We start from the raw sequence: 115,343 nt of genomic DNA on the forward strand, positions 1-115,343 counted from the left end.
CGATCAGGCGGCCACCATGCGGCAGGGCGTCGCGGAAAACCGCGCGATCGGTGGTGAGGATGGGCATGTCTACTTCTTCAGAAAGGCGGCGAGCCGTTGCTTTGCGTCTTCGCGCACATCGGCCCAGAACAGCGCATAGTCATAGACGTGATAATTATTGCCCGGCAAGGTGAAGGGCCCCATGTCCACCGGCTCCCCGATCATCAGCACGCCGCTGGTGTCGCAGCGCGCCGGGACGATGCCGGGAAGGAGCCGGGTCGGCATGTCGGCGTTCCGGGCGTCGAGCGTGCCGCGATTGGCGCTGGCAGGCGCAGCGCCGTTGAAGGCTCCGGTGATCGGATTGGTGCAGAGCATGTGCGTGCCCTTGTGCGGCTTGCCGGTGAAGCTGGGTTTGCGCTCGAAGCTCTCGATCACGGCGGAAGGATCGGCCGGTTCGGCATAGCTTTGCCAGCTCACGATGCAATGCGACTGGGCGCGCCGCGCGCAGGCGGGCAGGCCCAGGGCAGGAAGGTCCGCTTCGACGGAGATCGGCCAACCCACGGCATAGACGGCGGCGACGCGGTTGGCGACGGGCTTGCCGGCGACCTGTTCGCGCAGAAGCCTGAGCAGATGGAGAGACCCCTGACTGTGCCCGGCAAGGATCAGCGGCCCGTCGGGATTGGCTTTCAGGAAGGCGGCGAAGGCTTGGCTGACGTCGCGATAGGCGACGGCGAGCGCCTGCTCTCCGGCGGGCTTGTCGGTCAGGAAAGCGCCGTAATTGGCCTGGCGATAGCGCGGAGCCCAGATCGAGCCGACGGCGTTGAACGCGCTGGCTTGGCTCTTCACGAACCGCCGGGCGGTGTCGAGCGAGTCCCGGTCGTCGAGGCGCATGTTCCAATGCGCGCCGCCCAGCGTGGTGATGTAGGAGGTCGGGTGGATGAAGAAGACCGCCGCCTTCTGTGCCGACGGCGCGTCCTTCACGCCCTCCGGCGTCCAGAGGGCGGGATTGTCCTTCACGATGTCGGGGCGGGCGATCCACATCTTGGGATCGTCATAGGCTTGGGCGGGAAGCGGAGCGATCTGCGCGAAATCCTCCCGCGGCACCATCACCATGCGGATCAGTTGCATGCCCCAGATGCGATAGGCCAGCAATGCCGCGATCACCAGCACGATCAGGCCGGCAACGACATAGAGGAACTTGCGGGCCAACAGGCGCTCTCCATCATGGTGGTGTGTTTCTGTCTGGCGCAAGCGCGCCATGCGCGCAAGGACTTGAAGCATAAGAGCGCCAATGGTAGCGGCGGCCCATGTCGATAGACCTTCAGACCGTGAAAAAGATCGCCAGCCTTTCGCGCATTTCGGTGACCGACGCCGAAGCCGAAGCCATGGTGCCCGAACTCAACAACATCCTGGGCTGGGTGGAGCAACTGGGCGAGGTGGACGTGACCGGCGTCGAGCCGATGACCGCCGTCATCCCCAACCATCTGCGCCTGCGCGAGGATGCCGTCACCGACGGCAATGTGCGCGACAAGGTGCTGGCCAATGCGCCGCAGGCCGAGCATGGCTTCTTCGCGGTGCCCAAGGTGATCGAATAATGACCGAACTTACCAATCTGACGGTCGCGGAAATCCGCGACGGCTTCCGCGTCGGCGACTTTTCGGCGCGCGAAGTGGCGCAGGCGTTCAACGCCAATGTCGCTGCCGCCAGGGCGCTGAACGCCTTCATCGTCGAGACGCCGGAAAAGGCGCTGGAAGCCGCCGATGCAGCCGACAGGGCGAAGGCCGCGGGTGAGGCGCTGAAACCGCTTTCGGGCGTGCCGATCGGCATGAAGGACCTGTTCTGCACCGAGGGCGTGCAGACGACTGCCGCCAGCCACATGCTGGAAGGCTTCACGCCGACCTATGAGTCCACGGTTTCGAAAAAGCTGTGGGATGCTGGCGCGGGGATGCTGGGCAAGCTCAACCTCGACCAGTTCGCCATGGGATCGTCCAACGAGACGAGCTATTTCGGCAATGTGATCTCGCCCTGGCGGCGGGGCGGCGGCGATAATGCCGCTTTGGCGCCGGGCGGGTCATCGGGTGGGTCTTCGGCGGCGATTTCCGCGCGGCTGTGCCCGGCGGCGACCGGGACAGATACGGGGGGCTCGATCCGCCAGCCTGCGGCCTTCACCGGCATTTCGGGCATCAAGCCGACCTATGGCCGTTGCTCGCGCTGGGGCATCGTGGCCTTCGCCTCGTCGCTCGACCAGGCAGGGCCGATGGCGCGGACGGTGCGCGACAATGCGATCCTGCTGGAGACGATGGCGGGCTTCGACCCCAAGGATTCGACTTCGCTCGATCTGGCCGTGCCGCAGTGGGAAGCCAATTTGTCGAGCGATCTCAAGGGCAAGAAGGTCGGCATTCCCAAGGAATATCGCCCTGACGGCCTGAACGCGGAAATCTCCGCCATGTGGGATCGCGGGATCGAATGGCTGAAGGATGCGGGCGCCGAAGTGGTGGAAGTGTCGCTGCCGCACACGAAGTACGCGCTGCCGACCTATTATATCATCGCGCCGGCCGAGGCGTCCTCGAACCTCGCCCGCTATGACGGCGTGCGTTATGGGCAGCGCGACCTGCCTGATGGGGCGGGGTTGCAGGACATGTATGCCGCCACCCGCGCCTTGGGGTTCGGGCCGGAGGTGAAGCGCCGCATCATGATCGGCACCTATGTGCTCTCGGCGGGCTTCTACGACGCCTATTATACGCAGGCGCAGAAGGTGCGGGCGCTGATCGCGCGCGATTTCGAACTGGCGTTCGAGAAGTGCGACCTGCTGCTGACGCCGACCGCGCCCAGCGCATCCTTCGCGCTGGGCGAGAAGCAGGCCGATCCGCTCGCCATGTATCTGAACGACGTCTTCACCGTGCCGGCTTCGTTGGCCGGTTTGCCCGCCATGGCGGTGCCGGGTGGGCTGGACGCGCAAGGACTGCCGCTGGGGCTCCAGATCATCGGCAGGGCGCTGGACGAGCAGACCGTGCTGAATGCGGGCCTTGCGATTGAAGAACGCGCGGGCTTCACGGCTCGGCCGGACAAGTGGTGGTAATATGACTGAATCAACCTATCGCATTCAGGGCGCAACCGGCGAGTGGGAGGTCGTGATCGGCCTGGAAGTCCATGCGCAGGTGACGAGCCAGGCGAAGCTCTTTTCCGGCGCGGCCACCGCTTTCGGCGCGGAGCCGAATACGCAGGTGTCGCTGGTCGACGCCGCCATGCCCGGCATGCTGCCCGTGCCGAACCGCGAGTGCATCCGTCAGGCGGTGCGTACCGGCATGGCGATCGAGGCGCAGATCAACAAATGGTCGCGCTTCGACCGCAAGAATTATTTCTACGCGGACTTGCCGCAGGGCTATCAGATCAGCCAGCTTTATCACCCGTTGGTGGGAGAAGGCGCGATCGAGATCAGCCTGGACGACAAGAATCCCGACGCCGCGACCAAGGTGATCGGCATCGAGCGCATCCATGTCGAGCAGGATGCGGGCAAGCTGATGCACGATCAGCATCCGACGCGATCCTATGTCGACCTGAACCGTTCGGGCGTGGCGCTGATGGAGATCGTGTCGAAGCCCGACATGCGTTCGCCCGCCGAGGCCGGGGCCTATCTGTCGAAGCTGCGGACGATCCTGCGCTATGTCGGGTCGTGCGACGGCAATATGGATCAGGGTTCGATGCGTGCCGACGTCAATGTTTCGGTTCGCAAGCCCGGCGACCCGTTCGGCACCCGCACCGAGACGAAGAATGTGAACTCGGTCCGCTTCGTCATGGCGGTGGTCGAGCATGAGGCCAGCCGTCAGGTCGACGTGCTGGAGGCCGGCGGCAAGGTGGTGCAGGAAACCCGGCTTTACGATCCGGACAGGAATGAAACGCGTTCCATGCGGTCGAAGGAAGACGCGCATGACTATCGCTATTTCCCGGACCCGGACCTGCTGCCGCTGGAACTGGACGATGCGTTCCTGGAGGAATGCCGCCAGTCGCTGCCCGAACTGCCGGACGCCAAGCGTCAGCGCTATGAGCAGGCGCTGGGCCTTTCCGCCTATAATGCGGCGACCCTGACCGCCGACGCCGACACGGCTCGCTGGTTCGAGGCATTGCTGGCCGAGGGCGCGCGCATCCAGAAGAAGAGCGAGGGCGAGGTTGCCAAGGCTTCGGCCAACTGGCTGCTGTCGGAGCTTTACGGCGCACTCAATCGCCTGGGCAAAAGCCTGGATGACAGCCCGGTGGGGCCTGAGGAGGGCGCGGAACTGCTGGCCCTGGTCGCGGATGGCACGATCAGCGGCACCATCGCCAAGCAGGTGTTCGAGATCATGCTCGAAACCGGTGAGCGTGCACCGAAGATCGTCGAGGAAAAGGGCCTCAAGCAGACCAGCGACACTGGTGCGATCGAAGCGGCGGTGGCCAAGGTGCTGGCCGACAATGGCGACAAGGTCGAGCAGTACAAGGCGGGCAAGGAAGCGCTGTTCGGCTTCTTCGTCGGCCAGACGATGAAGGCGATGCAGGGCAAGGCCAATCCTCAGGTCGTCAACGAATTGATCAAGAAGGCGCTTGGCTGATCAGTCCATTTTGGTGCGATCTCTGCGTGGCAGGGATCGCACCATCTGTACGTCGGCCATTTGCCGTTTTAAGCCCTTGAATATAGCCGCAATGAGTCGGGGGACGCGGCTGTAAACGGGGGTCATTTCATGCGTTATATGTTCGGTTACGCCGTCTTGTGCCTGCTGCTGGGCTGTCTGTCGCCCACGGCCATGGCGCAGGAGAAGTCCGCCGTCCGGCAGGGTTTCGTTCTCGATCCCCATTCGACCAGGATCCTGCTGTTCCGGCCGAAGGTGACGGTCGGCAGCCAATCGACCGCGGGCATGTTCGAGCCCAATGCCGACTGGACGCAGCAGGCGCGCGACAATCTGGATATGGCGCTGGGGGAGGCGCAGCAGAGGCTGGGCAATGAGATTGTCGTGCCGGACGATGTCCTGGGGCAGCAGGCCGAAAGCCTGGCGGAATATCAGTCGCTGTTCGCCATTGTTGCGCAGTCGGTGATCGAATTCCAGTTCTTCCCCGGCAACCGCCTGCCGACCAAGAAGCGGAAGGATGCGGCGTTCGACTGGACGCTTGGCCCCGGCGTGTCCGCGCTCGCCGCCCGATCCGGCGCGCGTTATGGCCTTTTCATCTTTACCGAAGATCAGTTCGGGTCGACCGGACGCAAGATTTTTCAGGTCTTTGCCGCCATGGGCGGCGTGGGCATCCAGTCGGGCCAGCATAAGGGCTTTGCCGGGCTGGTCGATCTTTCCAACGGCGATCTGCTGTGGCTGAACGCCGATCTCCAGATGGGCGGGGACGTCCGCACCGGAGAAGGCGCGCGCCGCCGCGTGGCCCAGTTGCTGGAGGATTTCCCCGGCAGCACAGCCGACTTTGCCGCCGCAGCCCAGTGAGACGGATATTGTTGCGGGCGATCCCGCTCCTGGCGCTGATGCTGCCGGTTGTGGCGACCGCTGCCCCGACGCCTGCCGATCTGCCGCCCTATATGCAGGCCTATCAGCCGCAGGGCACGGATGAGCGCGGCCTCTGGATGCTGGCCGACGAGGATGAACGGGACCTCAGGGATTCGAAATTCGTCATCAACGATCCGGCATTGCAGGCCTATGTGGGCAGCGTGCTGTGCCGGGCGGTGGGCGAGGATCGCTGCCGGGGCGTGCGCATCTATCTGGTGCGGGTCGCTTCCTTCAACGCCAATATGGCGCCCAATGGGGCGATGCAGGTGTGGAGCGGGCTGCTGCTGCGGGTCCGGAACGAAGCGGAACTGGCGGCTGTCCTTGGCCATGAATTCGCGCATTTCGAACTGCGCCACAGCCTTGCGGGTTTCCGCCGCCAGCGTTCGGCGACGGACATTGCGGCCTGGGCTGCCTTTCTGGGACAATATGGTCCAACCATCCAGCAGGCCGCGATCGGATCGATCTTCCAGTTCAGCCGGGAGCAGGAAAAACAGGCCGACCTTCTGTCGCTCAAATATGCGATCCAGTCGCCCTATTCGGCGCAGGCCGCTTCCCACATCTGGCAGCGATTGATGGATGAGGCGGACGCGACCGCCCTGGGCCGCAAGCAGCGCAGCCAACGCTATGACCGGGTCGCCTTCTTCTCGACCCATCCGACCAATTTGGAGCGCGCGACCTATCTTTCCACCCTGTCCGCCGATGTCGCGGCAAAGCCGGAGGGGACGGAGGGCTATGCGGCGGCGCTCGCCAAATGGCTGCCGGATTTCCTGTCCGACCAGTTGAAGCTCAACGATTTCGGCGGGACGGAATATCTGCTTTCCTCGCTGGCGGGGGATCATTGGAGCGCGCCGCTGCTCTTCGCCCGCGCGGAACTCTACCGGTTGCGGGGCAATCCGCGCGATCTGGTGGCGGCGGCGGATTTCTACAAATCGGCCCTGACCGTTGATTCCGGCCTTGCGGAGGCCTGGCGCGGATTGGGCCTGTGCCTGATGCGCGACCGCCAGCAGGCCGAAGGGGCCGCCGCACTCAAAAACTATATCCGGCTGCGTCCGCAGGCAGCCGATATTTCCATGCTGAACGCAATGATCGGCGAATAGGACATCTCCCATGGCGAAACGAATTTTTTCCCTTCTGGCCGCGATGGGCGTGGCATTTTCGGCCCAGCCGCTGATGGCGGGCAATGCGTTGATGCCGGCGGGCACGTCGGTTGCCGTCGCCAAATCGGCGCTGACGGTCACGCCGGAGCGCGAGTGGAACCGGTTGTCGGCGCGCCCCGGCCGCAATTCGGAAACATGGACGCTGGACGGCGACGACCTCAACGGCGTCAATTTCTACAGCATCGAAACGGGGCGTACCCTGTTCCGGGAAGTGAGCAAGAAGACGAAGCCGCTGCCGCGCTTTTCCTCCACCATGTTGCTGACCGACATTCCGGCGTTGCTGGAGAACAGCTACCGCATCGCCCTGGGCACGACGCTCTTTTCCATGACGAGCATCGATCCGGTGCCGTTCCTGGGCGCGAAGGGCGTGCGCTTTTCCTACAGCTTCCGCAAGCAGATGGAGGATGTGTTGCGCCATGGCGAAGCGGTGGGGGCCATCGTCGGCGGCAGGCTCTATCTGATGACCTTCGACGCGCCGGCCATTCTCTATTTCGACCGGGATGTGGCTGGCTTCCGGCAGATCGTGACGTCCGCCCGGCTGGAAAACCCGGCGGTGCCCGCGAGGCGCTGAAAACGGCTGAAATGAAAAGGGGCGCTGCCGGGGGAGGCAGCGCCCCTTCCTTTACTGCCATGACTCCGTGGGGAAGGACGTCATGGCGCAATGGCGGACCGGGAGGGTCTGTGGGGTGTGGCCCGCCAATTCTTCAGTGACAGGACGTCACAGGATGAAGTTAACCGTCGCCCGCAAGGAGATGGCGACGTGATTTTGTTGCTGCTCGGCGCCGAATTCGCCACCCACGCGGAAGCTGTCCGTGCCGCCGATCAGACGCGCGCGTCCGGTCCAGCCGCTCGTGCGCTTGTCGGCGATCAGGGTGAAGTCCTCGCCGCCGGTGAAATGGGCCGTCGTGTCGCCCAATGAGCCGCCGATGATCTGACGCCGTCCGCCTTCCAGTTCGACCCGCATCCAGCCGTCATCCCGGTTGAGGCTACCGAAATCATAGCCCAGCGTCACATTGCCGCTGGCGGTCAGTTCATCGCTGCTGCGTCCGTCGACGATCAGGTTGAAGGCATCGCCGCCACCGGTTTCGCCATAGCCCTTTTCCTTGAGGCGGTAATAATCGATGCCGACCGCCGGGCGCAGGGTGAAGCGGTCGAAGCGCATCTCATAGGAACCGCCCGCCGTCGCCGAATAGAGCGTGCCCGACCAGTCGCCCTTGGCGGTGCGGACGACGTCGCCGCTTTCGAAATGGCGGCTGCCGCTGAAGTCGATCTTCGCCGCCGACAGGCGGGCATAGGTTTGCAGCGGCCCCCAATCCCCGCGCCAGTGCGCCGCCAGTTCGAACTGGTCGGAATCGACCGCATTGTTCGTGATGCCTGAGGAATCACTGCCATGGATATAGGCGAACGACCCGCCGAACGCGCCCAGGCCGGTCAGATATTCCGCGCCGAAGCTCGCCCCCCAGCCGTTGATGTCATAGGAGCCGGTATCGCCCACGCTTTTCGAACTGCCGAAGGCGACCTGCTGCAACCAGAAGCCCAGATGGCCGTCGGCCGTGCGGTAGATGCCGCCCGGATCGGACAGGATGCGGGCGGTGGCGCGCGAACCGGCCGTCACCGCCTCGAACGTGCCGCCGGCATGGTCGGGCAGCATCTGTTGCAGATCGGCCTTCAGCGTGCCTCCGTCCGTGATGGCGAGATAGGTTTTCGCCATCACGCTGTCCTTGTCCAGCGCATGGAAGATCGCGTCATAGGCCCGCGCCGTCGATCCGGTCAGGCCCAGTTCGGAGACCGTCTTGGCCTTGACGGACAGGGTGACCTCGCCGGTCGACGCATTGCCCGTCACCGTGCCGCTGAACATATAGGGGATCAGCGTGGTGCTGGAGAGGACGGGCGTGCCGGTCAGCGATCCGGCGCGGACGATCACATAATCGCCTTCGGAACCGTTGACGCTGGTGAGCGTCGCCTTGACCTGCGATCCGCTGGCGAAGGTCGCGGCGCCACTGACGTCGTACAGCGTATTCCTGTTGTTCGCTGCGTCGATCGTCACCCCGATGACCGAAGAACCGCCCATGGTCAGCGAAGCCAGTGCGACCGTGCCGGTGTTGGAGGCATTGAGCGTGCCGCCGTTCACGACCACCGCGCTGTTGGCCGCGTTGCTGATCGCGCCGTTGAACGCGCTGGTGCCCGACAGGATGAGAGTGCTCGCGCTGCCGCCGAAATCGACGCCGCCATTGACCTGGGACGTGCCTGACAGGTTCAGGCTGGAGCCGTTGCCGCCCAGGATGACGTCTCCCGTCAACGCGGACGAACCGGACAATGCCAGGCTGTTGCTGCCCGCGCCCAGATCGACGTCGCCGGTGATCGTGCCCGCGGAAACCGTGACGACGTCGTTGCCCGATCCCAGCCGGATGTCGCCTATGATCTTCGGCGCGGTCGCGGTCGAGGAAGCCAGTGCCTGGGTCAGCGTTACGCCGCCGCTGTTGGCGGTCATGTCGATCGCGATATTCGATCCGTCCTTGCCGCCCGTGGCCGTGATCGCCCCGGTGTTGGCGAGGCTCGACACCGTGCCGGAGGAATCGAGGATGGCGATGGCCGCTCCCTTGTCCGTGCTGAGCGCCGTGGCGGAGATGGTGCCGCTGTTGATGATGGAACCGCTGCTCGCGCCCGTATCGATCACCAGGGCGCGGGCCGATGTGCCGGCGAGGCTCGAACCGGTTGCGCCCACCGTGCCGCTGATCTGGATGGTGTTTGCCGTGGCGCCGCTGCCCAGCCGGACGGCGGTCGCGTTGCTGTCATAGGATATGGCGCCGACCGTTCCCGTGATCAGCATGCCCTTGGTCAGCGCCACATCGCCGCCCAGGCCGCCGACGACAAGGCCGTTGGCGTTCACGCCGTTATAAACGCCATAGCCCGCGATGGCGCCCTTGACGATCAGGCCATAGCCGGAGCTTTCCGCCGCGACCGCGCCGATGACCGTGTCCGCCGTGGCGGATCCGATCTGGACCGATGGTGCCGCGCCATAGGTGATGATCGCCGCCGAACCTTCGGTGCTGTCCGTCAGGCCGTCATTGTCGACGTCGGGCTTGGTGCTGTCGAGCGTGGGAGGGATGTCGAAGATGATCCCGCCGGTGACATTGCCCGCGATCGTCACCGCCGACCCGCCTTGCAACAGGTCGTCGCTGTCCAGCTTCGACGTGTCGGTCGGCCGCGTGGTCGAACGATAGCCGGTGCTGGTCACGGAGCCCTGGATCTTGACCGCGCCGGTCACATCGCCCTGCAATGCCACGCCGACGCTGTTGGCACCGACCACGGTGGTCGTGCCGCGGATGGTGACGTTGCCGGTCACGCCATTGGCGATGACGCCATGGCCATTGTCGCCCAGGACGCTGGTGCCGCCGCTGGTCGAAAGATTACCCACCAGCGGGCCGTCGATCCGGATGCCGGCGGACTGGTTGCCTTCGATCGTGATGGTGCCGCTGCTGTCGATGTTGCCGCTATGCACGCCGCCCGACTGGACCCAGATGCCATTGCGGCCCGTCCCCTTGGCGAAGGGGCCGTCGATGTCGCCGTCATTGTCGCTGTCGGTGGCGGTATAATTTTCATCCAGCGTGATGGTGCCGCTATGGGTGATGTTGCCGCTTCTACCCGCGGTGGACAGGATGCCGGTCGCGCCGTCCGCATCCGATATCTTGAGCGTACCGGCGTTGCCGACCTTGTTGTTGCTGTCCTGGGTGATGGCGGTGCCGCTGGTCAGGGTGATCGAACCGGCGGAACTGACGGTGATGTCGTCGGCGGCACCATTGGCGGCGGTGGAGGTCTTGACGGCGGTGGTGGTGGACGAGCCGATGGTGGTTTCCGCCGCCGCATCGACCACCGTCAGGGCGACCAGAACGGGAGCAATGGCCGTGCAGGCCAGTAGATTTCGCATGATGTCTCCTCTGCGTGCCGCGCCTCTTTTCGATGAGCGCGCATGCGGCGGAGACGGCGCCCAAGCGCCCGTTCCGTCAGTAAAAAATAATGCGATGCAGGATCAGAAGGCGAAATCCAGCCCCAGCCGCACGGTTCGCGGCCGCAGCGGCGTCACATAATCGCCGCGCAGGTCGAAGGGCGTGCCGAGCGAGAAGCGGTTGCCGCTGCTGTCGAGCAGGTTGGAGAGCGACAGCGACCATTGCACGGCCCCGCGCGACAGGCTGGCGCTGAGCGCGGTGTCGACATAATCGCCCTGTTCGCGTCCCAATATCGGCCCCACGCCCAGCCGCGACTTGCCGACATAGCGCGCCGATCCGCTGAGGTGGAACCGCATATCGCCACCCACCGGCGCCCGATAGTCGAAGCCGATCCGCCCGCCCCAATTGGCGACGTTGGGCAGGGCGAGCATCTGCCCCTCATAGGAGAGCATCCGCACGAACTGGGTCGGACGGCTGAGGCGGCTGTCGTTGAAGATGATGCTGCCGTCCAGTGTCAGACGCGGCACAGGGCGGACGGCGACCCGTCCCTCCACCGTATAGATGCGCCCGTCGCCGATATTGGCGGTGGTCGGGATGCCGATACGGTCGGTGACGTCGGCCTGGATGTCCCTCCATCGCGTATAGGCGACATTGCCGGTCAGCGCGACCGGATCGACGCCGGGCACGCCCTTGCGGAAACCCAGTTCCAGCGTCGAGGCGCGGTCGTTGCGGAAGCGCTGGATATGCTGGTCGTCCACCGCAAGCCCGCCGGGGCGGAATCCCTGCTGGAAACGGGCATAGAGCGTCATGCCCGGCAGGGCGTCGGTGAGGAGCGAGAGGGACGGGAGGAAGATCGTCTCGTTCCGGTTCGCCTGCGCCTCTGCCCTGGCGATGGCGGCGACGGACAGGAAGGCGATCGGATCGAGCGCCTCGCCGCTCAGGCGGCTGTTGGTCAGCCGTCCGCCGATCGTGGCGATCAGGCCCGTGACGGGTTCGAAGGAGGCTTCGCCAAACAGCGTCGCCTCACGGATGCGGTTGTGAACGCCGGTCGAGGATGCAGGCAAGCCGCGCCCGTACATCGGCACGCCGGGAATGACCTGTGTCTCGATGGGTGGCGTGCCATAGGAGGTCAGCGACCGCCGGATATCCGACGTGCTTTCCAGATAGGAGGCGCCCAATATCCAGCCCAGGCCATTGTCCAGGTCGCGGACGATGCGGTTTTCGGTGGAGAAGATGTCGATCTTGTTCCTTTGCCGGAACAGCGCCGCCGGGCCGCCGGGCGGCGTGGCATCGTAGCTTTCCGACAGGATATTGCGTACAAAGCCGGTCGAGGACACGAAACGCAGATCGTCCCATTGTCGCTCGATCCGCAGGTTGGCGAGCGCATAGTCGGACGAATAGGGCTGGGCCACCGCGGAGGCGCGTTTCAGATCCCCGATCAGCTTGGCGGCATATTGGGCATCGTCGCCCTTGATCCGCTGGTAGACGCCGGTGAGGTCGATGGTCCAATTCTCGTCCGGCGCGAAACGCAATGCTGCCCGGCCGCCATAGGTGCGGGTGCGGTTGACGTCATTCCTGTGGCGCAGGACATCGTCGATATAGCCACCATCCTGCACGCCATAACCGACGACGCGCAGTGCGATCTTTTCCGATATGATGGGGAGGTTGATCGTCGCGGCCAGATCGCCGCTCGGATCGCCGTGCTGCGTCGCGCCCAATCCCGCGGAAATCTGTCCCCCCGCACGCCCCAGATTGGGTGCATTGGGGATCATGCGCACGATCCCGCCCAGCGAACCGGCGCCATAGAGCGTGCCCTGCGGCCCCTCCAGCACCTCGATGCCCTGCATGTCGTAGAGCTTCAGGTCCGGATCCGGTGCGGCATAGTTGAGGCGCATGTCGCCCAGATACTGGCCGGTCGTCGCCTGCGTCGGCCCCGCGACCCCGCTATCGGCGATGGCGCGGATGAACAGCTTGTTCCGCCCCGCGCCCGCATGGGTGGAACTGAGGCTCGCCACGCGGAAGATCAGGCTGGCAGTCCCGCCCGCCGCCTCCGCGGCTGTGAAGCCGTTGTCGCCGACCGCATCCACCATCCCGGCATAGCGGGGCAGGGGGGTGTCCCGCTTCGACGCGGTGACGATGATTTCGGCGGGTTCCTGCTCGATCTCCGACGTGGGCACGGCGACGGCGATGCGCCGCTGTTCATGCACCGCATGCGCCCGGACGATCCGATAGGTGTTGCCGTCGATCCGCCGGATGGCGGCGCCGCTGCCCCTGAGCAAGCGCTTGAGCGCGCCCTCCACCGACAGGCGGCCATGAACGGCGGGGGTGGCGATTCCGGCCAGCGACTGGTCCGACATGCCGATGCTGGCGCCGGTCTGGCGGCCGAGCGCGATCGCCGCCTCGCCCAGCCGTCCGGGGGCGATGCTGATATTCTGTCTTTCCGCCGCCCGCACGGGCGAAGCGGCCACTATGGCGAGGGCGGTGACGAAAAGGACGTCAGCGTGGCGGGCCATCCCCCTCCTTCAACAGCCAGACATCTCCCTGCCGGACGGCGCGCAGCCCCATCAGTGGCGCGGCCTGGCCAAAGAAACGCACGGGATCGCGGTCCAGGCGGATCGTGCCGGTAAAGCGCATCGCGCCCGCGCCCGGCGTGGCGTCCAGCTTGACCCCCAGCGACCGGGCGATATCGCCGCTGATCTGCGCGACCGGGGCATTGGCGTAGGTCAGGCGGCCCTGTCGCCAGCTTGCGACGCTATCGGGCGCGATGTCCATGACGCGCAGGCCGCTTTCGTCGTGGGTCAGGGCGCGGCCCGCAGGCAGGGCGATCGCCTCCGCCTTCGGATTGTAGATCACCTCGCCTTCGGACACGCCGATCCGCGTCATGCTGCCGCTATGCACGATGTTGAAGACGGTGCCCGCATCCTCGAACACCGCCTCGCCCACGGTCACGCGGAACGGATTGGCGGTGTCATGACGGACGGTGAAGGCCGCCTCGCCGCCGTCGAGCGCCGCAAAGCGCGCGTCACGGCGGTCGAAGCGCATGGTCGTGCCGCCATTCAATTCGACGCGTGTGCCATCATCCAGCGCGACGGTACGGGTTTCGCCGGGACGGGTCGTGACGGTGTAGATGTCCGGCCGGTTCATGAGGTGCAACGAAACCACCCCGGCCAAAGCCGCCGCGACCGCGCCGCCCGCCATCGCGAATTTGGGCCAGCGCATCGGCTTCCAACCGCGCGGCCCGGCATCATTGGCAGGCACGGCGATGGAGACGGGCTCGGCCGGGACGATCTCCGCCAGATCGGCGTCGGCCGCCATCAGGGCGTCGTAAACGGCCGCATGCGCCGGATCAGCCTCCAGCCATCCGGTGAAGGCTTCCCAATCGGCAAATTCAGGATCGCGCGTGCGGATGACCCATCCGAGCGCCTCCTCATTCATCATGGCTACAGCCCTGTTCATGTCAGCCCCTCATCTGAGCCAGACGCCGCCGCCCGTCTCATTCCGTATCCATTTTCTGCTTGAGGGCGATCATGGCACGATAGGCCTTTTGCAGATCCTTCTCCACCGTGGTCAGGCTGACGCCCAGTTCCTCCGCGATCAACCTCTGGCCCACCCCCTCCAGGCGGAAGCGGCGGAAGACCAGTTCGACGCGCGGCCCCAGCGATTGCAGGACGGCGCGGGCCTCATCCAGCTTCTCGGCCAGGATCAGCCGCTCGTCTATCGCGATGTCTTCTGACGGATCGGCCATCACGCCGCCCGCACCTTCCGCCCAATCCTGTTCCCGCCGCCCGCGCCGGGTGGCGGAACGATAGCGGTCCAGCATCAGATTGTTCGCCATGCGATAGAGATAGGGCAGCGGGTCGGCGATCGGGCCGAGATCCTTCTCCTCCAGCTTCATCCACATGTCCTGCAACAGGTCCTCGGACTCGTCGCCCGCGCCGCGTGCGCGCAGGAAACGCAGCAGGGCGGGGCGGTTGTTCAGGAAGATGGCGGAGAGGCCGGTAGCCATGAAGAACGTGCGTCCAATGGGATCAGGCGGTTGCCATAAAGGGCCGATGGAGGTGTTGCAACGGGCAAGCAGCGGAAGGAGCGTGGCATTTACAGGACGCCCATGCCTGTTCTAGGGCCGGAGGGCAGGCCGGCAGGAGGATCGATGCAGCTTATAGGGCAGGTGGACGCAGCGGCGGCGCGGACAGCAGGCATGGATGCCGGGAAATTGCAGGCGTTGGCCGATTTCGTTCACGAAACCTATGTCGCGCCCGGCAAGCTGCCGCATATGCAGTTGCTGGTGTCGCGTGATGAGCAGCCGCTCCTTGCGGTTCGCAGCGGCTTGGCCCGGGCGACGGGTGAACCGCTGGCGGGGGACGCGCTCTATCGCATCGCCTCCATGACCAAGCCCGTGACCTCGGTGGCGTTCATGATGCTGGTCGAACAGGGGCTGGTTGCGCTGGACGATCCGGTGGCGAAGGCGCTGCCGGAATTCGCCGGCCTGGCTGTCGGCGCGGACGGCAAGGGACGGATGCAGCGGCCGATGCTGATGATCGACCTGCTGCGGCACACGTCCGGCCTCACTTATGGTTTGCAGCGGCAGACCGCGATCGACGCGCGTTACCGGGATCTTGGCCTCGACGAATTCCAGCAAAAGCGCAGTCCCGATGAGTTCATTGCCGCACTCGCCTCGCTGCCGCTCGAATTTTCGCCGGGAGAGCGGTGGAATTATTCGGTGTCGACCGACGTGCTGGGCGTGGTGGTGGAGCGCCTGAGCGGCCTCGATCTGGAGCGCTTTTTCCGGGAACATATCTTCGATCCGCTGGGCATGGCCGACAGTTTCTTCGAACTGCCGGAGGATCGTGTCGAGCGGATGACCGACGCCTGGCAACTCGGCCCGGATCGCACGTTTTCGCTTTACGAGCGGGGCGCACGCAGCGGCTGGCGCAGGCCATTGACACTGCGTTCCGGCGGCGGCGGACTGGTGTCCTGCATGGCGGATTATCACCGCTTCGCCCGGATGCTCCTGCGTGGCGGGGAACTGGACGGCGTACGGTTGCTGAAGGCGGAGACAGTGGCGGCGATGCACGCCAACCACCTGCCGGGGGGCAAGGACCTTTCCAGCCTGTCCTCCTCCATGTTCAGCGAGGCGGACTATGCCGGGGTCGGCTTCGGGCTCGGCTTTGCGACGGACCTCAGGACGCAGGAATATTATTGGGGCGGGGTGTTCTCCACCTTCTTCTTCATCGACCCGGTGGAGCGGTTGATCGGCATCTTCATGACCCAGCATTTCCCGTCGAGCATCTATCCGGTGCGGGGGGAATTGCGGCGCGGCATTCGCGATGCGATCGTCGACGCGCGGGGAAATCCCGATTAAATTTGTTGCGCTGCAAAATTTGCTGTTGGCGAGGGACAGGGGGCATGCAATCATCCCTGCCGAACGCACGGCAAAAGGGGCACGCGCCATGAACCTCAAAGGCCAACCCACTCTTCCCAAGCCCGCTCCCCGGCAGGTCGATCCGCAGGTCCTTGCCCATGAGATCGTCGAGCGGCTGACCTATCGCATCGGCAAGAATGCGGAGGCGGCAAAGCCCCATGACTGGCTGCACGCCGTCATCCTCGCCATTCGCGACCGGGTGATCGATGCGTGGATCAACTCCACCCAGAAAACCTATGAGGAACAGGGGCGCAGGGTCTATTATCTGAGCCTGGAATTCCTGATCGGCCGCCTGATGCGCGATGCGGCGTCCAACATGGAAATGCTGGACGACATGCAGGCGGCGCTGAGTTCGCTGGGTGTCGATATCGACATCATCGCCGCGCTGGAACCGGATGCGGCGCTGGGCAATGGCGGCCTGGGGCGGCTGGCGGCCTGTTTCATGGAGAGCATGGCGACGGTCGACGTGCCCGCCTATGGCTATGGCATCCGTTATGTGAACGGCATGTTCCGGCAGGAGATTTCGGACGGTTGGCAGGTGGAACTGCCCGAAACCTGGCTGACCCACGGCAACCCCTGGGAATTCGAGCGGCGCGAGGCGAGCTATGAGATCGGTTTCGGTGGCCGCGTCGATCCGTCGGAAAGCGCGGATGCCGGGCCGCACCAGATGCGCTGGCGGCCCGCCGAGCGGGTGATTGCGACGCCCTATGACACGCCGATCGCGGGCTGGCGGGGCAAGCGGGTCAACACGCTGCGCCTCTGGGAAGCGCAGCCGATCGACCCGATCCTGCTCGATCGCTTCAATGCGGGCGACCATCTGGGCGCGCTGACCGAGAGCAACCGGGCCGAGGCGCTGACGCGGGTGCTTTATCCCGCCGACAGTTCGCCTGCGGGACAGGAATTGCGGCTGCGGCAGGAATATTTCTTCTCCTCGGCTTCCTTGCAGGACATCGTCCGGCGCCACATTCAATATTTCGGCGATATCCGCACCCTGCCCGACAAGGCGGCGATCCAGCTCAACGATACCCATCCCGCCGTCGCGGTGGCGGAGTTGATGCGGATATTGCTCGATCATCATGGCCTGGATTTCGACGAAGCCTGGGACATGACCCGGCGGACGTTCAGCTACACCAACCACACGCTGCTGCCCGAAGCGCTGGAAAGCTGGCCGGTTCCGCTGTTCGAGCGCATGCTGCCCCGGCACATGCAGATCGTCTATGCGGTGAACAGCCGGTTGCTGGGCGAGGCGCGGCGGTCGGGCCAGTTCGACGACCGGTCGATCGGCACGATTTCCCTGATCGACGAAGGCGGCGAGCGGCGCGTGCGCATGGGCAATCTGGCCTTTGCCGGGTCGCACAGCGTCAACGGCGTGTCGGCGCTGCATACCGAACTCATGAAGGAGACGGTGTTCGCGGATTTCCACCGGCTCTATCCGGCGCGGATCAACAACAAGACCAATGGCGTCACCTTCCGCCGCTGGCTGATGCAGTGCAATCATGGCCTGTTCGAACTGATCCGCGAGGCGATCGGCGACCGTTTCATGGACGATCCGGAGGCTTTGCGCGACCTCGATCGCTTCGCCGACGACAGCGCCTTCCAGGAGAAATTCCTGGCGGTGAAGCGCGGCAACAAGGTCGCCCTGGCCGACCTGCTGCGCCAGCGGGTGAATGCGCGGATCGATCCTGCGGCGCTGTTCGACATCCAGATCAAGCGCATCCATGAATATAAGCGGCAATTGCTCAACATCATCGAGGCGGTGTCGCTCTACGACCAGATCCGCTCGCATCCGGAAAAGGACTGGGTGCCCCGCGTCAAGCTGTTCGGCGGCAAGGCGGCGCCCAGCTATCACAATGCCAAGTTGATCATCAAACTGGCGGGTGATGTGGCGCGGGCGGTCAATCATGACCCGGCGGTGCAGGGCCTGCTCAAGGTGCAGTTCGTGCCCAATTATAATGTGTCGCTGGCCGAGGTCATGATCCCGGCGGCGGACCTGTCGGAGCAGATTTCGACGGCCGGCATGGAGGCGTCGGGGACCGGCAACATGAAGTTCGCGGTCAACGGCGCGCTCACCATCGGTACGCTCGATGGCGCCAATGTCGAGATGCGCGACCATGTGGGCGAGGAGAATATCGTGATCTTCGGCCTGACCGCCGCCCAGGTGAACGAGCGGCGCGCGCAGGGATATCATCCGCGCGATGTCATCGCTCAGAGCCGGGAACTGGGACAGGCGCTGGACGCTATTGCCAGCGGGGTCTTCTCGCCGGACGATCCGGGGCGTTACCGGGATTTGGTGCAGGGTATCTATGATCATGACTGGTTCATGGTGGCGGCCGATTTCGACAGCTATTCCTCCGCTCAGCGGCGGGTGGATGCGATGTGGCGCGATCAGGCGCTATGGGCGAAAATGGCGATCCACAATGTCGCGCGCATGGGATGGTTCTCGTCCGACCGCACGATCAGGGAATATGCGGCGGACATCTGGAAGCTGTCGGTTTGAGCGGAGGCCGGAATTAGGGTGGCATTGACGCCGGAACAGATCAGCCGGCTGCTGGAGGGGCGGGAGGATGATCCTTTTGCGACGCTGGGCGTCCACCCGGCGGACGCGTCCGGGGGGAAAGGGGGCTTTACCGCCTGCCTTTTCCTGCCCGAAGCGGTCAGCGTCACGGCGCACAGGCTGGACGGCAAGGCGGTCGGGACGCTGGCGCAGGTCGATCCCGCCGGGTTGTTCTTCGGCAAGCTGTCGATCCGCAAGGCGCAGCCGCTGCGCTATCATGCGGCCTATGCCGATGGCGGCGCATATACGCTGATCGATCCCTACAGCTTCGGGCCGGTGCTGGGGCCGATGGACGATCATTATTTCGCCGAAGGGTCTCACGCGCGCTTGTTCGACAAGATGGGCGCGCATCCCATCACCCATGAAGGCGTTGAAGGCACGCATTTTGCCGTCTGGGCACCCAATGCCCGGCGCGTGTCGGTGGTGGGCGACTTCAATCGCTGGGACGGGCGCAGGGGAGCGATGCGGCGGCGGCAGGATGCCGGGATATGGGAAATCTTCCTGCCCGAAGTCGGCGCGGGCAGCCCCTACAAGTTCGAGATCGTGGGACCGGACGGCGCCGTCCTGCCGTTGAAGGCCGACCCCTTCGCCTTCCAGTCGGAATTGCGGCCCTCCACGGCCTCCATCGTGGCGGCGAAGCCCGACCATGAGTGGGGCGATCAGCATCACCGCGCTTATTGGGAAAAGGCCGATCCGCGGCGCGAGCCGATTGCCATCTACGAAGTCCATGCCGGGTCGTGGCAATGCGACGAGGATGGGAGTTTCCTGCACTGGGATGCGCTGGCCAACCGGCTGATCCCCTATGCGGTCGGCATGGGCTTCACCCATATCGAATTCCTGCCGATCAGCGAATTTCCCTATGACCCGAGCTGGGGATACCAGACCACCGGCCTTTATGCGCCGACGGCGCGTTTCGGCGATCCGGCGGGGTTCGCGCGCTTCGTCGACGGCGCCCATCGGGCGGGGTTGGGCGTCATCCTCGATTGGGTGCCGGCGCATTTTCCGACCGATGCCCATGGGCTTGCCCGCTTCGACGGCACGGCGCTTTACGAACATGAAGACCCGCGCAAGGGCTTCCACCCCGACTGGAACACGGCGATCTACAATTTCGGCCGGCGCGAGGTGGCGCAATATCTGGTCAACAACGCGCTCTTCTGGGCCGAGCGCTATCATGTCGACGGGCTGCGCGTCGATGCCGTCGCCTCGATGCTCTATCTCGATTATTCCCGCAAGGATGGGGAATGGATTCCCAACAAGCATGGCGGACGGGAAAATGTGGAGGCGGTGGAGTTCCTCCAGCAGATGAACAGGGCGCTCTACGGCACCCATCGCGGCGTCATGACCATTGCCGAAGAGTCAACGAGTTGGCCCAAGGTTTCGCATCCGGTCCATGAAGGGGGACTGGGTTTCGGCTTCAAATGGAATATGGGCTTCATGCACGACACGCTGCGCTATCTGGCGCGCGATCCGGTGCACCGCGCCCATCATCATGACGACATCACCTTCGGCCTGCTCTACGCCTTTACCGAGAATTTCGTGCTGGCATTGAGCCATGACGAGGTGGTGCACGGCAAATCGTCGTTGCTGCACAAGATGGCCGGGGACGATTGGCAGAAATTCGCCTGCCTGCGGGCCTATTACGCGATGATGTGGGGCTATCCCGGCAAGAAGCTGCTGTTCATGGGCCAGGAATTCGCCCAGCGCGAGGAATGGAGCGAGGCGCGGGCGCTGGACTGGCACCTGCTCGATCACAAGCCGCACCGGGGGGTGCAGTTGCTGGTGAGCGATCTCAACCGCCTCTACCGTTCCCGTCCGGCGTTGCATGCGCGCGACTGCGAGGCGGAGGGGTTCGAATGGGTGCTGGTCGACGCGGCCGGGGACTCCGTCTTCGCTTGGGTCCGGCGGGCACCGGGCGCGGCGCCCATCGTCGTCATCAGCCATTTCACGCCGCTGCTGCGCCATGGCTACCGGATGCGCCTTCCCTCGGGCGGACGCTGGCGGGAGGTCATGAACAGCGACGCATCCGAATATGGCGGCAGCGGCGCGGGGAATATGGGGATCGTCACCGCCGATGAGGAGGGAGGGGCGCATGTCACCATTCCGCCCTTCGGCACGCTGATGCTCGAACTGGACTATTAAGCCGAAGTTGAAGGAGAGGAATGCCGATGCCACCGGGAAACCAGCCGATTGCGCGTGACGCCATGGCCTATGTGCTGGCGGGCGGGCGCGGCAGCCGGCTTGCGGAACTGACCGACCGGCGCGCCAAGCCCGCCGTGCATTTCGGCGGCAAGGCGCGGATCATCGACTTTGCCCTCTCCAATGCCCTCAACAGCGGCATCCGCCGCATCGGCGTCGCCACCCAGTACAAGGCGCACTCGCTGATCCGCCACCTCCAGCGCGGCTGGAACTTCCTGCGGCCCGAACGCAATGAAAGCTTCGACATCCTGCCCGCCAGCCAGCGCGTGTCGGAAAGCCAATGGTATGAGGGCACGGCCGATGCCGTGTTCCAGAATGTCGACATCATAGAAAGCTATGCGCCGGAATATATGGTCATCCTGGCGGGCGACCATGTCTACAAGATGGACTATGAGCTGATGCTCCAGCAGCATGTCGATAGTGGTGCGGACGTCACCGTCGGCTGCATGGAGGTGCCGGTTGCGGAAGCCAGCGGCTTTGGCGTCATGCATGTGGATGAGCAGGACGTCATCACCGCCTTCGTCGAAAAGCCGAAAAAGCCGCCGCATATACCGGGCAATCCCGGCATGGCGCTGGCATCGATGGGCATCTATGTGTTCCGCACGGCTTTCCTGATCGAGGAACTGCGCCGCGATGCCGACGACCCGGCAAGCCATCGCGATTTCGGCGGCGACATCATCCCCCATATCGTCAAGCATGGCAAAGCCGTCGCCCATCGCTTTTCCAACAGTTGCGTGCGCGCGGAAAGCGAGCCGGTGCCCTATTGGCGGGACGTCGGCACGATCGATGCCTATTGGCAGGCGAATATCGACCTGACGGACGTGGTGCCCTCGCTCGACCTGTATGACCGGAGCTGGCCGCTCTGGACCTATTCCGAAGTCACGCCGCCCGCGAAATTCGTGCATAATGAGGAAGGACGGCGCGGTTCCGCGACATCGTCGCTGGTGGCGGGCGGTTGCATCGTGTCGGGATCGTCATTGCATCGCAGCCTGCTCTTTTCGGGCGTGCGGACGCACAGCTTCTCTTCCGTCACCGAAAGCGTCGTCATGCCCGACTGCGTGATCGGGCGCGGGGCGCGGTTGCACAAATGCGTGCTGGATTCGGGCGTGATCATCCCGCCGGGGCTGATCGTGGGCGAGCATCCCGACCATGATGCGCGGCGTTTCCGCCGCACCGACAGCGGCGTGACGCTGATCACCCAATATATGATCGAACGGCTGGTGGACTGATCTTGGGCAAGACGGCTTCGATGCAACTGCTTTCGGTCGCGTCCGAAATCTATCCGCTGATCAAGACCGGCGGGCTGGCCGATGTGGCGGGCGCATTGCCCGGCGCGCTGGCGGGTCATGATGTCGCCGTGCGGACGCTGGTGCCGGGCTATCCTTCGGTGCTTGCGCGGCTGGGCAAGGCGAAGGCGGTGCGGCGCTATGACGCGCTGTTCGGCGTGCCGGCCACGGTCCTGGCCGGGAAGGCAGGGGAGCTTGACCTGCTGGTGCTGGACGCGCCCGATTTCTTCGCGCGCGAGGGCGGACCCTATGGCGACGCGGGCGGCCGGGACTGGACCGACAATTGGAAGCGCTTTGCCGCTTTGTCCCGCGTGGGTGCCGACATCGCCGCCGAGGGGATAAAGGGCTGGCGGCCGGATCTGGTCCATGCCCATGACTGGCAGGGGGCGATGACCGCCGCCTATATGCGCTTTGGTCCCGCTCATGCCGTGCCCAGGGTGGTGACGATCCACAACCTGGCTTTTCAGGGCCGGTTCGGCGCGGATATCTTTCCGCATCTGGGCCTGCCGCCCGAAGCCTGGGGCGTGGATGGCGTCGAATATTATGGCGGCACCGGCTTTCTGAAGGCAGGCCTGGTGTCCGCCGACGCGATCACCACGGTCAGCCCGACCTATGCCGACGAAATCCGCTCGCCCGTCCATGGCATGGGGCTGGACGGGCTGATCAACGGCCGCGCCGACCGGCTGCACGGCATATTGAACGGTGTCGACACGGCGATCTGGGACCCGGCGACCGATCCGCTGCTGGCGCGGCGATACAGCGTGAGGGCGCTGGGCGGACGCACCGCGAACCGCCGGGCGCTGGAGGCGCATTTCGGCCTGGATCGCGACGATGCGCCGCTCTTCATCATCGTCAGCCGCCTGACCTGGCAGAAGGGCATGGATATGGTGATGGGCGCCATCGACCACCTCGTCGGGCTGGGCGGCAAGCTGGCGGTGCTGGGATCGGGCGATCATCCGCTGGAGGGCGCATTCCTGGCGGCAGCGGACCGGCATCGCGGGCGGGTGGGCGCGCAGATCGGCTATGACGAGCCACTGTCCCATCTGATGCAGGCGGGCGGCGACGCGATCCTGATCCCGTCGCGCTTCGAGCCTTGCGGGCTGACGCAGCTTTACGGGTTGCGCTATGGCTGCGTGCCGGTGGTGGCGCGGGTCGGTGGCCTGGCCGATACGGTGATCGACGCCAACGAGGCAGCGGTCGGTGCGGGCGTGGCGACCGGCCTGGTCTTTGCGCCGTCCGATCCGCTGGCGCTGCATGGCGCGATTGCACGGACCATCCGGCTGCACGCCTCAAGGCCCGATTGGCAGGCGATGCAGCGGTCGGGCATGCGCGCCGACTTTTCCTGGACCCACAGTGCGGCGCGCTATGCCGAACTGTTCCGGGCGCTCGTGCAAGAGGCGGTATGAGCCGGCACGCGCTGGGCCCCGAAATCCACGCGCAGGGAACCCGTTTCCACGTCCATTCGCCCGATGCGGACCGGCTTTGGCTATGCCTGTTCGATGCGGAAGATCGCGAGACCCGCCTGCCGATGGCGCGGGACGGCAAGCATGCCTGGTCCCTGGACGTGCCGGGTGCGGGCGAGGGCACGCGTTACGGCATTCGGGTGGACGGAGCCTATGATCCCGGCGCGGGGCTGTGGTTCGATCCCGACAAATTGCTGCTCGATCCCTATGCGGCGGCGATCGACCGGGCATTCGTTTACGATCCCGCTCTCGCCGCGCCGCGAGGAGAGGGCGCCGATACCGCCCCGCTGATGCCCAAGGGCGTGGTGACGGCGCCGCTTCCGCCTGTCGCCGCCGCGCCGCCATTATTTCGTCCCGGCGGGCTGATCTACGAAGTGCAGGTCCGCGGCTTCACCATGCTGCATCCCGACATTCCCGAAACGCAGCGCGGGACGATCGCGGCGCTGGGTCATCCCGCGGTGATCGACCATCTGCGCCGCCTGCATGTGTCGGCCGTCGAACTGATGCCGGTGAACGCCTGGATCGATGAGCGGCATCTGGGGCCGCTCGGCCTGCGCAACGCCTGGGGCTATAATCCGGTCGGCTGGTTCGCGCTCGATCCCCGGCTGGCGCCCGGCGGCATGGCGGAACTGCGCGGTGCGGTGGCGGCACTGCATGAGGCGGGGATCGGTGTGATCCTCGACATGGTCTATAATCATGACGGGGAAAGCGATGCGTGGGGCCCGACATTGTCGCTGCGCGGCCTCGATGCCCGGAGCTATTTCCGGCATGAGCCCGATGGCCGCCTGATCAACGATATGGGAACGGGGAACAGCATCGACTGCAACCATCCGCTCACCCAAAGGCTCATCCTGGACTCGCTCCGTCATTTCGTGAGCGCGGCGGGGGTGGACGGTTTTCGCTTCGATCTCGCCCCAGCGCTGGGACGCTTGCCGACGGGCTTCGATCCAGAGGCGCCGCTGCTGCAAGCGATGCGCGCGGACCCGCTGCTTTCCGACCGGATACTGATCGCGGAGCCATGGGATATCGGCCCCGGCGGTTATCAACTCGGCCGTTTCGATGAGGGCTGGCTGGAATGGAATGATCGCTATCGCGACGATCTGCGGCGTTTCTGGCGCGGCGACCGCTGCACGCTGGGCTCGCTGGCGACGCGCCTTGCGGGGTCTTCGGACATATTCGGCGAAGGCTCCAGGACCCGCACCGTCAATTTCCTGGCCGCCCATGACGGTTTCACGCTGGCCGATGTGACGGCCTATGCGCACCGCCACAATGAAGCCAATGGCGAGCAGAACCGCGACGGCCATGGCGAGAATTTCAGTTGGAACAACGGCGTCGAGGGGGCGAGCGCCAATCCGGCGATCCAGGCCGCGCGGCGCCGGGACATCAAGGCCTTGCTGGGCACCCTGTTCTGCTCGCGCGGCACGATCATGCTGACGGCTGGGGACGAGTTCGGCCGCTCGCAGCAGGGGAACAACAATGCCTATGCGCAGGACAATGCGATCGGCTGGGTCGATTGGACCGGACGCGACCGGGAGATGGAAGCCTATGCCTTCGCGCTGGCGGCCCTGCGGGCGTCGCAACCGGACCTTCAGGATGTGGGCTGGCTGACCCCGGGGGACGTCGAATGGCTCGATGAACAAGGGCAACCCCTGACCGTCGCGCAATGGGAAGATCCGGACCGTCGCTGCCTGGCCATGCGGTTCCGCCGATCGGGCCTTGCCATTTTCGTCAACGGTGACGATCGGCCCCGATCCTTCGGTGGGGTCAGCGTCCCGGCCCGGACGGTCCTACCCATCCCGGCGGATCAGGCGACGGCTTAGCCGTTATTCGCGTGAAAGGGATCAGTTACGCAATGCCGCGGCGTTCATGGCATCGGTTCGCGCCTTGCTCAAACAACGCTTGAAATCGGCGGGCTGCCGCAAGCCGTTCATGCCTTCATAGCCACAGGCCTGCCGGGCCGCGATCATGATCCTTCGATCAAGCGCCGCGCGTCCATCCGCACTGGAAAGTGGAAGGTCCGCCGTTTCCACGGCCACGGATCGCGTCACCGTTCCGCTGGCGGCATCATATGCCACCATGATGCCGGTATCGGCATGAGCCAATGAGGGCAGGGTAGTGCTTGCCAAGGCGACGAGAAGCACGGCCCTGGCGGGGCGAGGAAAATCGGGCATGGCATCCTCCTGTATCGGGTTCGGCCTTTGGCCGATCCTCCGGTGCCGGCGGGGCCGCCGGCGCTACTGTGAAGTGGAGATTCCATCTCCTTTTTTCAACGCGTGCCGCCTTCCGGGATGACCGCAGGCGCCGGGAGAGGAATGCGCCAGAATGCACAGGGAACCAGATTGCCGGTTAAGCCGTTCATCTTCCAGCAAGAATTGGAGAGGGGCGATGAATGACTCCATCAAGCCGCCAGCCATGATGGGCATTGCCTTCGGGCTGCTGCTGTCGATCGACCTGTGGTGCTGCGCGGCACTTGTGGTGAAGGCGCTGCTTTGATCGCCGCGCCCGACATCCTGATCGATCAAGAATAAATCGTTACGGATTGAGAATCATGCATTGGCCAATGGCGGATTTTCGCGGTCATTTCGTTTCACAAGAAAACTGAGGAACCGGCTGGGCGTGGGGATGCGCCTGGCCTGATTGTCTTGTGGAGAGATGCGGTGCCGCGTGCTGTGCACATGGTTCCTGCCTGAAGGGCCCATGACCCCGAAAGGGGCAAATAGGGGACCGTTTATGCAGAATTTCTCATCCGTTCGTCGTGCCGCCTTGCTGCTTTCCTGCTGCATCGGCGCTGTATCGTCCCATGCCTGGGCCCAGGAGCCGGATACGGAAGACGCCGGCACGATCACCGTCACCGGGCGCCGCATCTCTCAATCGGCAGAGGCAATCGGCGAGGACAAGGTCAGCAACGTCGTCGCGATCACGCGCGAAGCGCTGCTGTCGGCGCCGTCGGGCATTTCGGGCCTGAAGATGCTGGAGCAGTTGCCCGGCTTCAACGTGCAGACCGACGGCGCGCTCGGCCTCTATGAATTCGGCAACAGCGTCCAGACCCGCGCCTTCAACCTGGACCAGATCGGTTTCGTGGTCGATGGCATCCCGACCGGGCGCAGCGACGCCTTCGGCGGCAGCCCGGTGTTCCGCTATGTCGACAATGAAAATCTGGGCGTGGTGGAGGCCGCGGTCGGCGCGGGCGATGTCGGCTTGCCCAGCTATTCGACGCTGGGGCCGGTGGTGCAGTATAACAGCATCGCGCCGCAGGACGAGATGGGCCTGTTCGTGTCGCAGAGCTTCGGCGATTTCGGCATGAAGCGCACCTTCATCCGTGCCAGCACCGGACGGGTCGGCCCGTTCAAGGCCTATGTCAGCCGCACCAAGCTGAACAGCGACCTGTGGCGCGGCCCGGGATCGGTCGATCGCGAACATTGGGAAGGGCAGATCCACGCCGATCTGGGCGGCGATAGCTGGGCGCGGTTCAAATTCGTGTCGAACGATTTCTTCGACTATGACTCGCCGACCATTTCCCGCGGCCAATATAATTGCACGGTGAAAAGCGTGGCCGGCGCCTGCGGTCGCGATTTCGCCTATATAGAAAATGTGCCGAACACGACGCCCGGCTTCGCGCCGACGACCGCAGGCGTCTATTATTCCAACGCCAATTATGCGCAGGTCTACAACCTCGCCATCAACGTGCGGAAGGACAAGCTCTACGGCGCCACCTTCCATGCGGGCATCGCGGACGGCGTGTGGGCTGAATCGACGCTATATTGGGAGGACAAGGGCGGTTACGGCGTGTCGCCCGACACCTATTCCAACTCCCTGACCCGCTACAATGCCGAGGTCGCGGTCGGCCTGCCGGTCACGCGGCCCAAGGGGATCGAGTTCGGCCGGTCCGGCGTGGGCGGCGACCGCTACGGCATCACCACCAAGCTGCACTGGGAAATGGGCGCCAACACGGTCGAGGCGGGCGTCTGGGCGGAAGTCGACAAATATCACCGCACCCAGGCCCGCTACAACACGGTCGACGGTGCGCCCGACAGCGCGCCCAATCTCAATGAACTCGTCTATCTGCGCCGCGACTATCGTTCGAAGCGCGACACGATGCAGATCTTCCTGAAGGACACGCTGAAGCTGGCGGACGAGCGGCTGGTGCTGGACTTCGGTTTCAAGGGGTTGATGCTCGACTATCGCTATAATGGCTATCGCGACTTTGACGATTATTACCGGATGGTCGGCGGCGTGGCGCGTCCGGGCTATGGCCAGAGCATCAATACCGCCCATTACAAGGACATGTTCCTGCCGATGGCGGGCCTGCTCTACAAGATCGACGAGCGCACGCAGGTCTTCGCCTCCTATGCCGAGAATATGGCGCTGCCCAAGGGGATGGACGACATCTACTCCGTCATCCGTCCCGGCGGCCTGCGCGTGCCGCAGCCGGATGCGGAACGCTCGCAGAATATGGAAATCGGCATCCGCACCAATCAGGGGCAGCTCTACGCCTCGCTCGCGGGCTTCTACACCAAGTTCAAGAACCGCATCCAGTCGATCACGACGATCCTGCCCGGCAGCGGCGGCGCGGCGACCGAGACCTTCTATCAGAATGTCGGGCGGGTGCGCTCCTATGGTGCGGAATTCAGCGGCACCTACAAGCCGTCCTTCCTGAACGGGCTGGCCTATGGCAACCTCAACGTCACCTACAACAATGCCAAGTTCCAGGACGACATTCCGGCCGCCACGCCGATCCTGATCGCGGACAAATATATTCCCGACAGCGCCAAATGGATCGTCAGCGGCGGCGTGACGATCGAACCGGCAAGCTGGCTGGTCGCCAACATATCGGGCAAATATACCGGCAAGCGCTGGTCGACCTTCACCAATCAGGCGGGGTCGAGCGTACCGGGCTTCACCGTGTTCAACGCCTATGTCGACATCGGCGACGGCTGGAGCTTCGGCCCGGTCAAGAGCGTCAAGGCGCGCTTCAATATCGACAATCTTTTCGACAAGGACAGATTGTCCTACATCTCCTCCTCGGTGACGGGCGACGGCTTCTTCCGGCCGCTTTCGCCGCGCACGTTCCAGTTCACTATTTCGGGCGAGATTTGATGCGATTGACACTGATGATGGGGGCAGCGTGGGTCGCGCTGCTCCCCGCCGCGGCACAGGCGCAGGAGGTGCCGAAGAAGGTCTATCAGCTTCACCAGAGATTGTTGACGCTCGACAGCCATCTCGACACGCCCGCCTCGCTCGACCTGCCCGGTTGGTCGATCGAGGAGGAACATGGCGTCCACACCGACTATACCCAGGTCGACCTGCCACGCATGAAGAAGGGCGGCCTCGACGGCGGTTTCTTTGCGATCTACACGCCGCAGGGGCCGCTGACGGAGGAGGGCTTCCGCAAATCGCGCGACTTCGCGCTGCTGCGCGGCGTCTCGATCCGGGAGATGGTGGCGGCGGACCCGGCCAATTTCACGCTGGCGCTGGAGGCGAAGGATGCCGCGCCGATTGCGGCGTCGGGCAAGCGGGTCGTCTATATGTCGATCGAGAACGCCTATCCGCTGGGCGAGGACGTGTCGCTGCTCAAGACCTTCTACGACATGGGCGTGCGGGTGTCGGGCTTTGCCCATTTCGCGCACAACCAGTTCGCCGACAGCTCCACCGATCCGTCGAAGAAGCCGCGCTATGGCGGCCTCAGCCCGCTGGGCAAGGAATTGCTGAAGGAGATGAACCGGCTCGGCATCGTGCCGGACGCGTCGCACAGCAGCGATCAGGTGCTGGACGATCTGCTGGCGCTTTCCACTTCGCCGGTCCTGCTGACCCATTCGGGTTGCAAGGCGGTCTACGACCATCCCCGCAACATCGACGACGATCATCTGAAGGCGCTGGCGGCCAAGGGTGGGGTGATCCAGATAAACGCCTTTGGCGCCTATCTGCGTGCGTCGAAGCCCAATCCGCAACGGCAGCAAGCGTTGCAGGCGCTGTTCGGCCAGTTGCGCGAGGACGCCAAATTGTCTCCGGAAAAACGCGCCGAACTGCTGGCGAAGCGGCAGGAGATCGACCGGCTCTATCCCGAGACGGACCGGGCGACCTTCGACGATTTCATGGCCCATATGCTCCATGCCCTGAAGGTGGTGGGCCCCGACCATGTGGGCATCGGCGCCGATTGGGACGGCGGCGGCGGCGTCGTCGGCCTGGAGGATGTGCTCGACCTGCCCAAGATCACGGCTGCCTTGCTGAAGGCAGGGTATAGCGAGGCGGATGTACAGAAGATCTGGTCGGGCAATGTCCTGCGGATACTGGCTGCCGCGGAAGCCGCAAAGGGGAAATAGGAGGCCGTGTACAGCGCGTCGCCTGCCCCCATGTGCGAGGTATGCGGGCGGGCGTGGCGCTGATCGTTTCGTTCATCCAACGATATATTGTCATGATGAAAGCCGCTGCTAGATTTCCCGCAAAATAAGGGAGAGGGTCGTGGCTAAATTGGTCAGGCGCGCATTGCGTGCGCTCAATCGTCGGCGCTATATCCGTCAGCGCCTCGAGCAAATCCGGCAGGAAAGCTGCGTTTCCGACAGCGGGGCGTTCACCGTCAAGACCTGAGGCGTTCCATATGGGGCGTGTAAAACGCCCGCAAGCGTTCGAGGATTCGCGACGGTCGCGGTTTGTCTGCCCGCCAAATGCGATCAACGTCCAACAGGTTGAAATCTGATCGGATGCCTTCCGCGGTAACTTCATGGCCGATCAGGTGCCCGGTTCGGCGGAAAAGGGGCATATCAAGGAACCAATAGCCGCCGCCCTCCACGGTCAGGACATGAAGACGGTTGCGCTCGTCCCAGTTTAAAATGCCGGTGACGATATGGCGGGTACCCCTCGGCATTCCACATCTCCCTACAAAGCCGGTGCGGTGCGCCCCCGCATGGCTTCACATCTGATCCCTTGGCGATCGGGGAGTTAGTAAACCGATAGCTCGGTCCCTACGACCTTTAGGCTGGAGAGCCCTGGACATGCGTCGCAGGCTCCCCGACCATAGGGTCAGGGATGTGTGGGCTGCAACGGACAGTCCAACCGGCTATTCGGGGTTACTAAGCCCCAGAACCGTGCGTGGCGGCTCCGAGGTCTCTATCGGCCAAGGAGAGGGCGGAGGCAACACATTCCGTCCGAGCGAGCGCAAAGGCGCAGAAATCCAACAAAAAAGGGAGCGTGCGCCGAAACGGCAAAACCGACATGCGATCATTGCCGCACCGTCCGAATTACCGTCTTTTTCGGACGGTAGCGAAAGACGACTTCGGTAAGTGGCTGAGATATATGGTGAGCCCTGCTGGATTCGAACCAGCGACCTACTGATTAAAAGTCAGTTGCTCTACCGACTGAGCTATGGACCCTGCTGCCGATCACATTCCCTATTTCCGGGCGGCTAAGCGGCTTTTGAAAGCCACGCAGGGGGACTAGCCGTTGTAGCGTTTCATTTCAAGGGCACAAATTGGGCACATTCTTGCCTCTGGATCGCGCGGCTCGATGCCCGCGTGTACAAGCCTCGACATGACGATCTGCGAGGTTTCCGGGAGCGTCGAAAGCTCGCAATGAAGCTGAGAGCCGGCTGCGCCGGACGAGCTCGATTTTCTAGTAAGGCGATCACGTCCTTTCGATTGCCAGCGCCAGCCCCATGCCGACCCCGATGCAGAGCGTGGCGAGCCCGCGCCTGCCGCCGATCTTTTCCAGCTGATGCATCAGCGTCATGGCGAGGCGTGCGCCCGACATGCCCAGGGGATGGCCTAGAGCGATGGCGCCGCCATTGGGGTTCACATGGGGCGCATCGTCGGCCAGCCCAAGGCCGCGCATCACCGCAATCCCCTGCGACGCAAACGCCTCATTGAGTTCGATGGCGTCGAAATCGTTGATGGAAAGGTTCAGGCGGGCCAGCAGCTTCTGCGTGGCGGGCAGGGGGCCGATGCCCATCACCCGCGGCTCTACGCCGACGGATGCCATGCCGAGGATGCGCACGCGGGGCGTCAGTCCATGGGCCTTTGCCGCCGCCTCGCTCGCCACGATTATCGCCGCTGCGCCGTCGTTAATGCCCGACGCATTGCCCGCCGTGACCGTGCCATTGGGGCCGAAGAGGGGTTTCAGTTTCTGCAGCGCCTCGACGGTGGTGTCGGCGCGGGGATGCTCGTCCGCGGCGAACTCCACTGTCTCGCCCCTCTTCTTGCCGGGGATGGCGACAGGCACGATCTCCTCCGCGAAGAAACCGCTGGCCTGCGCGGCGGCGGCGCGTTGCTGGCTGCGCAGGGCAAAGGCGTCCTGATCCTCGCGGCTGATGCCATGATCCTGCGCCACATTCTCGCCCGTGCGCGGCATCGTCTCCGTGCCGTAGAGCGCGTCGAGTGCCGGGTTGACGAAACGCCAGCCCATGGTGGTGTCTTCCAGCTTCTGGTTCCGACCGAAGGGACTGTCGGATTTGCCCATGACGAAGGGCGCGCGGGTCATGCTCTCCACGCCGCCCGCGATGGCCAGCGCCATCTCATCCGACCGTATCGCCCGCGCCGCCGCACCCACCGCCTCAAGTCCCGAGGCGCAGAGGCGGTTCAGCGTCACGCCCGGAACGCTGTGGGGAAGTCCCGCCAGCAGCAGGCTCATCCGCGCGACGTTGCGGTTGTCCTCCCCTGACTGGTTCGCGCAGCCGTAGAAGACCTCTTCGATGGCCGCCGGGTCGAGGCCCGGGTTGCGCTCGATCAGCGCCTTCATGGGCAGCGCGCCGAGGTCGTCCGCGCGAACCCGCGACAGGCTGCCACCATAGCGGCCGATGGGCGTGCGGACGGCGTCGCAGATGAATGCTTCGGTCATGCTCTTATCCTTCGAGGGGCAGGCCGGTCAGTTTGCGGATGTCTTCGAGGGACAGGCCGTCAACCAGTTCGATCACCCGCGCACCCTCCGCGCCGACGCTGAACACGCCGAGGTCGGAGTAGACGCGGCTGACGCAGGCAAGGCCGGTCAGCGGATAGGTACAGGCCTCGACCAACTTGGACTCGCCCGATTTGGTGAGGAGGTCCATCATGACGAAGGTCTGCCTGGCGCCGATGGCGAGGTCCATCGCGCCGCCCACGGCCGGGATCGCACCCGACTCGCCCGTGTGCCAGTTGGCGAGATCGCCATGGACTGACACCTGAAACGCGCCCAGCACGCAGATATCGAGATGGCCGCCGCGCATCATCGCGAAGCTGTCCGCATGGTGGAAGAAGGCGCCGCCGGAGAGCAGGGTGACGGCCTGCTTGCCCGCGTTGATCAGCTCCCAGTCCTCCTCGCCCGCAGCCGGGGCGGGCCCCATGCCGAGCAGGCCGTTCTCGCTCTGGAGGAAGATGTCGCGTTCCTGCGGGAGGTAATTGGCGACCTTCGTCGGCAGGCCGATGCCCAGGTTCACATAGGCGCCCTCGGGAATGTCGCGGGCGACGCGCTCGGCCATCTGGTCACGATTGAGGCGGTTCATGCGCTTTCCCTCCCGATTTCCACGACCCGCTGGACGAAGATGCCCGGCGTCACGATCACTTCGGGGTCGAGCGCCCCCAGCGGCACGATATCGCTCACCTGCGCGATGGTCGTCCTGGCCGCCATGGCCATGATCGGGCCGAAGTTGCGCGCGGTCTTGCGGTAGATCAGGTTGCCCCAGCGGTCGCCCTGCTGCGCCTTGATCAGCGCGAAATCGGCGTGGATGGGATATTCCAGAACATAGTTCCTGCCGCCGATCTCGCGCGTTTCCTTCCCCTCGGCCAGCAGCGTGCCATAGCCGGTGGGGGTGAAGATCGCGCCGAGGCCCGCGCCCGCCGCCTGAATGCGCGCAGCCAGATTGCCCTGCGGCACCAGCTCCAGCTCGATGCTCCCGGCGCGATAGGCCGCGTCGAAATGATGGCTGTCGGACTGGCGGGGGAAGGAGCAGATGATCTTCTTCACGCGCCCCTCACGGATCAGCGCGGCGACGCCTTGCTCCCCATTTCCCGCATTATTGTTGATGATGGTGAGGTCGCCCACGCCGCGCGCGATGAGCGCATCGATCAGCTGGTCGGGCATGCCTGCGGTCCCGAAGCCCCCGATCATGACGGACGCGCCGTCGTGGATGTCGGCGACGGCTGCCCCAGCCGAATCGAAACTCTTGTCGATCATGGTCCTTCATTTCCCAATTTGAGCGGTGAGATACGGCTAGACAGGGAGGGGCGCTCGTAGGGATGTTGCGGCTCCCTCCCACCATCACGACATCCGCCTTCTGGATCGAACTCCAACATCCTTCGCTCCGGTGTGTCATCGTTCAACGAAGGACAACAATGCTGCAGCCAGCGCATCCGGCGCTTCGAGCGGTGCCAGATGGGCCGCTTCGAGGGCATGATGGGCCGCCCCGGGAATGCGCGCGACCAGATGCTCGCCATGACCTCCATAGGGGGTCGAGCTGTCGCGCGTTCCCGTCACGACAAGCGTAGGGCAGGCAATGCCCGCAATGCGCGTCGCCAGATCCATGTCGCGGATCGCCGCGCCGCATGCCGCATAGCCCTCGGCGTCCATCGCCAGCAGTTGCCGCCGCACCGTCTCGAACAGCGCCGGTTCGGCGGCGTCGGACAGGAAGCGTCCCATGGCGAGGTCCGCAATAGCGGCCATTCCCTCACCCCGGACCTTTGTGATCCGGTCGTTCCAAGATGCGCTGTCCATCGTCGCGGATGTGCAGATGAGCGCCAGCCGCTCGACCCGGGCGCTCGCGCGCAGGGCTATTTCCATCCCGATCATTCCGCCTAGCGAGACGCCCGCGACGGAGAAGCGCTCGATCCCGGCATCGTCCGCCACGGAAAGAACATCCGCCGCCAGACGCTCAAGCGAGACATCGCCCGCTTCCGTTTTGGAGCCACCATGACCGCGCGTGTCGATCCGCAGCAGCGCGAAATGGTCCCGCAAATACGGCATAACGCCATCCCACAGATCCATGTCGGTGCCGATGGAATTGAGCAGGACCAGCACAGGCCCCTCATCGCGCCCGTCCCGCCTCCAGTAGAGGCGCGCTCCCGGTACGTCGGTGAAAGCCATGGTCAATCCTCCGGAGCGATAACGATGCGCAGGCCGTCGAGCGCAGAGCTCATTACGATCTGGCAGGACAGGCGCGAATGCGCGCTGCGATGGTCCGAGGAATCGAGGAGATCGTTCTCATCCTCCCCCGGCGCGCCGGTCGCCGCAAGCCATGCCTCGTCCACGAAGACATGGCAGGTCGCGCAGGAACAGCATCCCCCGCACATGGCGAGAAGCTCGTCGAAGCCATTGTCGCGAATGGCCTCCATGACGGAGGCGCCTTCGCGGGCATCGACGGGGGTTTCGTCACCGGCGCGGTTGACGACGATCAGTTGTGGCACTGCGAATAGTCCTGTCTGTTACGTCAGCCGATATCGCCGCCGGCAACCGGCAGGATCGACCCCGTGATATAGCTGGCCTCATCGGACGCCAGAAACAGGATCGGCGCGATCTGCTCCTCCAGCGTGCCATAGCGTTTGACGAAGGTGGAGGAGGTCACCTGCTCCACCGCCTCGGCCATCCACGCCTGTTCCTGCGCAGTGTCGCCCGCGGCATTGCGAGGAACGCGGCGGGGCGGGGCGCTGGTGCCGCCCGGCGCGGTCGCGACGACGCGGATGCCCGCCTCGCCATATTCCATCGCCAGCGCCTGCGTCAGGCCGTTGATCCCGCCCTTCGCCGCCGAATAGGGGACCCGGCGGATGCCGCGCGTGGCGTTGGACGAGACATTGACGATGGTCCCGGCGCCCTGCTCCAGCATCGCCGGCAGCACCGCATGGCAGCAATAGAGCGTCGGCATCAGCGAGCGACGGATTTCCGCATCAATCTGCGCCGGTTCGAACTGGGCATAGGGCCGCATCCGGATCGCGCCGCCCACATTGTTTACCAATATGTCGATGCGGCCGAAGGCGGCGAGGGCGGCGGCAACCGCCTCCGCCGCGCCTTCATGGGTTTCAAGGTCGCACTGCACCGAGACGGCCTTGCCTCCGCCCGCGACGATCTCCGCCTCTACCTCGGACACGAAGTCCGCCCGGTCAATCAGGACCAGGCTCGCGCCCTCCGCCGCCGCGCGGGTGGCGACACCGGCGCCGATGCCCTGCGCTGCACCGGTGACGATCATCACCTTGCCCGCGAACCTCTGCGAAAAGATCAAGCCGCGCTCCTCAGACATGATAGACGTCGATGACCTGATGGATATAGTCATCCTTCAGGACGATCTTCTTCTTCAGGATGACAGGCGCCTCCCCCAACACGTCCAGCGTCAGGAAATTGGCGCCAAAAAACTGCGCCGTCTGCTGATAGCGGTGGCTCAGCGTGTGCCAGTTATAGCGCAGGTCGATCTGGTCGGCGCGGCGCTCCAGTATCTCGACATTCGCGATGAAGTGCGCCGTGCGCGCCTCGGGCGTGCTGGCCGAAGAACGTTCCGTCTTCAGGCGATAGACCCGATCCTCCAAACCCCGGCGATTGCCATAATAGATCAGCGAAATCTCGGTCTGGGGATTGGTGGTCAGTGCGTCATCGTCCGTCCATGCGGGCATCCAATATTCCGCATTCTCGGCATAGCATGACAGCCAAGCGTCGAAGTCGCGGTCGTCCAGCAGCCGCGCCTCCCGATAGAGGAAGGCGCAGATGTCGGCATGGGAGAGCGCCGCGCGCTCCGTTTCGAGAAGCGCGCTCATTCGGCGGCCTCCGCCAGCGGCTGCGCGTCCTTGGCAAGGCCATCCAGCAGGATCTGTGCCCAGAATTCATGCTGGCGCACGAACAGCCCTTCATCCTCGCTCCGCTCGCTTGACAGCAGCGGGTTCATGCCCATGGTCCGGGCATTGCTGTCCGGCCCTTCGATCCAGCGGGTGGCGCCACGGCTGAGATCGTTCCACAGTTCGCCCGCGCCTTCATAGGCCGACTGGCAGCTGCGGAATTCCTCCAGGTCGTCGGGCGTGCCCATGCCTGTGACGTTGAAGAAATCCTCATATTGCCGGATGCGATGCGCGCGGTCTTCCGCGGTCTCGCCCCTGGGCGCGTAGCAATAGATGGTGACTTCCGTGGTGTGCACGTCGATGGGGCGCACCATGCGGATCTGCGTCGAGAACTGATCCATCAGGAACACATTGGGATAGAGCGCCAGATTGCGCGTCTGCTCTAGGATCACCTTTGCCTTGGTCACGCCCAGGCGCTCCTCCAGCTGGTCCTTCAGGTTCCAGACCGGACGGACCTCCGGGTTCAGCACCTGCGTCCAGAGCAATATATGGCCATGTTCGAAGCCATAGACGCCGCTTGCCGGAGCCCGCGACCAGCCATTGGCGTCAACCGCCTTCGTTCCGCCCTCTGCGCGACGGCCCATGGTGGACTGGTAATTTTCGTGAACGGAGCTGACGTGATAACCATCGCAGCCGTTCTCCATCTGCATCTTCCAGTTGCCGTCGAACGTATAGGTGGAGCTGCCGGTCAGCACTTCCAGCCCTTCCGGCGCCTGATCGACCATCTGGTCGATAATGACCTTCGTCTCGCCCAGATGGTCCTCCAGCGAGAGAACGTCATGGTTCAGCGAGCCGAAGATGAAGCCGCGATAGCTTTCCACTCGCACGCGGGTCAGATCGTGCGAGCCATCATTGTCGAAGCTGTCGGGATAGGCACCGGTGCTTTCGTCCTTGGCCTTGAGCAGCTTGCCGTCCGTCTTGAAGCTCCAACCATGGAAGGGGCAAACATAGAGCGGCTGGTTGCCACGCTTGCGGCGGCAAAGCTTCGCGCCACGATGGGCGCAGGCGTTTACCACGCAGTTGAGGCTGCCGTCCTTCGCGCGGTTCAGGATTACCGGTGTGCGGCCGATCCATGCCGTCAGATAGTCGTTCTTCTTCTCGATCTGGCTTTCATGGGCGAGATAGACCCAATTGCTCTCGAAGATATATTTCATCTCCAGCTCGAACAGCTCGGAATCGGTGAAGACATCGCGGCGGCACCGGAAGATGCCACTTTCAGGATCGTCGACCACGGCGGTCGCGACACGCTGCATCAGATATTCATGCATGATAGTCTCTCCCAATGGCCCGCGATCAGGCAGTCTCGCTCTCAGGTTGCGCGGCGACTTCGGCGCGCTTGCGGGCAGAGAAGCCCTCGCCAGCGGCATCGGCTGCACGCTGCAGCTGGAAGTCAAAACCGATGTAAGCGCTCTCGCCCTGACGGTTGGGGACGGGGAGCAGGCCATCGCGCGTGCCGAAAGCGAAATCGTCTGCCGCGAACGGATCGTCGCCGAAGTTGATCTGCGTCGTCAATGTGCGATAGCCAGGCGCCTCGACGAAGAAGTGGACATGCGCCGGGCGATTGCCATGGCGGCCCAGCGCCTTCATCAGACGATCCGTCGCACCCTCGGGCGGCACCGAATAACCATGCGGCATCTTGGAGTGGAAGGCGTAGCGGCCATCGTTGCCCAGCTTGATGCGGCGGCGGTTGTTAAACGGTGTCTGCTCGCGCGTCGGGTCGAAGTGCGAGTACCAGCCCTGGCTGTTGGCGTGCCAGACATGGACGATGGCATTCTGCACTACTTCGCCATCGGGGCCGGTCAGAATGCCGGACATGTACAGCGTGTCGGTGTCGTCCTCGTCATCGGACAGGTTCACATCGCCCTCGACCAGCGGCGCGCCTTCGACATAGAGCGGCCCCTCGATGGTACGCGGAGTCCCGCCTGACAGGCCTGCCTCAGCGTCCTTGGCATCCATGTAGAGGTCGAGGAAATGCTCCAGACCCGTGCCAGGAACGATCAGGCCGAATTCGGGTGCGCCCTGCTGGAAGAAGTTGATCGCGCGCCAGAACTCGCTCTCGTCGATGTCATATTTGACGATGACGGTCATGATCGCCTCGATCAGGTCGCGGGCGATGCCCTTGAGCCGGACGTCGCCATCGCTGGAGGTCACGCCGGCGGCGCGGTCGAGCAGATCCTGAACAGGTGCGGACTTGATGAAATCGAGGTTCATTAGCCTCTCCTCTGGTTTATATTGGCTTTTAGCTGTCGTCGTCGCGGATGGACGAGGGGTGACGGCACAGCGGCGTCACGCGCACGTCCATGTAGGGATAGAGCGGCAGGGCCATCAGCAGGTCGTGAAGCTCTGCGTTGCTCTCCACGTCGAAGATGCTGATGTTGCGGTACTGGCCCACGATGCGCCAGATGTGGCGCCATTTGCCGGAGCGCTGGAGCTCGTGCGAATAGGCCTTTTCGGCGGCCTTGCGCTCCTCGAACACGGCCATGTCGGTATCCGGAGTGACGATCACATCCATTTCGACCTGAAAGAGCATATCAATTGCCTCCTGCGTTGACGGCGTGCAGCAGCGGGGCAGTGCGGTCCCGACGGAAATGCGCGACCTTGTCCTCGTCGAGCGTAACGCCAAGGCCCGGACCAACCGGAACCTGAAGCTCAAAATCGCCGTAACGCAGCGGCTCGGCGAGGATCTCTTCCGTAAGCAGCAACGGACCAAAGAGTTCGGTGCCCCAGGCCAGCGTCGGGAAGGTAGAGAAGAGGTGGGCCGATGCTGCGGTGCCGACCCCGGCCTCCAGCATGGTGCCGCCGTAGATGCCGATACCGGCAGCGGCGCCAATGCTCCCCACCTCACCAGCGGCGACCAGGCCGCCCGACTGGGCGATCTTGATCGCGAACACGCGTGCGGCAGCTGCGGAGGCGACGCGATGGGCGGTGCGGGGACCGTGGAGCGCCTCGTCTGCCATGAGGGGGATGGTGTGCCTTGCGGACAGGCGGGCCATAGCCGTAATGTCATCGCCTGCTATCGGTTGTTCGACGAGGGCGACACCGACATCGTGCAGCATGCCCATGCCGAGATCGGCCTGCGCCTCGTCCCAGTTCTGATTGACGTCGACGCGGACGCTGCCCCGCGATCCAACGGCCTTGCAGATGGCACCGACATGGGCGACGTCATCGGCAACCGCCCGCTTGCCGATCTTGAGCTTGAAGATGCGATGGCGCTTTTGTTCCAAGACCCGCTCGGCTTCCGCGATGTCCTGCCCGGTGTCGCCGCTGGCCAGAGTCCATGCGACTGGCATGGAGGAGCGCACGCGGCCACCGCCCAGCAGTTCGGAGACCGGGCAGCCGAGACGGCGCCCCATCATGTCGAACAGGGCGGTCTCCACTGCGCATTTGGCGATGTGGTTGCCCCTGACGTATCTCGCGACCGTGCTCATGGCGCGCGCGACGTTGCCGACGCCGACCGACTCGAGAACGGGACGGATATAGACGTCGATCGCGGACTTGATGCTTTCCGGGCTTTCGTCACCATAGGAGAGGCCGCCGATGGTTGTGCCCTCGCCAATCCCTTCGAAACCGTCCGAGTCGCGGATACGAACGATGACGACGGACTGCTGATGCATCGTGGCCATGGCCAGCACATGTGGCCGGATAGTAGGCACATCGACGATAAAGGTATCGAGGCTATGGAGCAGCGCCATCCCGTCAAACATCCTCTCAAAGTCTCTTGACTGAGGAGGAATTAATAGGACAGCTACCATTCGATCAAAGACCGTTTTGGTTCCTGATAAATACCTTGAGAGTATGTTATGGATTTGAGGCAGCTCCGATATTTCGTGACGGTCGCTGAGGTGCGCAACTTCAACCGAGCTGCAGAGGTCTTGGCGATGGCGCAGCCACCTCTCAGCCGGTCCATCCACCAGCTAGAAGCGGAGATGGGTTCGGTGCTGCTCGACCGCACGTCGCGCCCACTCAAGCTGACGCCCATGGGCCGGCTGTTCTACGATCAGGCGCTGCAGGTGCTTGGCCGTGTGGAAGATATGCGGACGATGATGAAATCCGCCGCCGGCTCCGAGCGTAGGCGTTTCACTATCGGCTTCGTGGCTTCGACCATCTATGCGCGGCTACCTGCGCTGATCCGCGAGTTTCGGAACACTTGCCCGGACGTCGAACTCGTCCTTGTCGAGAGCGGGACGCTCGATCAGATCGCTGCGTTGAAGGACGGTCGTATCGATGTCGGCTTCGGACGCATCCGGATGGAGGATCCAGCGCTTCGCAGAATCGTCCTTCGTGATGAAAGGCTTATCGTAGCGCTGCCGCTGTCTCATCACCTCGCTCAACAGGAAGGGCCAGTTTCGCTGAGCGAGGTCGGAAGAGAGCCGCAGATCGTCTATCCGAGGGCGCCACGACCAAGTTATGCCGATCAGGTCATTTCGCTGCTCCGGGACCGGTCGATAGAGCCGCGCATTGTTCACGAGGCCCGCGAGCTTCAGACCGCTATCGGCCTCGTCGCCGCAGAAGAAGGCGTGGCGATCGTGCCAGAGTCGGTGCGTCGTTCGCGCACCGAGGACGTGCGCTATCGTGAACTTATCGAGAACGCGACGTCGCCCATCATCATGAGTCAGCGCAAAGGCGACGTCACACCAGAGCTCGCAATCATGGGTCAGGTGATCGCTAAACAGTATAAGGAGTGGGGTTACGAAGTTCCTGACGCACTGCGGTGACAAAATGAAGCAGCATAAATGTTGCCCTTGGCACCCTGTGACCCGCGAGAGCTGGCTCGAATAACAGCCTCTGATTAGGTATTTATCGTCATTGAAGATCCGCTTGCTAAGCCTATCCCATCGTAGAGAATGATGTCTGGAGGGGAGGTATGTCTGGGAGAAGGCGCTACCGCAGTGCAATCAAGTCCACCGGTTTCCGAGCTCATTTATTTCAGTGGGCGACGGCTTGGCTCGCTCGAGGGGCGTGCGCGCCCGGTTTGTGGCCAAAAGGGGTGGTTCCGTTACCAGGTCCGGAGTGCCCGTGGCTGGGGCTGGCGGTACACCGTAGCTGCCAAGAAGTGCTCGAAAGGCCAAGGGGACATTCCGGTCTCGACAACAGCAGCCTCAGTTTTGAGATGATCGTCACCGCGTACACCTCGCTCACAAGGGCGCTGCAAAGCATAGCGGCTCGCCTGTGGTGGCTACACTTAAAAGCATCACCACCGTTCGCGTATTTTCAGTTGCCTATCTTAAGAACGGGGTCGTTCAAAGCTGACGGAAACCTAAATTCTAGACAGGCACGGCCGAAACAATTCTAAAAATAATTTCCAAGAGTAGCGCGGGCGATTGCAGAAATGCGTACAGCTACAAATTGCCATAGGCCTTGCTAGCCATCCGTAATGTCGAAATATTAAGATTGGGAGTAGTCTAAATGTCAAAACTACATGGCAAAGTTGCTGTTGTGACTGGCGGTGCCTCCGGCATAGGCCATGCGATTGTTGATGAGTTCGTGCGTGAAGGTGCTGCGGTTGCGATCGTGGACTTTGACGCAGACAGAGGATCGGCCGCTGCAGAATCGATAAGCAAGAGTGGCGGAAACGCAACTTTCTTCTCGGCGGATCTTTCCCGCGAGCACGAGGTGGAATCCGTCATTAAGCAGGTCATTGAACGGCTTGGTGGCGTGCATATTGCTGTGAGCAGTGCTGGCGTGGCAAAGCTTGAGCCGACCGATACGTTATCACTGTCTGGCTGGCACAAGACGATGCAAGTTAACCTGGATGGAACATTCTTGGTAGCGCGCGAGTGCATCAAATGGATGACCCTCAACGGAGGTGGCTCCATCGTCAACATCGCTTCGATCCATGGCCATGTGGGGTTTCCCAACCACGCCGCCTACACTGCGTCGAAAGGCGCTGTAGTAAATCTAACGAGGACGCTCGCTGTCGAATTCGGTAAATCTGGCGTTCGCGTAAATGCCGTCTGCCCTGGGGTTATATTGACACCGCTGGTTCAGAATGCTGCGACCCCAGAGTTGCTTGCTGAGCTCACCAATATGCATCCCATTGGGCGCCTCGGCCGTGTGGAAGAAGTCGCCAAGGCTGTTCTTTTTCTTGCGTCTGAAGATTCGAGCTTCGTGACTGGCTCAAGTCTTTTTGTGGATGGCGGCTACACAGCCCAGTAGTTCCGGTCGTCGAATAAGGCACTGGAATCGGCTCATGCAAAGCGCTTGCCGACCTCCATCTGCCGATCTCCGAAGTGTTGTTTTTGAGGTTCATTTTTGAAACCTGCCGGTCGGCCGTCGCTGTCCCTTGAAGGACTCGCCGACCGACCGGAGGTTTTCCTTTCATCGGGGGCTGCGCGGTATCGACCCCATCCGACGGGAGTGGGAGCAAATTCGAGATCGCCGGATGTTCGATTGTTATGCCGATCGCGAAGCCTGAGCATGGTGCGGCGCTGCCATTCATCCTGAAATGTTGAGCTTTTTACTGATGCAATGCCGGCGAAAAGGTCGTCGCGCTCGGCGAGGGGGTCGGTCTCTCGATCGCTGGTGACATGCCGGGACTGCCGATCACCTCGGTCGAAGCTAGATCAGGCGTTCAGCTATTTAGCGTCGTAAGATCAAAACTAGAGTTCTATCCTCTGAATATCAAATCTATGCTGATTAGTATGCGGATGACGCATCGTGAAACCTGCATGTGATTGGGAGTTACGGAATGACCAAACGTATAATTTCGAACAATTCCGACATTACGGTGACGAGCGACACCACTCTGTCTAACAGCTTCATCGGCGATACGATGCAAATATGCGTGGTGACACGAGACCTCTACCGGATGCTCGAGCAATTCACCAGAATCGGTGTGGGGCCATGGCGCATCTACACGTTTGACCAGAATACAGTCCGTGACCAGTCCTTCCGTGGGGAGCGGCGACCCCATTCTCATCGCCTCGCCCTCGCATGGTCAGGCACAACATTTTGGGAAGTAATCCAGCCCTTGCATGGCGACACGATCTATACGGAGTGGCTAGAAAGGCATGGTGAGGGCATCCAGCATGTTGCCCAGACGTGCGGCGCCTTGACCTTTGACGAACGTATCAGGGAGTTTGGACGTCGCGGCTACTCTGTGACCCAATCGGGCAACTTCGAAGGAAAAGTTCGGTTCGCCTATGTTGATACCGAAGATACGACAGGCTTTGCTATTGAATTGATCGACTTTCCTGATGGCTACGACATGCCTGAACCCGAAGAATGGTATCCGGCGCCGCCGCCGAAGTGACGTTTGCAGAGATCAAGAGCATGGGCTTGCTAAAGCCTTAGGGTCTCCGCAAGCTGCGGCGTTCATTCTGCGTACGGCAGCACGCTTACCCTCCGCGATCATCGTCAGTGCAGTGGGTATTATCCGTCATTGCTCCGACTGGGGCAGAAGCCCCACTACCTATCCATCGCGAGCCAGTGTTCGGGCGGCCGTCATGTGGTTCAGGTTTTATAATAGTTCGGGAGGAAGTCATGAGCAGCATTGTAGCGCAGGAGATCGGTATCCCTTGCACGCCAGGCCTCAGAGGTAAGCGAGCCATTGTGACAGGTGGCACCCAAGGAATCGGGAAGGCAGTTGCGCAAAGGCTTCTAGCGAGCGGAGCCGATGTCATCATTACCGGTAGGGATGAGCGGAGAGGCAATGAAGTTCGCCAGGAACTGTCTGAGCTCGGTAGCGTCCACTACATTCAGCAGGACGTCGCGAGTGAGGATGGATGGCACCGGGTGATGTCGGCCGCTGCAGAAGTGCTCGGCGGCCTTGATGTACTGGTCAACAACGCTGCAGCATCGGTCTCACAGACCATAGCCCAATCGAGCGTGGCGGAATTCAACGCGGTTCTTCAGACGAACCTTACTTCCGTATTCATGGGAATTAAGTTCGGCGCGGAGCTGATGATGCAGAGTGGGGGAGGGGCGATCGTTAACCTTTCATCCGTCGCTGCCGGCAAAGCACATTCAAATCTGCAGGCGTACAGCGCCAGTAAGGCCGGTCTAGAGGCGCTTACCCGAGGTGCGGTCTTAGAGTTTTCTGAAAACAAGCAGAACATCCGGATTAACGCTGTCCGCCCCGGTTACATCGAGACCGACCTCAGTGTCGATTTTCTCACAGATATCGGCGGATCAGTTGAAGGTGGTCTCGCGATAATGGTGTCGCAACATCCGATCGGTACCATTGGTCAGCCAATGGACGTAGCGGCGATGATCGCATTCCTGTCTTCAGATGACGCCAGGTTCATCACCGGCGGAATTTTCTCGGTCGATGGGGGGTATCAGATACGCTAGTGCTATCTGCCTAACGAAGGGGTCCGGAAGGGATACCCCCATCGACGCTAACGCGCGAGGGTGCGGCACGCGCACCGGGGTATTCCTCACGGCTTCGCGAAGTTTGAGACACTTGGAACCTCGGTTTCAGCGATCGAGGATTTCCTCACCCGACAGTACGCAGGCGCACGTGTCACCGACACTGCGTCGTGTGGAGCAGATCACTGGAGAGGTTTTATGACGACTACCGAGAAAATGTTGACCGAAAGCCATCTGAGCGGTCAAATCTTTGATGGGAGTTGGAAGTCCGGCGCCTCGGTATCTGATGTTATCGAGCCAGCCACCGGAGCTGTGATCGCCAAGATCGGCTTGGCTGATCCAACTATGATCGCAGCGTCTGCCGCCTCGGCCCGCAAGGCCCAGGCCCAATGGCTCGCGCTAAGCCCTGACGATCGTGCAGCAGTCTTCACAAAGGCTGTTGAGATCGGTCGGATGCATTGGGATGAGATCACTGAATGGGTCATGCGTGAAAGCGGATCGGTTCGCGCGAAAGCCGAATTCGAGCTCTCGGTAACTTTGAAGTGTCTGCGTTTTGCAGGAGCCATGCCCCATGAGGCGCAAGGTCTCGTCTTACCGGCTGAAGCTGGCCGTACCAGCCTGGCGAAGCGTCGGCCTCTCGGAGTGGTAGGGGTGATCTCACCGTTCAACTTCCCACTCTATCTTGCGATGCGTGCAATCGCACCAGCCCTCGCGGTTGGTAATTCCGTAGTGGTAAAGCCTGATCCTCGTACATCTGTATGTGGTGGCCTCGTGATCGGCCGTCTTTTCGAGCTTGCTGGCCTACCAGCAGGCGTGCTGCAGGTCGTGCCCGGCCGGGGCGATGCCGGTGAAGCGCTATGCAGCGATCCCAATGTGGCGATGATCCAATTCACCGGATCGACCAATGCCGGCCGTATGGTCGGACAGACCGCGAGCAAGCATCTCAAGAAGGTCTCTCTTGAACTGGGCGGCAAAAATTCGCTGATAGTCCTAGAAGATGCGGACCTTGATCTTGCGCTCAAGAACGCCGCCTGGGCGGCGTTCCTTCACCAAGGGCAGATATGCATGTCCGCCGGTCGGATTTTGGTACATCAAGCCATAATCGACGAGTTTGCTGCGAAGCTCGGCGAGAGGGCTAAAATCTTGCCGGCCGGTGATCCAATGAGTGGGACGGTAGCGCTGGGCCCGCTCATTAACCAGCCACAGCTCGATCACGCGAAGGCTATTCTGGATAAGTCCGTATCCGAAGGCGCCCAAATTGTAGCTGGTGGCACTACCGAAGGCCTCTTTCTCTCAGCCACCGTTCTCAAGGGCATAACACCCTCGATGGCCGCATTTAGCGAGGAGATTTTTGGGCCGGTTGCCGTGCTCGTGCCATTCGCAACCGACGATGAAGCCGTCGCTCTTGCCAATGACACCGAATATGGTCTCTCGTCCGCCGTCATATCGAAGGATGTTGGGCGGGCAGTCGCGCTGGGCGAGCGCTTGAATGCCGGTCTTGTCCATATCAACGATCAGACAGTCAATGACGACGTGGTCAATCCCTTCGGTGGTGTTGGCGCATCGGGCAACGGTACCTCGATCGGTGGACCTGCTAACTGGGACCTCTTCACCGAGTGGCAGTGGGTCACGATCAAGAGCGCGCCTCCGGCCTATCCGTTCTAGTGAGGCAGTCGAAGAGCAAATGTCGATCCCTGGGGCCCGCCTTACGGCGGACCCCAGAAGCAAGTTTTTGGGCTGGAACTAGCGGAACTGCGACACGTGTAGCGGTCGACTCGCGAAACCCTCCAAAGTAGGTCCGGCAAGTCCACGGGCGACGCGAGAGTGGATAGCTCATGGTGGTCGATGAGACGGCGCGAAGGAGGTCCGAGGGCGTGACCTGCCTAGATCCCGGAACCGCTGCTGGATTACCTGGATCCATTCGAGCCCGGTCACTCTCACCAAGCCGTTCGATCGTGGTGCGCCGCGTTGAAGAGATTGCGCCGACCATCATCACGGTGGGGCGCCTCCGGTTTGGTGGCCGCCGAGCCGATGAATGCTGCAGTCTGCGAGTGACATACCGCGGTGTAGTGCAGGCTAGGCCAGCGCAATAATACGCTTAGCATCGCTATTCCCACCTCCCCGCAGCACTCTTACATCAGAGCCGAGGCATGGTGCGACTTACTGGAATATTGGCGGAAATTCTTGCCAATCGAAAATCGCTGGTCAGCGGCTGCGTCACCCGGGGCAGATTGAAATGAGGAGTAAATATGCCTCAACTAGCCTTGATCCGCAGAATAATCATCAATCAAAGTTCTCATCCCGCCCGAGCGCTTCTGCACGTGCGTCCGCGGTCTTAGCAATCAACCGAAGTGCAAGCGATTGCCGAATTGGTGCGCCCGACTCTATCCGTCGCCAGGTATTGTAGCTGATGCCAAATTGTCTCTGAAGGGATTCATCTGTCCGGCCTGCACATTGCACGCGAATGAATTCAGCGACATCATCTGGAAGTGATATCATAGCTCGGCGCACTTGGCTGCGAGATTCTCTTTCCACCTTTGGCATCCTATCGAAGTCTTTCGCGGCTATTTGACAAGCGGGCACAAGACAACCGTTAGATGTCGCGTCTTGCCTCAGGCTGGCGTTCAGTCCAACATGCAGCGCCGTTCTTCCATTTGTGAGAAATGATGGGCTGCTTCAGGGAGCGCAGGGTTTCTGTCCGAAACTCTTTGGCAATCCGGCCGCCTAAGCCTCTATACGCAATGAAATTTCCAGATTGGACAATCACGTTCCAAGTGGCCGCCACATTATCTAAATGAAATAGAATCGAGGCGAAAATAGAGGTGGATATAGCATCCCAGCGGGAAATGCCGGCTTCATCTAGTAACGGTTGATGAAATTGGCTGTCCGGCGCATTCAACAAGTTCTGTCGACAGATAGCCCGGCATCGGATGAATTGTAGTTTAGATAATAGCTCTGCCAACCCCCAGGTGTCAGAACGACTAGGTAGCCTGTCCTCATCCCTTCCGGTGTCTCTGGCCTCAGCTGGATTTACCTTGCCGACCGGGATGGATCCCGGCCGGCAACGTCTCAGATCGCACTGGCCGGCTCAGGCGAGAGAATAGGGGTAAGCTGGTCAGCATCCGTTGATAGTCGGGAATATGATCAGCAAACACCCATTCTCAATATGCCACCGCGTTCAATCAGTACCGAAACCGCAATGTTACGCCATAAGTCGGGGCGTTGCCCGTATAACGAATGACGTAATCGCCTACACGGCTACCTGCGGTGGTCCAGAAGGTATTGAAGATATTTCTCCCAAATACTTCAGCCGTCCAGCGTCCGTTCGGACCCTCAATGCCAGCTCGTGCATCAACCAGAGTATATCCCCGAACAGATATGCTGTCTTCGAGTGCCGCGACCGTTGGGGCATGTGTGTAAAGGGCACTCGGAGCAGAGGTCCGGCTCGTGACCGTTCCGCCGAGAAATGCGGACAATTGGTCGTTCAGGCTGAACTTATACTGGGTGTCGAAAACACCTTGCCACTTCGGGGTAAACGGGAACTGATCGCCTTTGAAGCTCCCCACATCGCCGAATGGGCCGATAGGAAGACCCGGATCTGACAGGATCTTAGATTCAATATAAGTCCCGCCAATGCTAAGCTGCCACCCTGGGACCGGGCGCGCAACTACGTTCAATTCAATGCCTTGGATCTTGGACTTCGGAATATTCACCAGTGAACGCAGCGGACCAAACGGGAAAATATTTGCGAAGCCTAGCAGCTGCTTATTTCTATAGTCGTAATAGAACCCTGCCGCATCGACGTCGATTTTGCGATCAAACAGTGAGAGCTTGGTTCCAATCTCATAAGCCAGAACTGACTCCTGAGAGACAGGCGTGAACTGGGTCGTTAATGCAGCTGCGAGTGTCGGGAAGCTTCCGGATTTGTAGCCTTTGGTGACGTTTGCATACAAGTGGAAGGATCGGCTGGGCTGCCAGCTGATGTTTCCTCGCCAGGATACATTGTCCTCGTTCAACTTCGACTGATAAAGTTGAAGCGTCGGCCTGAAAGTAGTTCCATCAAGTGTACCGCAGGCACCATTTGGGATCGTTGCTGCCGAACCTGACAGGGCTTCCGACAGGAATTCGAATCCGCGGGAAAACTGTCCATCGCCAAGATCGCGGCTGCACCCGGCAAAATCGCGATTCTGCTTGGTGTAGCGGAGGCCTGCCTGCGCACTAAGCGTGTCGGTAATGCGACCCTCCAACGATCCGAAGACGCTGTAGGTATTGGTCTTCTGATTATTGATAAAGCCATAGGAATTCCAAAGGTGAGCAGCGTCAATGCCGTCAGTCGTGAAATCCGACGTTAATGTCAGTTCTTCCTCATCAATCTTGTCGTACTCGTAATTCGCGCCAGCGGTGATTTTCAGATTGGAAAGGAGGGGGCCGCTAAGCCTAACTTCCTGAGCGAACGTTGTGACCTTCCCTACGACCTGGACGACAGATGCTTGATAGGTCGTACCGTCCTGATCGATCGGAGAGTCGCGATTATATTTCGCGAAGCTCGAAAGTGAGGTGAGTGTAAAATCATTGCCCAATTCCAAGTCGCCGCGCAGCGCAAACTGGTACTGCCAGTTGTTCTGGCGGAAGCGCCCTTCAGGATCGAAGGCTGCTGCCCGGTTGTCCTCCGGCGGGCGAGGGAAGCTGCTGACAGGATACTGAATGGGGAGAGTACCTTGCGGTACAACGTTGATGATCTGGGGAGCCTGAGTCTCGGACGTATCCTTCCACCCGCTCGCGCTCAACTCGAATTTCAAGGCACTCGACGCCTCCCAGTCGAGGAGCAGGCGACCGTTGATAAACCGCTTACGGCCGAGCCTCTGGTCGGTGGTGTAGCCTTTTTGCCATCCGTCCGCGCGCTCGCCGCGAACAGCTACACGTGCTTTGAGGGTGTCGGTCAGAGGACCGCTGATATAGCCTTCGCCCTCCACGTCGGCGAAGCGGCCGCCGGTAAGTTCGATGCCGGCATGGAATTCATCTGTCGGTTTCGCGGCGATATAGTTGACTGCACCGCCGGTGGTGTTCTGACCGAACAACGTGCCTTGGGGTCCTTTAAGAACCTCGACGCGTTCCAGATCAAGAATTGCGCCTCGAGCCATTGGCGCGAGTGGAAGTGGCACCTGATCGACATAGGTCATCACGGCCGGACTTACGCCAAGCGAGTCGTCATAGAACCCGACACCACGGATGAAATAAATCGGAGCACCAAGACTGCTTTTGGTAGAGGTGAAACCCGGTACAAGCTTGCCAAGGTCCTCCACAGTCGTGACCCCCTTGGCCTTCAGCTGCTCACCGCTTGCCGCCGTGATAGAGACAGGGACATCCTGCAGGCGTTCATTGCGCTTTTGTGCGGTGACAATGATATCACCGGTCTCAGCCACAGAAGCGCGAGTTGCAGAGTCCTGAGGTGCCGTAGCGTCTGCCGCCACCTGCGCATGAACCTCAACTGAGGCGAGCAACGCTATGCCAAGCGAAATGAGCGAGCTCGAACGGCCCAGCTGCCTGATCGCGGCGCGATCAAAATGCACATATGTCATTACCAAAACCTCCCCTAATTTTTCGTAGGAGGTGCAAATGCCGGTACGCCTGAGGGTTCGCAATGACGACAAATACCTAGTTATTGAGCGGTGTAGCAACCTCCTAACTCGGAGCCTGGGTGTATCTAGGCGCGACGCCCTTGGAACCGCTTTCCTACCCAAAAATTGAGTGAATCTCGTCATGTCTGGCGTCTGGAATTCCTGCGAATAACGAGACAATTGCAGGAAGTATCAATGAACCGACTACTCGAAGACAAGATTGTCCTGGTGACAGGCGCGGCCGCTGGCATCGGCCGTGCGATAGCAAGCCTTTGCGCTGCAGAAGGCGCTCATGTCGTTTGCACTGACATAGATAGGCAAGGCTTGGATGCACTTGTGGCGGCCGTCGTGCAGTCGGGCGGGACGGCCGAGTGCAGGCTGCTTGATGTTTCTGACGCCGCTGCTTTTCTCGAGTGCGTGGCAGATATCGCTTCTATGCACGGGGCGCTCCATGGTGCCGTAAATAATGCCGGCATACCGGGGGCAAACGCCTTCATTGCCGACTATCCAGACGACGTCTTCCAGCGCGTTCTTGATATAAACGTTAAGGGCGTATTCAACGGCCTCAAGGCGCAGATCCCGATAATGCTGCGGCAGGGGTGCGGCGCAATCGTCAATGTAGCGTCGATTGGCGCCCTTGTTGGGAAGGACGGCCAGTCCGCGTATATCGCAAGCAAGCATGCAGTTCTCGGAATGACTAAGTCAGGGGCGCTCGAGTATGGTCGGGCGGGCGTTCGAATTAATGCTGTTTGTCCGGGAATAATCCGCACGGCGATGATCGAGAAGATCATCGCCAACGACAGGACTCCAGCAGAGGTTTGGGATAAAATACAACCGATCGGAAGGATGGGTACTCCCGAGGAGGTTGCCGAAGCTGTGATTTGGCTCCTCTCTGACCGATCGTCACTCGTTCATGGACACGGCTTAGTCGCTGATGGCGGCTACACAGTCGGCTAGCAAGAATAATTGATACTATTAATATTGGTGGAGGAGCAGGATGGGTTCGCAGGCAGGTTCGATTATCTTGAAGCATGCAAATATTATCGACGAGGGTCGATGCATGGGACAAGCAGACATTGTCATCAAGAAGGATCGCATTGCGGCAGTAATGCCCGATGCTGGCCCCGGCGAGGTTGGGGACGATCTGCTCGATTGTTCAGGGCTGACAATTATGAGCGGTCTGTGCGATGCACACGCCCATCTAAGTTGGATCGATAGCGCGGACTTCAATAGTATCGACAGTCTGCCGGTCGAGGAGCACATGCTGCGGACTGCAGATAACGCTCGGACATATCTCGATGCCGGTTATACAATGTGTGTGGGGGCTGCAGCAGCAAAGTTGCGCCTTGATGTCGCGATCCGTAACGCGATCGATGCCGGGCAGGTGCCGGGTCCGCGTTACTTGGCAAATGGACCGGAAATCAGTTCGACCGGAAGCTATATCGATCAGCTCCCCGAATCCCGGCCTGTCGCAGAGTTTGGCCTCATCGCGGATGGTCCGGATCAAGTTCGCAAGCAGGTGCGGCGGCTGCTGAAGCAGCGCGTGGATCTGATCAAACTAGGTTTGTCTGGCGAAGAAATCGTCGGGCGCCCCGCCTCGGGTCAGACTATTATGGACGACGATGAGGTCGAGATGGCGGTCACCGAAGCTGGAAGGATGGGGGTTCGAGTGTGCGCTCATGCCCGCAGCGCGGGGGCAGTTCGACTGTGCCTCGACCACAATGTGCCGATTATCTACCATGCCAGCTTCGTCGACGAGAAATCAATGGACGAGTTGGTCCGGCGTAGGGATGAGTTTTTCGTAGTTCCTTCGCTTGCCTTTATCTACCGGCTTGTAGAAGGTGACGGCGAGCCCTTTGGTATGCCTAAAGCCGTCGCGCAACATCTCTATCAGGCGGAGGTGGACGCTGCCGTGGCGGCGATGCGTAGGCTTAAACGAGAAGGGGTTCGTATCCTGCCTGGTGGCGATTACGGCTTCGCATGGTGCCCGCATGGCACATATGCGCGCGATCTTGAATATTTTGTCGATCTGCTCGATTTCACACCGGGGGAGGCGTTGGCTGCCGCGACTGTGCTAGGTGGAGAAATCATGGGTCGCCCAAATGACCTGGGCCGTGTAGCTCCAGGATATCTTGCAGACCTTATCTTGATTGATAGCGATCCAATTTCCGATATCAAAATATTGCAAGAGCGTGAGCGTATTGTCGGCGTCATGAAGGGCGGACAATTTTTCCGCCGCCCGTCGTCGCAGCGTGGTGAGGTTCAAGGTAAGCAGTAACGGACTGCTGCTTCTAGGAAAAAAGAGCGTCGCCATAGCTGAGAATAATAGGGCATTGGCGACGTCTCGCTCACTGACCGCAAGTCGCAAAGCACCCGTCGATCCTGCTCGCGAGCAGATCGCTTATTTGCCACCAACGAAATTGCGTCGGATAGTTAGGGCCGTTCTTAAAGGGGGCTAACTATTCACTTTTATCTTTGGACCGTGCAGACGCCAATTTACTTTGCCCTTCGGCTGCGGGAGGAACTGATGCCCTCTGCGGTATCAAGAAGCATGGAGCTACGAGCGAAATGCGTCCACAACGGATCTTAGCGGCGCGGATGTTGCCTTGAAAGCTCCCGCAATAGTCAACGATCGTCAGTAAGATGATGCAATCGCCACATCGAACGGCAAGATGTCTAGACAGAGCTGCCGGAGGATCCGGATTATTGCAGACCTTGATGCCGGCCAGCACGCCTAGTGTATTGTGACGTCTCGCTGCAATTTCGCGTAATGGGCTGCAACGTCGGGTCCTACAATGGAACCCGCGCAGATGATCAAACGCTTATCCTTGCCGTTTTCCAACCATGGCTTACGCCTAATTGTTGAAATTTAATGTTACCCAAATAAGCGCCTACGCTAGATCAATTGTTTTCAAGGCCATAAACTCGCGCAACGAGCTCGGTACGGGAATTGACTCCAGTCTTCTGGTAAATTGATCTCAGGTGGTTCTCAACCGTGCGCCTGCTTATGCCCAAGTTGTTCGCGATTATCTTATTCATATGGCCTGCAGCGATTTCATGTGCGATCAGCGACTCCCGCTTGGTCAACCCGAATTGATCTCCAAAAAATGTAGTGTTGCGCTGCGGTCCTGAATCGATCTTCAGAATATACTGGTTGCGAAAAGTGTCATTTGAGCACTTCTCTACTGAAACAGAAAGCATCGTCCCATCGATGTAGATCGATTCCGCAAATGGCTTACCTGTGTTTCCGTTATGCTCACTAAAGGTCGAGCAGATCCTCTTAAAATCTTCCAGACTGTGCGTGTTGTGATCGATTTTCAGCAACGTGCGTGCAGACATGTTAGCGAAAAGGATCTTACCCACCTCATCTAGGATTATCGTGGGCGCCGTCAGGCGATCGCCCTCAAGCGATGATAAGAGAGATGCTCTTTCATCGGAGAGTTTCTTGAGTACGCAATGTTCGACAGAAGTCGACAGCGCGGGCAGCAGATAGTTCAGGTTTAGCTTATCGGCCTCATCGAAGGCTCTGAAGCGTCGAGGACGATGAAAACCGAACGCGTAAGCTCGCGATCTGTCATGCCGCGATCGAATCAGCACAGCCAGTTTATGATACACGTCAACCTTACTTAGAAAATCTGTGTAGTATTCGCTATTGATCAGAGAAAGCTCAGGGACGCGGTCGCTCATAGACATGACCGTAGCCGATCCTGGTGCGATATTGTAGTCGCCCATTCCGCTGGAGAGCTGCTTCATCAGCGGATCCATGTTAAAATAAACGTCTCTGTACTCAGAAAATCGCCAGAACTTTCTGTGATGCTTGCAATCGATCGCATCAACCGCTTTACGATCAAGATCGATCCCAAAAACTATCGTCGTTTCCGCGCCAACGAAATTAGCGATCTCTCTTAGCGCTTCACCCGACACATCTGGTAGCGCAAAGTCGGCCAGAATGATTTCTTGTGCATCCTGAAGTGCGCTTCTGGCACTGTGCCCTCTCTCCATATCGGACCCTTCGCTGTAGAGGCCGTCTTTAAGCTGCATCGACCCTAATCGAAGGACGCCTCTCTCTATACGGGCCAGCGTATCATGAATTTGCGGTAGGCAAAAGTATCCTTCGGTGGCGCGGAGCGTGTAGATGGCGGTGGTAGAGGTCTCCTGCATCAAAATGGGCCGAGTTCCCGTCTATTGCATGGGCGCTTGAAAGTTGGACGGCTGAAAGACCTTCAGCGGGTGGTTCCAGTGTGGGAGCGGGTGGCGAACAGGGCACGGGCCTCCATGACTTGCGTTCGTACGACTTCGCTTGGCCAGAGCGTTAGGCCGATGGTGCTGAAGCCACAGTGTTTCAACGCAGCATGTCCCGGGGTCCGTCGGGGTCGCGTTGGAAAGCGCCATGCCGCGTATAGGTGTTTCCCGCTATTGCGACGGATTCGCCCGACGCTTAGCCCTCTCTCCCTACAGGATCGATGCGTTCTCGGTGACTTGCGTGAGGCTTTCCTCTCGCCTGAAGTTGCGCGGCTGATCGAAAAACATGAGGAGAAAGATGAGTGCTGAAAGGGCAGATATGCTTCGTTACAGGTGCAGCCTCTGGGATCGGCCGCGCCATCGCGGAGCTCTTCGCAGATAACGGCGCCGAGGTCATCGCCAGCGACGTTCAGATCGATCTACTCAACAGCTGGATCAGTGCTCGCAACGCGTCGGGTGGTGTTGGATCGGTGTCCGCGATCGAGCAGGACGTTACAGACGAAGCTCGCTGGATCGCGATCTCAAAGGAGATCGCTGACAAGCACGGCCGGCTTGATACATTGGTGCACAATGCCGGCATTGGCGTTGGAGCCATGCTTCAGGAGATGGAGGGCGCTGTGTGGCGGCGTCAGGTGGCTATCAACCTTGACAGTGTGTTCTATGGAACGAAGGCGTTGTTGCCGCTTCTCAAGGCGCCGGCTTCGGCGTCCGTTATTATGATGTCGTCAACCGCTGGTATACGTGGAACTCCAGGCCTTTCAGGCTACGCGGCAACGAAAGCGGGCGTGCGGTTGTTTGCAAAGTCGATCGCCCTCGAACTGGCGCATGAAGGTTCCCGAATTCGCGTGAATTCAATTCATCCCGGCATTATTGGTACGCCGCTGTGGGATTCTGAGGACGGCGCGGGCCACCTCATGGCTGGTAAGCTTGACGCGATCGACGGGAAGACGAACAAAGTCGACATTAACCGCGTCGCCAGTGTGGCCGTGCCTGGAGGCATAGCGGGAACGCCGCTCGATGTGGCGAAAGTTGCATTGTTCCTCGCTTCAGATTTGTCAAGCTACGTCAACGGTGTCGAAATTCCGGTAGATGCGGGCGTTTCCGCCTGACCTGGCTTGGGCGGTCCATATCGCGCAGCAAAGAGGTCGGGTGCGCACCCCGCCGCTGCGCTGGTTGGTGGCGAAGCGGGATGGCTGCCTCTTCAGTAATCACCTAAAATTGCGTAGTTGGCATCGCGCGTGGGTGGCATAGTGTGCAAATACGAAGAATATTAAATGTAGGGAGGCGATAATCATGACAGTGGCAAATGGTGTCCACGCAGACAGCCTGATTACCGAGAACTACGTGGATATTTCGCGTGGAGGAATTCGCTATCTCGCGTCAGGCCCGACTGAAGGTCCGTTGTTGATCTTTATTCATGGTTGGCCTGAGTTGGCGATTAGCTATCGGCACCAGCTCCCTATTTTCGGCGCGCTTGGTTTTCGTGCTGTGGCAGTGGACATGCCGGGCTCAGGAGGCTCGGTCGTTCACAAAGAGCAGTCCGACTATTCGATGGAGAAAATCAACGCAGATCTCATCGAATTTCTTAGCGCTTTGGGTCGCGATAAAGCTGTCTGGATTGGACATGATTGGGGGAGCGTGATGGTCTGGGGGATTGCTTCGCATTACCCGGAGCATTGTCATGCAGTAGCGAGCCTCTGCGTCGCTTATGCTTGGGCCGAACGTGGCATTGATCATCTCATTTCACTTGTGGATCGTGACTTCTATCCAGAAGCCACGGATCCTAACGGACAATGGGATTATTGGCGCTTTTACCTCGAGCGCTTCGATGAAGCGTGCGCGTTCTTTGACGCTAATGTCGACAAAATTTTCAAAGGACTGTTCGTGCGCGGTGATCCTGCCGCTGCGGACTTGCCGGCGTTGACGGCTGGAATTTTCCGAGCTGGCGGATGGTTCGGCGGCAAGCCGCCTGAGGCCGAGCAGATCGACCCCGCTGTACTCGATGAAATTGCGCACGCGGCATATGTGGCGGCGTTCAAGAAGACGGGTTTCTTTGGAGCGGATTCATTCTACATCAACACCTACACAAACGTTGAATATACCGATCGCTCTGTCAACGACGGTATACTGGAAATGCCGGTGCTGTTTCTGAATGCCGCATATGACTACACGTGCGAAACGCAACGCTTCTGGCGGCAGGGAGAGGCTATGCGCATCCGCTGCAAAAATCTCACTGCGGTCAACATTAAATCTGGCCACTGGATGCAGCAGGAGAAGCCAACTGAGGTGAACGCAGCGATCGCACATTGGCTAGCTACTTCGGCGCAGATTTGGGCTGCACTGCCTGAACCCGACTGGAAGCCGCTACCAGAATAGTCGATGTGGTTTCTTTGGATCCGATGGGGAATCCTTGATCTGCCTCAAGCTATCAAGCCGCGCAGATCCTTCTAGGATCTCGGTTTTGGGAGCTGATGCCATACGGCCCTTGGCAGGACGACCCGGTGCGAATTGCTACATTCATCGCAAATCCAGATGTGAACAGGCAGTCGCTTGGCCGCTTGTTTTGACCCCGGCCGAGTTCGACAAAGGGCCTGTGATCAGCGGATGGAACTGCATGGGTGATATGCGTCATTGTCAGTTGGCTCAGTTGGAATGAGACTTGGAGCCGAGATACTGCGGTTTGCTCGACGGACGCCCAAATCGCAGCGACAGCGACGGTGAATGAGGGTGGCTTAGGAGCGCCCCAGAATGCTGAAGATGCTGCGACACTTCGATGGTCGCGTGTCAGAATGTAGCATGTGGACGTATACAAAAGTGACTTGGAGCGTAATCTCCAAGATGAAATAATCAACATAATATAGGAAGGACGCGGAATGATACGGGGAATTCATCATGTTGCAATCGCAACTGAGAATCTGGATACCATGCTGGATTTTTACGTCGGATTGCTCGGATGCGAGATCGTGGTGCGCTACGATTGGGATAAGGGGAGTCACGAGGCAGACGTTGTGGTGGGCCTGAAAGATTCGTCGACGCGTCACGCAATGATTAAGGCAGGCAACGCCTATATCGAGCTGTTTCAGTATCTCACCCCTCCAGGGCGCCCGCCCATCAGGAACCGCCCGGTGAATGACTGTGGACTCACCCACATCTGCTTCGACGTTGTCGGTGTGGAAGCAGAATATGAGCGGCTCAAAGCGGCTGGTGTATATTTTAATGGCCCGCCGCAAGTGTTGGGCGGTATGGTTCACACGATTTATGGTCGGGATCCAGAAGGAAATGTGTTCGAGATTCAGGAGATCATCGACCCGTCGGTCGATTTCCTAATGGTCGAGTTTTCTGGGGACAATCAGCGCCCCGATTGAAATAAGCGCGGTTCCAACTGTACCCTCTGGAGCCGCTAGCCCACCAGCTTAATGTACCAGTTCTCATGTTAATAGCGAGACCACCCTCTAGCTTTGGAATATTGCAAGGTGGTTTGGTAAGAAAAGCGCATGAGAGATCGCATTAGAGCTGGTGGGTGAAGATGATTAGATAAGGTTAAGCTAAGATTTTACGGATTATTTACGGCGGATCCATCCCGGTTTCACTGAGTGATTTGTGCTACGTATAGCCAAGTAAATTTAGCGAAAATTCATTCATGCGCGAGAGCGGCCGCCTCTACTTCGGGCGGCTCAATAGGGAGAAAGATAGTGAGCCGCTTGGCAGGGAAAGTTGCGTTTGTGACAGGCGGAGCCTCCGGCATTGGGCGAGCGGTCTGTCGTCGATTTGTTGCCGAAGGAGCCTCAGTTGTTGTTGCGGACGTTAATGCCACAGGGGCCGCTGCTCTTGCGGACGAACTGGGCGACAAAGCAATATCCAGGAGAATTGACGTTCGCCTTGAAAGCGATTGGGTGGACGCTTTGGATTTGGCCGTCGCCACCTTCGGGCGCCTAGATCTCGTCTGCAATATAGCCGGTATCGGTCGCGGTGGATCTATCGAGGAGATAGATATGGCTGACTGGCAGGCAATGGTCGACGTCAACCTCACCGGTCCGGTGCTAGGTACCAAACATGGGATCAAGACCATCGTTCGAAGCGGTGGCTCGGGTGCTGTTATAAACATGTCATCGATGTTGGGAATGTCCGCTTCGGCGGACCTGGCAGGCTACGCTGCCGTAAAGGCTGGGGTGCTCCTCCTGTCTAAATCTGCAGCTCTGCATTGCGCAGAAAAGCGCTATCCTGTCCGTTGCGTGTCCATTTTGCCTACGTACGTAGACAGCGAAATGTTAGACCCTCTCGCGGAAAGTGCAGATGCGCTGAACGAGGTGAAGCAGCACATGGCGGCCCTTGTCCCGGTGGGACGAATTGCAACTGTGGACGACGTAGCAAATGCAGTGCTGTTTGCGGCATCCGATGAAGCGGCAATGATCACAGGGTCTGGGATAATTGTAGATGGAGGGCAGACTTCTGGTTTGCCGTCAGCTCACTTCTAAGGGGGGGGGGGCGCTGCAGAGCAACCGGTTGCATTAGCTCAATCAAAAATTGGTGTTTTGGTGGACTGAGAAGGGGGCTCATCCGTCAACGCCCGATCGCGGTGAACGTACGTATTATATGAGAGACGAGAACCTCGAAACACGGAGGCATAGGGTAGCAGCTGAGAATTTCCGAGAATCGCAGCAGACGAGCCGAAAACGTGATGGTATCGGTTCCACTGCGTTTGCGGGGCAAGGATACGAAGTGCAGTCTCGCCACCGAGGGCGATCATAAAGAGCGGCGGCGCAATATTGTGCCCCGTGCTTAAATCGTTGTCTATGCGGAGCGAAATGCGAGTGGGTGGCTGAACAATGTCTGACGACAGCCATCAGAATGGGTATCTGCCTGCCTCACTTTCGTAAGAAACTGTGGAATTTTGCTTGGATGCCACACGCGGAAATATTTCGAGTTTTCTCTGGCGAAAATTCGACACATGATATTGACCGTTCATACGAGCGGTCTATATTTGTGCGCAGAGCATGTGATCGTCAGGAGATGGTTGTAAGGTGGCATTCCGTGTGGAAATTGAGCCGGGCCGCAACCGTGTGCGCATTACATTAAGTGGCTTCGCAACCATTGACGATGTCTACCAAATGGAGCGCGACTTTCTCTCTTCGCTCAGCAGAATGCCCAAAAATGGGGCCATGTATCAGCTACTATATGATGTCTCTGAAGCAAGGATACAGAGCCAGGAGGTTGTAGCTGAACTCCACGATTTGTGCCGTCGCTCGCCTAGAGTTTCAGCATGCGCTTTAGTCAATGCCAGCGCTCTTGCTGGAAGGCAGTTGGGGCGTATATTCGAGGGTCTCGGGCCAACGATTTTCAACGACTACGGTGCTGCGGTAGAATGGCTGGACAGTCGTTAAGATAGCGGACTGGGGTTAGATCCAGCCGGGCAAGCGCTAAATCTCTCAGTATCGTCGCATATTTCCTCGGACGGAATAGCCTTCGTCCGAGGTGTTGTTCGTTCCCACGCGCGCATCTGTATGAGATTGGGTTAGGGAGGTGCCGTGGCTGAGATCCTTTGCGCATTTAGAATGATCTCCGACCTGGCAGCCTCGCGCATTTGAGCATGTGCACAAAAAAGGCCGCCCGAGGGCGGCCTAAGTTAGGAGAGGATGCCTGAAAGGCATAGTGAATGTGGCAGATTTCGAAATTTGTGCAAATGCGAATAAGTCATTGCACGATGCGAGAATTGCAATCAGTTACTTTGCTAGGTTACGAGACCTCGCTAGAATAGTTCTAATCCAAATCGTCTAGAAATGCTCGTCGTCGCTCGGGTGCCGTCTGAATATATCGGCGCATCGTCAAAATAGCTTCCTCGGACCGCATTGTATCAAGGAAGGCATTTGCTTCGCGACTGAGGCGTTCACCGGATGGCTCGAGTGACAACTTTATGTTGGCAATTGCCCGCGGGTTCAGCGACGCAAGATCTGCAGCGATCCGTATGGCCTCCTGCAAGGCGTCGCCGGAGAGGTGATGGACAAGACCGATTGCGTGTGCGCGTTCGGGCGTAACGATGCAGCCAGTTAGGATCATCTCACGCGCTTTGCCTTCACCGAGGAGATCGACGAGACGCTGGGTCCCGCTACCCCCCGGCATGATGCCGAGGCGCACTTCCGGCAATCCCAAGCGAAAATCACCTCGCTCAGCGACCCTGATGTCGCACCACATTGCTAGCTCGAGCCCACCGCCCATGCAGTCACCACCGATCGCGGCGACCACGGGCTTTCCGAGCGTAGCAAGGCGCCGGAGAAGGGCATGATAGCCGTCGCTGAGGGCGGTCCCGATGGACTCCATTGCCTCACGGTCTTCGCCAAATGCGATTAGCTCTTCAACGCTGTAATGAGTAATGAAGCGTCCCTCTGCGCCCGTTAGCACGATCGCGCGTGCATCCGATTGCTCCCATTCATCGATAAGCTGGGAGAGCTCCTGTGCCGCAGCCGCAGTGAAGTACCCCATGGGTGGGTTTGAGAAGCGCGCGATGATCACATCGCCGGTTCTAATGACAGACCAATGCATCATCATGCCTCAGACCATGTTCATGCCGCCGTCCACCACCAGCGAAGTACCGGTGACGTAGCGGCTCTCGTCCGATGCGAGGTAGAGTGCGGCGTTGGCGATATCCTGTGCGGTCCCTAGATCACCCATGGGAATCATTGCTTTGAACTTCGCCTCGGCATCGGCGCCGGATCCCAAGCCAAGTCGCTCCGCCGTGCCTGAATAGATCGCCTCGATCATCTTCGTTCGCATTTGTCCCGGATGGATTGCATTGCAGCGAATCCCCTCAAGCGCTCCGTGGGAGGCCACTGACATTGTGAGTTGTCGCACAGCGGCCTTCGATGTTCCATAAGCTGTCTGGAACGGCGTAGCGAGGAGGCCTGCGATCGAAGACAGGTTGATAATGGAACCGCCACCGGCCCGCCGTATGGCGGGAATGGCGGCTCGGCAACCGAGAAATGTTCCCTCTACGTTTATGGTCTGCACGCGACGGAACTCGTCGAGCGGTGTATCCTCCGGGCTCACCTTCTTCATGCTGCCTTCGGTGCCAGCATTGTTGACGAGGACGTCGAGGCGGCCAAACTTGGCCTCGGTTAGCTGCACAATCTCAGCCCAACGTGCCTCGTCAGCTACGTCCTGACGCGCTCCCAGGCATCCTAGTTCGGCAGCCGCGCCTAGGACACCAGTGCCGTCAACGTCTGTTATGAGGACCTGCGCGCCTTCACGAAGAAAAGTGAACGCCATTGCTCGGCCGAAGTCACCGGCGCCACCCGTAATGAGTGCGACCTTACCTTCAAGTCTCCCGCTCATGTCTGATATCCACCATCAACTGAGAAAATGCTGCCCGTTACAAATCCCGCCTCATCCGAGGCGAGGTAGGCGACAAGGGCTGCGACATCAGCAGGTTGACCGATCCGCCCAATGGGATGCTGTGCCTGCATGATTTTCAACCCTCCCTCGATTGAGCCACCGATGCTCGCGAGAAACTCTCCGCTAAGATCTGTCTCGATATAGCCGGGACGCACAGCATTCACTCTTATCGGCTGTCCGGCGGCCCCATATTCGAGAGCAGCGCAGCGGGTAAGCCCCTCAACGCCCATCTTCGCGGCCGAGTATGCCGGGAGCGTGGCGTGTCCCTTTCCGGCCGCGACAGATGACAGGTTCACGATCGCGCCGCCCTTGCCATCGCGCAGCATCGCCTCGGCACCTAACTTCATGCCTAGAAACACCGATGTCAGGTTAGAATCCAGCATCGACTGGAATTCTTGGACTGTCGTCTCAGCTATAGTCGCCGCTGCCGATGCTGCGGCATTGTTTATGAGGACGTCAAGTCGTCCAAACCGACCGAGTACGTGTTCGAACACATGATGCCATGCCTTCTCCTCGGCCACATCCTGCTGCACAAATGAGAAAATCTCAGGACTGTCGATCTGTGCTTCCAGTTCCAAGCCACGCTGGGCGTTGCGGGCCGTGGCAATGACGATCGCGCCTTCCGACAGCAGACGTTCGACGATGGCACGGCCAATGCCTAGCGTGCCTCCGGTGACCAGGACGACCTTGCCGTTGAGGCGATCAGCAAATGACATGTTCGTGCGTCATGAAAATAGGTGATCGGGCGAAGTCGATGAACTCACCTTCGTCGTCGAGCAAGTCTGCCATCGCCTTCTGGCCTTCAGGAGAGGTGAGGGCAGCCATTGCCTGCTCCTCACTGTCCCACCATCCTTCCATGACGCCGTCGTAGCCGTCCAGGCCGCCCCGCGCAGCCGCCATCGCACCGTTCATTGCGGTGTCGTAACTGTGGCTCTGAACGTAGCGCACCATCCCAATGGCTTCAGCACGCTCCTTCACTAGACCAGCATGACGGCCACGCCAGTAAGTCTGGAAGCTGTCCCGACTAATACCTTCCTTGCGGGTCAGGCAATAAATAACCTTTATTTGCATAGTCCTCACCAAAATCCTTATTGGGCGGTGTAGCCGCCATCCACCATCAAACTCGTTCCCGCGATAAAACTCGCATCGTCCGAGGCGAGGAAGAGCACTGGAGCGGCGATCTCGTTGGGATTTGCGATCCGGCCAATCGGGTGCAGAGCAATGACTTGTGGCATCAGCTCGTCCGTGACACCCGCCTCAATCATCGGGGTCATTACAAAGCCGGGGCACACCGCATTTACCCTGATCCCCCTCGCCGCATACTCAATGCCGAGCGCGCGCGTGAGGTTGACCACCGCACCTTTCGACGCCGCGTACGCGGCATGTCCCGGGAAGCCGACGTGGCCATGGATCGATGCAATATTTATGATTGCCCCGCCGCTGCCTTCTTTCAGCATATGCCGGATCGTGGCCTGCGCCATGTAGAAGCTGCCGTCCAGATTCACAGCTTGAGTCCGGCGCCAATGGGCCTCGCTCACGCTCTCGGTCGGCTCCAGCGAACCGATACCGGCGCTGTTGACCAGGATGTCGATACGGCCGAGTCCTGCGACTGCGTCCGCAACAATGGTCGCTGCGGCATCAGCCGTGCTGACATCTCCAGCCAATTGAAGGATGCCGTCGACGCCACCAGCCGGCAACCGCAGATCGACACTGGCTACCCGCGCGCCTTCGGCGAGGAAAGCCGCGCAGCATGCAGCACCGATGCCGGACGAGCCGCCGGTCACGAGCACGGTTTTGCCGGAGAAACGCCCGCTCATCGGATGGTCTCGGCTGTCACGAGGCCAGCGTCCTGCCACTCTTGAAGCAAAGCACGCGCCCCGAAGGCTATGGAGGGCGGCACAAACCCATGTGCGCGAAGCTGTCCGGCAATCACGCGCTGAAGAACGATCGCACCAATATGGCCTGTCTGGTCGTATCCGCGGACACCCCACAGAACCGCAGTCGCGTGCGCCATCTCGCCGCGTCCGTGGCAGGAAACGATTGTCCGGCTGATATTGGGATCGTCGCGCGGCGGTTCCTTGGTGGTCATCTGGTGACCCATTTCGTTCGTCGCCCGCTCCTGTACATCAGCCGGCTGGTCCGCCCACTTCTCACGAAACTCGCGGGTCAGCGCTGCGGTGCGCTCCATATGCTCGGGGCTTCCGAAACTGACCAGTACCTTGCAGTTCCGAACTGTCGCGTGATCCTGATACCAGATCGGCTCGGCGCCGCCGGACCATGGGAGGCAAGTCAGCACCTCGTGTGTGCCGGGAGCGACCGCCTGGAAAGTGGTCGCCGGTGGCCACTCGACCAGTTCCTTATTCACGAGCTTCAGCTGAGGCTGGCAGCACATGCGGAGGAAGGACAGGGTGGAGGCAACCGAAGGAGAAGAGCCGAGCGGCACGTAGAGGATGTCGAGCGTGTCGATGCCGGCGGTCTCAAGCACGAGTGCGGATGCCAGGTCGCCGCTCGCCCACATCATAGACATGCACGGAATCAGCGTCAGTTTCGCGGCGGCGAACTTATTGCCCCACGTTACCCGGCAATGCGCGGTCCAGTCCTGCTCACCGCTCGAATCGAAGTAATGGCAGCCGGCGGCGAGCGCTGCTTCCACGATCGGGGAAGCGAGCTGCATCATCGGACCAACGGTGTTGTAGACTGCCAGCTTGCCGCGGAACAGCTCTGTGAGCGGCCCAACTTCGCAAGCGACGCCCTGGACCTCATATTGGGCTCCGGCGAGCTCGGGATTGTTTGCCAGTTCAGCCTTCAGTCGCTCAGCGTTACGCCCGGCGGCGATGAATGGAATGCCACGCGCCGCCAGCTGGCCAGCGATCATTTTCCCGGTGTATCCGCTCGCCCCGTACAGGACGACCTTAGCTTCGCTCATTACTCTTTCCTCTCTCGAAATCATGCAGACTGGTGACGCTTCTCAGTGTGAACCGAGGAAGAGTCTTTTTCGAACGCTTCGGCAAGAAAGCGCTCCTGTGGTTTCTCCGACGCAGTCTTCGGGATTGCGTCGAGCTGTTGGATGAAGCTCGGGACCATTCCGGAGTCGAGCCGCTCACGGCACCAGCCGAACAGAAGTTGTGCATCGAAGGATGCCGGATCGGCTGGGACGATCGCCGCGACGACGTCCTTTTCACCAGGGGCCCCTGATGCGGCAGTGACGCCCCAGACAAACACGTCGCTGACGGTGGGATGTTCCGCGATCACCTTTTCGACGATTGCCGGGTTCACGAACTCGCCGTTATGCCGAATGCCGCCGCCGCTACGGAACTGGAAATAGATCCAGCCCTCTGTGTCCCGCATCACGACATCTCCGGTGCGCAACCACCCGCCCTCGGTTTTGCGCGCGCTTGCCTCCGGCAAGCCGATGTAAGCAACGGACATCGGAGAGCCATCGGCGTTTCCGAACCAGAGCTCGCCAGGCTCGCCGTCAGCGACATCGACACCGTCCTCGTCCACGATGCGCACTTGTAGGGACGGGGGAGCCTTGCCGCAGCTTCCGGGAGGACCGGCGTTCGCCGGGTTCAGAAGGAGCCCTCCTTCCATCGCACCATAGAATTCGATAATGTCCAGGCCGAAGCGGCTACGGAAAGTTTCCCAGATCGCAGTCGGCATGCCCGCACTGATGACATGACGGACGGGATTGTCGCGATCATCGGCGCGCTCTGGTTCCGAGTAGATCGCAGTTGCCATTCCGCCGAGTAGCGAGAATGTGGTGCAACCGTTGCGCCGGATGATTTCCCAAAGACGCGATTTGGTGAACCGGCGGCTGAAGACAGCACGCAGACCCATGCCCAGCGAAGGCGCGAGTGTCACATACTGAGCATTGCCGTGCGTGAGGGAAAGCCCGGTATAGGGCCGATCGCCTGCATTGTACCCGAACATACTCTCGCCATATCCGCTCGCCGCGATGAAGCGGCCGTGCGTAACGACAATGCCCTTCGGGTCCCCGGTGGTGCCGCTCGTATACATGATCTGCATGGGTGCAGTGGCACTGTCGATCGCGAGCGGCAGCTCGGCACCTTCAATCGCCAGATCACCGATGACGATGGTGTCGATGGAAGGTGTCGGCGAAGGGAGATCGCCGACAAAGGCTACCCACTTCAACGCGGGAAGTGAGGATAAAACTGCCGCGAGATTGTCTGCCGCATAATCGCCGGCGACTACGCCCACGCATTCTGCATCGCGCAGCATATAGGACAGCTTCTCCCCCCTCATGCGAGGGTCAAGCGGCACAAGTTCGCAACCGACGATACTGGTGGCGACCATCAGTTCGACGAATTCAGGGTGATTTTGAAGGAGTAGACCGATCCGGTCGCCTTTGGCGATGCCGCGTGATTTCAGCCCGCGCGCCAATGCCTGACCGGCTCTCCAAAGCTCGGCATATGTGCGCGTTTCCTGCTCACCCTCATGTTCAAATGTCAGAACATCAAGGTTTGGGAGTTCATCGGCGCGAGCGCGGATGAGGTGACCGATCGTAGGAAATGTCATAATGCTCATCTCTGCAAGGTTGTGACGACTAGCGCGCCGACGTCGTCGCCGACGTAGCCGCCACCATTTTCGGCGATTGCGGTCCGGGCACCTTCGACCTGCCGGGGTCCAGCCTGGCCGCGCAACTGCTCAGTCAGTTCCACGATCTGGGCGAGGCCGGTTGCACCGATGGGATGCCCCTTGCGGAGTAGGCCGCCCGACGGATTGACCACGGTTCTCCCGCCGCCTCCAAGCGCGGTAAGACCCTGTTCAATAAGGGGACCAGCTTCGCCCTTGGCACAGATACCGAGATATTCGGTGTGGATGACTTCGGACGGGGCTGAAGCATCGTGAAGTTCCACGACATCGATGTCCTCGGGACCGAATCCGGCCTCTTCGTAAGCCTTGCCAATCGTCGCCTCGAATACGCCATCCACTGCATCTGCGGCATAGTCCCAGCCCGTTGCCAGAACGGAGGATGCGATCCTGACTGGATCCACCAGCCCCAGTGCCTTGGCCTTACGCTCGGAAACGAGCACAACGGCTGCTGCTCCATCGCCGATTGGCGAGCACATAGGCAGTGTGAGGGGATCCGCGACCACGCGGGCGTTCAAGACGTCTTCGATGGTGAGAACATCGCGGAATTGTGCCCGCGGATTGAGTGCTCCGTGTCGGCTGTTCTTGGCGGAGACTGCGGCGAAGTGCCGCGCGGTCGAGCCGTATTTGCGCATATGCGGCGCTGCCATCGTCGCATATATGTCCATGAAGATCGAGCGCGCAGCCGCGTTCTCTGTGTCCGGCTCAATCCCTTCGGACCGAAGTTTGCGATCGATAGATGCCTGAACGCCCTCCATGTCTTCAAAATCCACCGCGCCGGCGAACACCGAGAAAGTGCGTGCTTTGTCAGGATGAACCAGCTTCTCGAAGCCGCACGCGAGTACGACATCATAGGCACCGAATGTAACCATCGAGGCCGCTTGCTGTAGCGCCGTACCAGCGGAGGCGCAGGCGTTCTCGACGTTGATAACCGGGATATGCCCGATACCCATGCCGCGCAGCGCGACCTCTCCGGGAATGAGGACTTGCCCCGTAATGACGCCACCCGCTGCATTCGCCATATAGGCGGCCTCGAGATCATCTCCTGACAGACCAGCATCGGCGAGAGCGGCCGAGATGGCCTCGGCTGCGAGTGACTTCAAGCCCCTGTCGAGATGCTTCCCGAAGGTCGTCATGCCGACCCCTGCGACGTACGCATTCTGCTTCATGCAAATCGCTCCGGATCGGCGAGCCCATAGCCCCCTTTGATAGAGAGGATTTCGTTGCAGCCATCTTCGATCAAAGCGAGACGCGCGTCCCGGAAGGTCTTCTCGATGGGATATTCGTCGGTCATCCCATTGCCGCCGAAAATTTGCATCGCATCCGAGGCTACCTCGAAGGCCGTCTGGGTGCCAGTGATCTTTGCCATCATCGCCGAGGGCAGGGACGGGGTAGGGGCAGTCGCGTTGTAGAGCGCTACACGCCGCGTTAGCGCGCGGCTCAGCTCGATCTTGCGCGCCATGTGAAACAGCCGCTGTGCGACGGACTGGTGACGGATTATCGGAACCCCGCCCTGCTTCCTCTCATGCGCATAGTCCCAGGCAAGCTCGTAGGCTGAGCGCGCGTTCCCGGTCCAGACAGCGCCCATGAGGGTGTTGGCCTCGGCATGCACGCCGTAGACTGCCCGCTTATAGTCTTCGGGGCCGGCGATCACATTGTCGAGCGGCAACTCGACATTGTCGAAGAAGAGCTCTCCTTGCGGCAGCGCGCGCTGCCCCATTTTCGCGATAACGCGCCCCTTTGTGACACCGGGGGCGTCCAACGGTACGATAATGCAGGCACCGTTTCTCGGGTCCGCACCATTCCCGGTATCCGCTGCTACGTAGAGCACGCAGATCTCTGCGGCTGGCGCATTGGAGCACCAGGCCGCCTTCTGACCCTGCAGCACGATGCGGTCGGCTTCGAACTTCGCTACGCAATTGGGCCGGCCATATTTCGCGTTAGGGGCGAAAATTGCGCCGTTCGGATCGAGCATGTCGGTACCATGATCTGGCTCGGTGATCGCCCAGCAACCGGGAACACCCTCGGGATACTTCGCGATCAGATCAGAGCGACCAAACATATGCATCATCACATGCGGGAGCATCGTCGCGCCGAGGACGATTGCGAGACCTCCATCGCCATAGCCGAACTCCTCATTGGCGATGCACAGAAGGACCGCGCGTTCTGCCTCCGGCATTGCCATAAGATCAGCGACGGATATGCCGAGAGTGGCGAATTCCTTCATGAACGACCAGTAGGGCGAGCCTGGCGCCAGTTGCTCGCCGGGATCGATGCGGTCTAGCTTCTGGCCAAGCGGACGCATCACCCTTCGAGCAAAGCCGTTCAAAACATCGCGGATTGCCTCCTGCTCTTCCGTCAGAAGGCTCTCCGCGCCCCACGCCGTCATTACGGCGCGAGGATCGGCAGGCCAGTCGAGTATGCGCGGCCGCTGTAAGGCCTCGATGGTCGTTGGGTCGTTCATGAGGATTTCCTTTGCTGAGACAGCAGCGATTTCAGAACTTCATGCGTCCACTCACGCCCCAGGTGGCGGGCGGCGCGAAAACCTGCATGCCGAGACTAAGACTGGAAACGTCGAGGGCCCAAACACGGTACTGGGTACTCGTGACGTTATCGCCGTAGATCGCCAGCTCGAACTTGTCGTTCGGCGAAGTCCAGCTCATACGAAGATCAAGCGTTGCCCACTTCCGCTCGTAATTCACAGGCTCGTTCAGGACCGTAAGGTAGTAGCCTTCCTTGTATTGGCCGCTTGCCTGTGCCGCCAACTTACCACCTGCAAAATCCCATTCGTAGCGGGCGAGACCACTCAGAGCCAGGCGAGGCGTGTTCGGCATCTTGCGAGTGACCTGCGAGCCGTCCGGCAGGACGATGCCCTTAACCTTGCTGTGAATGGTCGAGCCATTGATCGCGAAGTCGAGACCGGGCACTGGGGTCAGCTTCAGTTCTGCTTCTCCGCCATAGACGATTGCGTTCACGTTCGTGATGGTCTGGGCGATGTTGATCAGCGAAAATGCCTGGAAATTCTGATAGTCGTAGTAGAATCCCGAAGCGTTGAAGGTGCCGCGACCACCCAGGAACCGTTTCTTGATACCGGCTTCGTAGGAGGTGAGAACCTCCTGCTTATGCGCGAATTGGTCGGGGAAGATCGGCGGGAAGACCGGTGCGGTCCAGTTGCCGCCCTTGTGACCCCGGGTATAGCTCAGATAAAGAAGCGTCGTGTTGTCCGGCTTATAGTCGAGCTCGGCCTTCGCTGAAACATTGTCAAACGGACGGTTCGCAGCAGGATTGTTGCCAGGATTGTAGGTAAACGGAGCCTGGATCTGCGGGGTATCCGTAAAGGCGTAGTCGTAGCGCTTCCGATCGTGCGTAAACCGCAGTCCTCCGATCACCGAAAACTGGTCGTTTATGGCGTATTCGCCCTGCGCGAAGGCCGCAACGCTGTTCGTCACAAGACGATAGTTTGTCTGGAAGTTTGCAGGGACGGTACCACCAGGCGCACATTGCACGCCGATGCACGGTGGTGCCCCTACATAAGGTGCCAGATCAAGGTCGACTGCGCTCCCGTAGCGGCCGTTCATATGGAGGTAGAACCCTCCGACGACCCACTTCAGATTGCCCGTCGTCCCGTTGAGGCGAACTTCCTCCGAAACCTGATCATACCGCTGCGTGGTCCCGTAAACGAAGAACTGCGCCGGCGAAAAATTGTTGTTGTACATCAGGAATTTATTGATCTTCAGGTAATCGGTCACGGAAGTGAGCGTTACGCTACCGAAGTCGTGTGTCAGCTTGATCTGGCCATTATAGATCGAGCGCTTGAAGTAGCCGGGATAAGGGTTGGCGACCGTGTAGGGATCCGAACTCGGCTTGAACCCGACGACATTGCAGCCGGCGCAAGGAGCGGTCACCGTACCGCCAGTCACAATATTGGGGAATTGGGCGATCTGGTTCGGACCCACGGGAACGCCGAGGCCGTCAGGTCCTGGGACCGCAACGCCGCCGCTGTAGGCCGGCCCATGCTGGTCATCACGATTGTAACGACCGAGCAACCGGATCTTGGTGTCGCCCATATCGAACAGCAGTTGGCCACGAACGGCGTAATTGTCCGTATTGCCAGCATCGTGTTTGCCGGTCTGCGTGTTGTAGAACGGCCCATCCGACTGGTTGCGGGTGAACGACAAACGGCCGAGAATGTTTTCAGTGATCGGGCCGCTGATCGCTCCCTGGACATTATAGGTATTGAACCGTCCATAGCTGCCCTGCACATAGCCTGAAAGGTGATCGGTCGGTGCTGCGCTGATGAAATGGATGAGGCCGCCCGTTGCGTTGCGACCGAAGAGAGTGCCCTGCGGTCCGCGAAGGACCTCCACACGTTCCAGATCGAAAATCGGGACTGAGATACCTCCGCTGCTCCCGACGTATGTGTCGTCCTGATAGACGGCGATCGGAGGCTCGAGGTGGTCTGCGAAATCGTTCTGGACGACGCCACGGATGTTGATGTTCGAGACCGAAGGGCTGAATTGATAGAAGCTCACGGCAGGCGTCTGCTTCACGATATCGGTCGACGTGACGAAGCCAAGTTTCTGGATGGCGGTACCGCTAAACGCAGTGATCGAAATGCCGACCTTCTGCAGGTTCTGCTCGCGCCGATTGGCCGTCACGACGATGTCCTGGGTCAACAAGCCGGCACGGTCTGCGCCACCTTCCGCGTTCGACGCGCCGCTGTCCTGCGCCGGTGCAGCGGCATCGGTCGGCGCTGCGGTTTGCGCCATGGCTGCCGGAGCTACGCCAAGTGCGGCACCTGCGAACAACATGGCTTTTGCGATAGTGAGCGTGGATTTACGTTGCATTTCACCCCTCCTGGTCACCCGGAATTAACGGCCGGGTTTCATTCTGAATGAACATACGCTATCGAATGGAGCATCAAATGTGGAGACGGCCGTCTTTGCAGTGACAGCGCAACAAATTTGCGTGGGGAGAGGAACGTGCAGGTGCAACCGCCGCCAAGGACAGTTCGGATCGCATCGCTTACGACGGAAAATGTAAGTCCGATCTTTCTCGAACTCGATGTTCAGGATGCTATGGAGACGAGAGGGACGTTCGCGATTTCAGTCCTGGACGGATTGAGCGTCGTTCGCTCGACAACGCGCGGAATGCCATTCCACGTCCATCGGCTGAACCGGCACATCCGAGCGGCCTCAAGCCACGCTTTTTTCGCATGCGTGCCGCTGCGGGGCAGCCTTTATCTGGACCAGAGCGGGCGCCATTGTACCCTGGCTCGGGGTGACATCGGCCTTATGGATTCGCGAACCGAATATACGTTGGGAATGTCGCAGGAGCTCGATGCACTCTGGATTCGCATTGAGCCGGAAAAGTTGGAGGCCAGGCTGTCTGGCATCAGTCGTTTCATGGCAAAGCGCGTAGATGGATCGCAGGGCCTTGGGCTGATTGCGTCTCGCTTCATCGTAACCACTGCGTCTCAGGCTGAGGTGCTCGCCCGGCAACAAGGGTCGTCAATAGCGTCGATCCTTATGGATTTGCTCTGCTCCGCCGCAGCTGCAGATGAGGAATGGCCGCAGGCTTCGCGTACAGCGGTGCGCAATTTCGAGCGAGCCAAAGAATTCATCGACCACCACCTTGCTGACGAGGATCTTGGGCCTGCGCAGATCGCCGCCGGCGTAGGGATCGGCACCCGATATCTTTCCGAACTTTTCGCTAAGCAGGGTACAACGGTAATGACGTGGGTCGTGCAGCGCCGCCTCGAACTGGTTCGCGCCGCAATCGAAGGTCGATGCTGGTCGCCAGGGCTGATCGCGGACGTGGCTTACCGGCACGGATTCAGCAATATTCCGAGCTTTAATCGGGCGTTCAAGCACGCTTTTGCGATAACTCCCCGCCGTGTGATGAACGGCTAGGCGCCGAACTAGATCGTATCGGAGATGGCCGTCGTAGATGGCTGCTGTGGGCTACGAATGATGTCTGCGGCCGATTTCGTTGGGGAAAGAAGGAGCGCAACGTGGCCCTCGGGTGAAAAACGACTGGACAAGGTTGGGCATTTCAACATACGGAAGCGTATGGAGATGGCGCGATGACATTAATAGCTAGCAATTTTGTAGACTGGGAATTCGGCACGGTTGACCGTCGAATATTCTGGGATTCTGCGATCTATGAGCGCGAGATGGAGCAGATTTTTGCTCGCTCCTGGCTCTTCGTGGCGCACGAATCGCAGGTCGAGGCGCCGGGCAGTTTCATCACTACCTATATGGGTGAGGACTCGGTCATCGTGGCGCGCGCTGATGCCCAGACGATCAACGTGTTTCTCAACTCCTGCCCCCATCGCGGAAATCGCGTATGTTTCGCAGATAGCGGGCAGGGGCGCCAGTTTACCTGCAACTATCATGGCTGGGCCTTTGGGCTGGGTGGCGAACTCAAGAAGATGCCTAAGATGGGCCTCTACAAGTCGACCCCCGGCTTCCGCATGGAGGACTGGGGTCTCAAGCGCGCCCGCGTTGCTACTTACAAGGGGCTGGTGTTCGCGACATTCAGCGAGGACGCCCCTAGTTTGGATGACTGGTTAGGTGATTTCCGATGGTATCTCGATGCGGTGCTCGATGCTGAGGACGGCGGTACTGAGTTCCTTCCCGGCGGGGCGACCCGTTCGGTCATGCGGTGCAACTGGAAATTCCCGGCCGATAATTTCGTCGGTGATATCTACCATGCGCTCTGGACTCATCTTGGTGGCTCGGAGCCGACGCTGGGGCGCCATGGTGGCGTGAAAGTCGAGAATAGCGGTAGCTACCAGGTATCGGTGAACGGCCACGGTTGGGAGTTCAACGACAGTTTCCTCGGCAACGCCGCCACGATGGGGGATCGTGACCTGTTACGCTACATGCGTTCACGTCAGGAAGCGATCACCGCCCGCCTCGGCAAATTTCGCTCCGACATGTGGGGATCGGTGGCATCTGCAACCATATTCCCGAACTTCTCTTTTCTTCCGGGCTATTTCACCTTTCGCACCTTTCAGCCGAAGGGACCGCTTAAGACTGAAATTCATGCGTGGACGCTCGTTCCCCGCAACATGCCCGACGACATTAAGGACCGCTTCCGTCGTGGTTCGATGCGCACCTTCTCGCCGTCCGGCCTGCTCGAAATGGATGATGGAGAGAATTGGGAGCACTCGACGTCGGCAAACGCCGGCTGGGTAACGCGAAACCAGAGGCTTTGCTACGCAATGGCCCCGGAAGGTGAGGAGGTAGATGCGTCGCTTCCGGGGACCGTGTCGAGCGGTCAGCTTTCCGATGCCAATCAGCGCCTGTTTTATAAGCGCTGGGCCGAGATGATGGATGCTGGGTCATGGGCCGACATTCCGATGGCCACCAAAAGCGCAAATGTGGAGGCCGCCGAATGAGCGCCGCTCTTGATCGCAAGCCGGACTACTCCACCTATCCCAGGCTGAGTCGCGAGGAAGCACGGGTTGCCGCCAACCAGCTCCTCTCGATGCGAGGCGACGGGGTGCCAGTTGCTTCTGATCTTCTTGCGGAGATCGAAGCCTTTTACCGGATGGAAGCCAGATTGCTCGACGAGGAGCGCCACGACGAGTGGTACGATCTCCTAGCGGACGATCTGTTCTACTGGATGCCTCTTCGGGAAAATCGGTACCGACGCGACCCCCGACCTGAGATCGATCCGAACAACATGGCCCTCTTTGATGATTGCAAGGCCGACATTGCGATACGCATCGGCAGGCTGGCATCAAATCTCGTGTGGACCGAGGATCCGCCCACCCGGCACGTCTACATTGTTTCGAACGTCGAGGCGTTCGAAACGGACAAGCCGGAGGAATATGAGATTCATTACGCCTTCGTTCAATACCGCAATCGGTCCGAGCACGACGAGGCAACCCTCCATGGACGGCGACGTGACGTCCTCAGGCACGTAGGTAATGGCTTCCAGGTTGCACGGCGCTTGATCCTTCTGCCTCAGTCCGTGCTGCTTACCAAGAATCTGTCGGCGTTCTTCTGATGGGCAGGCTCGAAGGATACCGTGCCGTAGTGACCGGCGCCGCCGCTGGCATTGGCCGAGCTATTGTTAGGCGCTATCTCGCTGAGGGTGCCAACGTTGTCGCCGTCGTCAGGAAGTCGTCTGATGTCGAGGCCCTTGAGGGGGAGGGCTGCGCAGTCGTGCTTGGCGATGTCTCGCATTACGAAACGGCAGAAAAAGCGGTTGCAACCGCTGTGGAAAGATGGGGCGGGCTTGACGTCTACGTCGCGAATGCCGGTTTGTGGGACTTTCACAAGCGCACTGAAAAGCAGTCCCCTGAGGAGCTCTCGGGTGCTTTTGAGGAATTATTCGGAGTCAATGTGAAAGCGGCACTATTTGGGGCACGCGCAAGCATCGAGGAGCTTCGCCGCAGTCGCGGGAGTGTCATCGCGACGGGATCGAACGCCTGCTTCATGGCTGGTGGTGGTGGAGCACTGTACACCGCATCGAAATTTGCCCTGCGCGGGCTCGTGATGCAGCTCGCTAAGGAATTCGCCCCCGAGGTGAGGGTGAATGGCGTCGCACCCGGAGCAACTGACACCGGTATTTCCGGGCCTGAGGCGCTTGGCCAGCGGGAACGCGAAATGAATGGCGATCCGGCACGAATGGATGCGATGGCCGCCCATATGCTGCTCGGAAGGGTTTCGGGACCGGAAGAACATGCCGCCCTGTACGTCTTGCTTGCGAGCAAGTCGGAGAGTTCCTACGTCACCGGCGCTATGCTGCTGTCGGATGGCGGACTCACCATTTCCATTTAGGTCTGGCGATGGCTAAAATCTCGATTACCGGCACTGCCGGCGAAACACGCATAATAGAGCCTCAATCCGGTTTGACTGTGATGGAAATCATAAGGGATGCCGGTTTTGATGAAATGATCGCACTGTGCGGCGGCAACTGCAGTTGCGCTACGTGCCATGTCTACGTTGATGGCGAGGTGGATGTAGGTCCTCCAGGTGATGACGAAGATGACCTGCTGAGTTCTTCGGACAAGCGGCGAGATCGGTCTCGCCTGTCCTGTCAGATCATCTTCGATGAAACTATGGTTGGTTTGTCCGTTACGATTGCTAACGAGGAGTCGTAGGTGTGCGCTTCTTGCGAACTGTCGCCGACGCCCCATTGTTGAGAAGAATTTCCTCGCACCGTGACATTGTGTCGAGCGCGTCTGCGGGCACAAGAGTAGCGGCCACGCGGATGTAGCTATAGGCGAGAATAGCGCGAGCGTCGGCGTCTGCCTGTTCAACGCCGCTCTCAACCAGAAGGCCGGCAATGTACCGGAGGCGCAGTTGGTCAACCTCAGCAAGAGCCGAGGCTGCGCGCATATCGTCGCGACCCCAGAGTCGCACGGCAAGTTCAACGTCTGCCGCATGGGCTGATGACCGGCCCACCAGTGGGAGACGGAGCAGCCTTTGTAGGCGCGCCGCGGGCGACGCTTCTCCACGATCGAGTCGCTCGATCAACGCGAGGGTCGCCAGGCGACGCCAAGATGTCAGCATCTCCTCCAGCAGGGCCTCGCGATCTCGAAAGTGCCAGTAGAAGCTGCCTTTCGTTACTCCGAGTTCCTTTGCCAGCAGTTCGACACGTACGCCAGCGATCCCCTTTTTTGCGAGCATGTCGAGAGCCCCTTGAGTCCAGGCAGAAGCGTCCAGCTTGCTACTGTCAGCCACGCGCTTCGGCTTCTTGATTTCCACTCCTTCAACTCCCTCACGGCTATGATTGTTCATTTCACCATACGCTTCCGTATTGACATTCGAAATAGGCAAGTGCACGACCCGTACCACAAATGAGAGGATTTGGATCATGGTTACCGTCATCGAGCAGGGCCGCGGCCAGACTGTGCGTGCCCTCGAACTTGACACCAATTACCACGAGGCCGGCGCTGGATCGCCGGTTGTGCTGCTTCATGGATCGGGACCTGGCGTTTCTGCCTGGACGAATTGGAAGCGTGTCATTCCTGCCCTCAGTGGAAGTTTCAGGGTCATCGCACCCGATATGGCTGGTTTCGGCTATACCGAGCGTGATCCGGACCTCAAGTATGACATCAAGCTGTGGGTCAAGCATCTGATCGCGTTTTTGGATGCGCTTGGTGTCGAAAAGGCAAGCCTTGTAGGCAATAGCTTTGGAGGATCGCTTGCTCTCGCCGCGGCCGCGCGCTTTCCTGATCGCTTCGACCGTCTGGTGCTGATGGGAACACCGTGCGACAAATTCGTGATGACACCCGGTTTGCGGGCTGGCTGGGACTATCAGCCCAGCCGTGAGAACATGCGTTCCGCAATGTCTCATTTTCCTTTTGACGCGAATTTCATCACAGATGAACTTGTCGAAGATCGGTATCAGGCGAGCCTTATACCGGGCGCGCAGGAAGGCCTGCGAAAGTTGCTCGTCAAGCCGAATGACGAGGGCGACACGCCGTTGTCGGGAATGCCAACCAGCGTCGTTGAGAATATTCCGCATCCGACGCTTGTGCTCCATGGGCGTGAGGATCGGGTTATACCTGTGGAAATGGGAATCCTTCTCGCCCGTACCCTTCCGAATGCTGAATTGCATATGTTCGGCCAGTGCGGACACTGGGTTCAGGCGGAGCGTTTTGGCCCCTTCATTTCCCTCGCCTCTGCTCACCTCTCAAAGGCGAGCGCATGACCAGTCAGATTGAAGCGCTTGGCTACGTCGGGCTCGAAGTATCCGATTTTTCCGCTTGGCGCGCATTTATAACCGACAAGCTCGGCGTCCATTGGTCTGCGCGTGAGGACGGCACTGTTGATCTGAGGCTCGACCAATATGCGACTCGGTTGAGGCTACACGAAGGACCGCGCGACGACTTGGCCTACACAGGGTGGGAGGTAAAGGATGCTTCCGCTCTCGATGAGCTTGAGACGCGGCTCGAAAAAAGCGGTGTGCTGGTCGAGCGCCCAGGGATTGACGTTGCATCTGATCGCCGGGTCAACGACCTCATTCGATTCACTGACCCCGAAGGCAACATTCACGAGGCGTTTTATGGTCCGCTTCAGCGGACAAACGACCCGTTTGTCAGCCCGACAGGTGCACAGTTCAAGACAGGGCGGCAGGGGCTCGGGCATGTGGTCCTATCCTGTAATGACAAGCCAGCGATGCTCGAATTTTTCTTGGGCACATTGGGATTTCGCCTGTCCGACCACATTCGGACAGAAGTGGTTCCGGGACGACCGCTGGAAATTAGTTTCTTGCGCTGCAATGGGCGCCACCACTCGCTGGCGCTTGCTCCAGTCCGAATTCCCAAGCGGATTGTTCATCTGATGATCGAGACGGTCACAATAGACGATGTAGGCCGAGCGCTTGACCGATGCCTGTCCTCCGGGACTCACCTCACCTTCACGCTTGGCCGACATTCGAACGATGAGATGCTGAGCTTTTATCCGCTCACCCCCTCAGGCTTCGACCTCGAATATGGATGGGGCGGCTTGGAGGTCGATGACGAAAGTTGGCACGTACTCACGCACGACACCAACTCGGCCTGGGGTCACATCTACCAACGCCCGCCGAAACCGAACAAGACGGAGACAAGTTGATGACCCCGATGTTTGAGGCCGCGGCTGAGAAGCTGCGCGCCGCCTATGTGGAAGGCGCTATCGCGCCTTTGCGCGACATTCTAGAGCCGACAGACACGGACGGCGCCTATGCCGTGCAGGATATTAACACCCAGCGCTGGATTGCGGATGGGCGGCGGCTCATTGGACGAAAGATTGGGTTGACGGCCGAAGCTGTGCAAAAGCAGCTCGGTGTCGACCAGCCTGACTTCGGCGCCTTGTTCTCCGACATGCGAATCGTGGATGGTGGCGTGTTGAAGCGGTCGTCGGTTCTGCAACCTAAGGCTGAGGCTGAGGTTGCGATCGTGCTGGGCAAAGATATCGAGGATCCGTCGGTCGATGCCGACGGTATCCTGTCAGCAACCTCGCACGCTATCGCCGCGATAGAGATCGTCGACAGCCGCATCGCCGATTGGAAGATCACCTTCGCCGACACGGTGGCGGATAATGGCTCATCAGCTTTTTTTGTGCTGGGAAGTAGCGAGGTTCCGATCGAGGACCTCGATCTCTACTCGTGCGGGATGGTGCTCGAGGTGAACGGCCAGATCGCCTCGATCGGTGCTGGCGCAGCCTGCCTGGGACATCCGCTCAATGCTGCCGCATGGCTGGCACGAACCCTGATTGCCCGCGGCGAGCCACTGCGCGCGGGCGACATTCTCATGACCGGAGCGCTGGGTCCGATGGTCGCACTCAAGCCCGGAGATAAGGTGCGAGCGGTGATCGGCGGCCTGGGCGAATGTAGCTTCGAGTTCGAAGGGGATAGCGAATGAGCGGTAAGGTAAAAGTCGCGATTATCGGTTCGGGTAATATTGGCACCGATCTGATGATCAAAATCATGCGCACGTCCGAGATACTTGAGATGGCCGCGCTGGTCGGTATCGACCCGGAGTCCGATGGTCTGAAGCGGGCGTCGCGACTTGGGGTAGCCACCACCGCTGAAGGCATTGATGGCCTCGTAAAGCTACCCGCTTGGAGCGAAATAGGGGTTGTGTTTGACGCAACTTCGGCGGGTGCCCATGTAAAGCACAGCTCAGTCGTTGTAGCAGCTGGAAAGGTCATGATTGACCTGACGCCTGCAGCGATAGGCCCGTATGTCATCCCCGTCGTGAATGGAGATGAACATCTCGATGCGGTGAATGTGAATATGGTGACCTGTGGCGGGCAAGCGACGATACCAATCGTGGCTGCCGTGTCGTCTGTCGCCAAAGTGCACTATGCGGAGATCGTTGCTTCGATTTCTTCGAAGAGCGCTGGTCCCGGGACGCGAGCCAACATCGACGAATTCACGGAGACGACATCACGCGGTATCGAAGAGGTCGGAGGAGCGGAGAAGGGCAAAGCGATCATCATTCTCAATCCCGCCGAACCACCGATGATGATGCGAGATACAGTGTTCACCCTGTCATCCGGCGCGACCGAAGCCGAGATCGAGGCAGCCATCGAAACGATGGTCGCACAGGTAAACGCGTATGTTCCAGGCTACCGGATGAAGCAGAAGGTCCAGTTCGAGCGGTTCGGATCGAACAATGCGGTCAATATCCCTGGAATCGGCCAGTTTGAAGGCATCAAGACCAGTGTATTCCTGGAGGTGGAGGGCGCTGCTCACTACCTGCCTTCTTACGCCGGAAACCTCGATATTATGACCTCGGCGGGCTTGCGCACTGCTGAGAAGATTGCCGCACGGCGGCTGAACAAGGAGGTGGCATGATGCCCTTCGATCCGACGCAAACGAAGCTGTATATCCAGGACGTAACGCTGCGTGATGGAATGCACGCGATCCGACATCAATATGGCATTGACCATGTCCAGAATATCGCACGCGCGCTCGACGAAGCGAAGGTCGACGCTATTGAAGTCGCCCATGGTGATGGCCTCAACGGATCGAGCTTCAATTACGGGTTCGGTGCGCACACCGATTGGGAATGGATCGAAGCTGTCGCCGATGTCATCGATCATTCCGTACTCACGACACTCCTCATACCGGGGATCGGCACGATTGAGGAATTGAAGCACGCCTATAAGCTGGGCGTACGTTCGGTTCGCGTCGCGACACATTGCACCGAGGCCGATATTTCGAAGCAGCACATCGCTGCCGCACGAGACCTTGGGATGGATACGTGCGGGTTCCTGATGATGAGCCATATGATCGAGCCTGAAGTGCTTGCGCAGCAGGCGAAGCTCATGGAAAGTTACGGTGCAACTTGCATCTACGTAACTGATAGCGGTGGTGCCTTGGACATGGATGGGTATCGCGCGCGTTGTGAAGCCTACGACCGGGTACTCAAGCCCGAAACGCAGCGCGGAATTCATGCTCACCACAACCTGTCTCTAGGGGTGGCGAATTCGATCGTGGGCGTCCAGGGGGGAGCTGTGCGCGTCGATGCCAGTCTAGCGGGTATGGGAGCTGGTGCGGGCAATGCTCCGCTCGAGGTCTTCATTGCCGCTGCTGACCGTAAGGGCTGGCTGCATGGCTGTGACCTATATAAGTTGATGGATGCCGCCGAGGAACTCGTGCGCCCGCTGCAGGACCGGCCGGTGCGCGTCGATCGCGAGACGCTAAGCCTGGGCTATGCCGGCGTCTATTCGTCCTTCCTCCGGCATGCGGAGAAGGCCAGCGCCGACTATGGTGTTGATACTCGCGAGATTCTTGTTGAACTGGGGCGTCGCCGCATGGTCGGCGGACAGGAAGACATGATCGTTGATGTCGCACTCGACATGTCGGAGCGACAGAAAGCCTGAAGTGAGCAGCGGCACGACGCCTTGAGGCTCGTGCCGCCAACCTCAACAATCTTACAGATGCGCCAATCAGATAGCGCAGAGCGCGTCCCCTTGTTTGGTCGGAAGCGCCGCATGGGCCGTTTCCTCTAACAATCGACATCTATGGCGTTCTGCGGGTTCAGACCGTCCCGGAGGACAAATGAAGGCTCACTTCGACGTAGTTATTGTTGGCGCAGGGCACGGCGGTGCCCAGGCTGCCATCTCGCTTCGCCAAAAGAAGTTCGAGGGGACGATTGCCATAATTGGTGAGGAGCCCAAGCTGCCCTACGAGCGCCCGCCACTTTCGAAGGACTACTTGTCAGGAGAAAAGGCGTTCGAGCGCATTCTCATCCGTCCTGCTGATTTTTGGCGGGAGCGCAATGTCGTCATATTGACCGGACAGCGGGTCGTCACTGTGGATGCGGATGCGCGCACCGTCACGACGGATGCTGCCGAAAGATTTTCATATGGCCGACTGATCTGGGCTGCGGGTGGACACGCACGCAAGCTGAGTTGCGAAGGGTACGACCTGCCCGGCGTGCACTCGCTGCGAACCAGCACGGACGTCGACAAGATGATTGGGGAGTTGGCGACGACAACTCGGGTCGCAATTATTGGTGGTGGTTATATCGGGCTCGAGACCGCAGCCGTCCTGGCAAAAATGGGTAAGCAGGTAACGGTCTTGGAAGCACAGGACCGTGTTTTGGCGCGGGTTGCGGGCGAGGCGCTCTCGCGCTTCTACGAAGCCGAGCATCGAGCGCACGGGGTTGAGGTGCGACTTGGTGTCCAGGTCGAGCGCATTGACACATCGAACGGGCGGGCTGCCGGAGTAAGGCTGTCCAATGGCGAATTAATCGCAGCTCAAATGGTGATCGTCGGCATCGGGATTGTTCCCGCTGTTGCACCGCTTCTCGCTGCGGGTGCAAGCGGCGGAAATGGGGTCGCGGTAGATGACCATGGCCGAACCTCTCTGTCGGATGTCTTTGCGATCGGTGATTGTGCGCTGCATTCCAACATTTACGCCGATGGTCTTCCGATAAGACTGGAGTCGGTCCAAAATGCCAACGATCTGGCTAATACTGTCGCTCACGCGATTACCGGCGATCTCAAGCCGTATAATGCGGTGCCCTGGTTCTGGTCCAATCAATATGATTTGCGCCTCCAGACCATTGGCCTCTCTGCTGGGTATGACACAGCAGTCACGCGCGGCGATATCGCTAGCCGGAGTTTCTCGATAGTTTATCTCAGACAAGGCCATGTCGTGGCGCTGGATTGTGTCAATGCTACCAAGGACTATGTACAGGGCAAAGCTCTGGTAACAGGGCGCGTGAGGGTCTCTGCCGAGGTGATCTCGGATACAGACATAGCGCTCAAGGACATTCAGCCCCTCTCGGTGTCGTCGACGGATCAATGAAAGCCCGGATGCGAGAGGGTCCGGACGCCGAATGGCGCATTGCCTGTTAATCTGCGCCTGTCGAATTTTGTCCGCCTGACATTGCTGCGGATGCCATGTTCGAATTGGCAGTAAGGCTGCGGGCATTTGTCTCACCAGGTGCCGATCCTGAGATCCGGTGTCACTATGCTCGGTGCGCTGGCAGCCCGATCCAAAACCATGATCTGGTTGAAGCTTGGCCTGAGATAGGAAGATGACGAAGAGATCCTATGGTGAGAGGAAATAAGGTTCGACCCTATACTACTTGACACCATTGATTTGATTGACTTTTACTGCTAATTTTGCTATCCTTTCGACTTGAAAGGGACAAGCGATGAGTGAACCATCTTTCACTGCGAACGACCGCCCTCGACTGGTCAACTGGCTCTGGCATCGCTGGTACGCGAAGCTTTATTGGCTGGCGTTCGCGTTGTTCTGGATGACGCTCCACGCTGTGTGGCTGCTGTCGTTGGGCTCGGACTTTTTCCGATCGACGGTTAGCGCTTATGCCATGCTCATCTTCAATCCAATTACGGCATTCGTCGTCCTGGGTGCTGGTTATATCCACGCTCTTTTTTCGACCGGCTGTCTTGAATGGGCTGAGCCGGCGGAAGGGTCGTATCCTTTTAGCAGATCATTGGGCGGGTTGAATGACCCTTGCTCTGACCCTGCCGACCCGCGTTCCGGAATAAACTGGATCGGCTCTCCCCAGAGTCGCGCCCGCCGGTATGGGGAAGATTGATCGCTACCGTTTCTTGAATTCGCTTGAACCATCGACTGGGCTCCCTTGGATGTCTGTGGAGAAACGCCCGCGATCCAGAATGGAATTTTGCTCAATAGAGGTGATTGGGCCGGTAATGTCGAACGTTCCGCGCCCAGCATCGGCCTGACCGAGATATCGGTTTCTCAGACCTTCATGGCCGAACACCTGCTTGCTTAGTTCGTCAATGAAGGTTTTCTCAGGATGCAAAGATCGAGCAGCGCTTCTTTCAGACGCTGCGAGCGCCTCCCGAACATCGTAGTTTGTGATGTCGAGCCGTGCATTCGCAGACTCCGTGTGTATCCCTCGGTCGGAACTCACTATACCGACGTTGCCGCCAGCGCTCCCCCGACTTGAAGATGGGCCTGCTTTGCCGGAACCGCCACGCTGACCGGACGATGCACCTGCAGCCGCTGAGGCACTTGCTCCAATATCCGTCCCCTGAGACAGCTGGTCTTGTGAGGAGCGATCTAGCGATCGCGACCACCCAGTTTGAGCCATCACCGCCTGAATGTCCCGCTGGAGCGTGTCTGCCAACTGGGGCTTCAGCCGCCAATTGCCCTTACGGTCCATCTCAAATCCACCGCGCAGCCAGTTCGCCATCATGTCACGGCCTTCTTTCCCGCCGCTGAGGAAATGCTCGACCGTATCCGGCCCGGCCTGTTTCCCGGCCTCGAAGCGCGTGCTGGTGTCCGCCCGAGCGGACTTCTCAAATCCAGCGCTGCTGGAGACGAGCAGGTCATTATGGGCGAAGCTGAAGCGGGCATGGCCACCATTTGCGACGGCACCGAGCTGACTTTCGTTCAGCAGGCCAGCGCGCCACATTTGCGATGCGGATTGCGGTGTCAGGTTGAGGTTGAGATCGCCATTCTGATCCATGGCAATCTCCCGCTTCGACATAGTGATCCCACTCTTGTGCAAAAGGCCCTGCATTCGGGTCAATCGCTCCCTATCGACGATGCCCGTCAGCCGCTCATTCCTGGCGCGGTCGGCGACGGCATCGGTGCCACCCTCAGCCATGTCCAGCTGATTGCCCGCAGTGCGGGTCAGTGCCTGAATGAAGCTGTCGAGGCGGGCGGCCTCCCGCACCGACGCTCCGGTCGAAGCTGCACCTTCGGCGAAACCGCTATTCTCGGACTGGCGGCGCTGCTCACCGATGCGGGCAGCGGCGCGCGTGCCATCATGGCCAACTTCGCGCTGGGCGTCGAGCTTACCGGATCGTTCGGCAAAGTCATAACCGGCCGCCTCTCGGGTGCGCCCGTAGACGGAGGTGCCTTCGCGGCGCGCTTCTGTCGTCGCACCATCGGCGGTGCCAACCTGCGTGGCTGCATTATAGGCTTCCAGAGCGCGCATGACATGCGCCTCGTTGCGGCCTGTCGCTTTCGACAGCTGGGTAATCGCCGTCGACCTGGCCTCGCCAGACAGAGCATTAATGAACGATACGCGGCGGCTGGTTTCGTCTAGCGAAAGGCCCAGCATATTGGCGGCATATCGCTGACCATTATTGCCGCCCGTCCGCCACGCCTGCTCCGTTGCGACATTGCCGCGCTCGACGGCGGCGACCCGGTCACCGGCATAATCGCGCCGTCCCTCCATGGCGCCGACGGTGACCTGAGCACCGGTCAGGTCATTGCGAAGCATCTGCTCCTGATCGAAAGCATTGGCGATCAGCTTCGCAAAGGTCGGGTCCGTCGATGCCTGAGAGATTAGGGTGGACGCCTTGAGCGTGGCGTCCTTCTGGTCATAGCCTGAACGCTCGAAATGCCGCTGCGCGCCCGCCTGCATCATGTCATAGGCTCGATTGTCGCCGAACGCCTTCCATTGCACCAAATTCTGGCTGAAACCGGCAAAGGCTTTTTCGCCGGACTGACCGGCGCCGAAATAGGTGGTGCCCAGCGACCGCAAAGCATCCTTCTCGGCAAAATTGTGGATCGCGCTGGTGGTGGCATTCGCGCGTACAGCTCGGGAGACAGCGGGATCGCTGAGATCCTTGCCCACGAGGGCAGGGGAGAGGCCGCCCAGTTCACGGGCCGCATCGATACCGCCCATGGCCATGGCCGCTTGCCCGGCAACACCGCTGCCATGTTCGCCGATGACCGACCCTGCCGCGCCAAATGACCTGTTGGCACCAAAGGATGAGCGCTCGCCAAAATCGCCAAAGCTGGAGGCAGCGCCCTTTCGTGACATCGTGCCGGTCGCGGAGGCCTGCGCTTCCAGCGCAGACGCATAGCCCTCGCGGGTCATGAGCGGGGTCGCCGCCGCCGTACCCTGGCCCTGTGCCTGCAACGCACCGCCGGTGAATGAGCTGAACACATTGCCCGAGAAGCGGAAGACTGTGAACACGAAGGCGCCGGCGAGCCCCGCCGCCGCCGTTCGGAACGAGCCGAAGATGGCGAGGGCCTTCATCGACGCGCCGGGCGCGAGCAGCCAGGCGTTGGCCGCGACATGGTTGGATCGCATCTCCGCCAGTACGTCCATCGCGCGGCCTAGCGTCAGCTGATAGATGCCCGCATCGATAACGCCCCACATCGCCACGAACACGAAGAGGCCCAGTGCAAAGCTGGCCACGCGCAGATTGATCGGCGTCAGGATGAAGAGCAGCGCAATCGGCGTCATGAACAGCATGATGCCGAAGACCGTGGCGCGGATGGTGGGCATCCATTCGTTCGCCACCGACATGGTCGACAGACCGCTGGAGATGACTGCCCGGTTCGCCATCACCCGCGCGGCTGTGGCGGGGCTGTCCTCGAACAACACATCGCCCACTGCGTTTCCGAGCAGGATATCGGTCATGAAAGCCTGCAGGGAGAGCGGCGATCCCATCATCACATCGCCGAGCTGGCCGATGCGCGTCCGGCAGCGGGCGAGCTGGTTGGCATCGGCAATATCATAACCGCTGCTTTGGCACACCTGAGCCGCATAGCTGTTGAAGAGATCGGGGTCGCTGAGGCTTGTGCTGATGTGGTCCCAGGCGTCCGAGCAGCTGACGGTCGTGCCGCCCTTGTCGGCGGAGGTGTATACGGTGCTGAAAGTGGCCGGGCCGGCCATGGCAGCAAAGGAGGCAGGCAGGTCGGTCGATCCCCGGAATAGCGCGTCGTCGTCGACGCCATAGGCGGGCGAAACGCGGGCCACCGGATAGCATTGCCGCACATAATCCTTGATCGTGGAATCGAGGAAGATGTCGGTCATTGGCCCGCGCGGGGATACGGCATTGAGGAACAGGTCGAATGCATGGCCGCCCGACCCGAATTCCAGCTTGGCCGCCGGATCGAGCGTATTGTCGTCGATCGTCTCCGCCAGCGCCCGCTCCATCATGTTGGTGGCGCCTGCCACCAGCACGATGAGATTGGGGACACCGCCGACAGGCTGATACGCGTTGCGGACCTTGTCATAGACATGGACCGTGCCGGTTGTGGCAACGAGGCCAGCAAACAGTCCCATGCCCACCAGCATCTGCAGGCCGAAGGCCGCCAGCGCCATGCCCTGTCCCCGGATGGAGGCGACCACCACGCCGATGGCGATGCCTGCGGTCGCGCAGATTAGAACCAGCGTCTCGTAGCGAGGGTCGCTGAAGATCATGGAGACGAGGCGGAATGCGTCCACCGTCTCGGCAAAGCCGTCATAGGTGTGGAAGCTCGCCTCCAGCGCAAATGCGGGTGCAGGCGTGGCGATGAGCAGTAGCGCGAAGATGGCGCGAAGGAGGGGGCGTCCCATGGTCAGGCTCCCGGTCAGCGATTGCGGTTGGCTGCGGCGCCCGCTGCGTCGCGGTCATCGCGATCACGGGTACGCAGGAGATCGGCATAGTTGGCGGACAGGTTCGCCTGAGAAAGTGAGGCCATATAGCTTTGCCGGACCTGCCCGCGCTGGCGCAGCACTTCTTCGCGGAGATCACGTAGCTGCTCGATCCCCTTGGTGAGAATACGGGTCTGACAGATGTTGGCGCTGTCGCTGTCCGATGCGCCGGCCGCGCTGGCGCCGCGTTCGGCATTGCCCACAGCGAAATCGATGGACCGGGTCAGGTCGTTCAGCATCTGATAGGCGAGGGTAAGCGCCACCAGTTCGTCGGTATCGGCGATCACGGAGTCCGAGACTCCGCGGCGAACGCCCCATTCGAGCATCCGGTATACGGGCAGGGTCCGGACATTGGCGACGAACTGCCGCTCGTCTGGCGTTAGCGCGGTGCGCGTGCGGATCTTCGTCGCAATCGCCTGCATCCGGTCGCGGGCCAGCTCCAGCGCCCCCTTGCCCGTGTCCGGCCCGCAGTCAGCGCCGGTTGGCGGGACATTAAGGGCGCGGCGCTGAACTTTGCCGGCCAGGAAATCCTGCGCGCTGTCCGTGTCCTGATGGGGGCAAGCGGGAATAGCTGAGAAGATCGGCACCTTGTCGGTCGCGTCCCAGCGCATGTAGACGTCGCCTACCCGCGCGCGCATCACGCTGGCCCAGTCGCCGGCGCCGACGCGGGTTGCGGCATGACTCAAGAGCGAGCCTGTACGAAAGATATCCGTGACCTCGGCCGGACAGTTCGCGAGGGCGTCCTTCAGATCCTCGGTCGGGCTATTCTTGTTCGCCTGGATCTTTTCGCGGCTCTGCTGGAAGCTCTTGGAGAAGCCTTCCTTCACAGACTTGTATCCGGTCATCTCCTCGATGATGCCGGACATATTGTCGTCGCCCTTGGCGATCTGCACCATGCGATTGGCAAGCCGGCAGTCGTTCACCTGAATGCTGTTCAGGAAGTTCGTAGCCGCTTCCATCTTACTGATTATATTTCCCATTTTCTCGTCGAGTGTCTCGAGGAGATATTGGAAGGCGACCGCCGGAGCGGCCTGCAAAATGCTCTCCAGCTTCTGGACCAGATAATCCGGGTCGAGGAACGACATGCCGCCCAGAAACATGTCGATGCCGCCGCAGCCGGCCTTCACCTTGGGCAGCGTCACGGCCATCAGATAGTCATTATGGACATCGACGCGCCCCGACATGCCGCCTGCAGTCACATAGCCGCGCGTCTGATCCTGGAAGGATCCGGCGGAGGTATAGGTGACATTGTCGAACCAGCTTTCCGCCCAGCTCTGCGCATGGGCAGGAACGGCGCCGCAGGCCGTGACGAGGGCGAGGACGGTCAGGCTGGCATTGCGCAGGGTCGGCATAGCGGGCCTCCTTTTCGAATGGGGAAGCGAAAGGTCCGGCCCGCCAAGAACGGCCCTGTCGCTGAGACTAAGCGATGAAGCATCATCGGCCGGCCCCCGCCGGGCCAACGATACCAGTGAATTTCGCCATGGCCCGGAGGCCTACCGAGGCATGGACGCCCGTCAGCATCTTGGCCGCGAGATAGGCATTGCGGCTCACGTTGACGCCATGGTCCGTGCCGATGGCGATCGGGATGATCCGGTCCGGATCGTTGACCGGATGTACCCAGGCAACCGGATGACCGACCCACGGCAGGCCAAGCCTACCCGATCGGAGCAGCGCCTCCTGACTGTTGAGGGGACGGATCGTCCAACCGTAGCGGGCCCGGAATTGCGCCAGCTTGCCCCAGAGATCGGCGCAGGGAAGGCAGTCCTTTGCTGTCGACATCTCCACGACGAAGAGGCCTGAGCCACCCGATAGAGTTGCTGCGAAATCCGGCGGATAGTCACGCGTCTTCGGTACGCGGGAGAGCCAGATTGTCATCTCCTGCGGCGTTGTTACGGGATGGATTGCCGCACGCCTTGCGTCCTCAGCTGTTGGGGAGCGGGCTGCGATCGGCGATGCAGCAAGGGCAGCTGCTGTGATGGCATAGCGCAGAGCGGGTCTCATGGGACAATCCCTCCCGCCGCGATGGCACGCGGGTCGGCAGCTGCCACCGGGCCATTGGTCAGAGCGTCAAAGAACCCATCCTCTTCCCCGGCGCCAGTCAGGAATTGCTCTGGCCGTATGTCGCCGGCGAGGAGCCGCACCGCCTGATAGGCGGTCTGAATGAGATTCGGATAGGCCTCGACACCATTGGCGATGACCATGCGCTGCTGGCTGCCGCGCCGGATGATCATAGTGGTGGGCGTCACATCGACCCCAAATCTCTGGCCAATTTCAGGTCGCCGGTCGAGATCGAGCAATGTCACCTGCCAGCCCATCTCCTCCTGGAAGCGCTGAACGATAGGCCATTGCACGCGGCAATATCCGCAGGAGGTCCGAGAGAACATGACGAGCGCAAATTCGGCGCCATGGGCGCGGAGATAGGCGCGGCGGACATCGTCCTTATGCGCGAGGAGCTGGTCGCGGGCATCACCGACCATGGGGTTGGCCGATTTGGCGCTGAGTTCTGGGTGCTGGAGCATGGCGATCTGCGTGACGCCGGCAAAAGCGCGGGCCTTGCGCCGGGCAAAGTCCTGGAGCTTCCAGAAGTCGGCGACAGCATCGACTGTCAGCACAGTTGCGGCATAATCGCGCTGTTGCTCGATGAGCTTGCGGATACGCGGCGGCGTCCATGTCGCCAGTTCCGCCATAGGCGGGATCGCTGGCTTCACGATCTCATCCGGATCGGGCTCGTCGGCAGACGGCCTGGGCGGCGCGACATACCACCAATAGCCCTGCTTCGTGACGGTTTGCCCCGACGCTTGCCCACTAGCCATCAACGAGGCGGAGAGGGCGACGACGGCTGCTGCCGCGCGCATCACAGCACACGCTCCATGCGGGTCAGGCGCACAAGTTCGACCGGACCATAATAGCGGCTGTCAAAGCTGCTCGCATAGCCCGAGCCGACATAGGCAAAGCCTCGCGGGATACGCCCATATGCCGGCCTCCAATGGGTGAGCGTCTGCCCCTTGTGACCCACGGGTTTGCTGACGCCGAGAAGCCGGCCATTGCAATAATACCAGCCGTCACGCTTGCCGCTCATCGGTGATGGCTTCTCGACCATGGCGATACGATCGCCGGGCAGACAGAGCGCATATTTGGTGACGCCGACCGGCTTGGGCCCAGCGAGCGGATGGACCAGCCGGAAGGAGATGAGATCTCCGCGTGCGATCGGGCCGGGAGCCCTGCGCACGACCCATGCGTCGATCGACGGCGACATGACGAGGATCAACTGGGAGAGGAGCCACCAGACCAAAAGGCCGACGGGCAGGATGATGGCATAGGCGCGCAGAATCTGCCGGGGGCGGACTGGCTCGCCGAGCCCGGCAGCGCCCAGAGCCACGGCAGCGCGAAGCGGGACCAGCTTCACTTCGGGCCAGATCGATTTAGCGGCGTTCCAGGCGAGCCTGAGCATCGGCAACCTCCTTCGTACCACCGAGGCGGGCATATTCAGTAAGCAGACCCGAGAGCGCGGCATCGCCATAGATGATATGAGATGCCGTCAGGCTGTCCTCATCCCGCTCGCAATAGGGTTTCGTCGGATCGCCAGGCACCATGGCGAGCGCCGGGACTTGGGTCACATGATGCTGCCGGAAGACCAGTGGGTCGACGATGACCTGCACATTGCGCATTGCGCAGGCCGGACCGTCGCACCCCGGATCGATGCGCAGCGTCTGTGCCGTCAGCTTCGCCATCGGTCCAATCTTCGTCATGCCGCCGGGCATGCCGCGAAAGGCGATCACGCCTCCGACCTTCTCCAGCTGCGCGGCATAGGTGCGTAATGTCGCGAGAGGCATAGACGAGGAGGCGAAGAGCACCGGCACCCATGCTTTTGGCGACAGGGCAGGGGCGGCGCCGGCAAGGGCATCTCTGTCCGGTTCATCCAGCCCTAGCGCCTGACCGAGGCGGCGGGCCATGGCGGCGCGCTCGCCATCCATTGCCGCCGTGCCTCGCGTCAAAGCGGCTTTTGCACGATCTTCCTGAGCCGTCGAACGAACACGCCGGCCTATTGCGTCGAAAGCGCGGCGCCGCTGGTCTTCGGGCAAGGTGGGCAGGGCCACCGGCACGGGCGAGCCCTTGTCATCCTTCTGGCGCGCGATAGCGCCCCTGAGCCGCTCCATGGCGGCCGGGCCTTCTGCTGCCGCCCGATCCCGAGCATTTGGCTGGCCTAGCGCGACCGCTGGCCATGTGAGGAGGAGCAGTCCCAGGCCCCTGCGCAAGTGCGCAGGATCAGGGGCTGACCGTATGCATATAGGCATCGATCCGGTCCTTCATATTGATCTGGATATCCGACTGGGTCCGTGCCTCGATGTCGGAATAATATTCGGAGAGATCCATTCGGCTGAAATCGAGCGCCTGGAACTCTTCGGGCGTGAAGCCGCGGCAATAGGGTTGCTCAGGCGTGCCCCAGCCGACCCCGTTGAACGATTTGAGCTGCGGGCGTCCCTGTTCCTGAATGATCCGGCCGAGCTTGGTATTGAAGCAGCAATGGCCGTGGGATTTCTGGACGCAGACGCCAAGGATTTTGGTCGAACACCAGCCACCGACATAGTGGCACATGCCGGACCCCGACATCATGCCCACCTCCATATCCTGTTGATCGCAGCCGCTCAGGAGAAACTCGATCATGAAGTTGATCGCGAGGCTGACGGCGATGGAGGTTGGGTCGATCCCGCCGACGAAGCCGCCAAGGCCAGCGCTGGCAGCTTGCCCTGCCGTCTGCCCAGCTTTGAATGCCTGGAAAGCGGCCGACATGCCGGAGAATACGCCCTTGGCCACTGCGATCTTGGTGGACAGGGAGGAGAGGGAGGAGCCCGTCCCGTCCTTCAGGATCTTGCCCTTGTTCGCGCAGCAGTTGGAGAAGGTGGTCTTGATGCCGGCGGTGCGACAGCGCATCGCCCTCCCTGCGAAAATCTCGATATTGCTCATGCAATTGCCGGCTTCGTCGACAAGGCCGTCTGGCGAGGCGCCGGGATCGTCCGTCACCGGGGTCTCTTCAATTCCGCTGCCGCCGACCGCTGCACAGGCGTTGGGCGAGCAGGCCGGGACGCCGCCGCCTATGGGTGTCTGGCAAGCAAAATGTGCCCCGAGCGGACAGCTATAGGCGCCCGCGGCGTCAGCAACGCAGGCCGTCTGCTGCAAGGGGCAAAGATAGGATCCCCCTTGCATCGCCACGCATGATGCCATCTCGCCGGGATCGGCGGCATCGCCATTGCCGTTGAGGTCGGCCGCGCAGAGCTGGCTTTGCGCCATGGCGGTGCCCGGCATGCCGAGCGCCAGAAGAACAGGGGCGAGCATCGCGGCCCAGGACAGGAGGGAGCGCCGCGCCGTCATCGGGCTGTCGCCGTGCAGATGAGGTCGGCGCCGCCGAGGCGAACAGTCTGCATCATGACGATGGCCTCCGGGAAATCATCAAGGCAGCCGCAACCCGTCACCAGCTCCTCGTCGGGGCCCAGCGGGCAAACATTGCTGGCGTTGCAGGCATGGTAGAAGGTGTCCCAGCCGCTGGGGCTGTTCTGCCGTTCGCCCACGACGCCATCGACAGCGACGTCGCTATTCGCCTTTGGCGCGCGGGTCTTGCAGATCGCTTCGCACGCATTGACCGTGCCGCGATCGGGCAGAGCGAAGGACCGGGTCGAGGTGCTGACGGTGCCATCCGCCTTTTTCTGCCGGTCGGCGAGCAGCGTCTCTGTGCTATGGTCGATGATATAGGCGCTGCGCTCCAGACTGGGCGGAGCGATGGAGGCAGTGCACTGATAGCGCCGGTCCTTTTGCCAGAAGTCACGGGTCATGTTGGTGCGGCAGGTTCCGGGGCCGATGGCTCTTGTCTGCGGTAGCGGGCGCAGACCCGTGCCGACGCCATTGCGGAAGGTCTGGACGCCGTCGATCAGCTCATCTTCGAGACTGCAGGACGGGTCGCCCGCATTGCCCATGCAGCTGTCGGCGACGCTCTCCTGTATGTCGCAGCTGGTATCGACGATGGCCCGGATGGTGGCGAGCGCTTCGCCCTTGTCGCCCACCGCGACCCTCAGCCAGATCTCGTGGTCGCCATTGGTCAGCCACGGCTTCAAGTCGAAGTTTGGCGCGCTGTACCAGTTAGCATTTCGCTCGCAGCCACCCGGCGGATAGCCATCGCCGGTCCAGCCGCCCGGGTCTGACATCACGACTTTGCCATCGACGCGGATCTGAACCCAGTCGTCAAATGCGAGGCTGGCGACGCGAACGTCCCTGAGGCGTGTGGCGTCATCGATATGCAGCGTCATGCGAAAATCGAACATGCCGCAGCCGCCTCCATAGAGACTGTTGTCCCATGGGGCACCGACCTGAAAGATAAGGCTATCAGCGCTTTCGGTAAAAGCGGAATAGCCGCCGCTCGTAAGCTGGATCACGTCGTCCGGACGGACCTCCCTGATCGTCACATCGCGCTTGATCGTGCACGTCCGGCTTGTCGCGGCCTTGCCGATGCCGGCAGGCGAAGCCACGAGGCTCTGGAAGACAGAGTTACCCGCAGAAGCGGCAAAGGCTGCTCCGCCGAGCGCCGACGGATTGTCGCGATAGGCAGTGACAGCAAGGTTGGGCTCGCTGGTACAGGCCGTGGTCTGCGCGCCCGTATAGCGAATGACGGGGCCGTCTATGGCGGCCTGTGCCACGCCGAGCCGGCTGTCTGCCGTCGTTAGCGTGCCGATGACCCCGCCGCCCAGATCCTTCAGTACCGAGGCCATATTGGCCCAGGCGAGATTGGTGCCGCAGCTGTTGTTGATGCAGTAGCAACCGGCGAGCTGCGTAAGTCCGACCTCGTTGAGGGCAAGGTCACCGGCCGGGTTGGTATCCCATCGGAAAGCCCGGCACCCATTCCAGCTGCCCGGCTCGCAGGAGACGAGGCCGTTGGCGCAGATGCCCGAAACGGGGACCGGTACATTCAGCGTCTCGTCGAAGCCGCCGTCCATATTGCGGTCGCGCGAGATCCGCAGCGTCGTCAGATCGCCGGTGGATCCGGGCTGCGCCAACAGCTCCAGTAAGGTGGACGTCTTCTGGCAAGCGATGCTGGGGTTGAAGCTTTTCGAGCCGTCGACCGTGGTAATGGGCTGGCCCGCGAGGCCCGGCGTGAGATAGGTGCCTTGCAGCGTGTCGCTGTCGGAGGTCTTGCCGCGCGAAGCATCCGCCGCGCCGCGCGCGCGATCCTCCACGGTTTGTGCGGGCGCGCTTGTCGCCACCCAGAGGGCAGGTACGCTCATGAGCCAAGGGAGAAGGCGACGTTTCATCCTTCACGCCTCGCGAAATGGCTGGCGCCGCGGCGCAGCCGGAAAATCGGCCCCGGCAGATTGCGAACCTCACCCGAGCGAAGTCGAAAGACGGCCTGGCCCTCAAAGGTGGTCAGCACGGCCGCGATGACAGGGCGCGAGAGAGGAGGATCGCGCTCTGCCACGGGGGAGCATGCGGCCGTGCTGACCGGTTGTGGAGCCGCATCGCAGGGGGCGTGCGATGCGGCTCCGACCTCGCAATCAGCCGGCAAGCTGCCATGACTGTGACGGACAGACCGGGCTACACTCGGTCCGCTTGCGAGGTTTGGGGGAGGTGCCTTGCTCATGGGGTCGAAATCCCCGCGCAGCAGATCACCTTTTCAAAGAGCATGAATTGGGCATTGTCTTTGCCCGGCGCATGTTTGGCAGACGACCAGAGCGAGCCCGGTCGACCGATGTTCACGCATTTGCCACCCTTGACGGGCTCCATCAGCTGGAGCTTGTAGCGGCTCTTGGTCCAGATCGGCTGCGGCGTGAAGGAGCAGCCATCGGCCGAGCTGATGGTGAGCGCGCCGAGGCGTCCCATCATGAAAGTGCCGCGCGCGGCGAGACCTGCCCAGGCCTCGACACTATCATCGAAATGGATGTCGCCGGCGATGGGATAGGTCGCCCCCCAGCTACCCATGCACCAGTAAAGCGGATCAATGACCTTGCCCGCCGCCGATGCCGCACTGTCGGCCATGCAGGCGAGGCCCGCAGCCGGATTGCCGAACAATATGCCTTCGGGCTGGATGATCGCGCCCAGCGCGCCCGACTGCCAGGTCGGCATGACCTCGGTCATCAGGGCAACGTCGAACCCATCGTCCTCGAAACAGGGCAGGTCCGTGAACATGTCGAGCATCTTCCAGACCGGCGAGATGTAATAGTGCATCTGCGCGAACATCTTGCGGGTGTTGGTGCCGTCCGAAATAGAGGACTGGCTGCCCTGAAGCCGTCCGCCCGTCTTCATGAGGTCCGCGCCGAGCGCCATCATGCAGCCAGGCTCTGTCACCACATCGACCATGCGGTTGGGCGACCAGAAGCTGACCTTCAGCCCGAACCAGAAGGTCACGCCCTTGCGGCAGGCGCAGAGCGGCTTGGAGGTAGACTGGGCATCGAGTGCCTTGTCGAGCTTGTCGTAGGAGCCGATGCGGACACCGCCGATGGTGATGGGGAAGATACAGTTCCAGCGGACCTTGGTGATCGGATTGAAGATGGTCCCGGTCGGGCAACTGGAGGCACGGGCCGGCGTGATCGGGGTCAGCAGCGAAAGTGCAGCGGCCCCGACGCCAGCCAGTATTTTGGTGCGCAGCCGGCTCATGGGAGCGGTCTCCCCGGCCGCTTCGGATCGACCACGATTTCGGTCAGTTCCAGCTTCTGCCCAAGCTGCCGCACGATGACGGGCGCGACGGTGAGACCGAGGCGCTCCTTGACCCGCTCCTCCAGGATGAAGAGTGCCCGGCTGTGACGGTCGCTCAGCGTCAGCACGTCAGCGTCCTTCGATGAGCCCGCAGCGATCAGGATGAAGTCCGTGTCTGAGGCCCGTGCGAGCGCCCAGTCGAGATCGCGCGGGGTCACTACCACCAGCCGTTGCGGCAGCGAGACATAGCTCAATGGATTGAAGGTGAAGCCCTTCGGATAGAGCAGCTTGCCGTCTGGAAGGCGCACTTCCTCTGGCAGCGTGTAGAAGGGGACGACCGAGCGCGTCCGATCTTCCCGTGTCACGCCCAGCGAGGCAGCTCGCATGGCGCTCCAGCTCGAACGCGGCCCGAATGCCGCGGACAGATCGGCAGGCTGCCGGGCAGTGCGGCCTTCAATCTCCGTCAGCGCGTCCGGCTCGGCAATCGGCCAGACGCGGCCAATAGTCGCCGTGCCTGCATGCGCCAGCGTCGCCATCAGGCTCCAGGAGAGGGTGGGGCAGGCCAGAATGAGGGGATGGAGGCGTACGCCCATCAGCGATGTCCCTTGATATTTCGCGCGCGGCTGCGCGGCCGCCAGATGGCTTGATCGGCCGCGTTCCCGCCGTGGATAGCTGTGATGAGACCGCTGACGCCCATGAGTGCCGCTCCGGCGATGATGAGAGTGAGCTGCCAGTCGAGCTTCGGCTCGGATGCCAGGACCACCACCGCCTGCACCAGCAGGAGCAGATGCGTGCCGACCAGCACCCGGATCGCCATCTGGCTCGGGGATGAAGAGAGGATGCCTCTCATTTCCGCTTCGTCCAGTGATCGATCGCCTCGCGGGCCGCCTTCCAGTGTGCCAGACGAGACAGGCCCATGGAGACGCCACCTGAGAGGCCGACGAGCAGAATACCGGACGTAGAGGCGCCAGCGCAGACAAGCAGCCCGCTCCGGAGAACCGAAGCGAGAGGTTGATCGAGCAGCCAGCCTGCCAGCAGCACCATGATGGTGAGGATCGCCGTCTCGATGACAATCAGGCGCAGCCGCCAGCGTATGGCTTCGGCCTCGGCACGGATCGCCACCCGTGCTTCAATGATCCGCTCCATCTCGGCATCGCGTCCAAAATCACGGCAAAGATGGATCGGGTGAGAGGGAGCCTTGCGCATCAGCCGCGCTCCTCGTCGGTGGGGGGAAGGATGCTGGCTGGATCGACGCCCGCCAGTTCGCACACAGCCTGCAACGGGCTGCGGCCTGCACGGATCAGCGCATCGAATGCGGCAACCTCATTGGGCGCGCTCGTGTTGATCCAGTAGGAGAAAGGATCGACGACCAGCCGGGCGATGCCGAGCCCTAGCGGAGAGTCGATGAACACCTCGCTATAATGCGGCTTGGCGTTGCGGACCGATTTCAGGAGATCGAGGACAAAGCCCGAATAGTCGAGAATCTTGTTTTCAACGGCCTGCTGATATGTCGATCCCTGAAGCAGAAAGCGGGTCGCGGCATTTTCGAGGATGACCTGGCCGGTGCCGCCGAAGAGCAGCAGGTCGTTCATGCTCTGAAGCACGACGCCGAAGCTGCCCTGATATTTGCGGGCACGTCGATAGCCCTGACCGAACGCCTCGGCGAGCCTGGATAGATCCTGCCCCTCGGTGCGGGTCATGAACTGGGCTGCCTCGTCGCACAGCACGAAACGGGGCTTGTCGCGGGCGGAGAGGTAGAGTTCCTGCGTGACCGCATTCACCACCACCATGACGATCACATTGAAGAGATCGGGCATGGCCTTCAGCCGCTCCAGCTCTAGCACGACGAATTCGTCGGAGGAGATGTCGAACGTGGAGGGGCCGTTGAAATAATGTCCATAGGCGCCGTCCGAGCCGAAATCCCGCAAGTTGAAGGCCAGTTCGCGCGCCACCGGCACCAGATGGTCGACCCGGTCGAGTTCGGTGGCTGCAAATTCCGGATAGGCGCCAAGCCAGGCCCGCACGCTGTCGATCCCGTCTTCGGCATGGCCCTCATCGATGGTCCATTGCACGGCGGATTTGAGGAGATTCCATTCGGAGGTGGAGACCCCTTTGCGGGTCGCGGCATTGGCCATCTCCGCGACGATGGCGACGGCCATGGAAATGGCGGACTGGCGATCGTCGCCGTCCAATGCGAACCCCATGTCAAAGGGGTTGAGGACGAGTTGCTCCTCGCCGATGTCGATGTATCGGCCTGAACAAAGCGTGCAGAGTTTCCTGTAGCTGCCGCCGATATCGATGATGCGGATCAGCGCGCCTTGCGCATAATATTGCTGGCAGAGATTGTTGAGGAGGAAGCTCTTGCCCGCACCGCTCTCTGCCGAGACGATGAAATTGTAATTGTTGATACGTGGGTCGAAGAGGTCGAGCGTCACCAGCTGACCCTTCCGGCCTGTATAGAGAAGAGCGGGGCGCCCGCCGCCGCGAAAGTCCGTCTGGGCAGGAGCGAGCAACACGGCGGCCTTCACCGGCAGGCGGAAATCCCGCTCGAGCATCCGGATCGTGCGCTTTTCCGGGTAGAGGCCGAAGGGCAGAGCCATCGGGAGCAGGACGGGGTTGAGATAGCTTTCCTCCTGCATCATCCACGGCAGCGGCTCGCTTTCCCACAGCCGCTTGGCACGAGCGGCCATTTCGCGCGCCTGTGCGCGGGTGCGCCCAAAGACCCAGACCATGGGAATGATCGAGACGAACCGGCTGCTGCCGGCCTCGTCCAGCACCCAGCCGATTTCCTCGATCTGCTTGCCAACCTCGACTGCAAAACTGCCTGCCGCCTTCTGCGCAGAGAGAATTTGGGCGCGCTTGTGGATCTCGAACTGGCTGTGATCGAACAGGATATTGAGCGTGAAGAGGAACGGCCCGCCTATCTGGTCGCTATCCTCGGCCGCTCCGCGCATGCCGCCCAGCAGACGGTTGGCGCGCTCGGCGGTGATCCGACGTGCAGGCGCGCGGGGCGTCAGGCAGCGGGCGACCTGATTGCCGAGGAATACTTCCGGTCCGTCGAAGAGGAGGTCCGGCCCCGCGTCGATGATTTGCTTGCGGATAGGCGGGGCTGGCTGTCCATCACTTCCATCGGCGAAAACACCGGGCGCCGAAGCGAATACGCCGTTGAAGATGCGCCGATAGAGGCTGACCAGCTCTTCCGGCGCCATGCGGCGAATGGCCAGCTTGGACAGCTGCTCCTCCACCTGACGTTTGAGGTCCGTGCCCAGCTGGAGGCGGGTCTTGATGGAGAGGAAGAGGCGGAAGTCGCGGATCGGGATGCCGTGCAGCGCATCGAGGCCCTCAGTGCCTGCGCGCAGATAGTCGGTGGTCCGGCGGGCCGAAGCCTGGATCAGTGGATCAGGCCGGGTCTTGAGATCAAGGAAGGCGTCAAGCGCATGGTCGATCAGCGGATCGGCAAAGCCGTGAATCTGGAGGACCGTGCCTTCGGGAAAGTGGATATTGAGCAGGCCCTGCAGCGCCTGATGGACATGGGAGAACATATAAGCGGAAGGAACCAGCTCCCAGGCATATCCCCAGCCGTCATCGATGCAGAGAAAGGCTTCTTCCTGCCCGTCCCAGGCCACCATGGGCAGGAAGTCGGAATAAGCGTCTCGCGCGACGCTACGCTGAAGCGCGGCGAAGGTCATGCCGCCGCCATGATGGGTGCCGAGCGCCTTCATGGGCGTGCCTCCTCAGGCAGCGCGGGCACGGCAGCGGCATTGCCGTCGGCCGCGGCATCGACCGGCGTCTTTTCCCTGACCTGATCGAGCACCGGCGCGCGGGCGGCGGGCTGGACAGGATTGACCAGATAGTCCCCCACCACCCATTGCGGGCGCTCCATGATCGAGTAGACATAGCGCGGCATGTAAAGCCGGTCGGGGCGCTCACGGTCGGCATAGGGCATGATGAGCGTACGGACCGTCCGGCCCTGACGCAGCATGGGCGTGACGGGCGCATCCACCAGTCCCTGAAGCTCGCGATAGACGCTTTCGCGATAGCCGGCATAGGCGCTGGCCCCGGTCTTTGGCGGACGTGGCAGCCTGCCGGCATCGCGGAGCATGGTCTTGTCCTTCGTGACGGACGGGTCGGATTTCGAAGGGACGCCGGCGACGGCATCGGCATAGGCCTTGTCCGGGTGGATGCACTGCCCATGGTCGCTATTCTTGCAGCTGAACTTCTCGCTGTAAGGTGACATCATCGAGCCGATGGTGGTGCAGCCGCTGAGCGAAAGGGCGCTGATCATCAGGGCGATGGGCGCGCGTGTGGCGCTGCCGCCGGGCAGAATGTTCGACATGGGCTTTCTCCGATGGAGGGGCGGGCGCATCAGAATTTGGCTCCCGCAGTCGGTTTGATTTCGAGGGTGATGCCCTCCTGGATGACGACGACGACATCCTTGGCCGCGCCGACCTCGACGATGGGTCCGGCCTGGCGTGCGAGATCGAGATAGAAGTCTGTCAGCTTGTCCGAGGATTTGGACAGGCCGCCGGCGATGCCGCTCTTGGTGGCCTCGCCTGCATCAAGCGTACGGACGGAGCCGAGCGCGGAGGTCGACATGTTGCCGAAGCTGTTTTCCACGGAGCTGGCAAAGCCGCTGACCGTTCCCGCGATGAAGGAGCGGGCGAGCGCCGCTCCGGCGCGTGTCACGACCTTGCCGGAGAGACCCTTTTTACCGTCCGTGTCGACGAAGAAGCCTTTAATGGGCTGATCCACGACCGAGCGTTCATCGAAATCTACGCAGGAGAGCGACACCAGCTGGATCTCGACCCGCTCCTTGGCCAGACTGCCCGTCGCATTGCCGATCACGAAGCATCCGGCGAGATTGGCCTTCACATCATTGGGCAGGACGGCGGGCGCCTGGACCCGCGCGATCAGCGGCTCGGGATTGGAGGTCGCGTCCCGGCTCGCCAGTGCGTCGATCCCGGTCAGCAGTCTCGCTTTCATAAAACCAGGCGGCAAATAGATGGTCCGGTTCTTTTTTCGGGTGCCGGTCGCGGCGCCGTCCTTTCCTGCTGCGGCGGCGATGGGCGAAGTGGCGGCTCCGATAGAGCCGACCGTCTTCTCCACGGGCGGAGGTGGCGGGGCGGGCGGTGCCGACGAGGGCGGCGTTGGCAGGCCGGCATCTTCGTCACCCGCACGCGCATCGGCAGGCGGTTCAGGGAAACTGGGCGCCGATCCCGGCATGGCTGAAGGCAGATCGCTGCTATCGGCCGAGACATGACCGGGCTTGCTGCCGGGAACGACCTTGCCCTCTTCGATCGCGCTGATGCGATCGCCAAGGAGTGACTGGCCGTCCAGAACCTTCTGCAGATCGCCCCGCAATTTGGTTTCGAGGCTGTCGCCGCGCAGGCCAGCCCCCATGCCCAGATTGGACGCTGCCGGGGTCGCCTGCTTGGTGTCGTCCGGCGCGCTGGACGCCGTGTAGAGGCCATAGCCCAGCACCGCGACGATGGCGCCGACGCCGACCTGCTTCGCCCGGAGCTTCTGCTTCGCGCTGAAGCCAGCCCAGCGCGCCTTCAGATCGAGGAGCGCAGGGCCGCGCTCGCTGGCGCCGTGCGCGTCGGCCGCTGCGCGCTCGGCCATATGGGTCTGATAAGGGCTGGGTTCGGGCCGGCTGCGCCCCTCAGCATCATGCCCATCGGCGCTGCGCTTGCGATCATCGCTCATTGGGTTTCTCCGCGGCGGACGACGATGACGCGGGCGACATCACCAGCATGAAGATCGAGCCGGTCAGCGGTGACGGAGAAGACGCGGTCGCCGACCGCCCGGTCAAGAAAGGCGCGTTCGTCGAGCATGAGATTCGAGCCGGTTTCCACCAGATATTCAGAGGCGGAGAGTCCGGCCCCTTCGATCGCCACGCGCCGTCGCTCCGTGATGCGGATCACGGGGAGTGCGGGCAGGGCGATGGGGCCGGATCGCGTCGCCACAGACGAGAAGCTGGCGGGCACACGGTCCTGAAGCAGGGAAAGGGTGATCGACACCGCACGCTCCTCTTCGACGAGCGGTCCCAGCAGATCCTCATTGGCCTTGGCCCGCTGCGCCGCGCCGGGGGTAAGCGTGACGGTCTGGGCTGGAATGTCCGCAGGCTCGGCATAGAGCGGATAGATGGCACCATTGCAGGAGACGAAGAATTCGGAGGGCTGGGTCACATAGCTGCGCGTCACTGCCCCGGCGTCGTCCACCTCCTTGACGAGAAACTTGATCCAGGCGTCCGAGCCGGCCTTCTCGACGGCGATTGCTTTTTCTGCCGAGAATTTGACGTCGTCGATCTCGCCGCCAACGCAGATGATGTGGTTCACGTCGCGGTTTGAGAGCCGCAGGGTGCTGGTCTGGTCAGGCAGAGCCGTGATCGGCGTGGCCTGGGCAGGCGAAGTCGTCAGCGAAATGGCGATGATCGTGGGCGCGAGGAAGGCTTTACCGGATCTCGGCATTGAAATTCTCCTCGGAGAGGCGGGTGAGCCAGAAGCGGCCATTTTCGACCACGAAACCGATCTTCAGCGTGCCCCGGAATTTGCGGATGACGCCGCCGATCACGCGCACTTTCTCGACGGGCACGGAGATCTGCGTCTCGGTCCAGGTCACGGGCTGATCGGGTCGGATATAGGTGGCGATCGACAGGGTCGGATTGTTCGACAGCTCGTCCAGCACGCCGTTCAGATTGTCGCGCATGCTGTTGTACGCGGACGGGTGGGCGATGGAGAGCAACTCCTGAAACTGCCGATCGGCGGAGTAGGCGCTATAGGTGCCCGACAGGGACACGATGTTGCGGGTGATGGCGCTCAGATAGGCCGTCGAGGGTTTGGACCCCGTCACATAGAGATCGCCGCTGGCGCCAAAGGGCACGACGACGGTGCGCCTGTTCTGGTCCGAGCTGTAGACCACTGCGCCAAGAACGGCGGTGATGCCGAAGAGCCCTGCGATAGCGAACTTTAGGAGGCGGTTTTCCTCAAAGAGATTGGAGGATCCCTGCATGTAACGATGGATGCCGAAGCTGGCAGGCTTGCCGAGCAGCGGATCGGCTGCGGGGCCCGTGCGGCGCTTGAAGATCGACATGGAAATCTGCCCCTTCACTCGAAGAAGCGGGTCTGGGTCGGACCCGGATAATGGCGGAAGGAGAGAAGGCCCCAGCGCCAGGCCAGATGCGGCAGATAGCCGCGCGGCTTGGACCTCAGCCACGGAATGAAAAGGAGAAGAGCACCGATTAGGAGCCACCCGATCATCCCGCCAACAATGACGGCAACGAAGATCGTCGACACCACCAGCAGGAACTCGTCAGCACCGAACCACAGGATCTGGACCGGCCTGTGCAGATATTGGGGGAGGCGTTCATCCATTGCTCTTCTCCTCCTGCTTCATCACCTTGCCCGAGGGGCTGTGCCTAAAGGCGGTGATCGTACCGGTGGCCGACCATCGGCCGCCGGGTCTGGGAGGCACGGACGCACCTTGCGGCGGGCCCGCACCCGCGTGATCAGATGGTCATGCCGAAGGTCTGGAGGATCGAATCCGCCTTGATGAGGCAGACGGCCGCGACGATCGTCGGGATGCCGATCATGATGTTGGAGAAGAGGCGCGAGACGCCGAACAGGAAGGCGGCGACGCCGCCCACAAAGCCCAACGGTCCCTTCACACCCTGGTTCACGACAATGTCGTAAATGTCGTAGCCGAGGTCGCCGGCGGCAGGCGCCGAGAAGGCGTGGGCCGCGCCCGCCATGGCAATGAGGGTCGCAATCCCCAGTATGCCATAGTCGGAAACGCGGAGCGCACGATTGGTGAGGGCCTTGATCATATGTCTTCACTCCACTGAACAGAGCCGTCCGAATGGGGTTTGCCGGCGAGAGGGCTCGTAGGCCGCCAGGGATCGTGTCGGACGGCTCTACTAGGCCCGCGACCACCGGCTTTCCGTGCCGACGGGGAGGCTGCTACCCGGTTGGGGAGCCAGTTCCCGACGACCGCCATGAATGAGAAAGTTCAGGAGCCGGGCGGCTTTGCCTTCGATGTCCTGGCCAGGAACGCGTCAAGTTCAGCCTGCTGAAAGCCGGAGATCAGCTGACCATCGAAGATCAGGGAGGGCGTCCCGCCAACGCCGAGCTTGCGAACAAGGGCGGCGTCTGCCTCGACCTTCGCCTTGCCCTTCGCACAGCTCTTGAGGGCGGTGGTTGGCGCACCTTCATAGGTCGCACGGAATGCTGCGGCCTGATCGGCGGAACACAGGATATGCTCGGCCTTTGCCGCCGCCTGGGGGTGGATGCCGGAAACGAAGAAGATCAATCGGCGGACCGGCCTGCCTTCTGCCGCCTTTGCCTTCCAATATTGGTCGAGGGCGCGGCAATAGGGACAGTCCGGATCAGTGAACTCAATCACCGTCGGCGCATCCTGCGGCCCAAGCGTGAGTGCCTGCGTCTGATCGATGGCACTTAGCTGCCGTCGCACCCGGTCATTCTGGGAGAGCGCCGTGATGTTGACGCCATTGCGATCATAGACCGTTGCGAAGAGCACATGATCGCTGTCGGGCGCGTAATAGAGAATGCGGCCTCCAGCGCTGGCCTGATAGATCGGCCCCCTGACGGGCGAGAGAGCGAAATCCTCGAAGCTGAGGTTGGTAAAGCTCTGATGCAATTGCTTCTCGGCCGCCTCTCTCGCTCGCTCGAGATGATCACCGTCCGACAGCGACGGTTCGGCAATCGAGGGTAGCGGGTGTGCCGCGGCGAAAGCCGCCATGAGAATGAGCAGCCTTTTCATTTCATGGTCTCCGTTGAGATTTTGTCCTGGAGAGCGGCATCGATCCAGATATGCGACCCGATCCGGCTGTGGCGAACAGCGCCAGCCTCGCGGTCGATGCGATCCGGGCCTTCGACGAGGTTAGGAGCAGGGTCGTCGAAGGTCCGGATGACGAAGGCACCATCAGCCGTTGCGTGTATCTCGGCAGTGGCGAACTGCCATGATGCGGATGGCGCGGCGCCTGGCGCGCACCCCGTAGCGGCCATAAGGGCCAAAGCGAGGCCCATTGAACATTCCAGGATTTGCATGATGGCAGTGTCCCGTTGAAATCGCGCTCTTGCGGCGTGTGCCGTCAGCTCGTTGCAGTGCGAGATGACCCAAGTGCTCAGGATTCGACAACGGGGTAGCTACTCAAGTAGCGAACTAGATACAGGAGAAGCGAATTGATAACTGATGTAGCGGAAACGCAATTCAAATAGCGAAAATATCATTGTAGTAGTGATTGCAGTTAAATTATGCGCGAATATTAAATAGGCGGAAATGGCCCTATTTTCATTTTGAAATCAGATTGTGGCGATTACATCCGGGTCGATCACCGGAACGTAGCAGAAGGCCGCACTTTCATGGGAAGGGACTCCGCGCCAAACTATGGGAATGACGGATATCAGTCGCCATTCCTCGATGCTGCAAAGCAAATGGTGGGCATCTCTGTCGAAGCTGAACGGCGCCGCCGCGGAATGAGCCAGACCGTTCTGAGCAGCAAGGCCGGCATCAGTACCGCATGGTTGCGCCAGCTTGAATGTGGTCATCCGAATGTGAAGCTGGAGGCACATTTTTCGTGCGTGGAAGCCCTCGGCCTTACTCCGATGGCGGTGTTGCTTCCCACGCTGTTCGCCGCTCAGCGGGTTCCGCTGCCGCCCCAACTTCTGCAATCCAACCTCACGGCACTCGGTCCGATCCTGGTTGAAACGGTCATAAGCTGGCATGTCGGCGAGCTTCGAAAATTTCTTACGAGGGACGACCTTTCTTGATCGAGGCGGGGGGGAACCAGGGTGTGATTACTCGCGGAAACCCTGAAAAAGGGCGGCATTGGCCTCTGGAGAGATATGCTGCTCAAAGTGAGTGGGATGCACAAAGGCATCGGCAAACCAAGGATATTTCGAGCCTGAGAATGCATCCCGAAGCCAGGCAATGCCGTTGCTCACGGGCGAACTATCCTCGTCTCTCGACCGGAATATGCCGACAATTTCTCGCTTCACGCACAGGTTGATGTCGATGGGTCGAATGGCTCGGGTGATTGCGTAAGCATAAGTAGGCAGCATCCCTATCCCACCACCCGCGGCAATAGCACGGAAGTGGGCGACACTGCTGTTCGTCATGATACCGATATATTGAGCAGGATCCCGCTCGCCGATGAGAAACGGCAGCAAATGTGCGGCAACCTGATCGGCCTGTTGCCAGATAATCTGATGGTCACGCCAGTCGTCGACGGACGTCGGATAGCCTGCCTTTTCGAGATAGCTTTCGGTGGCAAAGGGCATGAGGTGCATCGTCCCGAGGCGAATGCATTGCCAGCCAGGCGCATGAACCGGCTCCAACTGCACCGCAATGTCGAAATCATCGCCTGTCAGATCCACCTTTCGCATATCGCAGTCGAGCTGAACCTGAATGCCAGGATGTGCTTCACGGAAGTCCAGAGTGCGCGGCATGAGCCAAAAGCTGCCAAGTCCCTCCGTCACAGCGATCCGTAAGTTCGGGCGAGTGGAAATGCCGTCGGGCGATCTGCCGTCGATTGTGTTCCGGACCTGCAATGCAACTGTCAGGAGGGCCTGGCCACGCGCCGTCAGCCTGATCCCATCGGTGCCCCGAATGGCCAGCCTCTCACCCATCTTGTCCTCAAGACGCGAAAGGCGTCGCCTAATCGTCGCAACGGTGCATCTGAGCTTGGCGGCGCCCTGTCGAAGACTTCCGGCCTCGGAGAGCGCCAGCAGCAACTCAAGCTCCCGCCATTCCAGCTTTCCGAAGTCGGCCGTCCCAGATTGAGGAGGTCGCCGGGATATGAAGCTTTCCGTGGTCGAAATCAGGGAATCGTCGCGATTGTCACCGCCGCTATGAAAGCTCATGTTACAGTTGTTCCATGCGGTATGACATAAAACATTCGATCAAAAAGGTAATTTCCAATCAAGAGGCTCAATCTCCGCAGATCCCCTCAAGCTGAAACAATGATATCTGGCTTACATCTGGGATGCAAACTTCGGCAAGTCTAGTGAAACTTCGCCTGCGGGACCGCAGGCTGATTTGGGTGTGACCCTTTTTGATACTGGCGTGCTCGCCTTAGTGACACCGTACCTAGCCGTATGGAGTCTAGTTGAAAAGCCCTTATCGCAAAAATCGAGGGTTAGATGCGCCACACAGCTGATTTCACCGCGTACACTGCTTATCCGAACATGGCCTTTTCATCCATTGTGGATAGAATTCGAAGAGGTCGGACCGAACAGTCTGTGCTCATTCAGCCCGCTTGCTTGAAACAGGCTTTGGCTGAGCTGGCCGAAGTTCGCAAGTTGTTGCCAAACATTGCCGATGACATCATTGTCTCTGGCGTCTTCAGACATAATCCAGACATCTTCCAAATGGTCGTTTCCAGTGAAGATGGTAGCAGACTTGGCTTTCTGGCTTTTCTCCCGCTAAACGATCAAGGCATGGATGCTCTGCTGAGCGGAAGCCTGAACCCATCTGCTCCCGACCTCTCGCTAATTTGTCGGCCGAGAGAGAGGCCGAAAGCGGTCTATATCTGGCTGATCTTTGCTCCTGGCCAGTTCGTGCCGGTATTTCTGGCGCTGGACAGGCCCTTCGCTACCCTGTCACCAGATGGCTGTCCCTTATTCTTCCGACCTGCTTCCGGCCCAGCCGCCCTGTTATTCGAAAAGCTTGGTTTCAATCCAGCGGTCCAGCTCCATGCCGCCGCGCCGGCTGATCTCTGGATGCTTGGAACGACTGAAGAGAAGGGCCGGGGTGATACACCAGCCAGTGACCGCGACGTGATAAATGTGAGGGTGGCACGGACGTTCGATGATGTCCTCAAAGGCTTCTCGGTTCGTGCGGCCACCTATATGTCCGAGCAGCTATGTCCCTTCGACGAAGAGTTTGACGGGAATGACTTCTGCGCCGCCCATTTTCTGGGAGAGATAAATGGCGAACCGGCAGGCTGCATACGCGTGCGGTTCTTTGCCGACTTTGTGAAGATCGAACGGCTGGCTGTGCGGCAGGAGTTTCGAACATCCAAGCTGGCCTTCGCTCTTGTGCGGGCAGCTCTGAACTATTCCAGGCGGAAGGGCTACCGGCGCGCTTATGGTCATTCCCGCACCGACCTGACGAGGTTCTGGGGACTCTTCGGCTTTCGTGCCATCGCCGGACGCCCTGCCTTCGTCTTTTCCGATGTGGAGTATGTCGAACTGCATGCAGAACTGTCTCAGGCTGCCGATGTCGTCGAAATCGGGTCCGATCCCTATGTGCTGATCCGACCCGAAGGCGACTGGGACCAGCCGGGGCCACTGGACAAGTCTGTCGCCCGCCTTGCCCGGGAACGATCATGAGCGGTCGCAGGAAGGTTCGATGGAAAACCCTCATCCGTCCCGGGACCTGGTCTCGGTCAGGCTATCGACGTGGTGCCTCATGGCGCACAAAGTCAGAAGAGACATGCTGGGCGACGAACTGTCGTCGGAACCATGCTGGTATATATTGCTCGACCTTTACAGGTCGGCCGCTCTTGGATGGCGGGTGCAGATTACCAGTCTCTCGCCTGCGATAGGAGCACCTCATAGTACGGTGCGAAGGTGGCTCAGCCTGCTCATCGGCGAAGGACTTATCATCCGCTCGGACGACCCAGGCGACCGTCGCCGATCCTATGTCGGATTGACGCCCAAGGGCTTCATCCTTCTCGAGGAATATTTCAGGGAACTGAGGGCGCAGGCGAAATGGCCACCTTCCTGAATATTGTCTCCACCGAAGCAAAAGCGGAAAGAACGCCGGTTTAGGCTGGAGACGGCCGGTATGTGCTGGTGGCTGAGGGGCAGTCATGTCCCTCAGTCAGCTGGCGACGCCGCGAGAAAACATTCTGGCCTCGGTGGCGCGCAAGGCATCCCTAGGGCTGCATCACCGACTTGCGCCGCCTGCTTCAGGAACTGGAGCGCCAGCATACAGCAGGCGTCGATGGCAGCGAGATCATCATGGCCAGTCTGGCGCCTAATTTTGGAACTGGCACCGGTCCTGAACCGATATGGTGTTGCAGCCCGCGCCCGGCTCGTCAGGCGTGTTTGTTGGCTCCGATCCGGATACGCTTCTGCGCTGCGTGCAGGCCAGACTGGAGATCTGCCGCACAAGGTCCATCGCCTTCGTCCATCTGGTCGAGCAAAGCCAAAATCTGTTCAAGTCGATGAACGATACTGTGCCAACCTGCGAGCTGGTCACTGTCCGACATTGCCGCTGCCATTTCGATTCTCCTCCGCTTCTTACATTTGATCTGACCGATATCACGATCGGAACTATGAGGCGCTATGCAGAGAGCTTGTCTGATGCCGACGGGCCCCCGCGCATCGCGCGGGAGCCGGGGCTGGTAACATGCAAACAGACATGCGCCTACGCCTTTAGCCCGAGGGCCTGGACATACGCGCAGGCGCCCCGGTCGAACACGAAGTTCGCGGGGTCGTCGCTGTTTGCGGGATTACCAGTCCCGGCGCCGCACCTCTGCAGCGCGGGATCCTGCTAGCACAGGCCGGGATATCAAGCCAATGGCTGAGCTATGTCCCGGTACACCTCTGGCAACGAAGCAGGTTGAATGCCCGCCATATCCAGAAAAACGGGGAAGGGTGAAGAAATTCCCAGCCGTCGGTCATCCCGTTCGGGCATTCACTCTGGGACGACAAATCATCTGGACCGCCTCAGTTCTACCGGACAAGACATCGAAGGCAGATCGAGAGCGCATGGAGGGCAGCGTGGCGGATTGTGGGCTGGGAATTATTCACTGGTGCAATTTTGACTGGCCCTCATTTGCCACATTGGCGACGGGGTTCGCCGCCGTGGCCGGAGCAGTGATTGTTGGAAGAAAACAGGCGGGCATCGCCGCGCGGCAAGCGGATATCTCGGACAGGCAGACCGCTATACTGGGTCAGCAGGTCGAACTCGAAACCGCGAAACTGCGGGCAGATCTGTTCGCGCGGCGTCTCGAAACCTATGAGGCCACCGCCAATTTCGTCCTGCACATCAGCGCATTGCCGGACACTGATCCGGAGGCTGAGGAACGGATCAGGCGCTTCAATGTAAAAATGCGCGAAAGCCAGTTCCTCTTCAGCGATCCCAACGTGTACCGCACGCTTATGGGCTATTGGGAAAAGGGCAATCAGGCTCGGACCGACCGGGCTATTTCTTTCGCCGAGCATGAAGAGGGCATCAGACACGACCCGGAACGCACGCGACGGATCATGGACTATCCTTCATGGTCGTTCGAGACTGCAGATGGGTTGGCTGACCTGTTCCGCCATGACCTGTCGATATTGAAAGGGGAGGGCGGTCATGGCGATCGGGACGCTAACTGATCACCTTGCGACCTATTGCCGCGCAACCTGATGACGCCTTCGCGCTCTTGCCTGGGCGAGCGCATCCCTGATTGGAATTGACCTGGCGGATGACATCACCATGTTTCGTCTTCCACTGCCATGATCATCTGGATCCCAAGCATCCAGAATTCAGTGCCGACGGCCGCTGCGATCGCGTCCTCTTCAGTCTTCGACCGCGCCATGAATTTCTCCAACCGCCGCTTGCGGTCCGTCCGGATGGTTTCCGGCGACGCCCGGCCCGGCACGCGATGGTCGCGCAGATCCTTTTTGACCTCGACCTGATGGTCGAAACGCCGAACCTCGTCCCTGTACTCAAAGCCCTCGAGCACGTCGTCCAGCACATCCTCGAGCGTCCGGTCACTCGACCTTATCTTCTCGGCGAACTGCTCGATCGCTTCATCGAGTCCGACGCCGAATATCCGCGAAGGCCGTGAGCAGACATAGACTCGTGCTTTATCGTAAACGATACGGTGCGGGCCATCAGGCTCACCCTCTGCGATGAGCGCCTCGCGAATTTCGGACGGACGCATCAGGGCCGAACGGTTCAACACCTCGCCGTCTTCAAATGCCTCCGAATAATCCGGCCAGTCCGAGAATTTCGGCGCGACATAATAGACTTCGGCGCCATCCTGCTCCGCCTTCAGCAGGGTCTCAAACTGCCCCTCAGGCTCTGCTGTATCGACGTTGAAGCGCCAGAAGGGACGGTCCAGATACGGTATCGTGTCGCCGGGATTGCTTCGCCGAAATCGCGTCAAAGATTGTCCCAGCTTGAACTGGAGCAGGAGCGGCGCGCCCCTCCTGTTGAAGCCCACGTCGAAGCCGATCTCCTTCTCGTGGATCAGGCTCGGCATGAACGGAACGGCCGCCAGTCCGGCTGCCTCGAGGAACCGCTCGACCTCTCTCGTTACGCCATAGCCGTAGGAAAATTCAGACAGCCGCTCATGAAGTTCGATCATTCTGCCGCCGCGGTCACTGAGGGATAGGATTTAACCGGAAAGCCCGGTTCCGCATAATCGGTGTATTTGCCGCTGTACCCAATTACGTGAAAGATGATCCAGTAGAGCAGGCGATAGATGCGGTGAAGCCCGTCAAGGCTGGTCTGAAGCTTGTCCTTCTCCAGATCGCCCTTCTTGACCTTACGGGTATGGACAGCGCGGTTTCTGGCCTTCGTCCAGGCGGAGATGTCATCCTCTAACAGCGCGCCGCCCGGCACCAGGCTCATCATCCTGTCGCGGGGTCGGACGTTGCCAAGTTGTCCCAACAGGCCCTCGATCCGCTTCCGACTGGTGTCCGAAACCCGCTCAGCCTCGAGCCAGTCCGATATGCCGTTCTGGACCCTTATAAGTTCCTCCGACAGGCCAGCGGGCTCATAGTCGATGAGACCGGCAAGGCCTTCGACGGCGACGCAAAGTCCTATAAGCCACCCGTCCAGCGAACTTTCACTGGCTCCCCTCAGGAGCGACAGGAAGCTGGTCGGCGGGCTCCACAGTCCATCATCGGGCAGCGAATCCAGATAGGTCATATAGACGCCGAGGAGTCTGATCACGTCGCGGGCGGAATGCGTTGTGTGGATTTCTAGCGGAGGATAGGAATGGACGCGCCTGAGGTGCGAGGCTGCGGCGCAAAGGCTCACGGTCCGTGATGTGGCGCTCGTCTCATCCACGATCGAGCAGGTCAGCGATTGCCCGACGACAAACTGTAACCCCTCCACCAGACGGCGTTCGAAGGCATCAGGGAACGGGTTTTCAGCGGCCGCGGTGATTTTTACCTGCTGATCCTGATCGGCTTCGACCGTCAGGCTGAACGAAAGGGCGCCCATCATGATATTGTAGGGGCCACCGATCAGCGCTTCCCAGTCTCTGTGAGACTGGTAGAAGAAATAGAGCTGGAGTGCCGGCGTCCCGTTTTTTCGTTCCTGAGTTCGCCGAAGCATCTGGGGCTTCGCAATTATCGTCCCGGCCTGCATCGGGAACGACAGGGACTCATGGATCAGCGATTTTCCTGCGTCCCAGACATCGGCATTGGGATCCATCGCCTGAATGTCGAAATATTCGTCATCAGCATAAAGCGATCCGGATGCCGACGCCATCTTGCGGTTCAGGAGATCGATCATATCCTGTCCGTTGGCGAAGGTGACATGGCATTTGATCTCGATCTGGCCGTCAGCATCCTGCCGGATAGTGCCCGGGCCCGTCAGGTCATCGTTGCTGTCCGTGCCGCACCGGTGAAACTCAAGTTTGGGCACGTCGAGGGTGAATCCGCCCTGGCGGAACAAAGCAATCGTCTCTTCGAACATCATTTCCGATTCTTGTCCCGACAGAGCAGCGCTGAAATGGACCGCTTCAGTGACAGATGGCCCGGGGAATATCTATTCGGCGGTTCATGATCCAACAAGATAGGAGCAGGCGACTTTGGTCGACCTCGCGCCGTCCGCAGGTTCAGCCTCTGCGAACCGGCACATGGAGCCCATTTTTCCGGGAGCCACAGTGTAGCGAGCGATTCCGGCGGTCTTTGTCGTTCCATCCGCTGTGTCGACAAGGCGAAAACTGACCAGCAGTCCCGCACTCGCAATCGCCGCGCCGGGGAGGCCAAAGGTGTGCAGAAGGCCGCAACGGCTGCGCCTTGTGCCGCTGGACGGTTCGACCAACCGCCAAAGCACAAGCGGGGAGTCGAGGGTGAATTCGGAAGCCTTCACAATCTATTATGAGAAGGTCAGTGCCGCTGAGCATGGCCATGACCGTCGCTGCGTTCGGCTTCCAAACTAATGTCTAGCCTGCAATGTAGGAGCAGGTCGCGGTTGGCGGCGTTCGTCCGGAGGTGGGATCGTTCGCCCGTGCGAAGCGCTTGATTGATCCCATTTTCGCCGGGGGAATGGCGCACCGCACGATTCCGGCTATTTCAGTTGATCCCTTCGCCGTGTCGATCAGACGGAAGCTGACAAGTAGCCCCGCGCTGACAAGGGCCGCTCCGGGAACGCCAAGAGTGTAGAGCAGGCCCGATCGGGTTCGGCTTGTACCGCCGGATTGCTCGACCGAGATGCGCAATGTCATTGGCGCTTTCAGGGTCGCGTCCTTGTCCGGGTCGTAAAGCTTTTCCTGTTGGACGGCGAGAGCAAGAGGCGCGACCGGCGCCTTGTCCGTCACTGCATTGAGCGCGAGCGCATAGGCATCGACCGCAGCTACGGCCGCCTTGACCTTGGTGTCTTCTGCGCAATGGCGCAGGGCGTCTGCATCGCTGAGCATCCCATTATAGCTTTTCAGTATCCCACTGTTGGCAGGATCGCCCTGCGCTTCCGACGGAATCTGAAGAGCCAAGCCGGTTGAAGCGTTGCCGAATATATCCGCAGCTTTCCACTTGGCGAGGCCAGCAGAATTTTCGACCGCCCTTGTTTCAGCGGCGCCATCCTTTTTGGTGGGAACACCGTCCAATGTGGCGCGCTGATTGAGCAGAATTGCAGCCAGCAATGCGCGATCTTCGACCACCAGCGGTATAGAAGCAAAGCTGGTCGATGTCGCAACTGCCGGGATGATATCTCCGACGGACAGATTGACGACCTTGTTGTCGAGAGTCCCGACGTAAAGGCCTTTTATCTTATCCTTTTTTTCCTGGTCGCCGTCATCTTTCTTCGCGCCGTCTGCCTTTTTTGGGTCCTTGCACATGTGCGTTTCTTTGATACCCGTCACATAGGCGTGGACGGCTTCAAGTCGCGTCTTCGTGGCATAGTAGGCCGCAGAATTGATCGTCTCGCTACGGGTCAGAAGAAGAACCCCGTTCGTGCCTATGCGCGAGCGCGTTAGGGCCACGATGGTCGCACCTGCCCGGTTGATCGCGTCGCTTTCCAGCAACGCCGCCTCAATTGCTCCTGCACCGGTGCCCAGCGTCGTCTTTCCATCTGCCGCTGTTATGCCCAGCGCCGCCGCGATACCGATTTTCTCGACATCATCGCTGTCATCGGCTGCAAGGGCAGGGTTCGCAGCGACAAGGCAGGTCATTGCGGTACAAGTCATCATATTGCGAAATCGGCTCATGTTCTTCCCCCATTAGAAACATGCGACCCTTATTATTTGAGATCTGGCACGAAGTTCTGGTGGCGGCAAATGATTCCGTTGAAATTAATATGTCTGATCAGAAATGTTGCTGGTACGAACAAGTGCCGTAGCATGGTCATGTTGGTGCTATATCCGTATCGGACGAGATGCTGGCGTCCGGGCGCGAGCCGTATTTGAAGTGGAGGACATAATGGCGAAATTCGAAGGGCGCGAGCTTCTCCTGATGAAGAAGGCCCTGAGCCTCGCCATTCTTGTGATCGAGCGGCAGCCCGACGGTCCCTTCAAGCCTGAATCTGATCTCGTCGATATGAAGGATCTCGCTGAGCAGTTGATGGCAGATGACACCGAACTGGAGCATTATCTGTCTGCGGCACAGAGAATCCTGACCGGGAAGCCCTGACCCTCTGGCTGTTGCTCTCGACTGACCGACACTAGCTGCTGAGCGCCCCGCCGTCGGCGGACGGGCTCTTACGCTGCGCGCCAAGCCCCTTGTGGGTCTTGGCCCTCCGGGTTTCGATCCCATGGCGCAGCTATGGACGCCGCTGGCGCGGCGGCGTCTTCTGGTGGGCCTCCCGAGGAAGCGGGATGGGCCGGCGCTCCCCTCTGACCCCGTCGCGGTCGGCGGCAACCCCCGTCGCTGACGCTCCAGGGGGTGCTCCACTTCGTTCCGCCCGTACCGGTGCCGCCGCCCGCTGTGCCGGGGCCCTCTGGTCGCCTTCGCCGCCCCACCCCGCTTTCCGGGGGGCCTGGTGCCGGGGGTAGGTTCGAGGAGGATATGATGGGACAAGAACCGACCCGTAGCGCCCGCCGAAAGGGGGGCAGGAAGCCAGCCGAAACAGGCGCGCCGCGCGCTAATCTCTATGATGAGGTGACGGCCCGTATCATCTTGGAACTGGAAGGGGGGCGTCTCCCTTGGGTGCAGCCATGGGGCAGCGTTGGGGGAGGGGTCGCGCCCGGCCTTCCGCGCAATGCCCTTACCAGCCGCTGCTATTCCGGCATCAATGTCCTGATCCTGTGGGGCGCGGTCATCGAAAATGCCTATCCTTCGCAGGGCTGGCTTACCTTCCGGCAGGCGCTGGAGGCGGGCGGCAATGTGAGGAAGGGTGAGCAGGGAACGACCGTGGTCTATGCCGACCGCTTCACCCCCGAAGCCGAAAAGACACGCGCCGAGGCCGAGGGCGGCGACGCAAAGACAATTCCCTTCCTCAAGCGCTTTACCGTCTTCAATGTCGCGCAATGCGAAGGGCTGCGCCCTGACCTTTCAGGCGACCCCGTGCCGCTGCCCGAACGTGAGATCGTGCCCGTAGCCGAAGCGGTCATCGCCGCCAGCGGGGTCGAGTTTCGCGTAGGAGGGGCCAGAGCCTATTATGCGCCCGGTCCCGATTTCGTTCAGGTGCCGCCACAGCCCGCCTTTTTCGAGCAGATCAACTATTATCGCACCTGCCTGC

Annotated in this window: 103 protein-coding genes and 1 tRNA gene (2 of these 104 running past the window's edge); 45 read left to right on the top strand and 59 right to left on the bottom strand. The window is 60.8% G+C overall.

The window, feature by feature from the left end; all coding sequences use genetic code 11:
- A protein-coding gene (ruvX, locus tag YP76_RS21885; protein WP_046765718.1) for a Holliday junction resolvase RuvX crosses the window boundary here: on the bottom strand, positions 1–67 show its beginning. It extends 404 nt beyond the left edge of the window; the window shows 67 of its 471 coding nt (coding positions 1–67); its start codon is at positions 65–67; its stop codon lies beyond the left edge, outside the window.
- A gap of 2 nt (positions 68–69) precedes the next feature.
- A complete protein-coding gene (locus tag YP76_RS21890; RefSeq protein WP_046765719.1) occupies positions 70–1,188 on the bottom strand; it encodes a DUF3089 domain-containing protein in 1,119 nt (372 codons plus the stop codon).
- Positions 1,189–1,286: 98 nt separating this feature from the next.
- Between YP76_RS21890 and gatC the strand changes: the two genes are divergently transcribed.
- The 6 genes from gatC to YP76_RS21920 all read left to right on the top strand — a co-directional run bounded on the left by gatC (position 1,287) and on the right by YP76_RS21920 (position 7,223).
- Positions 1,287–1,574, top strand: a complete 288-nt coding sequence (gene gatC, locus YP76_RS21895; protein WP_046765720.1) for an Asp-tRNA(Asn)/Glu-tRNA(Gln) amidotransferase subunit GatC — start codon at positions 1,287–1,289, stop codon at positions 1,572–1,574.
- Positions 1,574–3,058 carry an Asp-tRNA(Asn)/Glu-tRNA(Gln) amidotransferase subunit GatA gene (gene gatA / locus YP76_RS21900; protein ID WP_046765721.1) on the top strand — a complete coding sequence of 495 codons (1,485 nt, stop codon included), beginning with the start codon at positions 1,574–1,576 and terminating at the stop codon, positions 3,056–3,058. The genes gatC and gatA overlap by 1 nt, the downstream gene beginning before the upstream one ends.
- Before the next feature lies 1 nt (position 3,059).
- A complete protein-coding gene (gatB, locus tag YP76_RS21905) occupies positions 3,060–4,562 on the top strand; it encodes an Asp-tRNA(Asn)/Glu-tRNA(Gln) amidotransferase subunit GatB (protein WP_046765722.1) in 1,503 nt (500 codons plus the stop codon).
- Between the two features lie 129 nt (positions 4,563–4,691).
- Positions 4,692–5,435 carry a hypothetical protein gene (locus tag YP76_RS21910; RefSeq protein WP_046765723.1) on the top strand — a complete coding sequence of 248 codons (744 nt, stop codon included), beginning with the start codon at positions 4,692–4,694 and terminating at the stop codon, positions 5,433–5,435.
- A gap of 11 nt (positions 5,436–5,446) precedes the next feature.
- Positions 5,447–6,592 (top strand): M48 family metalloprotease, encoded by a 1,146-nt coding sequence (locus YP76_RS21915; protein ID WP_408640459.1) that lies wholly within the window; start codon positions 5,447–5,449, stop codon positions 6,590–6,592.
- A gap of 10 nt (positions 6,593–6,602) precedes the next feature.
- On the top strand, positions 6,603–7,223 hold the full coding sequence (locus tag YP76_RS21920; RefSeq protein WP_046765724.1) for a hypothetical protein: 621 nt from the start codon (positions 6,603–6,605) through the stop codon (positions 7,221–7,223).
- A 147-nt stretch (positions 7,224–7,370) separates the two neighbouring features.
- Here YP76_RS21920 and YP76_RS21925 read toward each other — a convergent pair whose 3' ends face one another.
- The 4 genes from YP76_RS21925 to YP76_RS21940 all read right to left on the bottom strand — a co-directional run bounded on the left by YP76_RS21925 (position 7,371) and on the right by YP76_RS21940 (position 14,605).
- Positions 7,371–10,580 carry an autotransporter outer membrane beta-barrel domain-containing protein gene (locus tag YP76_RS21925; protein WP_046765725.1) on the bottom strand — a complete coding sequence of 1,070 codons (3,210 nt, stop codon included), beginning with the start codon at positions 10,578–10,580 and terminating at the stop codon, positions 7,371–7,373.
- Between the two features lie 102 nt (positions 10,581–10,682).
- Positions 10,683–13,112 (bottom strand): TonB-dependent receptor domain-containing protein, encoded by a 2,430-nt coding sequence (locus YP76_RS21930; protein WP_046765726.1) that lies wholly within the window; start codon positions 13,110–13,112, stop codon positions 10,683–10,685.
- Entirely contained in the window at positions 13,096–14,037 is a 942-nt protein-coding gene (locus tag YP76_RS21935) for a FecR family protein (RefSeq protein WP_046765727.1), read from the bottom strand. The genes YP76_RS21930 and YP76_RS21935 overlap by 17 nt, the downstream gene beginning before the upstream one ends.
- Positions 14,038–14,092: 55 nt before the next feature.
- Positions 14,093–14,605, bottom strand: a complete 513-nt coding sequence (locus tag YP76_RS21940) for an RNA polymerase sigma factor (protein ID WP_046765728.1) — start codon at positions 14,603–14,605, stop codon at positions 14,093–14,095.
- A gap of 144 nt (positions 14,606–14,749) precedes the next feature.
- Here YP76_RS21940 and YP76_RS21945 point away from each other — a divergent pair, with 144 nt between their 5' ends.
- The 6 genes from YP76_RS21945 (at position 14,750) to glgX (ending at position 25,340) form a co-directional block, all read left to right on the top strand.
- A complete protein-coding gene (locus YP76_RS21945) occupies positions 14,750–15,961 on the top strand; it encodes a serine hydrolase domain-containing protein (RefSeq protein ID WP_046765729.1) in 1,212 nt (403 codons plus the stop codon).
- An 88-nt stretch (positions 15,962–16,049) separates the two neighbouring features.
- A complete protein-coding gene (locus tag YP76_RS21950; protein ID WP_046765730.1) occupies positions 16,050–18,518 on the top strand; it encodes a glycogen/starch/alpha-glucan phosphorylase in 2,469 nt (822 codons plus the stop codon).
- An 18-nt stretch (positions 18,519–18,536) separates the two neighbouring features.
- Positions 18,537–20,714 carry a 1,4-alpha-glucan branching protein GlgB gene (gene glgB / locus YP76_RS21955; RefSeq protein WP_046765731.1) on the top strand — a complete coding sequence of 726 codons (2,178 nt, stop codon included), beginning with the start codon at positions 18,537–18,539 and terminating at the stop codon, positions 20,712–20,714.
- 26 nt (positions 20,715–20,740) lie between these two features.
- Entirely contained in the window at positions 20,741–22,000 is a 1,260-nt protein-coding gene (glgC, locus tag YP76_RS21960; protein WP_046765808.1) for a glucose-1-phosphate adenylyltransferase, read from the top strand.
- A 20-nt stretch (positions 22,001–22,020) separates the two neighbouring features.
- A complete protein-coding gene (gene glgA / locus YP76_RS21965) occupies positions 22,021–23,463 on the top strand; it encodes a glycogen synthase GlgA (RefSeq protein WP_046765809.1) in 1,443 nt (480 codons plus the stop codon).
- The gene (gene glgX, locus YP76_RS21970; protein WP_046765732.1) at positions 23,460–25,340 is read left to right on the top strand and encodes a glycogen debranching protein GlgX; all 1,881 of its coding nucleotides are present in this window, start codon (positions 23,460–23,462) and stop codon (positions 25,338–25,340) included. Before glgA ends, glgX begins: the two co-directional genes overlap by 4 nt.
- Before the next feature lie 21 nt (positions 25,341–25,361).
- On the opposite strand, the gene YP76_RS21975 is transcribed toward glgX, so the two are convergent.
- Positions 25,362–25,691: a UrcA family protein gene (locus YP76_RS21975; protein WP_046765733.1), complete on the bottom strand. Its 330-nt coding sequence runs from the start codon at positions 25,689–25,691 to the stop codon at positions 25,362–25,364.
- 559 nt (positions 25,692–26,250) lie between these two features.
- Between YP76_RS21975 and YP76_RS21980 the strand changes: the two genes are divergently transcribed.
- The 3 genes from YP76_RS21980 (at position 26,251) to YP76_RS29115 (ending at position 30,105) form a co-directional block, all read left to right on the top strand.
- Positions 26,251–28,617, top strand: a complete 2,367-nt coding sequence (locus tag YP76_RS21980) for a TonB-dependent receptor (RefSeq protein ID WP_046765734.1) — start codon at positions 26,251–26,253, stop codon at positions 28,615–28,617.
- Positions 28,617–29,840 (top strand): dipeptidase, encoded by a 1,224-nt coding sequence (locus YP76_RS21985; RefSeq protein WP_046765735.1) that lies wholly within the window; start codon positions 28,617–28,619, stop codon positions 29,838–29,840. The genes YP76_RS21980 and YP76_RS21985 overlap by 1 nt, the downstream gene beginning before the upstream one ends.
- 139 nt (positions 29,841–29,979) lie before the next feature.
- Positions 29,980–30,105 (top strand): hypothetical protein, encoded by a 126-nt coding sequence (locus YP76_RS29115; RefSeq protein ID WP_269748661.1) that lies wholly within the window; start codon positions 29,980–29,982, stop codon positions 30,103–30,105.
- On the opposite strand, the gene YP76_RS21990 is transcribed toward YP76_RS29115, so the two are convergent.
- The 13 genes from YP76_RS21990 to YP76_RS22050 form a co-directional block, all read right to left on the bottom strand.
- Entirely contained in the window at positions 30,095–30,382 is a 288-nt protein-coding gene (locus YP76_RS21990) for a DUF5818 domain-containing protein (protein WP_197707424.1), read from the bottom strand. The genes YP76_RS29115 and YP76_RS21990 overlap by 11 nt on opposite strands.
- 429 nt (positions 30,383–30,811) lie before the next feature.
- Positions 30,812–30,887, bottom strand: a tRNA-Lys gene (locus YP76_RS21995).
- Positions 30,888–31,137: 250 nt separating this feature from the next.
- Entirely contained in the window at positions 31,138–32,346 is a 1,209-nt protein-coding gene (gene pcaF / locus YP76_RS22000) for a 3-oxoadipyl-CoA thiolase (protein ID WP_046765736.1), read from the bottom strand.
- Positions 32,347–32,350: 4 nt separating this feature from the next.
- Positions 32,351–32,986 carry a 3-oxoacid CoA-transferase subunit B gene (locus YP76_RS22005; RefSeq protein ID WP_046765737.1) on the bottom strand — a complete coding sequence of 212 codons (636 nt, stop codon included), beginning with the start codon at positions 32,984–32,986 and terminating at the stop codon, positions 32,351–32,353.
- A complete protein-coding gene (locus YP76_RS22010) occupies positions 32,983–33,657 on the bottom strand; it encodes a 3-oxoacid CoA-transferase subunit A (RefSeq protein ID WP_046765738.1) in 675 nt (224 codons plus the stop codon). The genes YP76_RS22005 and YP76_RS22010 overlap by 4 nt, the downstream gene beginning before the upstream one ends.
- Before the next feature lie 135 nt (positions 33,658–33,792).
- Entirely contained in the window at positions 33,793–34,563 is a 771-nt protein-coding gene (gene pcaD / locus YP76_RS22015; protein WP_046765739.1) for a 3-oxoadipate enol-lactonase, read from the bottom strand.
- A 2-nt stretch (positions 34,564–34,565) separates the two neighbouring features.
- Positions 34,566–34,883, bottom strand: coding sequence for a 2Fe-2S iron-sulfur cluster-binding protein (locus YP76_RS22020; RefSeq protein WP_046765740.1), 318 nt, complete (start codon positions 34,881–34,883; stop codon positions 34,566–34,568).
- Between the two features lie 23 nt (positions 34,884–34,906).
- Positions 34,907–35,692: a benzoate diol dehydrogenase BenD gene (benD, locus tag YP76_RS22025; RefSeq protein WP_046765811.1), complete on the bottom strand. Its 786-nt coding sequence runs from the start codon at positions 35,690–35,692 to the stop codon at positions 34,907–34,909.
- A gap of 10 nt (positions 35,693–35,702) precedes the next feature.
- On the bottom strand, positions 35,703–36,218 hold the full coding sequence (benB, locus tag YP76_RS22030; RefSeq protein WP_046765741.1) for a benzoate 1,2-dioxygenase small subunit: 516 nt from the start codon (positions 36,216–36,218) through the stop codon (positions 35,703–35,705).
- On the bottom strand, positions 36,215–37,564 hold the full coding sequence (locus YP76_RS22035) for a Rieske 2Fe-2S domain-containing protein (protein WP_046765742.1): 1,350 nt from the start codon (positions 37,562–37,564) through the stop codon (positions 36,215–36,217). Before YP76_RS22035 ends, benB begins: the two co-directional genes overlap by 4 nt.
- A gap of 25 nt (positions 37,565–37,589) precedes the next feature.
- Positions 37,590–38,507, bottom strand: a complete 918-nt coding sequence (locus YP76_RS22040; protein WP_046765743.1) for a dioxygenase family protein — start codon at positions 38,505–38,507, stop codon at positions 37,590–37,592.
- A gap of 28 nt (positions 38,508–38,535) precedes the next feature.
- Positions 38,536–38,826, bottom strand: a complete 291-nt coding sequence (gene catC / locus YP76_RS22045) for a muconolactone Delta-isomerase (RefSeq protein WP_046765744.1) — start codon at positions 38,824–38,826, stop codon at positions 38,536–38,538.
- Position 38,827: 1 nt separating this feature from the next.
- Positions 38,828–39,988, bottom strand: coding sequence for a muconate/chloromuconate family cycloisomerase (locus YP76_RS22050; RefSeq protein WP_046765812.1), 1,161 nt, complete (start codon positions 39,986–39,988; stop codon positions 38,828–38,830).
- Positions 39,989–40,096: 108 nt separating this feature from the next.
- Between YP76_RS22050 and YP76_RS22055 the strand changes: the two genes are divergently transcribed.
- From YP76_RS22055 to YP76_RS22075, 5 genes are all read left to right on the top strand, one after another.
- Entirely contained in the window at positions 40,097–41,011 is a 915-nt protein-coding gene (locus YP76_RS22055) for a LysR family transcriptional regulator (protein ID WP_046765745.1), read from the top strand.
- 691 nt (positions 41,012–41,702) lie between these two features.
- Complete coding sequence (locus tag YP76_RS22060; protein ID WP_046765746.1) at positions 41,703–42,452, top strand: SDR family NAD(P)-dependent oxidoreductase; 750 nt, start codon at positions 41,703–41,705, stop codon at positions 42,450–42,452.
- A 532-nt stretch (positions 42,453–42,984) separates the two neighbouring features.
- Positions 42,985–43,548, top strand: coding sequence for a VOC family protein (locus tag YP76_RS22065; protein ID WP_052757548.1), 564 nt, complete (start codon positions 42,985–42,987; stop codon positions 43,546–43,548).
- A 230-nt stretch (positions 43,549–43,778) separates the two neighbouring features.
- Positions 43,779–44,588 carry an SDR family NAD(P)-dependent oxidoreductase gene (locus tag YP76_RS22070; protein WP_046765747.1) on the top strand — a complete coding sequence of 270 codons (810 nt, stop codon included), beginning with the start codon at positions 43,779–43,781 and terminating at the stop codon, positions 44,586–44,588.
- A gap of 216 nt (positions 44,589–44,804) precedes the next feature.
- Complete coding sequence (locus YP76_RS22075; protein ID WP_046765748.1) at positions 44,805–46,271, top strand: benzaldehyde dehydrogenase; 1,467 nt, start codon at positions 44,805–44,807, stop codon at positions 46,269–46,271.
- A gap of 928 nt (positions 46,272–47,199) precedes the next feature.
- On the opposite strand, the gene YP76_RS27960 is transcribed toward YP76_RS22075, so the two are convergent.
- On the bottom strand, positions 47,200–47,508 hold the full coding sequence (locus YP76_RS27960; protein WP_198147579.1) for a hypothetical protein: 309 nt from the start codon (positions 47,506–47,508) through the stop codon (positions 47,200–47,202).
- 280 nt (positions 47,509–47,788) lie between these two features.
- A complete protein-coding gene (locus tag YP76_RS22080) occupies positions 47,789–50,185 on the bottom strand; it encodes a TonB-dependent receptor (protein ID WP_052757549.1) in 2,397 nt (798 codons plus the stop codon).
- A 234-nt stretch (positions 50,186–50,419) separates the two neighbouring features.
- Between YP76_RS22080 and YP76_RS22085 the strand changes: the two genes are divergently transcribed.
- A complete protein-coding gene (locus YP76_RS22085) occupies positions 50,420–51,181 on the top strand; it encodes an SDR family NAD(P)-dependent oxidoreductase (protein ID WP_046765749.1) in 762 nt (253 codons plus the stop codon).
- 40 nt (positions 51,182–51,221) lie between these two features.
- Complete coding sequence (locus tag YP76_RS22090) at positions 51,222–52,502, top strand: metal-dependent hydrolase family protein (protein ID WP_046765750.1); 1,281 nt, start codon at positions 51,222–51,224, stop codon at positions 52,500–52,502.
- 623 nt (positions 52,503–53,125) lie between these two features.
- Here YP76_RS22090 and YP76_RS26775 read toward each other — a convergent pair.
- Positions 53,126–54,385, bottom strand: a complete 1,260-nt coding sequence (locus YP76_RS26775) for a helix-turn-helix domain-containing protein (RefSeq protein WP_052757550.1) — start codon at positions 54,383–54,385, stop codon at positions 53,126–53,128.
- Between the two features lie 383 nt (positions 54,386–54,768).
- Between YP76_RS26775 and YP76_RS22100 the strand changes: the two genes are divergently transcribed.
- The 5 genes from YP76_RS22100 (at position 54,769) to YP76_RS27965 (ending at position 59,847) form a co-directional block, all read left to right on the top strand.
- Positions 54,769–55,575: an SDR family NAD(P)-dependent oxidoreductase gene (locus YP76_RS22100; RefSeq protein ID WP_046765751.1), complete on the top strand. Its 807-nt coding sequence runs from the start codon at positions 54,769–54,771 to the stop codon at positions 55,573–55,575.
- A 184-nt stretch (positions 55,576–55,759) separates the two neighbouring features.
- Positions 55,760–56,842 (top strand): alpha/beta hydrolase, encoded by a 1,083-nt coding sequence (locus YP76_RS22105; protein WP_052757551.1) that lies wholly within the window; start codon positions 55,760–55,762, stop codon positions 56,840–56,842.
- Positions 56,843–57,339: 497 nt separating this feature from the next.
- A complete protein-coding gene (locus YP76_RS22110) occupies positions 57,340–57,831 on the top strand; it encodes a VOC family protein (protein WP_046765752.1) in 492 nt (163 codons plus the stop codon).
- Between the two features lie 327 nt (positions 57,832–58,158).
- On the top strand, positions 58,159–58,941 hold the full coding sequence (locus YP76_RS22115; RefSeq protein WP_046765753.1) for an SDR family NAD(P)-dependent oxidoreductase: 783 nt from the start codon (positions 58,159–58,161) through the stop codon (positions 58,939–58,941).
- Positions 58,942–59,487: 546 nt separating this feature from the next.
- A complete protein-coding gene (locus YP76_RS27965; RefSeq protein ID WP_157035858.1) occupies positions 59,488–59,847 on the top strand; it encodes a hypothetical protein in 360 nt (119 codons plus the stop codon).
- A gap of 376 nt (positions 59,848–60,223) precedes the next feature.
- Here the strand turns inward: YP76_RS27965 and YP76_RS22120 are convergent, their stop codons facing one another.
- The 10 genes from YP76_RS22120 to YP76_RS22165 are packed head-to-tail and all read right to left on the bottom strand — an operon-like array spanning position 60,224 to position 71,310.
- Positions 60,224–61,009 carry an enoyl-CoA hydratase/isomerase family protein gene (locus tag YP76_RS22120; RefSeq protein WP_052757552.1) on the bottom strand — a complete coding sequence of 262 codons (786 nt, stop codon included), beginning with the start codon at positions 61,007–61,009 and terminating at the stop codon, positions 60,224–60,226.
- A gap of 3 nt (positions 61,010–61,012) precedes the next feature.
- Positions 61,013–61,792: an SDR family oxidoreductase gene (locus tag YP76_RS22125; RefSeq protein WP_046765754.1), complete on the bottom strand. Its 780-nt coding sequence runs from the start codon at positions 61,790–61,792 to the stop codon at positions 61,013–61,015.
- On the bottom strand, positions 61,789–62,568 hold the full coding sequence (locus YP76_RS22130) for an SDR family NAD(P)-dependent oxidoreductase (protein WP_046765755.1): 780 nt from the start codon (positions 62,566–62,568) through the stop codon (positions 61,789–61,791). The genes YP76_RS22125 and YP76_RS22130 overlap by 4 nt, the downstream gene beginning before the upstream one ends.
- Positions 62,555–62,923 carry an EthD domain-containing protein gene (locus tag YP76_RS22135; RefSeq protein ID WP_046765756.1) on the bottom strand — a complete coding sequence of 123 codons (369 nt, stop codon included), beginning with the start codon at positions 62,921–62,923 and terminating at the stop codon, positions 62,555–62,557. The genes YP76_RS22130 and YP76_RS22135 overlap by 14 nt, the downstream gene beginning before the upstream one ends.
- A gap of 17 nt (positions 62,924–62,940) precedes the next feature.
- Positions 62,941–63,669, bottom strand: coding sequence for an SDR family NAD(P)-dependent oxidoreductase (locus tag YP76_RS22140; RefSeq protein ID WP_046765757.1), 729 nt, complete (start codon positions 63,667–63,669; stop codon positions 62,941–62,943).
- Positions 63,666–64,778 (bottom strand): saccharopine dehydrogenase family protein, encoded by a 1,113-nt coding sequence (locus tag YP76_RS22145; RefSeq protein WP_046765758.1) that lies wholly within the window; start codon positions 64,776–64,778, stop codon positions 63,666–63,668. Before YP76_RS22145 ends, YP76_RS22140 begins: the two co-directional genes overlap by 4 nt.
- A gap of 20 nt (positions 64,779–64,798) precedes the next feature.
- On the bottom strand, positions 64,799–66,397 hold the full coding sequence (locus YP76_RS22150) for a class I adenylate-forming enzyme family protein (protein WP_046765759.1): 1,599 nt from the start codon (positions 66,395–66,397) through the stop codon (positions 64,799–64,801).
- Positions 66,394–67,632: a thiolase family protein gene (locus YP76_RS22155; protein WP_046765760.1), complete on the bottom strand. Its 1,239-nt coding sequence runs from the start codon at positions 67,630–67,632 to the stop codon at positions 66,394–66,396. Before YP76_RS22155 ends, YP76_RS22150 begins: the two co-directional genes overlap by 4 nt.
- On the bottom strand, positions 67,629–68,927 hold the full coding sequence (locus YP76_RS22160) for an acyl-CoA dehydrogenase family protein (RefSeq protein WP_084733316.1): 1,299 nt from the start codon (positions 68,925–68,927) through the stop codon (positions 67,629–67,631). Before YP76_RS22160 ends, YP76_RS22155 begins: the two co-directional genes overlap by 4 nt.
- Positions 68,928–68,958: 31 nt before the next feature.
- Positions 68,959–71,310: a TonB-dependent receptor gene (locus YP76_RS22165; protein ID WP_084733317.1), complete on the bottom strand. Its 2,352-nt coding sequence runs from the start codon at positions 71,308–71,310 to the stop codon at positions 68,959–68,961.
- A 135-nt stretch (positions 71,311–71,445) separates the two neighbouring features.
- Here YP76_RS22165 and YP76_RS22170 point away from each other — a divergent pair, with 135 nt between their 5' ends.
- The 5 genes from YP76_RS22170 (at position 71,446) to YP76_RS22190 (ending at position 75,581) form a co-directional block, all read left to right on the top strand.
- On the top strand, positions 71,446–72,375 hold the full coding sequence (locus YP76_RS22170) for a helix-turn-helix domain-containing protein (protein ID WP_046765762.1): 930 nt from the start codon (positions 71,446–71,448) through the stop codon (positions 72,373–72,375).
- A 173-nt stretch (positions 72,376–72,548) separates the two neighbouring features.
- Positions 72,549–73,868 carry an aromatic ring-hydroxylating oxygenase subunit alpha gene (locus YP76_RS22175; RefSeq protein WP_046765763.1) on the top strand — a complete coding sequence of 440 codons (1,320 nt, stop codon included), beginning with the start codon at positions 72,549–72,551 and terminating at the stop codon, positions 73,866–73,868.
- Positions 73,865–74,482, top strand: coding sequence for a 3-phenylpropionate/cinnamic acid dioxygenase subunit beta (locus YP76_RS22180; RefSeq protein WP_052757554.1), 618 nt, complete (start codon positions 73,865–73,867; stop codon positions 74,480–74,482). Before YP76_RS22175 ends, YP76_RS22180 begins: the two co-directional genes overlap by 4 nt.
- Positions 74,483–74,511: 29 nt before the next feature.
- Entirely contained in the window at positions 74,512–75,258 is a 747-nt protein-coding gene (locus YP76_RS22185) for an SDR family oxidoreductase (protein WP_232307688.1), read from the top strand.
- A gap of 8 nt (positions 75,259–75,266) precedes the next feature.
- On the top strand, positions 75,267–75,581 hold the full coding sequence (locus YP76_RS22190; protein ID WP_046765765.1) for a 2Fe-2S iron-sulfur cluster-binding protein: 315 nt from the start codon (positions 75,267–75,269) through the stop codon (positions 75,579–75,581).
- Here YP76_RS22190 and YP76_RS26780 read toward each other — a convergent pair.
- On the bottom strand, positions 75,565–76,311 hold the full coding sequence (locus YP76_RS26780; RefSeq protein ID WP_084733318.1) for a TetR/AcrR family transcriptional regulator: 747 nt from the start codon (positions 76,309–76,311) through the stop codon (positions 75,565–75,567). The genes YP76_RS22190 and YP76_RS26780 overlap by 17 nt on opposite strands.
- On the opposite strand from YP76_RS26780, the gene YP76_RS22200 reads away from it, so the two are divergent.
- The 7 genes from YP76_RS22200 (at position 76,298) to YP76_RS26785 (ending at position 82,991) form a co-directional block, all read left to right on the top strand.
- The gene (locus tag YP76_RS22200; RefSeq protein WP_046765766.1) at positions 76,298–77,137 is read left to right on the top strand and encodes an alpha/beta fold hydrolase; all 840 of its coding nucleotides are present in this window, start codon (positions 76,298–76,300) and stop codon (positions 77,135–77,137) included. The genes YP76_RS26780 and YP76_RS22200 overlap by 14 nt on opposite strands.
- Positions 77,134–78,042, top strand: coding sequence for a VOC family protein (locus tag YP76_RS22205; RefSeq protein WP_046765767.1), 909 nt, complete (start codon positions 77,134–77,136; stop codon positions 78,040–78,042). The genes YP76_RS22200 and YP76_RS22205 overlap by 4 nt, the downstream gene beginning before the upstream one ends.
- Positions 78,042–78,830 (top strand): 2-keto-4-pentenoate hydratase, encoded by a 789-nt coding sequence (locus YP76_RS22210; protein WP_046765768.1) that lies wholly within the window; start codon positions 78,042–78,044, stop codon positions 78,828–78,830. The genes YP76_RS22205 and YP76_RS22210 overlap by 1 nt, the downstream gene beginning before the upstream one ends.
- Positions 78,827–79,768, top strand: a complete 942-nt coding sequence (locus tag YP76_RS22215; RefSeq protein WP_046765769.1) for an acetaldehyde dehydrogenase (acetylating) — start codon at positions 78,827–78,829, stop codon at positions 79,766–79,768. Before YP76_RS22210 ends, YP76_RS22215 begins: the two co-directional genes overlap by 4 nt.
- Complete coding sequence (gene dmpG / locus YP76_RS22220; RefSeq protein WP_046765821.1) at positions 79,768–80,799, top strand: 4-hydroxy-2-oxovalerate aldolase; 1,032 nt, start codon at positions 79,768–79,770, stop codon at positions 80,797–80,799. The genes YP76_RS22215 and dmpG overlap by 1 nt, the downstream gene beginning before the upstream one ends.
- A gap of 178 nt (positions 80,800–80,977) precedes the next feature.
- Complete coding sequence (locus YP76_RS22225) at positions 80,978–82,231, top strand: NAD(P)/FAD-dependent oxidoreductase (RefSeq protein ID WP_046765770.1); 1,254 nt, start codon at positions 80,978–80,980, stop codon at positions 82,229–82,231.
- Between the two features lie 352 nt (positions 82,232–82,583).
- The gene (locus tag YP76_RS26785; RefSeq protein ID WP_052757556.1) at positions 82,584–82,991 is read left to right on the top strand and encodes a hypothetical protein; all 408 of its coding nucleotides are present in this window, start codon (positions 82,584–82,586) and stop codon (positions 82,989–82,991) included.
- A gap of 3 nt (positions 82,992–82,994) precedes the next feature.
- Here the strand turns inward: YP76_RS26785 and YP76_RS22235 are convergent, their stop codons facing one another.
- From YP76_RS22235 to YP76_RS22330, 20 genes are all read right to left on the bottom strand, one after another.
- Complete coding sequence (locus tag YP76_RS22235) at positions 82,995–86,723, bottom strand: conjugal transfer protein TraG N-terminal domain-containing protein (protein ID WP_046765771.1); 3,729 nt, start codon at positions 86,721–86,723, stop codon at positions 82,995–82,997.
- Positions 86,724–86,737: 14 nt separating this feature from the next.
- Entirely contained in the window at positions 86,738–88,153 is a 1,416-nt protein-coding gene (locus tag YP76_RS22240; protein ID WP_046765772.1) for a conjugal transfer protein TraH, read from the bottom strand.
- Positions 88,154–88,235: 82 nt separating this feature from the next.
- Positions 88,236–88,676, bottom strand: coding sequence for a hypothetical protein (locus YP76_RS22245; RefSeq protein WP_332307430.1), 441 nt, complete (start codon positions 88,674–88,676; stop codon positions 88,236–88,238).
- 122 nt (positions 88,677–88,798) lie between these two features.
- The gene (locus tag YP76_RS22250) at positions 88,799–89,656 is read right to left on the bottom strand and encodes a conjugal transfer protein TraF (RefSeq protein ID WP_046765774.1); all 858 of its coding nucleotides are present in this window, start codon (positions 89,654–89,656) and stop codon (positions 88,799–88,801) included.
- Complete coding sequence (locus YP76_RS22255; RefSeq protein ID WP_046765775.1) at positions 89,656–90,252, bottom strand: S26 family signal peptidase; 597 nt, start codon at positions 90,250–90,252, stop codon at positions 89,656–89,658. The genes YP76_RS22250 and YP76_RS22255 overlap by 1 nt, the downstream gene beginning before the upstream one ends.
- On the bottom strand, positions 90,224–90,958 hold the full coding sequence (locus tag YP76_RS22260; RefSeq protein WP_046765776.1) for a type-F conjugative transfer system pilin assembly protein TrbC: 735 nt from the start codon (positions 90,956–90,958) through the stop codon (positions 90,224–90,226). Before YP76_RS22260 ends, YP76_RS22255 begins: the two co-directional genes overlap by 29 nt.
- A gap of 109 nt (positions 90,959–91,067) precedes the next feature.
- Positions 91,068–92,171, bottom strand: coding sequence for a conjugal transfer protein TraN (traN, locus tag YP76_RS22265; RefSeq protein WP_046765777.1), 1,104 nt, complete (start codon positions 92,169–92,171; stop codon positions 91,068–91,070).
- Positions 92,168–94,072, bottom strand: coding sequence for a hypothetical protein (locus YP76_RS22270; protein WP_046765778.1), 1,905 nt, complete (start codon positions 94,070–94,072; stop codon positions 92,168–92,170). The genes traN and YP76_RS22270 overlap by 4 nt, the downstream gene beginning before the upstream one ends.
- A 349-nt stretch (positions 94,073–94,421) precedes the next feature.
- The gene (locus YP76_RS22275; RefSeq protein ID WP_046765779.1) at positions 94,422–95,438 is read right to left on the bottom strand and encodes a TraU family protein; all 1,017 of its coding nucleotides are present in this window, start codon (positions 95,436–95,438) and stop codon (positions 94,422–94,424) included.
- A complete protein-coding gene (locus tag YP76_RS22280) occupies positions 95,435–96,070 on the bottom strand; it encodes a conjugal transfer protein TraW (protein ID WP_046765780.1) in 636 nt (211 codons plus the stop codon). The genes YP76_RS22275 and YP76_RS22280 overlap by 4 nt, the downstream gene beginning before the upstream one ends.
- On the bottom strand, positions 96,070–96,327 hold the full coding sequence (locus YP76_RS22285; RefSeq protein WP_046765781.1) for a hypothetical protein: 258 nt from the start codon (positions 96,325–96,327) through the stop codon (positions 96,070–96,072). The genes YP76_RS22280 and YP76_RS22285 overlap by 1 nt, the downstream gene beginning before the upstream one ends.
- Positions 96,324–96,683 carry a hypothetical protein gene (locus tag YP76_RS22290; protein WP_046765782.1) on the bottom strand — a complete coding sequence of 120 codons (360 nt, stop codon included), beginning with the start codon at positions 96,681–96,683 and terminating at the stop codon, positions 96,324–96,326. Before YP76_RS22290 ends, YP76_RS22285 begins: the two co-directional genes overlap by 4 nt.
- The gene (locus tag YP76_RS22295; protein ID WP_046765783.1) at positions 96,683–99,199 is read right to left on the bottom strand and encodes a TraC family protein; all 2,517 of its coding nucleotides are present in this window, start codon (positions 99,197–99,199) and stop codon (positions 96,683–96,685) included. Before YP76_RS22295 ends, YP76_RS22290 begins: the two co-directional genes overlap by 1 nt.
- A complete protein-coding gene (locus YP76_RS22300) occupies positions 99,196–99,813 on the bottom strand; it encodes a TraV family lipoprotein (protein WP_046765784.1) in 618 nt (205 codons plus the stop codon). The genes YP76_RS22295 and YP76_RS22300 overlap by 4 nt, the downstream gene beginning before the upstream one ends.
- Before the next feature lie 29 nt (positions 99,814–99,842).
- The gene (locus tag YP76_RS22305) at positions 99,843–101,183 is read right to left on the bottom strand and encodes a TraB/VirB10 family protein (RefSeq protein WP_046765785.1); all 1,341 of its coding nucleotides are present in this window, start codon (positions 101,181–101,183) and stop codon (positions 99,843–99,845) included.
- Positions 101,180–101,947, bottom strand: coding sequence for a type-F conjugative transfer system secretin TraK (locus YP76_RS22310; RefSeq protein ID WP_046765786.1), 768 nt, complete (start codon positions 101,945–101,947; stop codon positions 101,180–101,182). The genes YP76_RS22305 and YP76_RS22310 overlap by 4 nt, the downstream gene beginning before the upstream one ends.
- Complete coding sequence (locus tag YP76_RS22315) at positions 101,931–102,569, bottom strand: TraE/TraK family type IV conjugative transfer system protein (protein WP_046765787.1); 639 nt, start codon at positions 102,567–102,569, stop codon at positions 101,931–101,933. Before YP76_RS22315 ends, YP76_RS22310 begins: the two co-directional genes overlap by 17 nt.
- 14 nt (positions 102,570–102,583) lie before the next feature.
- Positions 102,584–102,850, bottom strand: a complete 267-nt coding sequence (locus YP76_RS22320) for a type IV conjugative transfer system protein TraL (protein ID WP_046765788.1) — start codon at positions 102,848–102,850, stop codon at positions 102,584–102,586.
- Positions 102,851–102,984: 134 nt separating this feature from the next.
- Complete coding sequence (locus YP76_RS22325) at positions 102,985–103,302, bottom strand: hypothetical protein (protein WP_046765789.1); 318 nt, start codon at positions 103,300–103,302, stop codon at positions 102,985–102,987.
- 182 nt (positions 103,303–103,484) lie between these two features.
- The gene (locus tag YP76_RS22330; protein WP_046765790.1) at positions 103,485–104,255 is read right to left on the bottom strand and encodes a DsbC family protein; all 771 of its coding nucleotides are present in this window, start codon (positions 104,253–104,255) and stop codon (positions 103,485–103,487) included.
- Positions 104,256–104,929: 674 nt separating this feature from the next.
- Between YP76_RS22330 and YP76_RS22340 the strand changes: the two genes are divergently transcribed.
- The gene (locus tag YP76_RS22340; RefSeq protein WP_046765792.1) at positions 104,930–105,265 is read left to right on the top strand and encodes a helix-turn-helix domain-containing protein; all 336 of its coding nucleotides are present in this window, start codon (positions 104,930–104,932) and stop codon (positions 105,263–105,265) included.
- 27 nt (positions 105,266–105,292) lie between these two features.
- Here YP76_RS22340 and YP76_RS22345 read toward each other — a convergent pair whose 3' ends face one another.
- A complete protein-coding gene (locus tag YP76_RS22345; RefSeq protein WP_052757558.1) occupies positions 105,293–106,357 on the bottom strand; it encodes a LysR family transcriptional regulator in 1,065 nt (354 codons plus the stop codon).
- A 279-nt stretch (positions 106,358–106,636) separates the two neighbouring features.
- On the opposite strand from YP76_RS22345, the gene YP76_RS28400 reads away from it, so the two are divergent.
- Together YP76_RS28400 and YP76_RS27975 are read left to right on the top strand one after the other, a co-directional pair.
- A complete protein-coding gene (locus YP76_RS28400) occupies positions 106,637–107,827 on the top strand; it encodes a GNAT family N-acetyltransferase (RefSeq protein ID WP_084733321.1) in 1,191 nt (396 codons plus the stop codon).
- A 79-nt stretch (positions 107,828–107,906) separates the two neighbouring features.
- Positions 107,907–108,224, top strand: coding sequence for a helix-turn-helix domain-containing protein (locus YP76_RS27975; RefSeq protein ID WP_157035861.1), 318 nt, complete (start codon positions 107,907–107,909; stop codon positions 108,222–108,224).
- A 313-nt stretch (positions 108,225–108,537) separates the two neighbouring features.
- On the opposite strand, the gene YP76_RS22360 is transcribed toward YP76_RS27975, so the two are convergent.
- Positions 108,538–108,723, bottom strand: coding sequence for a hypothetical protein (locus tag YP76_RS22360; protein ID WP_046765794.1), 186 nt, complete (start codon positions 108,721–108,723; stop codon positions 108,538–108,540).
- Positions 108,724–109,213: 490 nt separating this feature from the next.
- On the opposite strand from YP76_RS22360, the gene YP76_RS22365 reads away from it, so the two are divergent.
- On the top strand, positions 109,214–109,825 hold the full coding sequence (locus tag YP76_RS22365; protein ID WP_157035862.1) for a hypothetical protein: 612 nt from the start codon (positions 109,214–109,216) through the stop codon (positions 109,823–109,825).
- A gap of 95 nt (positions 109,826–109,920) precedes the next feature.
- Here YP76_RS22365 and YP76_RS22370 read toward each other — a convergent pair whose 3' ends face one another.
- The 3 genes from YP76_RS22370 to YP76_RS22380 form a co-directional block, all read right to left on the bottom strand.
- Complete coding sequence (locus YP76_RS22370) at positions 109,921–110,802, bottom strand: hypothetical protein (RefSeq protein ID WP_046765796.1); 882 nt, start codon at positions 110,800–110,802, stop codon at positions 109,921–109,923.
- Positions 110,799–112,142, bottom strand: coding sequence for a hypothetical protein (locus YP76_RS22375; protein WP_046765797.1), 1,344 nt, complete (start codon positions 112,140–112,142; stop codon positions 110,799–110,801). Before YP76_RS22375 ends, YP76_RS22370 begins: the two co-directional genes overlap by 4 nt.
- A 472-nt stretch (positions 112,143–112,614) precedes the next feature.
- Positions 112,615–113,691, bottom strand: coding sequence for a hypothetical protein (locus YP76_RS22380; protein WP_157035863.1), 1,077 nt, complete (start codon positions 113,689–113,691; stop codon positions 112,615–112,617).
- 394 nt (positions 113,692–114,085) lie between these two features.
- On the opposite strand from YP76_RS22380, the gene YP76_RS22385 reads away from it, so the two are divergent.
- Positions 114,086–114,295: a hypothetical protein gene (locus YP76_RS22385; protein ID WP_046765799.1), complete on the top strand. Its 210-nt coding sequence runs from the start codon at positions 114,086–114,088 to the stop codon at positions 114,293–114,295.
- Positions 114,296–114,673: 378 nt separating this feature from the next.
- Positions 114,674–115,343, top strand: the 5' portion of a protein-coding gene (locus tag YP76_RS22390) for an ArdC family protein (protein WP_046765800.1). The gene runs 137 nt beyond the window's last position; only the first 670 of its 807 coding nucleotides appear in the window; the start codon lies at positions 114,674–114,676; its stop codon lies beyond the right edge, outside the window.

This window comes from Sphingobium chungbukense, assembly GCF_001005725.1.
GTDB lineage: Bacteria > Pseudomonadota > Alphaproteobacteria > Sphingomonadales > Sphingomonadaceae > Sphingobium > Sphingobium chungbukense.

What these genes read in the sequence shown, in the direction of transcription:
- gatC (WP_046765720.1), top strand. Translation starts at nt 1,287, where the DNA reads ATGTCGATAGACCTTCAGACCGTGAAAAAGATCGCCAGCCTTTCGCGC.
- gatA (WP_046765721.1), top strand. Translation starts at nt 1,574, where the DNA reads ATGACCGAACTTACCAATCTGACGGTCGCGGAAATCCGCGACGGCTTC.
- gatB (WP_046765722.1), top strand. Translation starts at nt 3,060, where the DNA reads ATGACTGAATCAACCTATCGCATTCAGGGCGCAACCGGCGAGTGGGAG.
- YP76_RS21910 (WP_046765723.1), top strand. Translation starts at nt 4,692, where the DNA reads ATGCGTTATATGTTCGGTTACGCCGTCTTGTGCCTGCTGCTGGGCTGT.
- YP76_RS21920 (WP_046765724.1), top strand. Translation starts at nt 6,603, where the DNA reads ATGGCGAAACGAATTTTTTCCCTTCTGGCCGCGATGGGCGTGGCATTT.
- YP76_RS21925 (WP_046765725.1), bottom strand. Translation starts at nt 10,580, where the DNA reads ATGCGAAATCTACTGGCCTGCACGGCCATTGCTCCCGTTCTGGTCGCC.
- YP76_RS21930 (WP_046765726.1), bottom strand. Translation starts at nt 13,112, where the DNA reads ATGGCCCGCCACGCTGACGTCCTTTTCGTCACCGCCCTCGCCATAGTG.
- YP76_RS21935 (WP_046765727.1), bottom strand. Translation starts at nt 14,037, where the DNA reads ATGATGAATGAGGAGGCGCTCGGATGGGTCATCCGCACGCGCGATCCT.
- YP76_RS21940 (WP_046765728.1), bottom strand. Translation starts at nt 14,605, where the DNA reads ATGGCTACCGGCCTCTCCGCCATCTTCCTGAACAACCGCCCCGCCCTG.
- YP76_RS21945 (WP_046765729.1), top strand. Translation starts at nt 14,750, where the DNA reads ATGCAGCTTATAGGGCAGGTGGACGCAGCGGCGGCGCGGACAGCAGGC.
- YP76_RS21950 (WP_046765730.1), top strand. Translation starts at nt 16,050, where the DNA reads ATGAACCTCAAAGGCCAACCCACTCTTCCCAAGCCCGCTCCCCGGCAG.
- glgC (WP_046765808.1), top strand. Translation starts at nt 20,741, where the DNA reads ATGCCACCGGGAAACCAGCCGATTGCGCGTGACGCCATGGCCTATGTG.
- glgA (WP_046765809.1), top strand. Translation starts at nt 22,021, where the DNA reads ATGCAACTGCTTTCGGTCGCGTCCGAAATCTATCCGCTGATCAAGACC.
- glgX (WP_046765732.1), top strand. Translation starts at nt 23,460, where the DNA reads ATGAGCCGGCACGCGCTGGGCCCCGAAATCCACGCGCAGGGAACCCGT.
- YP76_RS21975 (WP_046765733.1), bottom strand. Translation starts at nt 25,691, where the DNA reads ATGCCCGATTTTCCTCGCCCCGCCAGGGCCGTGCTTCTCGTCGCCTTG.
- YP76_RS21980 (WP_046765734.1), top strand. Translation starts at nt 26,251, where the DNA reads ATGCAGAATTTCTCATCCGTTCGTCGTGCCGCCTTGCTGCTTTCCTGC.
- YP76_RS21985 (WP_046765735.1), top strand. Translation starts at nt 28,617, where the DNA reads ATGCGATTGACACTGATGATGGGGGCAGCGTGGGTCGCGCTGCTCCCC.
- YP76_RS21990 (WP_197707424.1), bottom strand. Translation starts at nt 30,382, where the DNA reads ATGCCGAGGGGTACCCGCCATATCGTCACCGGCATTTTAAACTGGGAC.
- pcaF (WP_046765736.1), bottom strand. Translation starts at nt 32,346, where the DNA reads ATGACCGAAGCATTCATCTGCGACGCCGTCCGCACGCCCATCGGCCGC.
- YP76_RS22005 (WP_046765737.1), bottom strand. Translation starts at nt 32,986, where the DNA reads ATGAACCGCCTCAATCGTGACCAGATGGCCGAGCGCGTCGCCCGCGAC.
- YP76_RS22010 (WP_046765738.1), bottom strand. Translation starts at nt 33,657, where the DNA reads ATGATCGACAAGAGTTTCGATTCGGCTGGGGCAGCCGTCGCCGACATC.
- pcaD (WP_046765739.1), bottom strand. Translation starts at nt 34,563, where the DNA reads ATGGCTTTCACCGACGTACCGGGAGCGCGCCTCTACTGGAGGCGGGAC.
- benB (WP_046765741.1), bottom strand. Translation starts at nt 36,218, where the DNA reads ATGAGCGCGCTTCTCGAAACGGAGCGCGCGGCGCTCTCCCATGCCGAC.
- YP76_RS22035 (WP_046765742.1), bottom strand. Translation starts at nt 37,564, where the DNA reads ATGCATGAATATCTGATGCAGCGTGTCGCGACCGCCGTGGTCGACGAT.
- YP76_RS22040 (WP_046765743.1), bottom strand. Translation starts at nt 38,507, where the DNA reads ATGAACCTCGATTTCATCAAGTCCGCACCTGTTCAGGATCTGCTCGAC.
- catC (WP_046765744.1), bottom strand. Translation starts at nt 38,826, where the DNA reads ATGCTCTTTCAGGTCGAAATGGATGTGATCGTCACTCCGGATACCGAC.
- YP76_RS22050 (WP_046765812.1), bottom strand. Translation starts at nt 39,988, where the DNA reads ATGGCGCTGCTCCATAGCCTCGATACCTTTATCGTCGATGTGCCTACT.
- YP76_RS22055 (WP_046765745.1), top strand. Translation starts at nt 40,097, where the DNA reads ATGGATTTGAGGCAGCTCCGATATTTCGTGACGGTCGCTGAGGTGCGC.
- YP76_RS22060 (WP_046765746.1), top strand. Translation starts at nt 41,703, where the DNA reads ATGTCAAAACTACATGGCAAAGTTGCTGTTGTGACTGGCGGTGCCTCC.
- YP76_RS22065 (WP_052757548.1), top strand. Translation starts at nt 42,985, where the DNA reads ATGACCAAACGTATAATTTCGAACAATTCCGACATTACGGTGACGAGC.
- YP76_RS22070 (WP_046765747.1), top strand. Translation starts at nt 43,779, where the DNA reads ATGAGCAGCATTGTAGCGCAGGAGATCGGTATCCCTTGCACGCCAGGC.
- YP76_RS22075 (WP_046765748.1), top strand. Translation starts at nt 44,805, where the DNA reads ATGACGACTACCGAGAAAATGTTGACCGAAAGCCATCTGAGCGGTCAA.
- YP76_RS22080 (WP_052757549.1), bottom strand. Translation starts at nt 50,185, where the DNA reads ATGACATATGTGCATTTTGATCGCGCCGCGATCAGGCAGCTGGGCCGT.
- YP76_RS22085 (WP_046765749.1), top strand. Translation starts at nt 50,420, where the DNA reads ATGAACCGACTACTCGAAGACAAGATTGTCCTGGTGACAGGCGCGGCC.
- YP76_RS22090 (WP_046765750.1), top strand. Translation starts at nt 51,222, where the DNA reads ATGGGTTCGCAGGCAGGTTCGATTATCTTGAAGCATGCAAATATTATC.
- YP76_RS26775 (WP_052757550.1), bottom strand. Translation starts at nt 54,385, where the DNA reads ATGCAGGAGACCTCTACCACCGCCATCTACACGCTCCGCGCCACCGAA.
- YP76_RS22105 (WP_052757551.1), top strand. Translation starts at nt 55,760, where the DNA reads ATGACAGTGGCAAATGGTGTCCACGCAGACAGCCTGATTACCGAGAAC.
- YP76_RS22110 (WP_046765752.1), top strand. Translation starts at nt 57,340, where the DNA reads ATGATACGGGGAATTCATCATGTTGCAATCGCAACTGAGAATCTGGAT.
- YP76_RS22120 (WP_052757552.1), bottom strand. Translation starts at nt 61,009, where the DNA reads ATGATGATGCATTGGTCTGTCATTAGAACCGGCGATGTGATCATCGCG.
- YP76_RS22125 (WP_046765754.1), bottom strand. Translation starts at nt 61,792, where the DNA reads ATGAGCGGGAGACTTGAAGGTAAGGTCGCACTCATTACGGGTGGCGCC.
- YP76_RS22130 (WP_046765755.1), bottom strand. Translation starts at nt 62,568, where the DNA reads ATGTCATTTGCTGATCGCCTCAACGGCAAGGTCGTCCTGGTCACCGGA.
- YP76_RS22135 (WP_046765756.1), bottom strand. Translation starts at nt 62,923, where the DNA reads ATGCAAATAAAGGTTATTTATTGCCTGACCCGCAAGGAAGGTATTAGT.
- YP76_RS22140 (WP_046765757.1), bottom strand. Translation starts at nt 63,669, where the DNA reads ATGAGCGGGCGTTTCTCCGGCAAAACCGTGCTCGTGACCGGCGGCTCG.
- YP76_RS22145 (WP_046765758.1), bottom strand. Translation starts at nt 64,778, where the DNA reads ATGAGCGAAGCTAAGGTCGTCCTGTACGGGGCGAGCGGATACACCGGG.
- YP76_RS22150 (WP_046765759.1), bottom strand. Translation starts at nt 66,397, where the DNA reads ATGAGCATTATGACATTTCCTACGATCGGTCACCTCATCCGCGCTCGC.
- YP76_RS22155 (WP_046765760.1), bottom strand. Translation starts at nt 67,632, where the DNA reads ATGAAGCAGAATGCGTACGTCGCAGGGGTCGGCATGACGACCTTCGGG.
- YP76_RS22160 (WP_084733316.1), bottom strand. Translation starts at nt 68,927, where the DNA reads ATGAACGACCCAACGACCATCGAGGCCTTACAGCGGCCGCGCATACTC.
- YP76_RS22165 (WP_084733317.1), bottom strand. Translation starts at nt 71,310, where the DNA reads ATGCAACGTAAATCCACGCTCACTATCGCAAAAGCCATGTTGTTCGCA.
- YP76_RS22175 (WP_046765763.1), top strand. Translation starts at nt 72,549, where the DNA reads ATGACATTAATAGCTAGCAATTTTGTAGACTGGGAATTCGGCACGGTT.
- YP76_RS22180 (WP_052757554.1), top strand. Translation starts at nt 73,865, where the DNA reads ATGAGCGCCGCTCTTGATCGCAAGCCGGACTACTCCACCTATCCCAGG.
- YP76_RS22190 (WP_046765765.1), top strand. Translation starts at nt 75,267, where the DNA reads ATGGCTAAAATCTCGATTACCGGCACTGCCGGCGAAACACGCATAATA.
- YP76_RS22200 (WP_046765766.1), top strand. Translation starts at nt 76,298, where the DNA reads ATGGTTACCGTCATCGAGCAGGGCCGCGGCCAGACTGTGCGTGCCCTC.
- YP76_RS26780 (WP_084733318.1), bottom strand. Translation starts at nt 76,311, where the DNA reads ATGACGGTAACCATGATCCAAATCCTCTCATTTGTGGTACGGGTCGTG.
- YP76_RS22205 (WP_046765767.1), top strand. Translation starts at nt 77,134, where the DNA reads ATGACCAGTCAGATTGAAGCGCTTGGCTACGTCGGGCTCGAAGTATCC.
- YP76_RS22210 (WP_046765768.1), top strand. Translation starts at nt 78,042, where the DNA reads ATGACCCCGATGTTTGAGGCCGCGGCTGAGAAGCTGCGCGCCGCCTAT.
- YP76_RS22215 (WP_046765769.1), top strand. Translation starts at nt 78,827, where the DNA reads ATGAGCGGTAAGGTAAAAGTCGCGATTATCGGTTCGGGTAATATTGGC.
- dmpG (WP_046765821.1), top strand. Translation starts at nt 79,768, where the DNA reads ATGCCCTTCGATCCGACGCAAACGAAGCTGTATATCCAGGACGTAACG.
- YP76_RS22225 (WP_046765770.1), top strand. Translation starts at nt 80,978, where the DNA reads ATGAAGGCTCACTTCGACGTAGTTATTGTTGGCGCAGGGCACGGCGGT.
- YP76_RS26785 (WP_052757556.1), top strand. Translation starts at nt 82,584, where the DNA reads ATGAGTGAACCATCTTTCACTGCGAACGACCGCCCTCGACTGGTCAAC.
- YP76_RS22235 (WP_046765771.1), bottom strand. Translation starts at nt 86,723, where the DNA reads ATGGGACGCCCCCTCCTTCGCGCCATCTTCGCGCTACTGCTCATCGCC.
- YP76_RS22240 (WP_046765772.1), bottom strand. Translation starts at nt 88,153, where the DNA reads ATGCCGACCCTGCGCAATGCCAGCCTGACCGTCCTCGCCCTCGTCACG.
- YP76_RS22245 (WP_332307430.1), bottom strand. Translation starts at nt 88,676, where the DNA reads ATGACAATCTGGCTCTCCCGCGTACCGAAGACGCGTGACTATCCGCCG.
- YP76_RS22250 (WP_046765774.1), bottom strand. Translation starts at nt 89,656, where the DNA reads ATGCGCGCGGCAGCAGCCGTCGTCGCCCTCTCCGCCTCGTTGATGGCT.
- YP76_RS22255 (WP_046765775.1), bottom strand. Translation starts at nt 90,252, where the DNA reads ATGCTCAGGCTCGCCTGGAACGCCGCTAAATCGATCTGGCCCGAAGTG.
- YP76_RS22260 (WP_046765776.1), bottom strand. Translation starts at nt 90,958, where the DNA reads ATGGAGCGGCTCAGGGGCGCTATCGCGCGCCAGAAGGATGACAAGGGC.
- traN (WP_046765777.1), bottom strand. Translation starts at nt 92,171, where the DNA reads ATGACGGCGCGGCGCTCCCTCCTGTCCTGGGCCGCGATGCTCGCCCCT.
- YP76_RS22270 (WP_046765778.1), bottom strand. Translation starts at nt 94,072, where the DNA reads ATGAGCGTACCTGCCCTCTGGGTGGCGACAAGCGCGCCCGCACAAACC.
- YP76_RS22275 (WP_046765779.1), bottom strand. Translation starts at nt 95,438, where the DNA reads ATGAGCCGGCTGCGCACCAAAATACTGGCTGGCGTCGGGGCCGCTGCA.
- YP76_RS22280 (WP_046765780.1), bottom strand. Translation starts at nt 96,070, where the DNA reads ATGGGCGTACGCCTCCATCCCCTCATTCTGGCCTGCCCCACCCTCTCC.
- YP76_RS22285 (WP_046765781.1), bottom strand. Translation starts at nt 96,327, where the DNA reads ATGAGAGGCATCCTCTCTTCATCCCCGAGCCAGATGGCGATCCGGGTG.
- YP76_RS22290 (WP_046765782.1), bottom strand. Translation starts at nt 96,683, where the DNA reads ATGCGCAAGGCTCCCTCTCACCCGATCCATCTTTGCCGTGATTTTGGA.
- YP76_RS22295 (WP_046765783.1), bottom strand. Translation starts at nt 99,199, where the DNA reads ATGAAGGCGCTCGGCACCCATCATGGCGGCGGCATGACCTTCGCCGCG.
- YP76_RS22300 (WP_046765784.1), bottom strand. Translation starts at nt 99,813, where the DNA reads ATGTCGAACATTCTGCCCGGCGGCAGCGCCACACGCGCGCCCATCGCC.
- YP76_RS22305 (WP_046765785.1), bottom strand. Translation starts at nt 101,183, where the DNA reads ATGAGCGATGATCGCAAGCGCAGCGCCGATGGGCATGATGCTGAGGGG.
- YP76_RS22310 (WP_046765786.1), bottom strand. Translation starts at nt 101,947, where the DNA reads ATGCCGAGATCCGGTAAAGCCTTCCTCGCGCCCACGATCATCGCCATT.
- YP76_RS22315 (WP_046765787.1), bottom strand. Translation starts at nt 102,569, where the DNA reads ATGTCGATCTTCAAGCGCCGCACGGGCCCCGCAGCCGATCCGCTGCTC.
- YP76_RS22320 (WP_046765788.1), bottom strand. Translation starts at nt 102,850, where the DNA reads ATGGATGAACGCCTCCCCCAATATCTGCACAGGCCGGTCCAGATCCTG.
- YP76_RS22325 (WP_046765789.1), bottom strand. Translation starts at nt 103,302, where the DNA reads ATGATCAAGGCCCTCACCAATCGTGCGCTCCGCGTTTCCGACTATGGC.
- YP76_RS22330 (WP_046765790.1), bottom strand. Translation starts at nt 104,255, where the DNA reads ATGAAAAGGCTGCTCATTCTCATGGCGGCTTTCGCCGCGGCACACCCG.
- YP76_RS22340 (WP_046765792.1), top strand. Translation starts at nt 104,930, where the DNA reads ATGGTGGGCATCTCTGTCGAAGCTGAACGGCGCCGCCGCGGAATGAGC.
- YP76_RS22345 (WP_052757558.1), bottom strand. Translation starts at nt 106,357, where the DNA reads ATGAGCTTTCATAGCGGCGGTGACAATCGCGACGATTCCCTGATTTCG.
- YP76_RS28400 (WP_084733321.1), top strand. Translation starts at nt 106,637, where the DNA reads ATGCGCCACACAGCTGATTTCACCGCGTACACTGCTTATCCGAACATG.
- YP76_RS27975 (WP_157035861.1), top strand. Translation starts at nt 107,907, where the DNA reads ATGGCGCACAAAGTCAGAAGAGACATGCTGGGCGACGAACTGTCGTCG.
- YP76_RS22360 (WP_046765794.1), bottom strand. Translation starts at nt 108,723, where the DNA reads ATGGCAGCGGCAATGTCGGACAGTGACCAGCTCGCAGGTTGGCACAGT.
- YP76_RS22365 (WP_157035862.1), top strand. Translation starts at nt 109,214, where the DNA reads ATGGAGGGCAGCGTGGCGGATTGTGGGCTGGGAATTATTCACTGGTGC.
- YP76_RS22370 (WP_046765796.1), bottom strand. Translation starts at nt 110,802, where the DNA reads ATGATCGAACTTCATGAGCGGCTGTCTGAATTTTCCTACGGCTATGGC.
- YP76_RS22375 (WP_046765797.1), bottom strand. Translation starts at nt 112,142, where the DNA reads ATGTTCGAAGAGACGATTGCTTTGTTCCGCCAGGGCGGATTCACCCTC.
- YP76_RS22385 (WP_046765799.1), top strand. Translation starts at nt 114,086, where the DNA reads ATGGCGAAATTCGAAGGGCGCGAGCTTCTCCTGATGAAGAAGGCCCTG.